Origin of the sequence: Fervidobacterium changbaicum, from assembly GCF_004117075.1 — a bacterium.
GTDB classification, from domain to species: domain Bacteria; phylum Thermotogota; class Thermotogae; order Thermotogales; family Fervidobacteriaceae; genus Fervidobacterium; species Fervidobacterium islandicum.
The window spans coordinates 461,372-576,714 of the sequence record NZ_CP026721.1; the positions used below are offsets into that span (position 1 = coordinate 461,372).

Annotated in this window: 103 protein-coding genes, 1 tRNA gene and 2 pseudogenes (1 of these 106 cut by a window edge); 64 read left to right on the plus strand and 42 right to left on the minus strand. The window is 39.6% G+C overall.

Annotation, left to right across the window (positions count from 1 at the left end; genetic code table 11):
- Positions 1-35: 35 nt before the first annotated feature.
- From miaA to CBS1_RS02170, 11 genes are all read left to right on the plus strand, one after another.
- Positions 36-938, plus strand: a complete 903-nt coding sequence (gene miaA, locus CBS1_RS02120; RefSeq protein ID WP_164969234.1) for a tRNA (adenosine(37)-N6)-dimethylallyltransferase MiaA — start codon at positions 36-38, stop codon at positions 936-938.
- 33 nt (positions 939-971) lie between these two features.
- Entirely contained in the window at positions 972-2,558 is a 1,587-nt protein-coding gene (gene dnaX, locus CBS1_RS02125) for a DNA polymerase III subunit gamma/tau (RefSeq protein WP_090222609.1), read from the plus strand.
- A gap of 26 nt (positions 2,559-2,584) precedes the next feature.
- On the plus strand, positions 2,585-3,643 hold the full coding sequence (locus CBS1_RS02130) for a type IV pilus twitching motility protein PilT (RefSeq protein WP_090222610.1): 1,059 nt from the start codon (positions 2,585-2,587) through the stop codon (positions 3,641-3,643).
- On the plus strand, positions 3,643-4,692 hold the full coding sequence (prfA, locus tag CBS1_RS02135; protein ID WP_176759492.1) for a peptide chain release factor 1: 1,050 nt from the start codon (positions 3,643-3,645) through the stop codon (positions 4,690-4,692). The genes CBS1_RS02130 and prfA overlap by 1 nt, the downstream gene beginning before the upstream one ends.
- Positions 4,689-5,318 carry a uracil phosphoribosyltransferase gene (gene upp, locus CBS1_RS02140; RefSeq protein WP_176759493.1) on the plus strand — a complete coding sequence of 210 codons (630 nt, stop codon included), beginning with the start codon at positions 4,689-4,691 and terminating at the stop codon, positions 5,316-5,318. The genes prfA and upp overlap by 4 nt, the downstream gene beginning before the upstream one ends.
- A gap of 75 nt (positions 5,319-5,393) precedes the next feature.
- Complete coding sequence (rho, locus tag CBS1_RS02145) at positions 5,394-6,644, plus strand: transcription termination factor Rho (RefSeq protein WP_176759494.1); 1,251 nt, start codon at positions 5,394-5,396, stop codon at positions 6,642-6,644.
- A gap of 30 nt (positions 6,645-6,674) precedes the next feature.
- Complete coding sequence (locus tag CBS1_RS02150; protein ID WP_033191055.1) at positions 6,675-7,823, plus strand: tetratricopeptide repeat protein; 1,149 nt, start codon at positions 6,675-6,677, stop codon at positions 7,821-7,823.
- The gene (locus CBS1_RS02155; protein WP_033191056.1) at positions 7,820-9,067 is read left to right on the plus strand and encodes an ArsB/NhaD family transporter; all 1,248 of its coding nucleotides are present in this window, start codon (positions 7,820-7,822) and stop codon (positions 9,065-9,067) included. The genes CBS1_RS02150 and CBS1_RS02155 overlap by 4 nt, the downstream gene beginning before the upstream one ends.
- A 26-nt stretch (positions 9,068-9,093) precedes the next feature.
- Complete coding sequence (locus CBS1_RS02160) at positions 9,094-10,377, plus strand: ArsB/NhaD family transporter (RefSeq protein ID WP_090222614.1); 1,284 nt, start codon at positions 9,094-9,096, stop codon at positions 10,375-10,377.
- 1 nt (position 10,378) lies between these two features.
- Positions 10,379-11,071 (plus strand): endonuclease V, encoded by a 693-nt coding sequence (locus tag CBS1_RS02165; protein ID WP_241685546.1) that lies wholly within the window; start codon positions 10,379-10,381, stop codon positions 11,069-11,071.
- Positions 11,072-11,219: 148 nt separating this feature from the next.
- Complete coding sequence (locus tag CBS1_RS02170; RefSeq protein ID WP_090222615.1) at positions 11,220-11,882, plus strand: hypothetical protein; 663 nt, start codon at positions 11,220-11,222, stop codon at positions 11,880-11,882.
- A gap of 75 nt (positions 11,883-11,957) precedes the next feature.
- On the opposite strand, the gene CBS1_RS02175 is transcribed toward CBS1_RS02170, so the two are convergent.
- The 3 genes from CBS1_RS02175 to CBS1_RS10415 all read right to left on the minus strand — a co-directional run bounded on the left by CBS1_RS02175 (position 11,958) and on the right by CBS1_RS10415 (position 14,185).
- Positions 11,958-12,443, minus strand: a complete 486-nt coding sequence (locus CBS1_RS02175; RefSeq protein ID WP_033191060.1) for a ferritin — start codon at positions 12,441-12,443, stop codon at positions 11,958-11,960.
- 56 nt (positions 12,444-12,499) lie between these two features.
- Positions 12,500-12,952 (minus strand): peroxiredoxin, encoded by a 453-nt coding sequence (locus CBS1_RS02180; protein ID WP_033191061.1) that lies wholly within the window; start codon positions 12,950-12,952, stop codon positions 12,500-12,502.
- A 303-nt stretch (positions 12,953-13,255) separates the two neighbouring features.
- Complete coding sequence (locus CBS1_RS10415; protein ID WP_033192800.1) at positions 13,256-14,185, minus strand: DDE-type integrase/transposase/recombinase; 930 nt, start codon at positions 14,183-14,185, stop codon at positions 13,256-13,258.
- Between the two features lie 128 nt (positions 14,186-14,313).
- Between CBS1_RS10415 and CBS1_RS02185 the strand changes: the two genes are divergently transcribed.
- From CBS1_RS02185 to argF, 12 genes are all read left to right on the plus strand, one after another.
- Complete coding sequence (locus CBS1_RS02185) at positions 14,314-17,376, plus strand: S-layer homology domain-containing protein (RefSeq protein ID WP_090223271.1); 3,063 nt, start codon at positions 14,314-14,316, stop codon at positions 17,374-17,376.
- Between the two features lie 20 nt (positions 17,377-17,396).
- On the plus strand, positions 17,397-18,398 hold the full coding sequence (locus CBS1_RS02190) for an ABC transporter permease (protein ID WP_033190903.1): 1,002 nt from the start codon (positions 17,397-17,399) through the stop codon (positions 18,396-18,398).
- 23 nt (positions 18,399-18,421) lie between these two features.
- Positions 18,422-19,303, plus strand: a complete 882-nt coding sequence (locus CBS1_RS02195) for an ABC transporter ATP-binding protein (protein ID WP_033190902.1) — start codon at positions 18,422-18,424, stop codon at positions 19,301-19,303.
- Positions 19,304-19,321: 18 nt separating this feature from the next.
- Positions 19,322-20,449, plus strand: a complete 1,128-nt coding sequence (locus tag CBS1_RS02200; RefSeq protein WP_033190901.1) for an ABC transporter permease — start codon at positions 19,322-19,324, stop codon at positions 20,447-20,449.
- Positions 20,450-20,482: 33 nt separating this feature from the next.
- A complete protein-coding gene (locus CBS1_RS02205) occupies positions 20,483-21,394 on the plus strand; it encodes a phospholipase D-like domain-containing protein (RefSeq protein WP_090223272.1) in 912 nt (303 codons plus the stop codon).
- 6 nt (positions 21,395-21,400) lie between these two features.
- Positions 21,401-22,408 carry an L-threonylcarbamoyladenylate synthase gene (locus CBS1_RS02210; protein ID WP_033190899.1) on the plus strand — a complete coding sequence of 336 codons (1,008 nt, stop codon included), beginning with the start codon at positions 21,401-21,403 and terminating at the stop codon, positions 22,406-22,408.
- A 32-nt stretch (positions 22,409-22,440) separates the two neighbouring features.
- The gene (gene hslV / locus CBS1_RS02215; protein WP_033190898.1) at positions 22,441-23,001 is read left to right on the plus strand and encodes an ATP-dependent protease subunit HslV; all 561 of its coding nucleotides are present in this window, start codon (positions 22,441-22,443) and stop codon (positions 22,999-23,001) included.
- Between the two features lie 25 nt (positions 23,002-23,026).
- Complete coding sequence (locus tag CBS1_RS02220; RefSeq protein ID WP_033190897.1) at positions 23,027-23,308, plus strand: DUF503 domain-containing protein; 282 nt, start codon at positions 23,027-23,029, stop codon at positions 23,306-23,308.
- A gap of 33 nt (positions 23,309-23,341) precedes the next feature.
- Positions 23,342-23,920, plus strand: a complete 579-nt coding sequence (gene yqeK / locus CBS1_RS02225) for a bis(5'-nucleosyl)-tetraphosphatase (symmetrical) YqeK (protein ID WP_033190896.1) — start codon at positions 23,342-23,344, stop codon at positions 23,918-23,920.
- Positions 23,921-23,931: 11 nt separating this feature from the next.
- Positions 23,932-24,663 carry a hypothetical protein gene (locus CBS1_RS02230; protein WP_033190895.1) on the plus strand — a complete coding sequence of 244 codons (732 nt, stop codon included), beginning with the start codon at positions 23,932-23,934 and terminating at the stop codon, positions 24,661-24,663.
- A 42-nt stretch (positions 24,664-24,705) separates the two neighbouring features.
- Positions 24,706-25,158, plus strand: a complete 453-nt coding sequence (locus tag CBS1_RS02235) for a hypothetical protein (protein ID WP_033190894.1) — start codon at positions 24,706-24,708, stop codon at positions 25,156-25,158.
- 164 nt (positions 25,159-25,322) lie between these two features.
- Positions 25,323-26,264, plus strand: coding sequence for an ornithine carbamoyltransferase (gene argF, locus CBS1_RS02240; protein ID WP_014451518.1), 942 nt, complete (start codon positions 25,323-25,325; stop codon positions 26,262-26,264).
- A 61-nt stretch (positions 26,265-26,325) separates the two neighbouring features.
- On the opposite strand, the gene CBS1_RS02245 is transcribed toward argF, so the two are convergent.
- The 5 genes from CBS1_RS02245 to CBS1_RS02265 are packed head-to-tail and all read right to left on the minus strand — an operon-like array spanning position 26,326 to position 31,483.
- Positions 26,326-28,047, minus strand: coding sequence for a hypothetical protein (locus tag CBS1_RS02245; protein ID WP_090223273.1), 1,722 nt, complete (start codon positions 28,045-28,047; stop codon positions 26,326-26,328).
- Positions 28,032-28,469, minus strand: coding sequence for a Mini-ribonuclease 3 (locus CBS1_RS02250; protein ID WP_236938612.1), 438 nt, complete (start codon positions 28,467-28,469; stop codon positions 28,032-28,034). The genes CBS1_RS02245 and CBS1_RS02250 overlap by 16 nt, the downstream gene beginning before the upstream one ends.
- Positions 28,423-28,806, minus strand: coding sequence for a DUF1667 domain-containing protein (locus CBS1_RS02255; RefSeq protein WP_090223274.1), 384 nt, complete (start codon positions 28,804-28,806; stop codon positions 28,423-28,425). The genes CBS1_RS02250 and CBS1_RS02255 overlap by 47 nt, the downstream gene beginning before the upstream one ends.
- Entirely contained in the window at positions 28,803-30,044 is a 1,242-nt protein-coding gene (locus tag CBS1_RS02260; protein ID WP_033190890.1) for an NAD(P)/FAD-dependent oxidoreductase, read from the minus strand. The genes CBS1_RS02255 and CBS1_RS02260 overlap by 4 nt, the downstream gene beginning before the upstream one ends.
- On the minus strand, positions 30,041-31,483 hold the full coding sequence (locus CBS1_RS02265; RefSeq protein WP_090223276.1) for an NAD(P)/FAD-dependent oxidoreductase: 1,443 nt from the start codon (positions 31,481-31,483) through the stop codon (positions 30,041-30,043). Before CBS1_RS02265 ends, CBS1_RS02260 begins: the two co-directional genes overlap by 4 nt.
- 128 nt (positions 31,484-31,611) lie before the next feature.
- On the opposite strand from CBS1_RS02265, the pseudogene CBS1_RS10880 reads away from it, so the two are divergent.
- From CBS1_RS10880 to tmk, 3 genes and pseudogenes are all read left to right on the plus strand, one after another.
- A pseudogene (locus CBS1_RS10880) lies at positions 31,612-31,683 on the plus strand (hypothetical protein); the annotation flags it as partial.
- 114 nt (positions 31,684-31,797) lie between these two features.
- Positions 31,798-32,541 (plus strand): DDE-type integrase/transposase/recombinase, encoded by a 744-nt coding sequence (locus tag CBS1_RS10420; protein ID WP_338323350.1) that lies wholly within the window; start codon positions 31,798-31,800, stop codon positions 32,539-32,541.
- Between the two features lie 177 nt (positions 32,542-32,718).
- Positions 32,719-33,318 carry a dTMP kinase gene (tmk, locus tag CBS1_RS02270; protein WP_033190888.1) on the plus strand — a complete coding sequence of 200 codons (600 nt, stop codon included), beginning with the start codon at positions 32,719-32,721 and terminating at the stop codon, positions 33,316-33,318.
- Positions 33,319-33,331: 13 nt separating this feature from the next.
- On the opposite strand, the gene fliQ is transcribed toward tmk, so the two are convergent.
- Positions 33,332-33,598 carry a flagellar biosynthesis protein FliQ gene (fliQ, locus tag CBS1_RS02275; protein WP_033190887.1) on the minus strand — a complete coding sequence of 89 codons (267 nt, stop codon included), beginning with the start codon at positions 33,596-33,598 and terminating at the stop codon, positions 33,332-33,334.
- Between the two features lie 90 nt (positions 33,599-33,688).
- Here fliQ and CBS1_RS02280 point away from each other — a divergent pair, with 90 nt between their 5' ends.
- The gene (locus CBS1_RS02280) at positions 33,689-36,715 is read left to right on the plus strand and encodes an LVIVD repeat-containing protein (RefSeq protein ID WP_033190886.1); all 3,027 of its coding nucleotides are present in this window, start codon (positions 33,689-33,691) and stop codon (positions 36,713-36,715) included.
- Positions 36,716-36,868: 153 nt separating this feature from the next.
- Complete coding sequence (locus tag CBS1_RS02285) at positions 36,869-39,223, plus strand: homocysteine S-methyltransferase family protein (protein WP_090223322.1); 2,355 nt, start codon at positions 36,869-36,871, stop codon at positions 39,221-39,223.
- Between the two features lie 29 nt (positions 39,224-39,252).
- Here the strand turns inward: CBS1_RS02285 and CBS1_RS02290 are convergent, their stop codons facing one another.
- The 5 genes from CBS1_RS02290 to gltX form a co-directional block, all read right to left on the minus strand.
- Positions 39,253-39,648 carry a hypothetical protein gene (locus CBS1_RS02290; RefSeq protein ID WP_090223320.1) on the minus strand — a complete coding sequence of 132 codons (396 nt, stop codon included), beginning with the start codon at positions 39,646-39,648 and terminating at the stop codon, positions 39,253-39,255.
- A gap of 26 nt (positions 39,649-39,674) precedes the next feature.
- Positions 39,675-39,944 (minus strand): hypothetical protein, encoded by a 270-nt coding sequence (locus CBS1_RS02295; RefSeq protein WP_128998097.1) that lies wholly within the window; start codon positions 39,942-39,944, stop codon positions 39,675-39,677.
- Positions 39,945-40,221: 277 nt separating this feature from the next.
- A complete protein-coding gene (locus CBS1_RS02300) occupies positions 40,222-41,472 on the minus strand; it encodes a hypothetical protein (RefSeq protein WP_241685547.1) in 1,251 nt (416 codons plus the stop codon).
- 37 nt (positions 41,473-41,509) lie between these two features.
- Entirely contained in the window at positions 41,510-42,637 is a 1,128-nt protein-coding gene (locus CBS1_RS02305) for an alanyl-tRNA editing protein (protein WP_090223324.1), read from the minus strand.
- Between the two features lie 46 nt (positions 42,638-42,683).
- Positions 42,684-44,057, minus strand: coding sequence for a glutamate--tRNA ligase (gene gltX / locus CBS1_RS02310; RefSeq protein WP_090223317.1), 1,374 nt, complete (start codon positions 44,055-44,057; stop codon positions 42,684-42,686).
- A gap of 129 nt (positions 44,058-44,186) precedes the next feature.
- Here gltX and CBS1_RS10425 point away from each other — a divergent pair, with 129 nt between their 5' ends.
- Positions 44,187-45,116 (plus strand): DDE-type integrase/transposase/recombinase, encoded by a 930-nt coding sequence (locus CBS1_RS10425; RefSeq protein WP_033191365.1) that lies wholly within the window; start codon positions 44,187-44,189, stop codon positions 45,114-45,116.
- A 15-nt stretch (positions 45,117-45,131) separates the two neighbouring features.
- Here CBS1_RS10425 and CBS1_RS02315 read toward each other — a convergent pair whose 3' ends face one another.
- The 4 genes from CBS1_RS02315 to CBS1_RS02330 form a co-directional block, all read right to left on the minus strand.
- A complete protein-coding gene (locus CBS1_RS02315; RefSeq protein WP_090223346.1) occupies positions 45,132-46,307 on the minus strand; it encodes an alkaline phosphatase family protein in 1,176 nt (391 codons plus the stop codon).
- Positions 46,307-48,718: a sugar ABC transporter permease gene (locus CBS1_RS02320; protein ID WP_090223347.1), complete on the minus strand. Its 2,412-nt coding sequence runs from the start codon at positions 48,716-48,718 to the stop codon at positions 46,307-46,309. Before CBS1_RS02320 ends, CBS1_RS02315 begins: the two co-directional genes overlap by 1 nt.
- The gene (locus CBS1_RS02325) at positions 48,718-50,424 is read right to left on the minus strand and encodes an ABC transporter permease subunit (RefSeq protein WP_090223349.1); all 1,707 of its coding nucleotides are present in this window, start codon (positions 50,422-50,424) and stop codon (positions 48,718-48,720) included. The genes CBS1_RS02320 and CBS1_RS02325 overlap by 1 nt, the downstream gene beginning before the upstream one ends.
- 150 nt (positions 50,425-50,574) lie before the next feature.
- Positions 50,575-51,762 carry a sugar ABC transporter substrate-binding protein gene (locus tag CBS1_RS02330; RefSeq protein WP_033190878.1) on the minus strand — a complete coding sequence of 396 codons (1,188 nt, stop codon included), beginning with the start codon at positions 51,760-51,762 and terminating at the stop codon, positions 50,575-50,577.
- Positions 51,763-52,076: 314 nt separating this feature from the next.
- Here CBS1_RS02330 and CBS1_RS02335 point away from each other — a divergent pair, with 314 nt between their 5' ends.
- Positions 52,077-53,420, plus strand: a complete 1,344-nt coding sequence (locus CBS1_RS02335) for a cyclic 2,3-diphosphoglycerate synthase (protein ID WP_033190877.1) — start codon at positions 52,077-52,079, stop codon at positions 53,418-53,420.
- An 86-nt stretch (positions 53,421-53,506) separates the two neighbouring features.
- Here the strand turns inward: CBS1_RS02335 and CBS1_RS02340 are convergent, their stop codons facing one another.
- The 5 genes and pseudogenes from CBS1_RS02340 to CBS1_RS02360 form a co-directional block, all read right to left on the minus strand.
- On the minus strand, positions 53,507-53,737 hold the full coding sequence (locus CBS1_RS02340; protein WP_033190876.1) for a hypothetical protein: 231 nt from the start codon (positions 53,735-53,737) through the stop codon (positions 53,507-53,509).
- Between the two features lie 59 nt (positions 53,738-53,796).
- Positions 53,797-55,020, minus strand: coding sequence for an RNA-guided endonuclease InsQ/TnpB family protein (locus CBS1_RS02345; RefSeq protein WP_128998099.1), 1,224 nt, complete (start codon positions 55,018-55,020; stop codon positions 53,797-53,799).
- Positions 55,005-55,397 (minus strand): annotated as a pseudogene (tnpA, locus tag CBS1_RS10885) (IS200/IS605 family transposase). The gene CBS1_RS02345 and the pseudogene tnpA overlap by 16 nt, the downstream one beginning before the upstream one ends.
- 120 nt (positions 55,398-55,517) lie before the next feature.
- Complete coding sequence (locus tag CBS1_RS02355; RefSeq protein WP_090221904.1) at positions 55,518-56,744, minus strand: histidine kinase dimerization/phospho-acceptor domain-containing protein; 1,227 nt, start codon at positions 56,742-56,744, stop codon at positions 55,518-55,520.
- Positions 56,719-57,408, minus strand: coding sequence for a response regulator transcription factor (locus CBS1_RS02360; protein WP_033190873.1), 690 nt, complete (start codon positions 57,406-57,408; stop codon positions 56,719-56,721). Before CBS1_RS02360 ends, CBS1_RS02355 begins: the two co-directional genes overlap by 26 nt.
- A gap of 93 nt (positions 57,409-57,501) precedes the next feature.
- Between CBS1_RS02360 and CBS1_RS02365 the strand changes: the two genes are divergently transcribed.
- Positions 57,502-57,589, plus strand: a tRNA-Ser gene (locus CBS1_RS02365).
- 20 nt (positions 57,590-57,609) lie between these two features.
- Here the strand turns inward: CBS1_RS02365 and CBS1_RS02370 are convergent.
- From CBS1_RS02370 to CBS1_RS02430, 13 genes are all read right to left on the minus strand, one after another.
- Positions 57,610-58,269 carry a hypothetical protein gene (locus CBS1_RS02370; RefSeq protein WP_090221902.1) on the minus strand — a complete coding sequence of 220 codons (660 nt, stop codon included), beginning with the start codon at positions 58,267-58,269 and terminating at the stop codon, positions 57,610-57,612.
- Between the two features lie 22 nt (positions 58,270-58,291).
- On the minus strand, positions 58,292-59,266 hold the full coding sequence (locus CBS1_RS02375) for a radical SAM protein (protein WP_241685578.1): 975 nt from the start codon (positions 59,264-59,266) through the stop codon (positions 58,292-58,294).
- A 5-nt stretch (positions 59,267-59,271) separates the two neighbouring features.
- On the minus strand, positions 59,272-59,715 hold the full coding sequence (locus tag CBS1_RS02380; protein ID WP_033190871.1) for a GatB/YqeY domain-containing protein: 444 nt from the start codon (positions 59,713-59,715) through the stop codon (positions 59,272-59,274).
- Between the two features lie 41 nt (positions 59,716-59,756).
- The gene (locus CBS1_RS02385; protein ID WP_090221899.1) at positions 59,757-60,740 is read right to left on the minus strand and encodes a histone deacetylase family protein; all 984 of its coding nucleotides are present in this window, start codon (positions 60,738-60,740) and stop codon (positions 59,757-59,759) included.
- Entirely contained in the window at positions 60,741-61,178 is a 438-nt protein-coding gene (gene rpiB / locus CBS1_RS02390) for a ribose 5-phosphate isomerase B (protein WP_033190869.1), read from the minus strand.
- A gap of 42 nt (positions 61,179-61,220) precedes the next feature.
- The gene (locus tag CBS1_RS02395) at positions 61,221-61,556 is read right to left on the minus strand and encodes an STAS domain-containing protein (RefSeq protein ID WP_090221897.1); all 336 of its coding nucleotides are present in this window, start codon (positions 61,554-61,556) and stop codon (positions 61,221-61,223) included.
- A gap of 36 nt (positions 61,557-61,592) precedes the next feature.
- Positions 61,593-61,928 (minus strand): STAS domain-containing protein, encoded by a 336-nt coding sequence (locus CBS1_RS02400; RefSeq protein WP_090221895.1) that lies wholly within the window; start codon positions 61,926-61,928, stop codon positions 61,593-61,595.
- A gap of 41 nt (positions 61,929-61,969) precedes the next feature.
- Positions 61,970-62,566 (minus strand): transcriptional repressor LexA, encoded by a 597-nt coding sequence (gene lexA / locus CBS1_RS02405; protein ID WP_090221893.1) that lies wholly within the window; start codon positions 62,564-62,566, stop codon positions 61,970-61,972.
- A complete protein-coding gene (locus CBS1_RS02410) occupies positions 62,563-63,003 on the minus strand; it encodes an archease (RefSeq protein WP_164969235.1) in 441 nt (146 codons plus the stop codon). Before CBS1_RS02410 ends, lexA begins: the two co-directional genes overlap by 4 nt.
- 1 nt (position 63,004) lies before the next feature.
- The gene (gene gyrA / locus CBS1_RS02415) at positions 63,005-65,455 is read right to left on the minus strand and encodes a DNA gyrase subunit A (protein WP_176759471.1); all 2,451 of its coding nucleotides are present in this window, start codon (positions 65,453-65,455) and stop codon (positions 63,005-63,007) included.
- A gap of 81 nt (positions 65,456-65,536) precedes the next feature.
- Positions 65,537-67,504: a methionine--tRNA ligase gene (gene metG / locus CBS1_RS02420; protein WP_090221888.1), complete on the minus strand. Its 1,968-nt coding sequence runs from the start codon at positions 67,502-67,504 to the stop codon at positions 65,537-65,539.
- A gap of 174 nt (positions 67,505-67,678) precedes the next feature.
- On the minus strand, positions 67,679-69,481 hold the full coding sequence (locus tag CBS1_RS02425) for a 5'-nucleotidase C-terminal domain-containing protein (protein WP_090221886.1): 1,803 nt from the start codon (positions 69,479-69,481) through the stop codon (positions 67,679-67,681).
- Positions 69,478-70,077: a thymidine kinase gene (locus tag CBS1_RS02430; protein ID WP_090221885.1), complete on the minus strand. Its 600-nt coding sequence runs from the start codon at positions 70,075-70,077 to the stop codon at positions 69,478-69,480. Before CBS1_RS02430 ends, CBS1_RS02425 begins: the two co-directional genes overlap by 4 nt.
- Positions 70,078-70,261: 184 nt before the next feature.
- Here CBS1_RS02430 and CBS1_RS02435 point away from each other — a divergent pair, with 184 nt between their 5' ends.
- The 10 genes from CBS1_RS02435 to CBS1_RS02480 all read left to right on the plus strand — a co-directional run bounded on the left by CBS1_RS02435 (position 70,262) and on the right by CBS1_RS02480 (position 78,834).
- Positions 70,262-71,098, plus strand: a complete 837-nt coding sequence (locus CBS1_RS02435) for a TatD family hydrolase (protein ID WP_090221883.1) — start codon at positions 70,262-70,264, stop codon at positions 71,096-71,098.
- Positions 71,095-71,658, plus strand: a complete 564-nt coding sequence (gene ruvA / locus CBS1_RS02440) for a Holliday junction branch migration protein RuvA (RefSeq protein ID WP_033190861.1) — start codon at positions 71,095-71,097, stop codon at positions 71,656-71,658. The genes CBS1_RS02435 and ruvA overlap by 4 nt, the downstream gene beginning before the upstream one ends.
- A gap of 208 nt (positions 71,659-71,866) precedes the next feature.
- Positions 71,867-72,250 carry a hypothetical protein gene (locus tag CBS1_RS02445; protein WP_241685548.1) on the plus strand — a complete coding sequence of 128 codons (384 nt, stop codon included), beginning with the start codon at positions 71,867-71,869 and terminating at the stop codon, positions 72,248-72,250.
- Positions 72,251-72,293: 43 nt separating this feature from the next.
- The gene (locus tag CBS1_RS02450) at positions 72,294-72,623 is read left to right on the plus strand and encodes an iron-sulfur binding hydrogenase (RefSeq protein WP_090221879.1); all 330 of its coding nucleotides are present in this window, start codon (positions 72,294-72,296) and stop codon (positions 72,621-72,623) included.
- Positions 72,624-72,854: 231 nt separating this feature from the next.
- Positions 72,855-73,337: a PHP-associated domain-containing protein gene (locus CBS1_RS02455; protein WP_236938624.1), complete on the plus strand. Its 483-nt coding sequence runs from the start codon at positions 72,855-72,857 to the stop codon at positions 73,335-73,337.
- Positions 73,325-73,870 (plus strand): ATP-binding protein, encoded by a 546-nt coding sequence (locus CBS1_RS02460; protein WP_033190858.1) that lies wholly within the window; start codon positions 73,325-73,327, stop codon positions 73,868-73,870. Before CBS1_RS02455 ends, CBS1_RS02460 begins: the two co-directional genes overlap by 13 nt.
- A 32-nt stretch (positions 73,871-73,902) precedes the next feature.
- Positions 73,903-76,119: a BamA/OMP85 family outer membrane protein gene (locus CBS1_RS02465; RefSeq protein WP_090221877.1), complete on the plus strand. Its 2,217-nt coding sequence runs from the start codon at positions 73,903-73,905 to the stop codon at positions 76,117-76,119.
- 23 nt (positions 76,120-76,142) lie between these two features.
- Positions 76,143-76,766, plus strand: a complete 624-nt coding sequence (locus CBS1_RS02470; protein WP_090221875.1) for an N-glycosylase/DNA lyase — start codon at positions 76,143-76,145, stop codon at positions 76,764-76,766.
- Positions 76,767-76,800: 34 nt separating this feature from the next.
- Entirely contained in the window at positions 76,801-77,712 is a 912-nt protein-coding gene (gene ftcD / locus CBS1_RS02475; RefSeq protein WP_090221874.1) for a glutamate formimidoyltransferase, read from the plus strand.
- Positions 77,713-77,880: 168 nt separating this feature from the next.
- Entirely contained in the window at positions 77,881-78,834 is a 954-nt protein-coding gene (locus CBS1_RS02480) for an aldo/keto reductase (RefSeq protein ID WP_033190854.1), read from the plus strand.
- A gap of 52 nt (positions 78,835-78,886) precedes the next feature.
- Here the strand turns inward: CBS1_RS02480 and CBS1_RS02485 are convergent, their stop codons facing one another.
- Entirely contained in the window at positions 78,887-81,994 is a 3,108-nt protein-coding gene (locus tag CBS1_RS02485) for an alpha-mannosidase (RefSeq protein WP_090221872.1), read from the minus strand.
- A 273-nt stretch (positions 81,995-82,267) separates the two neighbouring features.
- On the opposite strand from CBS1_RS02485, the gene CBS1_RS02490 reads away from it, so the two are divergent.
- From CBS1_RS02490 to CBS1_RS02560, 15 genes are all read left to right on the plus strand, one after another.
- On the plus strand, positions 82,268-82,954 hold the full coding sequence (locus tag CBS1_RS02490; protein ID WP_241685549.1) for an N-acetylmannosamine-6-phosphate 2-epimerase: 687 nt from the start codon (positions 82,268-82,270) through the stop codon (positions 82,952-82,954).
- Positions 82,951-84,252, plus strand: a complete 1,302-nt coding sequence (locus tag CBS1_RS02495) for an FAD-dependent oxidoreductase (RefSeq protein ID WP_033192769.1) — start codon at positions 82,951-82,953, stop codon at positions 84,250-84,252. Before CBS1_RS02490 ends, CBS1_RS02495 begins: the two co-directional genes overlap by 4 nt.
- Complete coding sequence (locus tag CBS1_RS02500) at positions 84,249-85,496, plus strand: ABC transporter substrate-binding protein (RefSeq protein WP_090221869.1); 1,248 nt, start codon at positions 84,249-84,251, stop codon at positions 85,494-85,496. Before CBS1_RS02495 ends, CBS1_RS02500 begins: the two co-directional genes overlap by 4 nt.
- A gap of 70 nt (positions 85,497-85,566) precedes the next feature.
- A complete protein-coding gene (locus CBS1_RS02505; protein WP_033192597.1) occupies positions 85,567-86,433 on the plus strand; it encodes a carbohydrate ABC transporter permease in 867 nt (288 codons plus the stop codon).
- Between the two features lie 7 nt (positions 86,434-86,440).
- Positions 86,441-87,268, plus strand: a complete 828-nt coding sequence (locus tag CBS1_RS02510) for a carbohydrate ABC transporter permease (protein WP_082868361.1) — start codon at positions 86,441-86,443, stop codon at positions 87,266-87,268.
- Positions 87,269-87,309: 41 nt separating this feature from the next.
- Complete coding sequence (locus tag CBS1_RS02515) at positions 87,310-90,213, plus strand: family 10 glycosylhydrolase (protein WP_090221867.1); 2,904 nt, start codon at positions 87,310-87,312, stop codon at positions 90,211-90,213.
- 110 nt (positions 90,214-90,323) lie between these two features.
- Complete coding sequence (locus tag CBS1_RS02520; RefSeq protein WP_090221865.1) at positions 90,324-91,826, plus strand: DUF4127 family protein; 1,503 nt, start codon at positions 90,324-90,326, stop codon at positions 91,824-91,826.
- 28 nt (positions 91,827-91,854) lie between these two features.
- Positions 91,855-92,751 (plus strand): ROK family protein, encoded by an 897-nt coding sequence (locus CBS1_RS02525; RefSeq protein WP_064012181.1) that lies wholly within the window; start codon positions 91,855-91,857, stop codon positions 92,749-92,751.
- Entirely contained in the window at positions 92,744-93,580 is an 837-nt protein-coding gene (locus tag CBS1_RS02530) for a MurR/RpiR family transcriptional regulator (RefSeq protein WP_090221863.1), read from the plus strand. Before CBS1_RS02525 ends, CBS1_RS02530 begins: the two co-directional genes overlap by 8 nt.
- A gap of 668 nt (positions 93,581-94,248) precedes the next feature.
- Positions 94,249-95,697, plus strand: coding sequence for a SpoIID/LytB domain-containing protein (locus tag CBS1_RS02535; protein WP_090221862.1), 1,449 nt, complete (start codon positions 94,249-94,251; stop codon positions 95,695-95,697).
- A gap of 306 nt (positions 95,698-96,003) precedes the next feature.
- A complete protein-coding gene (locus tag CBS1_RS02540; RefSeq protein WP_090221860.1) occupies positions 96,004-97,593 on the plus strand; it encodes an ABC transporter substrate-binding protein in 1,590 nt (529 codons plus the stop codon).
- 157 nt (positions 97,594-97,750) lie between these two features.
- A complete protein-coding gene (locus CBS1_RS02545; RefSeq protein WP_241685550.1) occupies positions 97,751-98,734 on the plus strand; it encodes an ABC transporter permease in 984 nt (327 codons plus the stop codon).
- A 5-nt stretch (positions 98,735-98,739) separates the two neighbouring features.
- The gene (locus CBS1_RS02550; RefSeq protein WP_241685551.1) at positions 98,740-99,546 is read left to right on the plus strand and encodes an ABC transporter permease; all 807 of its coding nucleotides are present in this window, start codon (positions 98,740-98,742) and stop codon (positions 99,544-99,546) included.
- A gap of 36 nt (positions 99,547-99,582) precedes the next feature.
- Entirely contained in the window at positions 99,583-100,536 is a 954-nt protein-coding gene (locus CBS1_RS02555) for an ABC transporter ATP-binding protein (protein WP_052107152.1), read from the plus strand.
- A complete protein-coding gene (locus CBS1_RS02560) occupies positions 100,521-101,468 on the plus strand; it encodes an ABC transporter ATP-binding protein (RefSeq protein ID WP_064012184.1) in 948 nt (315 codons plus the stop codon). Before CBS1_RS02555 ends, CBS1_RS02560 begins: the two co-directional genes overlap by 16 nt.
- Here CBS1_RS02560 and CBS1_RS02565 read toward each other — a convergent pair whose 3' ends face one another.
- The 5 genes from CBS1_RS02565 to CBS1_RS02585 are packed head-to-tail and all read right to left on the minus strand — an operon-like array spanning position 101,469 to position 106,688.
- Positions 101,469-102,344, minus strand: coding sequence for a BadF/BadG/BcrA/BcrD ATPase family protein (locus tag CBS1_RS02565; protein WP_090221858.1), 876 nt, complete (start codon positions 102,342-102,344; stop codon positions 101,469-101,471). It abuts the gene before it with no gap.
- Between the two features lie 21 nt (positions 102,345-102,365).
- Positions 102,366-103,085 carry a GntR family transcriptional regulator gene (locus CBS1_RS02570; protein WP_231882341.1) on the minus strand — a complete coding sequence of 240 codons (720 nt, stop codon included), beginning with the start codon at positions 103,083-103,085 and terminating at the stop codon, positions 102,366-102,368.
- Positions 103,082-104,047 carry an N-acetylmuramic acid 6-phosphate etherase gene (murQ, locus tag CBS1_RS02575; protein ID WP_090221856.1) on the minus strand — a complete coding sequence of 322 codons (966 nt, stop codon included), beginning with the start codon at positions 104,045-104,047 and terminating at the stop codon, positions 103,082-103,084. The genes CBS1_RS02570 and murQ overlap by 4 nt, the downstream gene beginning before the upstream one ends.
- Positions 104,044-105,546: a beta-N-acetylhexosaminidase gene (gene nagZ, locus CBS1_RS02580; RefSeq protein WP_090221854.1), complete on the minus strand. Its 1,503-nt coding sequence runs from the start codon at positions 105,544-105,546 to the stop codon at positions 104,044-104,046. Before nagZ ends, murQ begins: the two co-directional genes overlap by 4 nt.
- Positions 105,547-105,593: 47 nt before the next feature.
- The gene (locus tag CBS1_RS02585; protein ID WP_164969237.1) at positions 105,594-106,688 is read right to left on the minus strand and encodes an exo-beta-N-acetylmuramidase NamZ family protein; all 1,095 of its coding nucleotides are present in this window, start codon (positions 106,686-106,688) and stop codon (positions 105,594-105,596) included.
- A 218-nt stretch (positions 106,689-106,906) separates the two neighbouring features.
- Between CBS1_RS02585 and CBS1_RS02590 the strand changes: the two genes are divergently transcribed.
- From CBS1_RS02590 to CBS1_RS02625, 8 genes are all read left to right on the plus strand, one after another.
- Complete coding sequence (locus tag CBS1_RS02590; RefSeq protein WP_033191757.1) at positions 106,907-108,679, plus strand: ABC transporter substrate-binding protein; 1,773 nt, start codon at positions 106,907-106,909, stop codon at positions 108,677-108,679.
- Positions 108,680-108,760: 81 nt separating this feature from the next.
- Positions 108,761-109,738: an ABC transporter permease gene (locus tag CBS1_RS02595; protein WP_231882343.1), complete on the plus strand. Its 978-nt coding sequence runs from the start codon at positions 108,761-108,763 to the stop codon at positions 109,736-109,738.
- Between the two features lie 12 nt (positions 109,739-109,750).
- Positions 109,751-110,830: an ABC transporter permease gene (locus CBS1_RS02600; RefSeq protein WP_033191758.1), complete on the plus strand. Its 1,080-nt coding sequence runs from the start codon at positions 109,751-109,753 to the stop codon at positions 110,828-110,830.
- 12 nt (positions 110,831-110,842) lie between these two features.
- On the plus strand, positions 110,843-111,841 hold the full coding sequence (locus CBS1_RS02605; RefSeq protein WP_241685552.1) for an ABC transporter ATP-binding protein: 999 nt from the start codon (positions 110,843-110,845) through the stop codon (positions 111,839-111,841).
- A gap of 30 nt (positions 111,842-111,871) precedes the next feature.
- Positions 111,872-112,870, plus strand: coding sequence for an ABC transporter ATP-binding protein (locus CBS1_RS02610; protein ID WP_090221850.1), 999 nt, complete (start codon positions 111,872-111,874; stop codon positions 112,868-112,870).
- Positions 112,871-112,907: 37 nt separating this feature from the next.
- The gene (locus CBS1_RS02615) at positions 112,908-113,915 is read left to right on the plus strand and encodes a serine hydrolase domain-containing protein (RefSeq protein ID WP_064012192.1); all 1,008 of its coding nucleotides are present in this window, start codon (positions 112,908-112,910) and stop codon (positions 113,913-113,915) included.
- 19 nt (positions 113,916-113,934) lie between these two features.
- Entirely contained in the window at positions 113,935-115,071 is a 1,137-nt protein-coding gene (locus CBS1_RS02620) for an anhydro-N-acetylmuramic acid kinase (RefSeq protein ID WP_231882349.1), read from the plus strand.
- A 26-nt stretch (positions 115,072-115,097) separates the two neighbouring features.
- A protein-coding gene (locus CBS1_RS02625; RefSeq protein ID WP_090221849.1) for an SIS domain-containing protein crosses the window boundary here: on the plus strand, positions 115,098-115,343 show its 5' end (the start). It continues 690 nt past the right edge of the window; only the first 246 of its 936 coding nucleotides appear in the window; it begins with the start codon at positions 115,098-115,100; the stop codon falls past the right edge of the window.

Here is a 115,343-nt window from a genome sequence, read left to right on the forward strand (position 1 = left end):
TTCAGCAAACATTCAATATGCGATGGGGGATTAGAGTGAAAAGGATAATAATATCCGGACCAACGGCTTCAGGAAAGACCGATTTTGCCATTCAACTTGCAGAACATTTACCTATAGAAGTCATCTCTATGGATTCAAGACAGATATACAAATATATGGACATTGGAACAGCCAAACCGGATCCATATCAGCTTGCTCTAGTAAAACATCATATGATCGATATTATTGAACCAAACGAATATTTCAACGCTTTTCTGTACCAAAAGATGGCGAAAGAGAAAGAAGAAGAAATAAGAAATTCTGGAAAGATACCAATATATGTTGGTGGCACAGGACTTTACATAGATGCATTAGTAAAAGGTTTTTTTGAAGGCGTCTCACGTGATGAAAACATACGTAAGGAGTTAAGCAAACTCAACGAACAGGAACCAGGAATTTTGAGAAAAATGCTCGAAGAATTTGATCCGGAAGCTGCATCAAGAATTCATCCGCAAGACATTAAACGCACCATTAGAGCGTTAGAGGTCTATCTAAAGACAGGTAAGAGAATTTCTGAGCTGCAAACCCAACAGGCAAATTATGAAGACTTCGTACTTATCGTCTTGAATCCAAAGAGAGAGGAGCTTTACGACAGAATAAATCGCCGTGCCGAAAAGATGATTGAGCACGGGCTTATTGAAGAAGTAAAGACACTTATCGAAAGATACGGTAAGAACCTCGATGCTTTCAAAACCATAGGATATAAAGAGATAATAGACTACTTGGATGGAGTGTACAGTTTGGAGTTGGCACTGCATCTAATAAAGCGAAACACACGACATTACGCAAGAAGGCAGATAATATATCTTAGAAGATTTCCAAACGCCATATGGCTGGAACCTGGAAAAGAAGCGTTGGAAAGTGTTCTTAGGATTATCCAAAAAGAGGCCCAATTCTAGATAAGAGAGCGGTTACAGACAGAGGTGGAGTATATGGAAGCGTTGTATAGAAAATATCGACCAACGAGGTTCTCGGAAATAGTCGGACAGGAACATATCAAAAGACTTTTGAAAAATGCTCTTGACAAACGCAGGATTAGTCACGCATACATATTTGCTGGTCCTCGTGGTACTGGAAAAACCACAACTGCGCGGATTCTCGCAAAATCGTTGAACTGTGAAAACAACCAATACAAAGAACCGTGCAACGAATGTGTTTCGTGCAAAGCTATTGACAACGGATCGCATTTGGATGTTATAGAGCTTGATGCCGCTTCAAATAGAGGCATCGACGAGGTTAGAAAAATCAGAGAAGGTGTGAACTTCACACCCGTTATGGGGAAATACAAAGTATACATCATCGACGAGGTTCATATGCTTACAAAGGAAGCTTTTAATGCACTTCTTAAAACATTAGAAGAACCTCCACAGCATGTTGTGTTTATTTTAGCCACGACAAACCCTGAAAAAATACCTCCAACTATCATCTCTCGTTGCCAAGTTTTGGAATTCCGAAACATCTCAAATGACGAGATTAAAAGCCGTCTTAGAGAGATTTGCGAGAAAGAAGGTTACGATGTAACCGATGAGGCACTGGAAAAGGTCGTAAGAAAAGCTGCAGGCGGACTTAGAGATGCACTCTCAATTCTTGAGCAGGTTGTAAGATATTCTGGTGGGGAAGTCACCCCACAGGCTGTTAACGAGGCTTTAGGATTGGTAGGTGACGAAACAATTGATGAGTTTATTGAATCGCTACGTACTGGGGACTTGCAAAGTGTTGAAGATATTATAGACGAAGTTTACGTAGAAAGAGGGGATTTCGACACATTCCTGACACAGGTTATAGAAAAGTTGTTGGAGCAGAAAAACAGTCATGGTATCAAATTGGCTTCTGAGATCTATAAAATACAAAAAGAGTTAAAAACTGCCGAGGAGAAACTCTTACTGGCAAAGGTGTTGATGCTTAATTTAGCAGTAATGCAAAACAAATCTGCTGAAATTCCATTCTCACAACCAACGGCAACGTATTCATCAAAAACTGTAGCTCAAACCAAAAGCTTAGAAACTCCGAAATCCTCGGTTGAGTCAGAAGAAGAAGTTCAGCAGCTGGTTCAAACGACAAGCAATGGTATTAATAAAGGAACTGCAAATGAAACAAAGATGATAGCAGAAGAGAAAGTCAAAGAAAGTGTCGTATCACCAATTGAAAAGCTCGAAAATGGCGGAGAAAGAGATTTGACAAAGAACCAAATTGAGGAGGTTACTCCTACTGAAGGTTCGAAATCCCAAACTCAGCTTAGATTTGTGACAAGCGAAATCTTAGAGGATTTGAAATTGAACGGTGACTTATCGATCTTTGTTGGTCTGTCTCTTGCTACGGTCTATGAACTAGATGACGTTGTAAGAATCGTATTCGATAAATCCAAACAATTCAGCTACGAGGTATTAAAAGAAAAGAAGGATCAAATAGCTCTGCTCTATCAAAAGAAGTCTGGCAAAAACAGAGATGTTGTAATAGAACTTGCAGATGATGACCATGATCCTGTCCTGGAAAAATTGAAGATTCTGCTCACAGATTAACTTAAACGAAAGGGCGTGAGTGGAGAATGGTAGATATATACGAAATTATAAGTAAAGCGAAGAATTCTCGAGCCACAGATGTCCATATATCTGCAGATAACCCTCCAATTATGCGTGTTGATGGATACTTAACAAAGATGCAAGGTTACAAACCTCTTACTCCAAGCGAAGTGAGAGATATTGTAACGCGTCTTTTAGAAGAACATGATATAATGAGCCATAATAAGGAAGTGGATTTCTCTTTCGGTTTTGAAGATGTAAGAATTAGGGCCAACCTCTACTATGAGCGTGGTAATCCTGCTTTGGCTTTGAGGATTATCACAAAGCGTATAAGGACCTTCGAAGAACTTGGACTTCCCACGACCATTAGAGATTTCTGCGATAGAGACACAGGACTAATCATCATAACAGGTCCTACCGGAAGCGGTAAATCCACAACGCTTGCAGCTATGGTTGACTATATTAATTCCAAGTATGCATACCACATAATTACGATAGAAGATCCTATAGAGTACGTTTTCGAAAATAAGAATTCACTGATACATCAGCGTGAAGTAGGGCGAGACACGGAATCATTTGCAGATGGTCTTAAATACGCACTCAGGCAAGATCCGGATATAATTCTTGTTGGTGAAATGAGGGATTTAGAAACAATTTCGTTGGCACTGACAGCCGCTGAGACTGGGCATTTGGTCCTTGCGACTCTTCACACAAACTCTGCAGCAACGGCACCTGAAAGAATTGTTGACGTCTTTCCGGCTCATCAGCAGAAGCAGGTTTCATTGCAGCTTGCAAATACATTAGTAGGCGTTGTTTACCAAAGGCTCGTTCCAAAGAAGACGGTGGGAATGATGCCGGTTGCAGAGATATTGGTAGCAAATGCTGCGGTAAAGAACCTCATAAGAGAAGGAAAGATTCATCAGATAGAGAGCATCATGCAAACCGCTCAGAAACTTGGAAATGTTCTTTTTGATGATGCTCTTCTAAAGGCATATTTTGACAATGCAATAACGAAAGAGACACTTATAGGTTTTGCACGCAATCCTGAGGAGGTGTCTAAGAAAATAGGATGGACAGGAGTTTAATGGAAAGTATCAGGACATGGGTCAAGCAAATGCTGGAAGAACTTGAGAGAAAGATGACGGAAAACTTGGAACTGAAAGAGATGATTAAGATATCGGCCGAGTACACGAATTTCAAAGAAATAGACGAAAAGATAACCGAGTATTTTAATCTGCTAGATGAAAAGGAGCTCTGGAAAGAGGAACCTGGTAGCGAATCCGAGATAGAAAAAATAGACCGTCAATTAGAAAAGGTAGCCAACGATATACTTGCTCAGTTGCTTCCCGAAGATGAATTTAGAGATAGAAATGTGTTCTTGGAAATACGTGCTGGGACAGGAGGAGAAGAAGCTGCTCTCTTTGCAGGTGATTTGTTGAGAATGTACTTAAGATACGCTGAATCAAAAGGATGGGAAACAGAAATACTCGACGAAAGTAAGTCTGATTTAGGTGGTTATAAAGAAGTAGTTGTTAGAATAAAAGGTAAAAACAGTGGTACCTACATGAAGTACGAAAGAGGTGTACACCGAGTTCAAAGAATTCCGGTCACGGAATCTGGCGGTAGAATACACACCTCAACGGCAACTGTGGCTGTTTTACCTGAAATCAAAGATGTAGACATATACATAGACCCCAAGGACCTCAGAATCGACACATACCGTGCATCAGGTGCTGGTGGGCAATATGTAAACAAAACAGAATCTGCAGTTAGAATTACTCATTTGCCTACTGGAATTGTGGTTACCTGCCAGTCAGAAAGGTCACAGCATCAGAACAAAGAAAAAGCAATGATGGTTTTGCGCTCGAAGTTATACGAACTTGCACGTCGTGAGCAAGAGGAAAAAATATCTTCCCAGCGCAAGAACCAAATAGGTACTGGCGAGAGGAGCGAAAAGATACGAACTTACAACTTCCCGCAAAACAGGGTTACGGATCACAGAATTAACTTAACGATATACAATCTTCAGGCTGTTCTTGATGGGAACCTTGACCTTATTATACCAAAATTGATGCAGCATGATATTCAACAACAGCTTAAAGAACTCGGGATTCTTCAGGCAGTGGAGGGATAATGATGCTACACGTGGTAGACCATCCTTTAATCAAACACAAGTTAACGATCATGCGTAAGAAAGAAACAGGACCTAAGGAATTCAGGGAGCTACTAAGGGAGATCACACTTCTGATAACATACGAAGCAACCAGACACATCGAAGTCTACGAAATAGAAGTAGAGACCCCTTTAGAAAAGACCAAAGGTTATTACATAAATGATAAAGACATCGTTGTAATTCCTATTTTGAGAGCGGGGCTTGGAATGGTAGATGGAATTCTCGAATTATTGCCGAATGCATCGGTTGGTCATATCGGAATTTACAGAGATCCCGAAACACTTAGAGCTGTTGATTATTATTTTAAAACTCCTAAATTGCATGACAAAAGTGAAATCTTCATCCTTGACCCAATGCTGGCAACAGGTGTATCTGCTATTGATGCAATTGGAAAAGTGAAAGAACTTGGTGGTAAGAGAATCACTTTCATATCATTAATAGCCTCGCCTGAAGGAGTCAAAGCACTGGAAGAAGCGCACCCTGATGTAGATATTTATACAGCTTCACTCGACAGGGAATTGAATAACCACGGTTACATTCTTCCTGGGCTTGGTGATGCAGGTGACAGACTTTACAGAACGAAGTAAGGACATTTTTTTATAGTAGATATTTCTGGTAATTCTTAATCCGGAGGTGGCCGTTAATTGAGCGAAGGAATTAGTATGAAACAACTTGAAGAAATGACAATGAAAGAACTATACGAATTGGCAAGAAAATATGATATCCCAAGGTATACTAGCATGAGGAAACAAGACTTAATATTCGAAATCCTCGAGGCCAAAGCAAAGGCTGAAGGTTATTTTTTTGGTGAAGGTGTGCTTGAAATCGCTCCTGACGGCTATGGTTTCTTGAGAAGTTTGGAAACGATGCTCTCCGGTCCAAAGGATATATACGTCTCGCAATCTCAAATCAGGAAATTTAATCTAAACACAGGTGACATTGTTTCTGGAGTCATTCGCCCTCCAAAAGAGGGTGAACGATTCAATGCGATGATTAAAATCGAAGCAATAAACTACAAACCCCCTGAGTTTGCAAATGAGAGGGTTAATTTTGAAAACTTGACACCTGATTATCCAAGAGAACGATATGTTCTTGAAACTAAGCCCGATATATTCTCAACAAGACTTATAGACCTATTTGCGCCTATTGGAAAAGGCCAGCGTGGTATGATAGTTGCTCCTCCGAAGGCAGGTAAGACGACTATACTAAAAGAGATAGCCAACGGCATAGCCGAAAATCATCCGGACACAATAAGAATAGTGTTGCTTATCGATGAAAGACCTGAAGAAGTTACCGACATCAAAGAATCCGTTGATGCAAAAGTTATTGCAGCTCCATTTGATATGCCCTCCGAAAAACAGATTAAAATAGCCGAATTAACACTTGAGATGTGTAAGCGTCTTGTCGAGTATGGTAATCACGTTGTTGTGCTTTTAGATAGTTTGACGAGACTTGCGCGTGTGTATAACATAACGGTGCCACCGAGTGGGAAATTGTTGACTGGTGGTGTTGACCCTGCTGCGTTACATAAACCAAAGCAGTTTTTTGGAGCTGCACGAAATACTCGTGAAGGTGGAAGCTTAACCATAATCGCAACGGCTCTCGTAGAAACAGGTTCTAAGATGGATGAGGTCATATTTGAAGAATTCAAAGGTACAGGTAACATGGAATTGGTTCTCTCAAGACAGCTTGCAAACAAAAGAATATTCCCAGCGATAAATATCACGCTCTCTGGAACAAGAAGAGAGGAACTGTTAATTACTCAGAACAACCTTAAGAAAATTTGGTTGCTGCGACGAATGCTCGATTCCATGAGTGAAGAAGAAGGTCTGAAACTGATCTTAAATAAGCTTAAGGACACGAAAACAAATGCTGAATTTCTTGCGTTAATTGATGCTCAAAAAAGTGTTTAGTTTAAATTGAACTTTTTGAGAGGTGCGTTAATGACTTTTGAAAAGTCGCATCTTAATGAGTGGTACATTTTGCCATTATTCACGTTAATTTTTGCAATACTTTTGGCCACTGCAACCCTGCTGTTGGCTGTTTCACAGAGGGCAATAGAATATTATTCCGCAGCTGAGCTTTCTTACAAATCTGGTGATTATTCCACCGCTTTGAGAAACTACGAGCTAGCACTCTCGACAGATCCTAAAATTGAAGGATACGATTCACAGATAAAGTTTAAAATGGGAATATCAGCTTATATGATGGGTGATTACGATAAGGCGAGAAGTTATCTTGCCGGTTATAACAACGATTTTGTCAGAGCTTTGCTTGATTCTATAGCTCAACGTAAAGCTCAAGACGAATGGAAAAAATGGATTGCTACTTACAGACCTACTACAGTTGAAGAAGCTACTCAAGTAGTCTCTCAAGTTCAACAAAAATCAAAAATTAACTGGGTCCCAGTGCTTATTATCTTTGTTACCACATTTTCGGTCCTGCTAATAGCAGAACTTAGGATTTACAAAGCTAGAAGGATGGTTGTTGAACTTCCTGCAAAACCATCCGAGATTTCTCCTGTTGTTGACACAGGTGGTTCTAAAAGTTACGAAACTGTGGAGCAACCTAAGCCTGAGGTTTCTGAAGAATTTCAGCTCATACCGGAAGATGCGAGAATTGTTGATTTTGAAGAGTTGTTGAAAAGTGAGATAGACGTCTTCAAAGACATATTTGAACAGATTTCTACACAGCATGCCAGTCAAGAGCCGGAGGAAGCTAAAAGTTTTGAAGAATTGGAACTTAAACCATCTGGTGGAGCAGAAAAGGATTGGGCTGAAAGAGAAAAAATTGTTGAGGAGATACTTGGCGAGACTAAAGAATTGATTGAAGACCTGGGAAGAATGGTTGAGCAAAAGCCTGAAGAGGAACAAACTACTCAGTTTGAATTGGAAAGTATTGAAGCTGAGCTCGTGAGTAAGTTGAAAACACTTAGAGATAGTTGGAATGAAGAAATTCAGTTAACAGCTGATCTATACGAAGAAATACAGAAAGACTTTTCAGAATTCGATACTCTGGAAAAGATTACCGACGAAGAAACAAAAGTGTTAGTCGAAAAACTTATTAAACTCAGGCAGGGTGAGAATAATTGATATCATTAATTCTTGTTCTGTATGCTATAGCTTATGCTTACATAATTTTCGAGCCCAACGTTTCCTCAGTTTCAACGTTAATGCTGGGGCTCGTTTCTGTGTTACTAGTTGGAGGTTTTGATCTCGCACACATATCTAAAATAGTTGATTTTAACACACTCTTTATACTCATAGGCATGATGACAGTCGTTGCTATTTTAAAAGAAAAAGGTGTCTTTGTCGAGATTTCGAGGATAATACTAATCTTAAGCAGGGGGAAGGTTTTATTTGCAGTTATACTCATCAATATCGCTATATTTTTGCTCTCAAGTTTTTTAGATAACGTCACAACAATATTGATATTTATTCCGATACTCTTTTACACCGCCGATGCTTTGCAAGTTGACTCAAAACCTATTTTGATCAATGCACTTTTTTTCTCAAACCTTGGCGGTGTGACCACGGCTATAGGTGACCCTCCGAATATCATCATTTACAGCGCCTCTCGTCAAAGTTTCGTTTCGTTTATAATTCACCTCATGCCCGTTGGTATTTTAACATTGTTTATACAACTACTATTTGCAAAGAGGGCTTTAAGGGTTCAAGAGCCCGAGACGGAGTTTAATGTACAAACTATTAGAGATAAATCTACAAGTGATAACTGGTTATATTATCTGCTTGTTTTTACTGGAATAATTGTACTGATGATGTTACATGAAAAAATACGATTAGAACTAGGGATTATCACAATGCTTGGAGCAATGGTGTTACTCTTTGTTGAAAAGAAGAATTTTCAATCAGTTGTGGGAGAAGTTGACTGGGACACTTTAAGTCTAATCACAGGATTATACTTTTTAAACTTTTCTTTGGAACACGTAAATTTATTTGCCACTGCTGTAGGTGTACTTTCAAGGATTAACGTTCCTTTCATATTAGCGTTGATTATTTTCTGGAGCTCACTCTTCTTGACAGGCTTTTTAAGTGCGTTACCGGTGACGATGATATACCTTGCGATAATAAAGAAACTTATTCTCCTAGGTGCACCAACCACTTTGTACTGGGCACTTGCTTTGGGTGTTGGGATTGGTGGGAATTTAACACCTGTAGCATCGATGTGTAACATCGTTGGTAACAATCTTCTAAAGAAATTAAAGGATGAAACATTATCTTTTATTGATTTTACCAAAAGTATGTTGAAGCCGGTTTTACTTAGCGGTATAATTTCAAGTGTGTTTTTGATAGTATATTCTATAACCGGTTTTTGATTTGAAGTTTTGGGAAGGTGAACAAAGTGAAGATTGTTGTGGCTATGATGTTTGCTTTCGTTCTTTATTTTGTTGTCACAGGAAAGATCAACAAGACCATTGCAGCAATGGTCGGTGGTTTAACATTACTGGCTATCAGGATCTTTCCTGATCCTTACGAAGGGTTGAAAGAATCCATAGATATTAATACCCTTCTTTTTCTTATTGGCATGATGATTTTTGTACGCGTAATGGAGACCTCTGGAATATTTGAATACATAGCCATCAAAACCGTCAAGATTGCTGGGACGAGCGTACCAAAGCTATTTTTTGCAATGACTTTCGTTGTTGGTTTTGTTTCCGCTTTTATTGATAACGTTACAACTGTTCTGATATTCATTCCCGTCACGTTTGCAATAAGTGATATTCTGAGTATAGATGCCGTCCCGTTTGTTCTTGGCGAGGTCTTTGCTTCCAATATTGGTGGCACTATGACTCCGATAGGGGACCCACCAAACATATTGATTACATCCGCCGCAAGGATCCCTTTCGCCGAATTTGCAAAGTACATGGTTCCGATAAACTTAATTATACTCTTCTTAACGGACGTAGCACTAATACTCGCTTTTAGAAAAGAATTCGCGAAGAAATTTTCAAAGGAATTTTTGAGCAGGTTTGATGAATCAAAGGTTGTAAAAAGTAAGAGACGATTTATAATGGCTGCTATATTTATGTTTTTCATTATTTCATTGTTCCTGTTTCAAAAGCAACTGAAACTTGAAAGTTCAATCATTGGTCTTATCGCTGGATTTTTCGGTTTATTGATATTTGAATCACATGAAATAACACCTTTCTTAGAAAAAGTGGAATGGGAAGTAATATTCTTTTTCCTTGGTCTTTTTATAATAACTGGTGCAATGGAGAAAGTGGGCTTGATGAATGATATGGCAAACTTTCTTGTTAAAGTATCATCCGGATCAATGGTAACACTATCTTCCGTCATTGTGTGGGCATCTGGCATCATTTCTGGCTTTGTCGATAACATACCGTTTGCCGCGACAATGATTCCGGTTATAAAAGGGTTGCCGGCTATAAATCCACAGTTCTCAAACATAACTCCATTATGGTACGCTTTATCTTTAGGAGTTTGTTTGGGCGGCAATCTGACCCCAGTAGGTGCCTCTGCAAATGTTGTTGGACTAACACTTTTGAAAAAGTACAAAGGAAAGGAGATAACATTTGGTAATTTTGTAAAGTATGGAGCAATAACTGTTTTCATTAGCTTAGTCATATCGAATGTCTATTCGTTGATACTTCTGAGAATTATGTAAGGTGGATTTTGATGTTAGCATGGTGGATGTTAAAACTCTTTCGGACTATATGGAACCGAAAACATTAGAAGAAGCGGAACAGATACAAAAAGAGTTGGCAAAGAGACTCGCCCTCTGTCCACTTGATTTTTCTCAGATATCTTTAATTGCGGGTGTTGATGTTAGCTATATTGATGACCAAGCGTTGGGGATTGTTGTGCTGATAAACAAAGAACTTGAAATTGTTGAAGTAGTTTCCGAACGCATGAAGGTCACCTTCCCATATATTCCAGGCTTTCTTGCATTTCGGGAAGCACCGGTCATAATTAAATGCTTTGAAAAGCTGAAAAATAGACCAGATGTCGCGTTATTTGATGGTCAAGGGATTGCGCATCCACGAAAACTCGGAATAGCGAGCCACGTGGGTATTCTGTTGGATTTGCCTACCATAGGTATAGCAAAAAGCGTGCTGTATGGAAAGTGTCAAAAACCATCTACCGTAGGTCAAGCTACATTGCTAAAGGGCCAAGACGAAGAAGTCTTAGGTTATTGCTATTTGTCAAAGAAGAACACAAAACCGATAATAATATCCCCTGGATACAAAACAGACTTGGATAGTTCCCTACATATAGTAAAATCACTCCTAAACGGTTTCAAACTCCCTGAACCTGTGAGGTTAGCGCACTTATACTCGCAGAAGTTTAAAGGGTCCTGAAAATTCGAACATGCCTAAGTATATCCTGCCTTATCATCTTACCTATTCAAAAAATTCTAAGGATTTTTTAAGGTTTGACAAATACAATATACGGCGGAACGGGGTTCAAAATCAGTTACCACACTCTTTGTAAAAGGGAGGTGTGTCTATGAGAAGGGTCTTATCTTTGCTTGTTATACTCGCTGGTGCGCTTATGATTTTCGCTGCCACACAACCCAAGGCCTTGGGAATGCTAGAAAACTTCATTCTTGAAAAGACACCTTTTGAGATTACAGGAACTATAAAAGAAGTTGTTTACAGACCTGCCGGATTTGGTTACACCGTAGTATCAGACGAAGCAACGGAAGTTAAAATTCCATTTACTGGAAACCTCGGAACACTATTAAAACCTGAAGAGAAAGTAGTATTAAAAGGGTCAAAAATCACAGCCTTTGTTCCTGTTAGCCTTGAAGCAAAAGGGTACAAGTTGGTTTTTAGAAACATCGTTCCAGAAAATGTTCAGCTAACAGAGGTTAAGGCTAAGATCAAAAAGATTTTGGTGAGCAGAACCTCTGTAGAAATATTGATTGTTGATGAAAACAGCAAAGAGTACAAGTTGCCAGCCTCTGTTGTGCCGTTCTGGAAGAGCTTAAAAGAGGGCGACGACGTCAAAATTACAGGTTTCACAAGAACTTTTGAGGTTAATGAAAGTATAACGATTGGTGGAAAAACCTACCTGCTACCTGCAAAAGAACTTATGACAAGGTTAGAGCATAGACCTAATTTGTTCAAACAAGGATACATAGCAAAATTCTTCAAGCAACGAAGATAAAGACTTGGAAAAACCAAAACAGAAAGCCAGGCTTGATGCCTGGCTTTTTTTCTATTGTTTGCAGGAACTTTTATCTTACTCCCTACTTCCGAGCTCCCTATCAAGCATATACAAACCTGTTGGACTATCCTGAAGTTTCTTGAGCTTTCTCACGATTATATCAGTCTGCGCTTCTTCTTCAACCTGTTCTTTTACAAACCAAGAAAGGAATTGCTCCGTTGCGTAGTCGTTCTCCTTCCTTGCAAGTTCTAATATCGTATTAATGCTCTTTGTTATGAATTTCTCATGTTCGTATGCTGCCTCAAAAGCTTCAAGCGGGCTTTTCCAAGTAGCTTTGGGCTTTTCTAAAGCCGGTAACTCAACTCTGGAACCTCTCTCGTAAAGAAAATCATAGATTTTCATCGCATGCCCCAATTCTTCTTTTGCTTGAACTTTCATCCATTTTGCAAAACCAGGCAAATCAATTGAATCAAAATACGTTGCCATTGATAAGTACAAATAAGCTGAGAAAACCTCCTTACCCACTTGTTCATTCAAAGCTTTGTATACCTTCTCACTCATCTTTGCCACCTCCCTTTGAGTTTTTTAATTGCTGTAAGAAGAAACCTTGGATCTCTTTAGAGCACCTCTTCTATTTCTTCATAAGGTGGTTCGATTCTTGGATCCTCAGTAAGCCATGAATAGACAACCTTTCCATTTTCAACAACAAATACCGCTCTCTTAGCCACTACGTAATTTGGTATACCAGCGAAGTTCTCATGCACACCACCATATTGCTTTGCAACAACGCCTCCGAAATCAGACAACAACCTGAAGTTAAGTCTGTTCTTCTCTGCAAAGGCTTTGTTAGCAAAAGGACTATCAACACTAATTCCAAGAACGGTAGCGTCTAAGTTATTGAATTTCGCCAACATGTCTCGAAATGTGCAAAGTTCTTTCTCACATACGCTGGTAAACGCCCCTGGATAGAATACTAATACTACTTTACCTTCAATTTCAGAAAGCTTTACCTTCTGCAAGCTTGTATCAAACAATTCAAAATCTGGTGCAAACTGCCCTTTTTCTAACATAAATTTCACTCCTTTGTAAAAGTTTGTACTACCTAATATATTATACCTTATATAATTTTATAAGTCAACCACTCTGAGAAAAGGAATGTTTCACAAAAATCAATCCGGAGAACCATTGTTGAGGTTCTCTGGATTGAAAGAGATAATATGTTTTGACGAGAAAATGGTGAAAATTCAACTGTCTTAAGCTTAAATCACCCAAAACTACAAAGTAACAATTGCAACTTCCCTGAAATGTGTGGTATAATATACATGAACCCACTGTTCAGGGTTAATATTCTCTCATCACATCCTTTGATGCTGTTAACTTGTAGTGATGGAAGACAATAGAACACTCATAACACGCGCAATATCATTGCCATTCAGTTTCAAGAGATTTCTCACTACACAAAAACTGTTTACGTACATTGGAAGATTGTCAATATTCTTAAATCCACGCTTGGCTCGTACAAAGTCTTGGAATAACGAAAACTTCGATTCACATTGATTGTTTTGCCCAAGTCTCACAACAATATGATTGATATTCTTGTATAGTATCTTCACTGCACCATATGCACCAAGTCCATCTGTAATTAGTTCGATTGTTCTTTCGTTGTTACCAAAGAACTTCTCTAACAATATCTTCACTTGACCCATATCGCGATATTTGGATACATGCCAAGCAACAATAAGATTCGAATCGTGCTCAACTAAGAACCAAACATAGTACTTTTTGGATTTAAACAAAACGACAGTTTCATCACCATGGACTTTGAAAGCATCTACAGGAACGAGGATGGAAAAGAAACAAGACAACTTAAGGATCCACTTGTAGATAGCGACATGAGAGACTTTGATATTAAGTGAGTCTCTGATGGAACGCAAGGACACAGCTTTGAAATAAAGGACGAAGGCTTTAAGAACAATAAAGATAGGGAAACGGAAGAACTTGAAAGAGTCGAAAGGAAGAGGGACAAATTGAGGTAAGTTAGTTGGGATTTCGTCTCTGGTATGGCAAGAACGGCAACGGAACTTAACGAAGGCTTTTTTGATTTTGTGGATTTGCATAGTTTTTCCACAGACAGGGCATTTAGGATAAGGGAAAGAGAAGAGCTTGTGTTTTTTTGAATGAACAAGTCTGAAAGTGCGCTTACAGTCTTTGCAAAAGTATTGTTGGTTACCGTACTTATCATGACCGTTTTTGTAGATGTTGGTAGAGCCGCATTTGGGGCAAGAGACTACAGAATTTTGCATAGTGGAGTACCTCCTTTTTGTGAGAATTGATGGTGGGGGGTGTTCCACTAATAAGAAGATAATACGGTTTTTGGAAATTTTCAATACTTTTAGTTAACAGCATCATTTCTACCAAGGGGGGAAGTCACATGAGGAAAAGTATCTTTAAAATGGTATTCATTGTCTCATTTGTGTTACTTTCAGTAGTTTTGCACGCAGAATATAAGGACGTCCCGCAATCGCACTGGGCCTACGAAGCTGTTGAAAAGATGAGCAGCCTCGGAATTATCTCGGGGTTCCCTGATGGAACATTTAGAGGAAATGAAACGGTGACCAGATATCAAGTTGTTATGTTGCTTTACAGGTTATATTCTCTATTTGATGAAGGTCTTAAAGAAATAGATAATAAAGTTACCAATATTCAAGCAAAGTTTTCTGAAATACCTCAGCAGAGCCAAGTTTCAAGTATTCAACAATCTGTTGATACACTTCGCAAAGAACAGGATGAAGCAAAATCGACTTTTAGAAAGGATATAGAAGAAATCCAGTTATCCATAAGCAGGCTTTCACAAGAACTTAAAAAGACATCCGAGGATCTCAACGCCTACAAATCAACCCTCAATAAGTCCGTCACTTCCATAAGTTCTGTCGAACAAAAGGTAAATACGTTGAACGAAACTCAGGAATCTCTAAAAAAATCAATAAATGAACTAAATAGCAAGTATACAAGCCTGAATTCCCGCCTAGATACCCTTGAGAAGTCTTCCAAAAGCCTTTCCGACTCAATTTCAAGAATCAGCGATTCATTAAAGGAACTTGAAAATAGTCTGAATTCCAAACTTAAACAACTTCAAGATGCTCTTCAGAGCCAGAAAGCAACTTCTGCTGCCGAAAGCAATGCGGACGTAGAAGCTGAAATCAAAGAGTTAAAGGAAAGATTAGCATCTTTGGAACTTTTAAAAGCCGATGTTCAAAATTTGAGCAGTAAAGTTTACGAAATCCAAAGCTCTATACTTGAGATAAAGTCTCTTAAAGAGAAAATTTTTGCTACAGAACCGGGTACACCAAGCGAAGACGATATTTCAAAGATACTCGTAGAAATTGTTTTTTTGCAGGAAAGTATCTCCACCCTATCGAAAAGCGACGCGAAAATTCAAAACGAGCTTGATACACTGAGCAAGAAGGTCGATAATCTTTCAAAACAGCTTGAGACTTTATTTGGAGAAGATGAAGAAATAAAGAAGAGATTAAACGAATTATTCGCGAAGATCAAAGAAATTTCCGAAAAAAGCCAAAGTAAAGATACACAACAGTTGGTCTCAGAACTAAAATACAGTGAAACTTTGCTTGAGGAACTTAAAATCAAGATTCTTGAAAGTGCTGAAATTAAGGCATTAGAAGAAAGTTTAACAAAGGTTTCAAGTATAGAAACCACGATGAATTCTTTGGCAGAGAAATTAAATCAACTGGAGAAGAAATATCAACTAAGCAACAATTATGCTGACAAAGATGAAATTGAGAATCTAAAGCGAGAAGTACAGTCTGTCAGAGAATTGCTAAGCGAGTTCAAAGTATTACCTGCTGATGATAAAAAAGTTCAAACCCTATTGCAGGAGATCCAAATGAAAAATCAAAGGATTGATGAAATAGAAAGAAGATTACAAAGCGTTTCTGACAAATATATCGAATTGGCCAGGTTAACAGATGATTTAGTTGCAAAGGTCTCGCAGATATCCGGAAAGCTTTCCCAGGATGCTAATTATCAAACTCTTATTACTGAGATGAATTCTCTAAAGGATAAGGTCAAGAAAATAGAAGACGACGTTCAGAAGCGAGCAACAACGGCTCAGCTGAATTCTGTCAACCAGAACATACAGAAGGTGTTATCTCTGACTTTAGACATCCAGGAAAAAATTAAACAAATTGAAAGCAGGTTGCAAAACTTAGAAAGCTTAAGGGACAGCAATGTGCAAAGAGCGGATAGTGTATCGTACTCAAGTTCAATTGGTACCTTTGATACCAACGTAGCAGGAGAAATTTCTGATTTGAAAAGTACTGTTAATTCAATCAGCAAGTTGGTGGATGAGTTACAGAAACAAACTGTTTCTCTGGCTAAAACCGTTGAACTTGATGCCGGTAAGATCTCGTCTATATCAACAAACTTCGATTCTCTGACTGATAAGGTAAAATCCATTGATAAGGAAGTAGTAAATCTAAAAACAACAGTATCTAAGCTGGCAGAAAGGATCGAAAAGATAGGAGAAAATCAAGAGATCTTTTCAAAAGAGGTTTCTGAAAAGGTCCTTTCGATAATTCCTTCAATTAATGAAAAACTCGAATCATTGGAAGTAAACTTGCAGAACTTAGCAAAACTTTGTGACACTCTCTCAAATGAAACAAAAGTACTTAGTAATTCATTGAACGGAATCAAGGCAGTGCAACAAGCAACACAGCAAGTTGTGGCAGACCTTAAAGAAACAGTGGGTAACCACGAGCAAAGACTTGATTACCTGGAAAAGAACATTCAAGTTACGAACAACCTCATAGACGAAATTAATAACCGAATAGTAAGTAAAAACATTGCTTTAAGTGAACGCATTGATTCTTTGGAGAAACAAGTTAAGGAACAAGACGAAACTATTTCAAACACGCATGTGGTGATTGTAAACATCGAAAATAAAATCACTAGCATAGAAAAATCCCTTGAAACATTTGCAACAAAAGATATCTTGGAAGCAAGATTAAACGAGAGTTCATCTCAATTTTCTGAGAGCATTGAAAATCTCAAAAACGATATATTCGAAAGAATTGAGGAAATTGAAGAACTGATATACAAAGAAGTTCAAAAAATCTCTTCAGATCAGGAAAAAGCACGTACAGAATTGACGGAAGTTAGAAAGTTGATAGAGGAAACCACAACTGATGTAGAAAATGCTAAAGAAGAAATTAACATGCTAAAAACTGTTACTCAACAAACTCAAGAACAAATTCAGCAGAATCAAGAACGAATCAGCAATGCTTATGAACAAGTAAAAACATTGAACGAAAGTAAAGCTGACAGAGAACAGGTTTCACAGATTTCAACTTCTGTGAACAATTTGGAAAAGGAACTGAACAGTTTGAAAGCCGAGAATAGCATTTTAAAGAACTGGTTGGTAATCTTTGGACTAGCTATAACTGGTATCATCGTCTACCTTGTAATAAACCAATAGCTCAGAAAAAGGAGAATAACATGCTTTTTTACTCATTTCTTCTCGTAAATTTTAGAAACAGATTTCTATTTTTTATGAATCTACTTCTTCCAATAGTTTTCTTAATACTATTCGGCGCAGTATTTGGAAAGCAACAGACGAATACGTCTGTTGCTTTTTACTCTGATAGACCTATCGAATTAGATTTCGAAAACTGGACAAGGCTTTCAGAAATACCCATCAAAGAAGAAATTGAGAAAAGTTCATACGACGCAGTTGTGATTGCCAGAGGTGGAAAAGTTGAAGTTTTCCTAAAGTCAAATCTATTTCAAAATGACTACGAACTCGAAGTCTTTAGATTGCGCTATTCTGGAAAGAACACAGCGAAACCTGTTGTAGTTAATCCGCATCCTGTAAGTATTGGTAGAGAACTAAGCTCTCTTGAGTACATCATGATTGGTGTTGTTGCTGTATCGCTACTTTCGGTCGGAATGAACGCTGGCGTTAGTATTTATTCCGAGTATGTGAGATATGGCTTGTTTAAAAGGCTCTCTGTAACCCCTGTCTCTCACCTCGAGTTGTTTCTCAGTTGTGCTGGAGCAAATGTATCAACTGGTATCGTTTCCTCCTTTGTTGTGCTCCTGCTTTCAAAAGTCATATTCAACGCCAATTTGATAGTTGGTTTCACAAAACTGCCCGTATATTTTTTGGTTGTCGTCAGTTCCGTTTTGGCAAACCTAACAATTGGAACAATCTTGGGCCTACTGTTTAAAAAATCGGCCCAAGGTATCGCACAAGTACTTTATACGATATTCATATTCTTCTCAGGTGTCTACTTCCCAATTGACTTCCTACCGAAAGCTCTACGCTTCGCTTCTTATATTACAACTCCAAGATACGTTCACTTGTTATTTCAAAAGGTTTACGAAATCCCTGTCCTTGATGATTTCACTTTTTACCTGATTAACTTCGTTTTTATCCTATTAGGATTAGTTGTGGGCAGTTCCGCAACAAAGAGATTACTCCTTTTAGAGAATAGATAGCAAAGCTGTGGTAGGTGATATTCATGGAAGCAAGCAATCTAGTACTTGTTGCTACAGACCTTAAGAAGTACTACCAATCAGTAAAAGCGGTTGATGGAGTTTCCGTAGAACTTCGAAAAGGGGAAGTTATTTCCATACTTGGACCTAATGGAGCAGGTAAGACAACGACCGTTGAAATGCTGGAAGGATTAAGAAAACCAGACAGCGGGCAAATAGTTTACTTTGGTAGTTACGAGAAAACGGTCGATGAAGTAAAGGAAAGAATCGGCGTCTGCTTACAGGAGAATTTCTTTTTCGAAGACCTTACAGTGCTCGAAACTCTTAGGTTGTACGCATCTTTCTATCAAAAGAATCTTGATATAGATGAGATCGTTGAAACATTTCAGTTAGGAGAAAAGTTAAAGACAAAAATAAGGCATCTTTCTGGAGGTCAAAAACAACGGTTGGCTGTTGCTTTGGCATTTATAAACGATCCAGATATCGTTTTTCTGGATGAACCTACAGTTGGTTTGGATCCACAAGCTCGGAGGCACTTGTGGGACGTGATTTTGAAATACAAGGACGCTGGAAAATCGATAATTCTTACAACGCATTATATGGATGAAGCACATCAACTATCAGATAGAGTTTATATTATGGACCACGGGAAAATCATCGCGCACGGTACCCCACAAGAATTGATAACTTCATCAAATCTGAATTCTGTCATCGAATTTCCTAAGCAGTACGCTGACAAGGTCAATATTCAGGAATTAATAATTTCTGGAGAATACGCGTATGTCACCGTTAACGATCCAATACCGGTTATAGAAAAACTCCTTTCCGCGAACGTCAGAAATTTCGTACTAAGACACCCAACACTTGAAGATGTATTTCTGAAACTGACCGGTCGTAAAATTGATTAGAAATCTGGGAGGAAATCCATGAAAGTACATGGTTTAAAGGAACTCTTCGTTTCATTATTTAAGCAGTTCTTTCTAAGGTCAAAAGAATCAGTCTTTTGGCTTGTACTATTTCCAAGCATACTGTTCTTAATCCTAACAACTATATTCGGAAACGTAGAAGAAAACGTTGAGTTAAAAGTTAAAATTCTGGGTGAAAGTAACATTTTGAAGAAAGCCTTTGAAAATATACAGCAGTTCAATGTAGTGTTTGTAGATTTTGCCAACGATAATGAACGTTTGTCCAAGCTGAAAGAACTAGAAAAGGAGTTACGTGCAGGAAAGATACACGCATATGTAGTACTTCCTGAAAATTTTGATTCACAACTCCAGTTAGCGCTCTTTCTTCAAAAAACGCAGTTTCATCGTAGAGTTTTAGTTGATATTTATTACGTTCCGCTAAGGCAGGAATCAAAACTTGCGGGAAATATTTTGTCAAGCGTTTTTGATTCCCTCGGGATAAAAGAATCGGTGTCTCTTGAAATCCACAATTTGTCCAAAGCTGAATTCGAATACAACGAATTCATTTATCCGGGAGTTGTTGGGATGGCGTTCTTGTCGGTCTTTCTTTTTGGTTTCTTGAGTGAGGTTGAATACATCTACAGAAAAGGTGTACTACGTCGTTTTTACACAACACCGGTTAACATTATCTACGTGCTCGTGTTCATTGCTATCGTTGATGTAATCCAACTCGTTTTGGGAATATCTGTCTTAAGCTTTTTTGCTATTTTAAAGGGTGTGGATGTTATTAGCTACTTACCTTCTCTTCTTTTGCATGGCTCTATCGCATGTATTCTTCTAACCTTATTAGTCTTAAACGTTTTGATAATCTCCAATAAAAAAGCCTCAAGGATCTTCGTTTTTGGGCAGATCTATTTCCAAGTTCAGATGTTCGCAGGAGGTTTTTATTTCCCATTGAAGTTCGCAAATCCGATAGTTAAAAGCATAGCTAAAATTTTGCCGCTTACGTACATTGTAGACGCTATGCGTATGACAAAGCAGCTAAGTGCATTAGAAAGTGGACATTTTCTTGTTCCAGTGGTGTATATAATTATTATGTCAGTTAGTCTTGCGATTTTTTCGAAACGGCTAAAGGTATCCGAATCTTAATAAAAGCACATAAAACAAGGGACGAGAGCTTTCATGAACGTATATGACGGTTCGAAACTTGTTTTAGGAATTTGTCTTTTGATATTGCCCGCCTTAATAATCATAGGTTTGTTACTTCCAAATGTACTAAATTCACCGTCAAATGTTTCTGTATACTTCACGGAACAAGAACCGCTAACGAATCTTGCTGTGAACTTTATCAGCTCATCTGATACTTTCCTTTACGTATCTGCTCTCGATGTTAGTCATCCGGCGATTCTCTCGGCTCTCAGAAACCTTCAAAGCAGAGGTGTCGATGTTAAAGTAATAACTGAAAAAGCCGTGGTTGGATTACCTTCGAAGATTGATGCTTCAAAGGGATTACACCATGTAAAGTTTATGGTAAATGACCACGGTGTTTTATTTGGCTCAGCCAATTTCAGTATCAGTGGTTTAGAAATGGGACTAAACGATATACTTGTATTTCCACGAAGTTACACTCAGAGATTTAAAGAGTTCTTCCTATATATTTGGAATTATGGTAAAATTGGAACAGTCAAAGACTTTCTGGTTTCACCAGTCGATAATGCTGAAGGACTTGTACTAAAATCAATACAAAAGGCGCATAGAAGAATCTATATCTGCATGTATGCATTTACCGACAAAAATATACTGACCGCAATAAAATGGAAGCAGAGTCAAGGAGTAGACGTAAGAATAGTCACAGATAAGTGGTTTCTTGGTAGTCCTATATCAAAGTACCTTCGAAACCACGCAAAGGTAATTAATAAAAGGATGCTCCATCATAAATTCATAATCGTTGATAATCAACTGTTCACAGGTTCTACAAACTACACAGAAAGCGGTTTTCACAGAAACGTCGAAATGATTTGGAGTACAAAGAATCGAAGAATCGTTAAGTTGTATGAACAAGTTTTCGAAGCACTGACGAATGGGAGTTGGTAAGTAGCAATGAGTAAGATAATTATCGAAACAAAGGTCATCAAGATAAACGATTTGTACAACGATTCCATCGAATACGCTTGCAATATTCTTAGAAAGGGAGGACTAGTGGCCTTTCCAACGGAAACAGTTTACGGGCTTGGCGCACTTGCACTAAATCCAGATGCAGTTAGAAGGATATTTGAAGTAAAAGGAAGGCCACAGGATAATCCATTGATAGTGCACCTTTCTAGTCTTGGACAACTGGAAAGTGTTGCTTACCTCGAGCCAAGGTACTTGAATATAATCAAAAAACTAACACCAGGACCTGTAACGTTTGTGCTCAAAAAGAAGAAAAACATTCCTCTAGTAGTAACAGCAGGGCTGGATACCGTCGGCGTTCGCATACCTGCTCATCCTGTTGCTCAACGATTATCCCAATGTGCAGGGCCAATAGCAGCTCCAAGCGCAAATCTTTCTGGCAGACCAAGTCCCACGGATGCTAAGAGTGTGATTGAAGATTTGTACGGGCGTGTGGAATGCATCATCGATGCCGGTGAAAGCGCTTTTGGAATAGAATCGACAATCATTGATTTAACAAAAGAAAAACCTTTGGTCCTTCGTCCAGGACCTGTTACTATAGAAGAACTGAACGAAATATTCGGAGAGTTCGGCGGTGTGGAGTATTATGTTCCTAAGTCAAACGAAAAGCCCTTGGCACCAGGCATGAAGTATAGACATTACGCTCCAGAGAAAAACTTAAGCCTCGTTGAAAAAGATAAAATAAGCGATTATGCTAATAAGGATGTTTTGATTTTGTGCACACGTGAAACCTACGAAAAGTATTTGAAAGGTGCCAAAAATGTACATATAATTGGGGAATTTGGAAAGCCATACACAATTGCACAGAACCTCTACAAAAGTTTGAGATTTGTTGATAAAAGCTCTTATCCAGAAGCTATTATCGAAAAGCTTCCAGAAGAAGGTATATTCTTTTCGATAATGAACAGGATCAAGAAAGCGGTTTCCAAGCAATGAAAATATACTTGATTCAGCAGGAGGGAAAAATCATGTCCGAATCTGTAGAAAGAGAAGAAAAACTTTGGCATTCAACTACCGTTCTAGCAGTTAGGAAAGACGGAAAGGTTGTTATGGCCGCCGATGGTCAAGTTACCTACGGAGCAACGGTTATGAAAGGCACGGCAAGAAAGGTCAGAAAGATTGGCGATGGCAAGGTACTTGCAGGATTCGCAGGTGCAGTTGCAGATGCTATGACGCTGCTTGAACGTTTTGAGACAAAATACAGGGAATGGAATGGAAATCTGCTGAAAGCAGCAATTGAACTTGCAAAGGATTGGAGATTGGATAGAGCTTTAAGACGACTCGAAGCCATGCTCATTGTCGCTGATAAGGAACACCTTTTGATTCTTTCAGGAACTGGCGAAGTAATCCAACCAGACGAAGATATAGCTGCAATAGGTTCCGGTGGTCCATATGCATTGGCAGCGGCAAGGGCGTTGATTAGAAATACAAATCTAGATGCAAGAAGCATCGCAGAGCAAGCTATGAAAATCGCCAGTGAGATATGCATCTACACTAATGAAAATATAACGGTCGAGGAATTAGAATAAAATATAAGTGGGTGCACTAACGCATATGGTAGTTGGATACGGAACAATACTCATAAAGCTCTTCGGTGTCAACTCATTGAAAGAAAAACGGAGCATAGTGCGAAGCCTTGTAAATGATTTGAAAAAACGGTTTGAGATATCCGCAATTGAATCGGGAAGACAAGATTCAAAAGACTACATTCTCATCGGAATCGCTTTTGCAACACTTAGTGAAAACGACGCCGAAGCAAAATTAGATAGTATTGAAACTTACGTAGAAAGCAGGTACACTATAGAAGAATTCACTTACGATTTTCATCATTTCTGATTTTTTGAAAAGCTTGTAACTAGGAGGTAACGTATGAACGCTGAATTCATAATAGAAGACCTTAAAATACTAGTAAACAAACTGGTAAAGCCTGAAAGAATTGAACATGTGAACGGTGTGGTTGACTTTTGTTCTCGGTTAGCGAAAAGATACAATCTGGATAGCGACAAACTGACAATTATGGCACTTGCCCACGACCTATTCAGAGACGTACCAGAGAAAAAACTTAAGAAGATGGCTACTGCCTATCAAATCCCTGTTACAGGTATCATCGAAAAAAGACCAATCTTGTTACACGGACTTGTTGCGGCTGAATTCTTGAAAAGGAAGTATAAGATAATCGACGAAGACGTGCTATTAGGAATCGCTTATCATACTTCTGGACATCCGGATTTCGGGCCTTATGCAAAAGCTCTTGCCCTGGCCGATTCTCTAGAATTGACAAGACTTTATGAAAAGGTTAACCAGCTCAGGGAAATAGCTTTTTACGACTTAAATGTCGCATATTTTGAGATAATCAAAAATAAAATCATATACGCAGTAACGCACGACCTTTACCTATTACCACTGACAACAGAAACGTGGAACAAATTGGTTGAGAGAAAGGAGTGAACCCAAGGATTATGAAAACAAACAAAAGCTACGTTGGTAAACAAAGAAAAAGAACAGAAGGCGGTTACGGAAAGATAGTACTCATAATTTTAGGTGTAGCTGTTATCCTTGTATTTCTTTATTTTGGTATCAGAATTGCCGCAATAAGGAATTCCCCAGATTTCGACTTAAATAAAATTTCTGTTTATTATTTCGTTTATCCAGTTAATACTTCAAATATCGAAAATCTTGTAGAAACCAAAGCAAAAAATAAACTTCTCATCGTCAGCGGAGAGAAAAAAGCAGTATACATGATTGATGTTCCTGTGACGCTTTTTATTAATTCAAAAAAACTCGATGCCACAAAGGGGAGTCCAAGAGACTTCTTAACTTACTTCGTTGATTTGCTCAGTTTGAAACCAGATTATTCCTATGTAGTTTATCAAAAAGAAGAATTCTTTCAAAAAGCCAATGTAAAAGATATAAACAACTTAGTTCAAGTATACAGTAAACATGGGCTCAGGCTATCAGACTATTTATCCTTGTCCAAACAGGTAACAGCTCTACGACCAGAATCTGCAATAACGGAAGCCGCGCTTGCAAAACTTTACTACGTACTGGGGAGATTCAGCATAGAAACAATGGAACTCCCACTGATTACGTCTATGCCAATAAAAATAACTGTTGATGGTAATGTCTATTACAGGACGTATTTGGACGAAGAAAAGTTGCCCGAACTCGCAAAGAACTTTCAGAACAAGTAACCTTTGGAATATTCACAAATACAGAGAAGGAGGAGGGATAGTATGAAAAAAACTCTTGTCGTTTTAGGCATTTTTATGATACTTTCCTTGGGGTTGGCTTTTGAACTAAACGTAGGTGCTTTTTATTCCTTTAACCAAACATGGTTGGTAGTGGCAGAGGTGAATTCATTTTCTCAAACAGCAAACACACCTAACACAACAACTGGATTTACCGCAATGTTCTTAACAGACTTTTCAAACCGTTATCTTGGTATGCTTGGAGGAATCGCTAAATACGATATGAAACTTGACTTTGGAAAAGTTTCATTGTACGGAGCAGGAGGAATGCTCTTTCCGATAACAGATTTTGGTTTCGAGAAGATAACAAGTATTGTTCGTGTTGGTGCGAAATACTATGCTGGCAGTATAGTTTTCAACACAGGTATCTTTTCATTTTATCTGTCCGATAATTCGAAAGTTGAAGGTGTCGAATTTCTCTTGGGTTACACCTTTTAATCAGTAAATACCTGTTCATTTTGCCGTATATTTTTGTATGCACAATCTTACACACGTATGCGTTTAGAACGAATGCTTGAAAAACAAAAATTGTTCGTGTACTATAGTTCACAGTCAGAAGACATAATCTTCTATAAACTTATAGCATAAGGGAGGTACTGCGTATGGCAGTAAATATGAAGGGTCGTTCGATTCTTTCACTCATGGATAACACACCGGAAGAAATTCGCTACTTACTCGACATCGCAAAACAGGTCAAGGCAGAAAGCCGAGCTGGGATCAGGCATCAAAGATTTGTAGGTAAAACTCTTGCGCTAATTTTCGAAAAGAGGTCCACGAGGACAAGGTTGGCTTTTGAGACAGCGTTTGCCGAAGAAGGAGGTCATCCAATATTCCTCTCTATACAAGATATCCAGCTTGGTGCGAAAGAATCGATCGAAGACACAGCAAGAGTGCTAGGTAGAATGGTTGACGCAATTGAATTCAGGGGCTTCAAACAAGAGACAGTTGAGATTCTTGCCAAGTATTCAGGTGTGCCCGTTTACAACGGTTTAACGGATCTATTCCATCCAACTCAGGTTTTGGCAGACCTTCAGACAATCGAAGAAGAATTTGGTAGGCTAAAGGGCATTAAACTTGTTTTCATGGGAGACGGAAGAAACAACATGGCAAACTCTCTCATGGTCGGAGCAGCAAAGATGGGTATGCACTATGTTATCTGCTCACCAGAATCACTCAGACCGGAAAAATGGCTTGTTGACGAATGTATGAAATTTGCAAAAGAAAGTGGCGCAACAATCGAATTCACAGACAATCCTGATGAAGCGGTCAAAGGTGCTGATGTCATCTACACAGACGTCTGGGCATCTATGGGCGAAGAAGACAAAGCAGCAGAAAGAAGAAAATTGCTCCAGCCATACCAGGTCAACGAGGAATTGATGAGAAAGACAGGAAAACCAGAAACAATATTCATGCACTGCTTACCAGCTGTAAAAGGAGAAGAAGTTACTTTCGAAGTCATTGAAGGAAAACAATCAAGAGTCTGGGACGAAGCAGAGAACAGAAAACACACGATAAAGGCAATACTAATAGCAACTCTGCTGTAATAAACACCAAAATAGATAATTAAAGCGGTGGCCTGCACCACCGCTTTATTTTTGAATAATATCACATCTTTTCTACGAGCTTGTAAAGTGTTTTTGCCGCAAGATAGGTACCTTCTTTTTCGTATCCCTCTACTCCGAGCATCGTTCTTATCTCCCCAACTCTTACACCGGTTTCAAACATTTTTCGCAAGAACGTCTCAGCAATCTTATGGTGTTCTTCCTTTCGTTGAACTGCACCAAAGGGATTAGCAAAGTAACTTTCGGTCATTCCTTCCTCCGATGTAGTCCCTTTTGACATTCTTTTACCGGCCGAAAAGACTTCCAGCGCCTTTTCAACGTTGTCGAAGAAAACAACTCTTTCTTCATCATTATGGACTTCCGTGTAATTGTTAGCGTACAGAAAGAAATCTATAGGTGTTGGCGTAATTACCTCTTTGTAGTTATTGAACGGTACTATCACCCTTGCGTTGATCTTATCAGGATTCATAAAGATACTCCTATCCATTGTGTAATAGGCATATCCGGGTGGGAGGTCGTCGAGTCTGACAAAGGCTCCTGTTTCTGTTCCATAGGCAACTACCCTACCATTGAGGATATCTAAAGACCCCATATCGTCGATAATAACATCTACGTATGCTACTTCTTCCAATCTATTCAGAGCATCAAGTGTTTCACTCTTCCCTGCACCGCTGTCACCCACAAACATAGCTACCGCACTCTTTCCATTCTTTAATACTATACGCGCCATAGAGCCATGAACAGGTAATTTTCCTTGGTCTATCCTTATCAAATTGTGTAGTGTCAGCATTGTCTTTTTCATATACCCGAAATAGTCATTCTCATCTAAAGCAGGGATTACTCCAACGTAGAGTTCTCCATCTTTAAATACAACTCCGTTCTTCCATTCGGGTTTGTAATCCGGGATACTTTCAACCGGCAAACCGAATATCAAAACACCGGATGTTTTCTTGCTCCTAATATCAACAATATCGGCGAATTGGAACAAGTTGCCTAAACCAGCCGCATGGGAAAGGTATTCTTTATGAACGAACACATAAACCAAAAGCTCTGCCACCAGCACAGGTACAAGGAACCAATCTCTTTCTCTGTTGCTTAGTTTGATTTGGTTTAATACTTGTTTCTCCACAACTGGTAATACACCTTTTCGTTTATTCGACCTGGTGTAAAAGATAACCGGAGGGTCGAATATGGCACCCCAGACCATGGGAATATCTTTAAATGCTTCAAACCGTTCATCAGAAATTTCTATCTCGTCAACCAAAAATGTAACTTGAGCGCCGCTTGGAAGTTGTCTAATGATATTTGTATTGTCTGGTGATATATTTTTCATAATTGTGCGGTACAAGTTCCTTATCAAATTCTTGAATTCCTCAGCAATCATAACCGCTGTAAAAACGATGCTGGTCTTCCTTGCATTGTCGATAGTATACCTCTCTTTTTTAATCATGAACCTGTGCTTATTACGCCAAAAGGAGTAGAAGGATTCTACGAACTTTGCTAAGTCATCTGGATTTACATAGTTGATGATTGTTGTAATTTCACGTATGTTCCTCAAAGTTAGTAGGTGAAGGTATTCGATGAAATGCTTAACATCGTAATCATCGCCTATGCGAAAAGCTTCCAAAGTCCTCAAAAGCGGCGAATTCCTCTCTTTCAATACTGCAATGTACTCTCTAAGAAGGCTTTCGAAACCCGGGTTACTCAGTATCTCACTAGAGTCAGTGTAAACAATAGAGCCATCGATAATCACACTTCTTCCCATCGCAATCCCTCCTTTAGAAGAAACCCAAGACGCTCTCTATCTGTAAGATAAAGATATCCAACTAATGCTTCAAAACCGGTACTTTTAATGTAAAGGCGGTCATTACCATGCTTTCTTGCGCTCTTACTATTCATCCCACGACGTACAATGTCTCTCTCCTTTTCAGTAAGCAGTGTCATTATCCTGTCCAATGCTTTACTTTGGCCTTCACGTGAAACGTAGGTATTAGAGAGTTTGTGTAAATCCCTTGCCTTAACATCTTTTAAAATGTGCAGTTTAACGTAAAGATTGTAAACAGCATCGCCGAGATAAGCCAAGGTGTCGCTAGATAACTCTTCAGCATTAACTGTGGGAACTGGAAATACACACGACATGTCAAGCCGCATCTGATCTTTCTGCTCTTTCGACATTTCTGGTTGCAACAATATCAGCTCCTGTGTTAAGTATGTCCTTGATAATTACATCTCCAACTCTTACAGGTGCTTCGACCCTGGTATTTTTCAAAATATCCATAATTTTCATAACTAATCTCCTTGGTATTGGTTTGTTTGTCTTCACAGATACCAACGGTAGTTCTCCATTTAACACCAGAACACTCGAAGTTAATATTCTCAAAGGCTCAATTATCTCCTGTTTTCCATATTCGATTCCACGTGGGCATCTATTTCCAGAAACGATTATCTCTCCGTTATCCTCTTGCCTAACCGTTAATCTACAACCTAACGGACACATTATACAAACCATTTCTTCCACTTTCATTCTAACACCTCCACTACAATATCTCCACTCCCGATTTTTGACTCGGGAATCTTGATGTTAACCATTTCACTCGGTGAAAGATTAAGATGCTTTTTGCTGTATAGCAGATTGTTCCTTTGCTTTATACGTATGGTTCCCTCTTCCATCGGCTTTTTAACTCGTAGATAGATGTTAAGATTCGTCCCTTCCTCGTACCAAGACGGGAATAAAATCCCTACATTTTGACCTTTTTCTACAAAGAATTTTGCAGGTTCCCAACTGTTTTTGACGTACATCGCTGCAAACTTTCCTGCAACGGTCCCTTCTTCTGTAACCCAGTCGACGAGGTCGTATATTACTGTGCAGTTCCCAGCTGCGAAAATCCAATTCAAAGAAGACCTTCCAGAGCTTGATGTCACAATACCTTTCGTCCACGGGTCAATTTTAAGGAAGTCCTTGAATAAAGTTGTTTGGGGAATCAGTCCTACGGAGAGAACCAACGTATCAACTTTGAACTTTTTTTCTGTGCCAGGAATTGGCTTAAAATCTTTGTCGAGTTGAGCGATAATAACCTCTTCCAACCTTTCCTTTCCGTAAATACCTACAACAGTATGACTCAGGTAAAGTGGAATATCAAAATCTTTCAAACACTGCCTTATATTCCTTTCTAGTCCACCTGGGTACGGCATTCTTTCAACAACTGCTACGACTTCAACACCCTCAAGAGTAAGTCGTCTGGCCATTATCAGCCCTATATCTCCAGACCCAACTATTATAGCTTTTCGACCAGGTAGCCTGTTTTCCAAGTTCACAAATCTCTGAGCAACACCAGCTGTAAAAACACCGGCAGGTCTGGTCCCAGGAACAAGTATTCCACCCATAGGTCTTTCCCTTGCGCCTGTTGCAACAATAAGGGCTTTCGGCTTGTAGAGTGTTATTCCTTCGACTGATGCAACGACTACTTCTTTTCTCTTATAATCTATTTGATGCACGTATTGCTCAACTTTAACATCTATATTCGGATACTGATGAACTATTCTCTTAATCCTTTCCGCATATTCAGGACCAGTTAATTCTTCTCTGAAATAATGCAATCCAAAACCGTTATGGATACATTGGTTCAAGACACCACCACTTCTGTCATCTCTCTCAACCAAAACTACCTCGTTAACTCCTTCTCTCGCAGCCCCGATTGCAGCTCCCAGCCCTGCTGCTCCAGCACCTATAACAAGAATATCGACATTTCTTTCTTTTATCATTTTCTCACCTTCCCTAATAGAATGAAACTACCTTCGCTGCGAAGTCTTATGTCCGAAGCATCAACTCCGAGTTCTCTTGCTAAGATTTTCATTATTCTGTGCATACAGAATCCTCCTTGGCAACTACCGAACATTGCGCGAGTTCTGAATTTTATTCCATCTATCGTTCTCGCACCTCGTTTAATGGCTTCCAATATTTCCCTTTCGGTTACCTTATTGCAGAAACATATCATCTTTCCGGCAAGCGGGTCTTTCTCGATTTCTTCATTCCATATCGAGGGTGGCAAATCTGCGTAGTGTTTTATCCTTTCTCTAGTAGCTTTGAAATTTCCTTTCTCATGAAACGTTTCGCCCATGGCTTCCTGGACTTCTTCGACCATAAACTTTGCAATTGCAGGTGCTGCAGTTAAACCTGGTGATCGCATGGCTATCACATTAAAGAAACCTGTCACACTGGTTCTACCTATAAAGAAATCCTTTTGAGGACTTTCTGGCCTTAAGCCTGCGAATGTTTTTATCGATGCTCTGAAATCAATCAGTGGTGCCATCTTCAACGCTCTGGATATCAGAGCCTCAAATCCTTCAAACGTAGTTGATGTATCCTCTCTGAATTCTCTTTCAGGTGGCAAATCGACGGCGGTTGGGCCAACCAAAATTCCGCCATCCACTGTAGGAGTAACAAGCGTTCCTTTACCAAGAACGGAAGGCGTTGGGAAGAGAATGCTCTTTACAAAGCCACTGAATTCTTGCTTATCTAACAGGATGTATTCTCCTTTTCTTGGATGCAGCGGTACGAACTCTGCACCAGCCATTTTTGCAACTTCATCGCCGTACATTCCAGCTGCGTTAATAAGCACATCCACTTCAAATTCACCTTTGTTGGTTACAACCTTTTTGATCTTTTGGTTTTCTGTTACTATCTCCAAGACTTGCGTGTCAAGATACAGTTTTGCTCCATTTTCCACTGCGTTTTCCACAGCTGCCATAGCAACCATCCAAGGTTCTGTTATACCGGCTGTTGGTGCCCAAAGGGCAGCTATAACCTCTGGATTAACATTTGGTTCGTACGAAAGGATTTTGTCTCTATCCCAAATTTCTAAACCTGGTACTCCGTTTATTTCACCGCGCTTATATAGTTCTTCCAAAACTCTTACTTCGTCATCTTTAAAGGCCAGCACTAAAGAACCTATTCTTTTTAAATCGAACTGCAGCTCCTTCGCAAGCTCTGTGTACAATGAGTTACCTGGGACACAGAACTTCGAGCGAACCGTTCCTGGTTCATCATCGTATCCAGCATGGACAATCGCAGAGTTAGCTTTTGTTATGCCCATCCCAACATCCCAATTCTTCTCAAAAATTAGAACCTCAACATCATATCTACTCATCTCTCTGGCAATTAAGGCTCCAACAACACCTGCACCAATGATACCTACTCTCATTTCTTCACCCCCGAGTGCTAAATTGATGCTGTTAACTAAAAGTATTGAAAATTTCCAAAAACCGTATTATCTTCTTATTAGTGGAACACCCCCCACCATCAATTCTCACAAAAAGGAGGTACTCCACTATGCAAAATTCTGTAGTCTCTTGCCCCAAATGCGGCTCTACCAACATCTACAAAAACGGTCATGATAAGTACGGTAACCAACAATACTTTTGCAAAGACTGTAAGCGCACTTTCAGACTTGTTCATTCAAAAAAACACAAGTTCTTCTCTTTCCCTTATCCTAAATGCCCTGTCTGTGGAAAAACTATGCAAATCCACAAAATCAAAAAAGCCTTCGTTAAGTTCCGTTGCCGTTCTTGCCATACCAGAGACGAAATCCCAACTAACTTACCTCAATTTGTCCCTCTTCCTTTCGACTCTTTCAAGTTCTTCCGTTTCCCTATCTTTATTGTTCTTAAAGCCTTCGTCCTTTATTTCAAAGCTGTGTCCTTGCGTTCCATCAGAGACTCACTTAATATCAAAGTCTCTCATGTCGCTATCTACAAGTGGATCCTTAAGTTGTCTTGTTTCTTTTCCATCCTCGTTCCTGTAGATGCTTTCAAAGTCCATGGTGATGAAACTGTCGTTTTGTTTAAATCCAAAAAGTACTATGTTTGGTTCTTAGTTGAGCACGATTCGAATCTTATTGTTGCTTGGCATGTATCCAAATATCGCGATATGGGTCAAGTGAAGATATTGTTAGAGAAGTTCTTTGGTAACAACGAAAGAACAATCGAACTAATTACAGATGGACTTGGTGCATATGGTGCAGTGAAGATACTATACAAGAATATCAATCATATTGTTGTGAGACTTGGGCAAAACAATCAATGTGAATCGAAGTTTTCGTTATTCCAAGACTTTGTACGAGCCAAGCGTGGATTTAAGAATATTGACAATCTTCCAATGTACGTAAACAGTTTTTGTGTAGTGAGAAATCTCTTGAAACTGAATGGCAATGATATTGCGCGTGTTATGAGTGTTCTATTGTCTTCCATCACTACAAGTTAACAGCATCGCTAAATTGGAAAAATTTCCCTCGTAATTATTCTATCACAAAACCTACGTGCTCCGTATCAAAGTATTTGAACAAAAGTTCCTGTTATAATTTCTTAATTTTTTGAGCACTGGTGCTCTCAATTGTGGTATAATTTTCGTGAAAAGACATAGTAAAGGGAGGAGCTCACTGTGTTCGTATCATTCGAGGGAATAGACGGATGCGGCAAAAGTACGCAGATTGACCTTTTCACAAAGTATTTGGAATCAAACGGCATTAACTATGTTAAGGTGAGAGAACCTGGAGGCACAAAGTTAGGAGAAAGGATAAGGCAGCTATTGGTTAGTGAAGAAATGATCTCTCGAAGTGAATTATTGCTTTTTCTAGCTTCAAGAGCTCAGCTCGTTGAAGAAGTTATAAAACCCGCATTGAAGGAAGGAAAAGTTGTGGTCGCTGATAGATTTGCGCACTCAAGCGTTGCATATCAAGGTTGTGGCAGAAATTTGGGGATGGACGTTGTTAAAATGCTAAATGACTTTGCAACCAACGGAATCTATCCAGACTTGGTGTTCTACATCGATATCCCTGTTGAATTGGCAATGCTAAGGATAAGCAAAGAACACAGGGACAGAATTGAACGCGAAGGTGTAGAATTTTTCGAAAGAGTCAGAAGTTGCTACCAGCAATTGTGCAGAAGTGAGGAAAGTTTTGTACTAATTGATGGGACAAAAGATAAACAATCTATAAGTGGTGAAATAATAAGGATTTTTGAAAAGCACTATAAAATATGAATAAACCGTGATACTAAATCATAGACATGTACTTTTCTATGATGTCCTTGATAAAATCAAGCACACTTTCGACCATCCAACCAAAGAGGAACATAAGAGTCAGAAAGACGACTATAATGCGTGGTGCAAACGTTAGAGTCTGCTCATGGATCTGTGTTGCAGCTTGAAAGATACTAATCAAAATACCTACCGCGAGGCTAACAAGTAGCGGAGGTGTTATAAGTGTCAACAGCAATTGTATTCCGTGTTTTACGATATCCAGGAAAACCTCTATGGTCATAGCAGAATCTCCTTTCGTTTTTCAGTACTTTTTTACTTATTATAGCAAAAATATGGGAAACACTCAAATCCGATTTTTGGGGGGAGAGTTATGAAAGCAAGGTTAAAAACAAAGACCTATACTTTCCTCGGTATGTGCGCCTTGTCAATCTTTGTGGCGCTTAGTTTTCTATTCTCATGTACGTACGCACCAAAACCTGAATTTGGTAGCATCCAATATGACGGAAAAGTCTATTCTGATTTCAGTACGCCGATATCCGTTGTCAGGTCAAAGAATATAGTTGTGAACATGAAAACATCAGGAGATTATCGATACACGTACAAATTAGACGGGATCACGTTAATCGAATCAACCACTACTAACTTCTTATTGTTGAAAGACCACAATAGTAAGCTCCCTTTGTCCAAGGAATTCTTTATCAATACTCATACTCTAACGATCGTTGTTACTGTTTCCGGTCGAAGCGAAAGTCTCTCCGTACCTATAAGAATAGTGAATCAAAAGCCTGTGGTTATTATAGCTAAAAAGGGCGACAAGCAGATCTCAATTTCTATCATCGAACCCGATGGAGATACAATCAAGGAAAAGTCTATAAAGCTATACAAGGACGATAAAGAAATCTCCACCCTTTCTGAAGGTGATATTGATGTAAGTAGATACTCCCCCGGTAAGTATAAGATTATGGTTTCAGTTTCCGATGAATTCGACGAGTCGGAACAAGCTGAATATTCCTTTGAAATACAAGCGGGAGGAGCTATTCAGGAAACGAATGTTCCTCCAACAGTCAAAATCGTTCAACCATTCCAGAATGAATCAACGCCACCCAATCTTGTGTTAAGATACGTCGGAGCAGACGAAAACACAGGTGACATATTAGTTTACGATGTTGATGTCGCAAAAGCCGGTGATTCAAACGTACTGATTCAAGCACGTAAAACAAAATCAAATGAAATTGTAATACCAAACCTTGAAAGAAATACGACCTATGTAGCTACAGTAACCGTTTATGACTTGGCGGGTGCTTCAGCTACCGATAGTGTTACATTCAAAACATCTTCTAAAGAAAACTACTTATACGTTAATGCAAAGGACTTTGGAGGAAAATCTTTACTGTCGATACTCAAAGTAACTGATTTGGAGCGAATTTCGACAGTTGGCTCGTGGACTTACGATGGTTCAATCGAGGACTTTGATGTTGTTGAAGACTTCATATATGTTACTAGTGGATATGATTTGATTATCATTAATTCAAGAGACAAATACAAACCCAAAACAGTTGGTACATTAAAATTCGAGTCTACGCTATCTGCCATAAGAGTTTACAAAACCTACGGCATTGTTGGTGTTGGGTATGATAAGATAGAAGTCGTAAACTTGACTACCCCATCATCGCCGTCGGTATTTTCTACAAAAGCCGGTGAAAGGTTGTTCTCTTTCACTATACCAACACTGTACACAAAGAAGAATGGTGTGAAGAAAGATTCTATTAATATAACTCAAGGTAGGATAAATGACATAGTACTCTTTGGCGACAAAGCATACATTGCAGCTGACCTTGCCGGCATTTGGGAGTTAGATTTGTCGGTGCTTCCGAATATTACTATTAAGGATATAAAGAACGTCGTACCTGGTGACTATTCATGTATCGATGTAGGTACGGTTAACGATGAATGTGTACTGGCTTTCGGAGAAGGAAATACTGCAGGGATTGTTAAGTTACCAATCGCGACAACACCAGTTGCAACAAAACTTGATTATACATTCGATACTCCCGTAAGAAGAGTTAGAATACATAATGGAAAGATCTTCATACTTACAATGGATAGGTTTTACGAATGGGATGGAAGTGCAAGCACACAACCAACTTTAATAAGGAACATTCGCGGAAGCAACCTACATGATTTTTATTTCTTATACGAAAAAGATGGAACGGAAAATTGCCTACTATTCGATGAAGTACGTGGCATGTGGAGATTTAGAAAATTTGGAACAAAATATGAGCTCTACGAACCTAACAAAATATACTCTTCAAAAGACCACGTTCAATACGGTAAATTCATCTTTTTGATAGGAGATGGATTTGTCGGCAATAACCTTGATGGAGAAGGACTTTACGCTATTGACGCTAGAGATCCTTACAACTATATCGTACAAGACTACCTACTTGGCGAATACGAAAAGATAAAGCTCAATCCATATGGTTTAAATCCAAAAATCGCAGTTCAAAAGAAGTCTGAGAATAAAATTATCTTGTACGATTATAGAACAGAAAATCTTGATTTTTCTACCGATACAACCTTAGATTTATCTTCCTATAGTAAAGTTTACGATTTCGCGATTGATAGCAGGAACAATATATACGCACTCGTTCTGGATGGAACAACGAGTAAAGTTGTAAGGTTTGACTATAATACTTTTACAAAATCAGCTGAGACAACTCTGCCAGGAACAATTAGTCAAGCATTGCCTTACGTGTCATCCCCTGTTGAAACTGTTGAGCCGAAGAATATCGAACTTGCAATTGACAACCTCTCCAAGAGCAAGGAAACATTGGCTGTGTTAGTGGCTCTTGGCCGCGCAGGAAGCATGAAACTCTCTGCGGACCTTAATTCAGCTTCCTCAACAATCTTCACTAGATATTACTCTGTTCAAAAAGAACAAGACAGTTACACGCTAAAGAAATACAATCCCGGTTTCGATCAAAAGATAATTGCGGACAAATACTTTGATAGAATTTATGTGGCAGATGGAGAATACAACGGCGTATGGTTGATGGATAGGAACGGAGTAAACTTGCTTGACGCTGACGAAGATAAACTTTCTTCTATACCGCTTTTTGAAGGAGCACCTGCTAGAAATATTTCTTGGTTCGGCAACAAGCTCTTCGTAGCTGGCGGTGGATTTGGCTACAAGATAGTAGATGTTTATCAAAAGAAGCCTGTCGCTGAAGTGAACTTTTCAGGTCTAACGTACACATTTAACCTAACAAGTAACGATGACAAGTACCTCTTCGTTTCAACGGATAGCGGTTTAATCTTGTATGATATATCAAACCTTTCAAATATCACACCATTATTCACTCTTAGCATGCCAATGTTCAAGGTCATCGGAAGGTAAACAAGTAAATGCGTAATCAAAAAACTAAGGGGGTGGGGATAACCATCCCCTTATTCTTTTGAATCCCGCTGTACAATACTACAAAAATACCAAATGTATGATATTATATAGAAAAAACAGCCATAATAAAAGAAAAAGGGGAGGAGTGAAGAGTTGAGTAACTTAACCAGACAACAGTTTTCTGAGCTCCTATCACAAAGAGTTTTGTTCCTTGATGGTGCTTACGGAACTGAGCTTTTCAAAAGAGGCTACATAAAGAACCGAGAACCTATAGAATTACTTAATATAACAAATCCCGACGCTGTCCTATCGCTTCAAACCGATTATGTAAATGCTGGTGTTGATTTCTTGCTGACAAATACATTTAGTGCAAACAGGCACAAACTAATGAAACTAGGGTATGACCAATACTTTGGCGAGATTAACCGAGCTGCTGTAAAGATAGCTAAAGAAGCTGCAAAGACTTCAGATAAACCAGTTTACGTTCTTGGTGATATCTCTTCTGTAGGCGAAATGATAGAACCTCTTGGAGAGCTGAAATCAAAGTATGTATACAATATCTTCGAAGAGCAGGTTGAAGCACTCGTTGAAGCTGGTGTCGATGGGATTATAATTGAGACAATGAGCGATATCAAAGAAGCAAAGCTCGCATACTTGGCAGCAAGAGAAGTCGCCCCGAATCTACCTATTCTGGTAAGTATGACCTTTGAGGAAAACAGCGTTGCAGTAACAGGGACCAGTTTAGAGTTATATGTCGCCTTATTCAACGACCTTGATGTTGATGCAATTGGTATCAACTGTACGCTGACACCTGATAAAATGGTTCCGCTCGTGAGGAAATTGGCCGGATTATCAAAAAAGCCCATTTTTGCAGAACCAAACGCAGGGAAACCAGTCTTATCCTCCGATGGCAGATTGACTTACAAAACTACTCCAGAAGAATTTACAGTCTATGTTGAAGATTATGTGGAACTTGGTGCAAATATTGTCGGTGGGTGTTGTGGGACAGGTCCTGAACACATCAAGTACATGGTTCAACATATTGGCTTGAAGAAACCAAAGACAAGAAAAATAAATCAACTGGACGTAATCACAAGCAGGGTCCATATGTTTAATGTGGAGCCATTTTTAATTGTTGGTGAGCGTATAAATGCTTCTGCGAAGAAAAAACTACACAACGAGATTCGCGAATTCAATTTTGAGCATGTTTTGAAACTTGCAAAATCTCAAGAACAGGAAGGTGCTCATGCAATTGATTTGAATTTTGGAATAGAATCTGTACTGTTGGAAGAACACTTTTCTAAAGTTATTGTAGAGCTGGACAGGATCGTTAGTATCCCCATTTCGTTTGACATACAGCACAATGAATTCCTCGAAAGCGCATTAATTGAGTATCCTGGAAGACCTTTGATTAATTCTTCAAAAGCACTACCTGAAGAGCTTGATAAGAAAGTAAAGCTACTTAAGAAGTATGGCGGACTATTAGTTGTTCTTGCGATGGGTAAGGAGATACCAAAAACAGCCGAAGAGAGGTACGAGCTTGGTAGGCGTGCTATTGAATATCTGGAAATCCAGGGAATAGACCGTTCAAGGATTTTTGTAGACCCACTGGTTTTGCCCATAGGAGCAAACCAGGATTACAGTGTAACGCTTGACACCATTAGGATGCTCTCTAATGACGGTATCCGAACGATACTTGGGCTTTCAAACTTCAGCTTTGGAATGCCAAACCGCGACGAGCTAAACGCTTCGTTCTTAGCTTTAGCAATGCATTCAGGACTATCTGCAGCGATTTTAAATACGTCAGAGGAGCTAACAATGAGAATTCTGCGTGGGATGAAGCGAATTTTGGGTAAGGAGGGTTCCAAGTTTGGCGAGGAAATAAAGAGTAGTGAACTGGTCAGCTTACTCCTTCGCGGAAATATAAATGAAGCCGAGAAGTATGTGCTGTCTTTCTTAGATACGTTAACGCCACTTGAGATAATTCAAACAGTGCTTGCGAAATCGATGGAAGAAATAGGAAATCTCTATGCTGACAACAAAATTTATCTCCCACACCTCATACTTGCTGCGGAGACTTCAAAACCCATATTCAGTAAGCTACTTTCTATGGTAGCTGAAAAAGACTCTGCGATATTAGGCAGGATACTACTTGCAACAGTTGAAGGAGATATCCACGATATCGGCAAGAAGATAGTTGGAACGGTTCTTGAGAGCGCAGGGTTCCAAGTAATCGATATAGGCAAGGACGTTCCCGCTGAGGTAATTCTTCAGAAAGTTAAGGAACTTAATCCAGATATAGTAGGTTTGTCGGCAATGATGACAACAACCGTTTCCCAAGTCGGCCAAGTCGTGAAAACTCTTAGAGAAAACGGAGTAAGTACGCCAATTATTGCTGGTGGTGCCTCTATGAATGAAGAATTGGCACAACGCTTTGGGAGTTATTATGCAAAAGACGCTCAGGAGGCTGTTAAATTGTGCAAAAGGATTTTGAATATCGATAAATAAAATAAGGAGGTCCGATTGGGACCTCCTTTTTAACCCCTTTTCGAATAGTATTCGGTAAGCAATTCGAACATTCTGTCAATTTCCTGAAGCTTTGCTTCCTTGACTTCATTTGGCAAACCTGACATCAATATAGCCCTTCTTAGAGCGTAGTAGCGGTAAGATGCATCCCAGTAATTATCATTTGGGGTTAATCCGAAAGTTTTAAAAGCTCTTAGTAATTCCTCGTTGTCGATGCCCTCTACTACATTTTTTGTTTTTTGGAATTCACGTCTGCGTCCTACGTTCGTTTCTGATTCAGGTTCTGTGAAAAACCTTAGGAGAATGTACAGTGTGTAAAAAACCAGGAATATCGCAGCTATTCTGAGAATCAAAAAGATCCAACTGATCGGTGGCACTGGAAAATAGTAGTAAAATTCAAAATCCATGCTACCACCACCTTAAGCAAAAAAACTCAACTCATCTTTGAATAGTATTCAGTTAGTATTTCATAAGCTTTTGCTAATTCTTCAAGCATCATCTGCCTTTTTTCTTCGCTGATTTTCATTTTATTAACCTTCTGCACAAGCTCATAGTATCTTTCGCTCACTTTTGTGTAGGAGACGTTCGAGCGAAGACCAAGTATTCGGAACGCCTGTTGTACGTCGGGACTATCAAAATGTTCAGCAGTTCTAATTGAACTTTTTAACTCTTCTTTATATTCATCTCTTTCGTTTTGATACATGGTTTCAGTTTCTTCGGATGAATTTTTTTGCTGACCGCTTTTTACAGTTTTCCGTTTTGGAAAGATTAATACTACCAAAAAAACTATTAGAGGTAAGGCGACAAGCAAAACATCTCGCAGCAGCGCTCTCAAAAAGACTGAAAACCCGAAAGGTAATATCACTCCTAATAAAGGTGCTAAAAAGGAGAAAGCGAAGAGAAAAATTACTACTGAAACGAAACAACCCAAGCAACTCTTACCACTAGTTTTTATACTTTTCGCGTGATTCATACAGTTATCACTTCACTGTACCCTTCTGTATTATTGAATCCCCTTCTACGTACGATACAAATATGGCTGATGATTTGACCTTTTTGCCCAACATTGTGTTGATAAGAGGCTCGAAATTGAGGAAAATGCCCATAAAATACTTGGGATCGTAAACTGATGTGAAGAACGTCCTATCACCTGGTTTATATTTGCTCGGATTCACTGTGTATGTAATCATTCTGTCATTCTTTATAAGGATATAGCTTTCCATTCCATCTTCAGTGGTTAAAACACCGTACCTTTCAGAACCTATGGTCACATACTTCTTCACTTCATCAGGCATTTTGAAACCTGTTCCAAAGACTACCGAGTAAGAAGAAAGAGTAGGCTGAGATGTTGTTTGGTTAGATTTACTACTCTGATTTTGTCCTTGTGAATCACTACTCAGCAACACACTGACGGTCGAAGCGATATCAGCAGAAAGGTACATAACTCCTGTTACGTTTAGATTTGTTATATTAAAGTTCGAAACCAAAGCATCGATGAATGTCTTTTTCAAAGCGTCAGGAATAGATCTGTTAATAAATATCAGCAAATCTCCTCCCACATTTTTATCAGCAAGTATATCTACAGGCTTCGTGTTTTGCAACGTTTTGAGAACATTTTTCGCATCAGGAGTTTTGGCATCCAGCTTTTGGTAGAATGAAAGTGCATTGTTTTCTATCCTTATGTATCCGTATCCCTCAAACGTAATTTTTCCATCTGTGATGTTTGAATACGTCACGCCGAGGTTACCTTTGAGATTTGCCAGTAAATTAGCAGGAGCTTTTCCGCCACCAACTTGACCGTCAGAATAAATGAAGTAATTCTCAACGAATTTCACTTTTTTTAGCGTGTCTTCTTCTAAGAAACTCTCTAAGACCTTTTTAACCTTTGTTGTACTTTTCACCGGTCCCAATACAACCGTGAGATTTCCGTCCTTATTAATTGCAACGAGCATTTCTTTACTGAACAAATCAAAATCATCCAATGTGTATTTCATAGACAAAAGTTGTTGTTCCAAGACACCTCTTACAAGTGATTCTAATCCAATGCCCGTATCAGCCAGCAATGTTTGACCAATTGGTAGCGCTTTAAAAGCATCGTAAGCTTTTGGAACATCAGGAATGTAAAGAATCGTAGAATAATCCTTTGGTAAGAACTTCAAAGCATCGGAAAAAGCAAAAACAGTTAGCAAAGCTATTAGTATGAAACTGTAGAACTTCTTCGTCATTTGCATAATAGACACCTCCACTTAAACTTTAGATTAGGTTTCTTTACTTTTTGTACGTTTCTTGGAACAGTACTTCAAGTTCACTTAGTGAAACTCTTTTTTCAGGTAAATACTGTGCGAATTCCTGTTTCCCTCCGCCTTTGCCACCGTACTTTTCGATGAGCTTTTTAACAAATTCTCTTACATCGTACTTCTTAGAAGCAACGATGTACTTACTACCGTCGTAGAAAACTAAGAACTCATCTTCAATACTTTTTGAGAGAAAGTTTCCAACTTCGGTGTAACCTTCTAAGTAAACAAATTCTTTGTTCTCTACAGCTTTCTTCAATACTTCAGCATACTCTTGAGAAATTTTTGAGAGCAAGGAATTTTTTTCTTTAAGTTCATTAAGCAATTTCTCAACGCGTAAGTTCAACTCATCGACAGAAGCAGTGAGCTGTCTTGAGAGATTTTTTAGCACGTTGTTATACTTTTTAAAGTACTTCAGAGCCCTTTGGCCCGAAACAAAGTACATTCTTGTAAGGTTCCCTTTCACTTTTTCCATATCTATAACTTTTATAACACCTATCTCACCAGTGTTATCAACATGGAAACCTCCGCAAGCTGAGACATCCAAATTAGGTATCTTTATTAATCTTACCTCGCCTTTTACTTTGTCGCTTAACGGTTTTCGCAGCTCAAATGCTTTAACACCTTCAATGTCTGTTATTATTTCTTCAACGTTCACGCAGAATTGGATTATTCTGTTTGATAAATCTTCCGCTTCTTCAATAACCTCAGGTTCTATGAACGGTATGTCCAAATCTATAGTTGAGTACTCTTCCCCCATACGAAAGCTAACAGTTTCCACTTCTGCAACTTCGATAAAAGCTGCTGATAGGATGTGCTGGGCGGTGTGCTGCTGTGCTATATCCCTTCTGCGTATTTGGTCAATTTCTACGTCGTACGTTCCAGGTTCAATTTCAGTTGCAAGTTCGTGAACAGTATATCCGTCTTTTTCAGTTACACCTAATACATCGATACCTCCAATTTTTCCCCTATCTCCAAGCTGACCACCTTTGCCATCAGGATAAAAAGGCGATAAGTAAGCGTATGCATAGTATCTCCCACTTTTCTTCTCCACTTTAATAATTTCTACTTTATTACCTTTATACAATGATTGTATCTTCAAAGCTTTCAACCCCTTTTGCAACAATCAAAACCTTCCAGCTGTCGACTTATGCACTGATATTTTTGACAAACTCGAGAGTTCTTTGAAGCCTTGATAATGTTTTTTCTTTCCCCAAAACAGCTATACTTTCGAACAGCCCCGGTGTAACCAGTCTACCAAGTAAAGCTCCTCTAATTGTTTGGAATACTTTGTTAGTTCCCAAACCAAGTGTGGTAGCAATCTCTCGCAGTGTTTTTTCAATGTTTGAGATGTCGTAATTATCTAATTGAGAAAACTTCTGTACTGCCAACTCAATAATATTTATCGTTTCAGGCTTTCTTGCAAACTTCTCAACATATTCTTGTGAATACTCGTATGAATCATCGACAAATGGTAATGCGAATTCGTATAGTTGCTTTAGTGTGTTCACCTTTTCTCGACAGATCTCTAAAACCTCTTTTGGAACTTCCTTCTCTGCTCCCACGTATCTTCTCCATTCTTCGAACTGATTATAGAGTTCTTCTGCTGTAAGCATTCTCATGTGTTTCCCATTAACCCATTCGAGTTTTTGATAATCGAATACAACGTTCTTATTGGAAATCTTATCTGGTGTAAACGACTCTATTTTTTGCGTAAAGTCAAAAATCTCTTCATCGACACTCCAGCCAAGGATTGCAAGATAATTAACAAGTGCTTTCGAAAGGTAGCCTTCTTTTCTGAAGTGCTCAACAGCTGTTGCACCGTGCCTCTTGCTTAAAGGAGTCTTGTCAGCACCAAGTATCAGAGGGATATGCATAAATTTCGGTGGTTCCCAACCGAATGCTTTGTAGAGCAGTATTTGTTTTGGCGTGTTCGATATATGATCCTCGCCGCGAAGCACGTGTGTAATTGACATCAAGTGATCGTCTATGACGACTGCGAAATTGTACACGGGAAACCCATTGGATTTTAGTATTATGAAATCATCCATGTGTTCTGTAGAAAACTCAATTTCACCCTTTAGCATATCGTCAAACTTCACGGTTTCATTTTCGGGCACTTTGAAAACGACAGTATAAGGATTTCCATCTGTCGGCTCTTCTGTTGTTGTGTAAAGAACCTTTTTTGGATCATCTTTGTCATAGACAGCAAAATATGCGTGACCTTTTTTTACTAATTCGTATGCATGTTCTCTGTAAAGATGCAATCTCTCGCTTTGTCTGTAAGGTCCGTAATCTCCTCCAATGTCTGGTCCTTCGTCCCAATAAAGTCCTAACCATTTCAAATCGTTCATTATCATCTTTTCAGATTCGCGCGTTGACCTTTCTGTATCGGTATCTTCTATCCTCAAGATGAATTTACCCTTGTTCTTTCTTGCAAAAAGCCAGTTAAAAAGGGCTGTTCTCGCTCCTCCTACGTGTAGATAGCCTGTCGGACTTGGTGCAAATCTTACTCTTACCATTACAATTCCTCCTGTTTTCCAAATTGATGCTGTTAACTAAAAGTATTGAAAATTTCCAAAAACCGTATTATCTTCTTATTAGTGGAACACCCCCCACCATCAATTCTCACAAAAAGGAGGTACTCCACTATGCAAAATTCTGTAGTCTCTTGCCCCAAATGCGGCTCTACCAACATCTACAAAAACGGTCATGATAAGTACGGTAACCAACAATACTTTTGCAAAGACTGTAAGCGCACTTTCAGACTTGTTCATTCAAAAAAACACAAGCTCTTCTCTTTCCCTTATCCTAAATGCCCTGTCTGTGGAAAAACTATGCAAATCCACAAAATCAAAAAAGCCTTCGTTAAGTTCCGTTGCCGTTCTTGCCATACCAGAGACGAAATCCCAACTAACTTACCTCAATTTGTCCCTCTTCCTTTCGACTCTTTCAAGTTCTTCCGTTTCCCTATCTTTATTGTCCTTAAAGCCTTCGTCCTTTATTTCAAAGCTGTGTCCTTGCGTTCCATCAGAGACTCACTTAATATCAAAGTCTCTCATGTCGCTATCTACAAGTGGATCCTTAAGTTGTCTTGTTTCTTTTCCATCCTCGTTCCTGTAGATGCTTTCAAAGTCCATGGTGATGAAACTGTCGTTTTGTTTAAATCCAAAAAGTACTACGTTTGGTTCTTAGTTGAGCACGATTCGAATCTTATTGTTGCTTGGCATGTATCCAAATATCGCGATATGGGTCAAGTGAAGATATTGTTAGAGAAGTTCTTTGGTAACAACGAAAGAACAATCGAACTAATTACAGATGGACTTGGTGCATATGGTGCAGTGAAGATACTATACAAGAATATCAATCATATTGTTGTGAGACTTGGGCAAAACAATCAATGTGAATCGAAGTTTTCGTTATTCCAAGACTTTGTACGAGCCAAGCGTGGATTTAAGAATATTGACAATCTTCCAATGTACGTGAACAGCTTTTGTGTAGTGAGAAATCTCTTGAAACTGAACAACAATGATATTGCGCGTGTTATCTGTGTTCTATTGTCTTCCATCACTACAAGTTAACAGGATCTTCCAAATTTATCTTCTAATAAAGATTGCTGGCACAAAAACTTCATCTTCTGTCAGACTACCGTGCATCCCCGCAAGTCTTTCTTCACCACCGCTGTATAAGTAAGTGAAAGCGTTATTCCCCTTTGTTATCATTATAGCATCACCTATTCTATTGTACAACTCTGGGTGTATTCTACCCGGTCCGAATAACCCTACGTCTATGCCTTCTCTACTTGATAGGAAGACGCAACTTGATGGAAAATTTTCTTCAAAATAGCTTTTCAACGGTTCGTAATTGCTCTTTTTGGACAAGTAGAAATACATCATCCTCATTTCCCCGCCAGGTGGACATGCTAACAACCTGTTGAATGGGTCTGTTGATTTCAAGAAATAGTTTGTTGAGTTTGGTATTTGAACCATGCCATGATCAGACGTAATCACGAAAAGAGTATCGCTTGGCAGATATTCTTCTACGAACCTCTTGATTTCAATAAGTAACCTTGCCATTTCCATCTCGTAAGCTTCACTATCTGGACCTTTTTTGTGCCCTAAGCCATCCAGATATCCCCAATATATATATAACATTCCTTGCCAGTCTTCGGAGAGCCTTTTCTTTAATGTTGCAAGTAAATCGCCCATATAATAGTAGCCCATCACATGAGCGTTTTTGTGTATAAGGTAAGATAGTCCAGAATTTGAAATTGTAGCGTGCGTCATTACTCCCCCGTAGAGTCCTTTCTCTTTTAATAAATCAAAGACATTATCCAACCTGTGTAAGCGCTTTTTAATGAGACCGGCGAATATTCCGCCTTCAACACCGGGATATGTGAATTCTATCATGTTGGTTATTGAGCCTATCTCACGTAGGTAAAGGATATAACCAAGAAGGCCGTGTTCCTTAGGTGTCTTCCCTGTAAACCAACTTGTCACAGCTGCAACTGTTGTTGTAGGGAAGACACTGGAAACTCTTATTACATCTTTAAAACCTATACCCTCATTAATTTTGATGAACTTGTTATACCCCATCCCGTCAACTAAGAATATTACTATCCTCTTTATACCCTGGAAAAACCCCTCGAAGTTGCCTTCGAGGGGGAATTCTGAATGGTTTGAATGAATTCCAAAGCACTTAAGAAACGAAGAAACAAGGTTAACAATTGACTTGCTGTATTGTGGAGCAATCAACCCATTATCAGCAAACATTATCCTTTGACCGCTCCTTTCACAAGCCCGCCGACGATATACTTTTGCATCAGTAAGAAGAGGATAACCATAGGAACCATACCTATCATCGCCGCAGCTGTGAATAGTCCCCATTGTGTCTCAAACGGACCTGTCGAGAATGTGTACAAACCTATTGCGTATGTGTATTGTTTGACGTCCTGTAATATAATCCTTGCGAGTACGAACTCGTTGAAAGTACCCATAAAGGTGAGTATAACGATAACTGCAAGTATCGGTGAAGCAAGTGGTAGAACGATTTTCACAAATGTTTGCCATCTTGTTGCACCATCGATGAGAGCTGCCTCTTCTAATGAATCCGGTATAGTATCGTAGTAACCCTTTATAAGGTACATGTTATACGCTATACCACCCAGATAAGCAAATATCAAACCAGATAGTTTACTCAACCCAAATCCTGGAATGTATTTTCCAGCAAATGACAAGAATGTGTAAATCGCAATCATATACATTATTGCTGGGAACATCTGGATAAGCAAAAGTGACATTATTCCGTACTTCCTACCTTTAAATCTCATTCTACTGAATGGATAAGCAGCCAAAGCGGTTACAGAAGTTATGATAATTGCCACACTTAATGATACAATCACACTATTCATAATCCACTTCAGCATGTAGTGATCTGGTTTTCTCTGCCAGATTTGATCAATTCTAAACGCAGCGCCATCGAGTTTCTTCAGCGCAGCGGAAAGTTCTTTAATGTTGAGCTTGTCTGACAATTCGGATGACTTTCTAGACATCACATTCATATTCGGTACCACGTTGTTCCTATACACAGAAAGAACGGTGTCAGTCAATCGTTCCATGGCAACTGGTCTAACCTTTACACCTGTTTTTGAGACCGGCATGAATTTTGGCCCCTGAATTTCCACATCTGCTAGGTAAAGCTTTAAGTCTTTTACAAATGGTTCGTAGTTTTGGGAGAATAATTCGTAGTTTGTAAACATATCCTTTGCTGTTCCTGGCCAATCTAGCTTGGAAGCTATCTTTCTTATCTTTGATTGCTTTTTCTGGTCAGTTATCATATTTGCAATATCCGTTGTGATTCCAAAAACCCTCTTAGATTGTATGTTAAGCAGTTGAAGTTGAGCAGGTAATTTCATATTAGCAACCATTGTCTTGATCTTTTCGAGTTGGTCAATGGCTAGTCTTGCTTTGAGGTACAGCAAAGGATCGTGCAAAAGTTCATATGCTTTTGCAAGTTCTGTGTTTATTTTGTTAATTTCTTCATCTATTTGAGCTTGCCTACTTTTGTATTTCGATATCTCAGCTTGCAATTGTAACATTCTTTCTGTTGTCTTTTTCAATTTATTCATCAAATTCACGGTTTCGTTTATGGTGCTTGCTATTCTCGTTGTGAAAACATCTATCGTGTTCAAAAAGTCTGCAAACGGTGCTTTGTCCTTGTTTGTGGCTTGCGCCCATTTAGTCATAACTTCGTTGTATCCATTCTGAAAATCGGTTAGTGCTTGATCGATGTCTTTAAGATCATCAAATTGCTGTACGTTAAGTTGGATATCCTCAATTTGCTCAAGTGTTGCTTTGAAGCGCTCCAATATTGTGTTTTCATCTGGTAATGACTCTGCCGAAACATTTGAAATCTTTGCTGCGTCAAGCAAATCAGCACCAGACTTGAGAACTAGTGCGTATTCCTTTAGCTGTGGAACCAAGAATGAACGAATTGTTTTGGAAAGGTTCAGATACTGACTTTGATAAGCACGATATGTCTTTTCCAGTGGTTCAACCGTACTTTGTATTGTTGATTTCTCATTGTTGAGTTCTTCCAACCGAGCTTTCTTTTTTCCAATCATCTCTTCCCAATTTTCCTGTCCTGAATACGGGTCAACTTCTTGAATTGAGCTGAGGTTCTCTCCTCTGGAGTATAACTCATATGCAGCCACTTCCAAATATTTCGATGGCTTCGGGAATTGGAGTTCTTTAATGATGTTATCTAAATTCGAAACGTAAGATTTTATGAGCTTGTCAGAGTTTTTCTCAAAATATTCATTCAGATAGGAAATAGCATCATCTATTGCCTTTTTCAGCTTTTCAGTCTCCTCAATATAAGACTTAAATCTTTTCACATCATTTTGGAAAAGTACTTTCGCCTTTTCAACCGTTATGTTGTCATGAGGAGGCGCCATCAGAATAAGAGCATCCATATCGGAAACCAGTCTGGGTCCGTTTTTCTCCGGAGCTATAAGGTCTACATAGTTTTGAAGTGTCATCCTGCTGCTGAACAGTTTCGTTGAAAACGCCGCATTATCACGTCTTAATGATGTAGAGACAACCCAAACAATTGGAAACAGGACAACGACAGAAACTATTATCAAAACTATATGAGTAAGCAATTTTCTTTCCTTTTTGACCATTATCTGTTCACCTCCTCGAAGGACCCGGACAAGCGGAAGTTGATGAAGCTCAAAGTTCCAACTATAAAGAATATCAGAATCGATATTGCAGAAGCAAAACCAAAGTCCTGACCACGTCCACCTTCAAAAGCAAGTTTGTATGTATATGAAATCAAAATATCCGTAGAACCCGCGGGGGTTGTAGTATTTGGCATTGCAGGTCCTCCACCAGTAAGGAGGTAAATATTGACGAAGTTATTAAAATTAAACGCAAAACTACCTACGAGCAGTGGTGCAATTGTGGTCATCAGGAGTGGGAACGTAATTTTCCAGAACCTCTGCCATTTGCTAGCACCATCTATTGCTGCAGCTTCATAGTAATCTTCCGGTATACTTTGCAAAGCACCCAGTGAGACAACCATCATATACGGAAAACCAAGCCATGTGTTAACTGTCAAAACAGCAACCTTGGCCCAAAACGGATCGTTGAACCACCTGATTGGCTCTCTACCAAACAACTGTGTGACTATGAACTTATTGATAATACCATATGTTTCGTTGAAGAAACCGTTCTTCCAAACAAGCACTGAAATAAACGCAGGAATTGCCCAAGGGATAATCAAGAGCGATCTGTAAACTGCACGCCCTTTCAAGTTCGGATTGTTAAGCACAAGTGCAAGTATCAAGCCTATCACAAAGGTAAATAGAACACTCAAAGCTGCCCACGTAAAGTTCCAAACGAAAATCTTGGCAAAAGGTCCAGAAATGGTTGGGTCTGTGAATATCCTTGTGAAATTCTTCAATCCATAGTAAGAAATGTAACCACCAACGATTACCTTTTCACCCTTTTCGTTTATGTCATATATCGTACCATTTTCCTCAATTAGTGGTCTGTTCGTTATCGTATTAATAAGAACGGTCTTAACTATACTTTTTCCTTTCTCTATCGTTTCCGCAAGCCCAAGTTTATACATGTGTTTGATGTTGTACATAAACAACTTGCCTTCCTCGTTTTGCCTGATTGCGTATCTATTTCCATTATTATCAACGAATTCAATTTTACTCATTATTGGGAAAAGGATGTAGTACTTGAAGTAATCCTCGTTTATAGCTGTGGAACCGTCATCCGGATTGTAGAAATATCTGTATATCTTCCCATTATCTTTAATGAGCTCTATCCTTCCATTTTGTTTTTCTACACTTAATCCACTCTCGCTAAGCTTTATCAATTCCACTTCAGCAAGTATCAATTGACCAGCTTCACTTTTAAGTACACGATAGTCTCTTGCAACGTAGTAAGTCGAACCATTGAAAACTACGGTTCTAAAATCATTGGTTGGTTGTGTACCTTCAAACCTCACGTAGACACTGTAGTTTAGCGGTGAGCTATCCGGGACAATGTACGTATAAATAGGATCAACAAGCAGTCTCTCGACAATTTCTTGACGTGTCATGATGTGACCGGTTCCATAGTTTGTGAATGCTGTTCTAATTGTAAACGCAATAGGGTACAAAACGAGTATAAAGAGTAAAATCAAAGCGGGTATCATGTAACGATAAGGATAGGCATTTCTGTTGAGAATAAAAAAGTCTATCAAGAACACCAAAACAAATAGTGTAACAGACAGTTCATAAAAACCTCTTCCGAACAGGAAAATAGCACCAATTATGCTAAATACGGTGAACGCTATGAGTGTAAGATATCCTATAGTTTTCCAAAACTTCATCGGTTCATCCTCCCTGCAGTCATTTTCGGACATTCCCTTGGTAAAACTTTTTCTGGAACTTGGTAACTCTAACTCTTTCTTCGTGAAAATTTATATCTTATTAAGAAAAAGCACGGGGGCATTCCCCCGTGCCCCTGATTTTCTATTTAATTACTTAATTTGTGCCTTTATCTGAGCAACTGCGTCAGCAAGTGCTTTTTCTGCTGGAACACCCTGGTCGAGTGCTTTAGCCAAAGCATCACCCATTGCTCCCCACACTGCTGCCATTTCTGGAACGTTTGGCATTGGCAGACCGTATTTTCCAAGGAAGTCAGCAAATTTCTTTGTGAGTGGATCCTTTGCCATAACAAGTTCGTTGACGTCTGTTCTGGATGGACACCTTGGGTCTGCTTGCCAAATTTGGTACATAATATCTTTTGTTGCGATGAATTTTGTCAGGAAGTCAAGCGCAAAGAGTTTGTTCTTGCTCTTTGCGTTGACCATGAAACCTTGTGCACCGAAGAATGGCTTTGGTTTCTTTCCGCCAGGAAGGTCTGGAATTGGGGCAACATCAAAGTTTATACCGGCTTGCTTATATCCTGGAACTGCCCATGGACCGTTGATGATCATTGCTGCCAAACCATCTTTGAACAGACCGTCCATTGTGTTGTAGTTGTCACCAGATGTGAGTATCTTTTCATCAACGAGTTTCTTAATAAGTTTCAGACCTTCGATTGCTCCTGCATTCGCAAGGCCAACATCTTTAACATTGATTTTTCCACTCTTGTCTGTTCCAAAAACATATCCACCCATGCCGAAGAATGCAAACGAGCTGAAGTAGAAGTTCTTGTAGTCGTAGATGAATCCCCTAACTTCACCGCCGTAGTCTTTTTCTATCTTCTTTGCAAGTGCGATAAGTTCATCGAATGTTGCTGGCGCTTTCTGTACGTAATCTTTGTTGTACATTAGTGCTGGACCGTCGAATGCATATGGTACACCATAAATCTTACCGTTGTAGGTAAATCCTTGAAGAGGTGCCGGGAAGTACTTTTCTTTTTCTGGAAGGTTAATTGGTTCAAGCAAACCGTTAACAACAAGTTCACCAACCCAGTCGTGTGCTCCAACGATGATATCTGGACCTTCACCAGCTGGCGCTGCCGTTAAGAATTTGGATTTAATATCTCCGAAGTTCACCTGAATAACGTCAACCTGAACACCGTACTTTGCTTTGTACTGGTCTGCAAGTTTCTTGAGAATAGGAACCTGTGCTTCCGATGTCCAAATGGTAATCTTCTTGGCTTGAGCAAATGCCAAGAAAACAAAAAGAACTGCCAATACTACTGTTAACCACTTTCTCATACGCTCTACCTCCCCTTTTAGGATGATGTGGAAACCTCTTATATTATACTACAACTTACGGTAAAGTGAACCAATTTTTGGAAAAGTTTCCACAGAATCCATGAATGTTTGAAGTTTCTTATCAGTTCTACCGAATACGTCGCTATACACACAAAAATATACCTTAGCATACCAGAGCATACCAAAGGATACAACAGCAAGCAAGAATTTGTCAGTAATAATTCGGAATACCTAGTGTTGAAATGTAGCTACAAGCCATGTATAATTCTAATGCTATGAACTTACATCAGCCAAAGTCAACGGAGGTGAACAACATGGAAAAGAAAAGAAGGAGAGTTATTATCCTTGGTGCAGCTGGTAGGGATTTCCACAACTTCAACACGTTCTTCAGGAACAACCCAGATTATGAGGTTGTAGCGTTCACAGCTACACAGATTCCAGACATTGCAGGTCGAATTTACCCTGCCGAACTTGCAGGTCCACTTTATCCAAATGGCATTCCTATCGAAGATGAAGCCAAGCTTCCAGAACTCGTTAAAAAGTACGATGTAGATGAAGTTATCCTTGCTTACAGCGACTTGCCACACCAATACGTAATGGAGAGAGCAGCAATTGCACTTGCAGCAGGTGCAGATTTTAAACTTATGGGACCTGACTCAACAATGATTGAGTCAACAAAACCTGTTGTTTCTGTTTGTGCAGTGAGAACAGGTTGTGGAAAGAGCCAAACAACAAGAAGGGTTCTTGACATTTTGAGAAGCAAAGGACTCAAGGTAATTTCTATAAGACATCCGATGCCATATGGTGATTTGGTAGCGCAAAAAGTCCAGAGATTTGCAGATTATTCAGACCTTGACAAACACAACTGTACAATTGAAGAAAGAGAAGAATACGAACCACACATCGACAGAAAAAGTGTAATCTACGCAGGTGTGGATTACGAGGCAATTCTTAGAGCAGCTGAGGCAGAGAACCCAGATATCATACTTTGGGATGGAGGAAACAACGATTTCCCATTCTATAAAACAGACCTGCACATCGTTGTAGTAGACCCACATAGGCCCGGTCACGAGGTTACGTACTACCCAGGAATGGCCAACCTTCTCATGGCAGACGTTATAGTAATAAATAAAGAAGAAACAGCAAACAGAGAAGATATCGAAACGGTTAGAAAGAACATTGCAAAATGGAATCCTAATGCTATAGTAGTCGATGCTGCATCACCAATTTTCGTTGATGATCCATCACTAATCAGAGGTAAGAAGGTGCTTGTTGTTGAAGATGGTCCAACTCTAACGCACGGTGAAATGAGATACGGCGCTGGCTACGTTGCAGCCAAGAGGTTTGGTGCAAGAGAAATTATTGATCCAAGGCCATTTGCAGTTGGTTCAATCGTTGAGACATACAAGAAGTACAACCACCTCGATGTCATACTCCCAGCAATGGGTTATGGCGAAAAGCAAATCAAAGAACTTGAAGAGACAATCAACAAATCCGATGCAGAAGTCGTAATAATCGGTACACCTATCGACTTGAGAAGAGTCATGAAACTCAACAAACCTGCTGTCAGGGTCAGGTACGAACTCCAAGAAATAGGAGAACCAACACTTGACCAGATCCTTACAGATTTCCTCAAGGAAAAAGGGCTTTTGAAATGATTAGAGATGAGTAAATAATCAAACGGGTGCGTGGCAAAAACGCACCCGTTGTTTTTACTTATCTTTATTCGTGTGTTACCTTTAAACTAAACGGTCACATCTAAGTTCTTGCCCTGGAACAATTCACCAGCGATTCGCACGAGTTTTAAGTTCATATCTTGCTGTTTGTAAAATGCGAATTCCAGAGTTCTAAGCATAAGCTCTTTTGCTTGCTGAACTTGCTGAGCAACATCCGTAGCTGATGCCACAGTTGCAGGTCTTGCAACTGTTGGGGGATAAACTGGACCAAGAACGCTATTCACGCCTGCTATGGTCATACCCTTCACCCCTACAACTTTATCTTGACACTCCCAATCCGCTAAAGGGGATGGGATTCTTAGTAGCTCAAGGCTACCTTCCATGGAGAAGTGCTTACTCCATGGCTACAAAGGTGTGGCTTAAACCTCACACCTTTGACGGGTGCCAATCCCGCTACTACTTGGTTGCTGCCAAGATACCTTTTATATATGTTTACTGCTCCTACTCCATCCCTGTGATACTCAAACCCACATTTTGCACACTTGTACCTGCGACCTTCTGAGTGATTTTGTTGTCCACACACCGGACACATTCTGCTTGTATAACTTTCTGAAATTTGCTCAACTTTTATCCCGTGCACCTGCGCTTTGTACATTATTAGGTTTGTTATTCGTCTAAAGCACCACTGATGCACTTTTTGCATTGCGTTGTCGTTGCCTTCTACTCTTTCTCGAATGTTTGTGACATCCCCTATCACGATGGTGCTTATTGCTTTTTGATAACACATCCCCACAAATTGGCTCGTGATTTTGTGTAGTATATCGTTCAGCTGGTTGCTTAGTTTTCTCAACAGTTTGTTTTTTGCTCTTAGAAGCTTTCTGTACCTTCTTGAGTCTTTTTTGCATTTGCTGATTGCTGACTGCAGTTTTGCCAGTTCCTTGTTCCTGTAGCGAAGCACCTGGTTTAATGCACCACCGTGATATGAAACGACTTCTTTACCATCAAAGAATGTAATGGGGCGGAGTATGCCCAAATCTACCGCTACAAGCTTTGTGTCTTTTTCTTTGCGCTCTTCAATCTTCACCTCTATTCCAAGGTGAAGATAGTATCTGCCTGCTTCATACACCAACTTGGCTTGTCTAATCTTTGTAGCAGATGGCAGACTTGTTTGAAACTCAAAAGGCTCTCTGTCTTTGCCTAAGGATAGCCTCAATCTACTATCGGCCAGGAGTTTGATTGCACTATCCTTCCAAATGAAGGGTATGAACTTTTTTCTTTTGTACGGTGGTTTTGCCTCAGGATTGAACTTAAGGGCTTTAAAATAACCATCGAGTGCTTGGAAGTATAGTTGGACGAACGCTTGTTTTGAGTGAGTATGGATGTTGATGTTAGACGCCCAACGAAGGATAAACTTTTGTGCGCTATTTTCAGAAAGCCAGAAGTCTTTCTTTTGTTTGATTTTCTTGACAAGGGAAAGAGTTTTATTGTAGATTCTTGCTGCAGTTTGGTTGAGTTCGTTGCACATATTATACAATTCAGCAGGAACAGGAACTTTGTATGTTCGTATCACATATCTTGACACTCTTCTATGAACCTCCTCATAGTTTCCTCGGATACAGTCCCGGCGCTTCCAACGTAGTATGTTCTGCTCCATAGTCCTTCTTTGGTTCTCAGATGTGGAAATTTCTCCGATATTTAGAAACACCTTTGAACAAATTAATAATGAATGCAGGAGAGAGTCTTGGAGGAGCAGAGACGAACAAATGTACGTGGTCTGGCTGGACAGAGAGATAAGACAGTGATTTCATGATTTTTAGCCGTTGAGTAGATAATACGTTCAAGCTCGGTTTTGATTTCGTTGAGCAAGAATGGCTTGCGATATTTAGTAATCCATACAAAATGGTAATTCAAATCATACGTGCTCCAGCGAGTTTTACGAATTCCCTTATCGAACACCATATACAATTATACTATTACATGCACAAAAAATCAAATTCTTACTATTCCCCTAAAGGAGAGTAGCTTGCGGGCTTGTTGGTGAACTGTCAAAAAATAATCCTACTTTAGAGCTTTTCGTGTTCAGTTCTTTACGATTTTAAAAACCGTCTTTTCTTCTGTGCTCTCAACTTTTATCTCCAAGCTCAGCTTTTTGGCTATTTCATTTGCAATGTAAAGTCCCAGACCTGTACCGTTTGATTTCTCACCCTTGAAAAACCGCTCGAAAATCTTAGGAATAAGCTCTTCAGGTATTTTTTCGCCGTGGTTAACAACTGCAATTTGGTTGTTCTTGATGTCTATAAGGTAAGGAGGAGCACCGTGAGTTAGCGCATTATCGAGTAAAATCGTAAAGATTATGCCGAGTCCTTCCTTATTGGTCCTCATTATACCTTCACCTTGGACTTCTATGTCAACAGGCTCTGAGTTTCGATTCTTGAATTTCTGATTTATCAGATCCTCGCAAAATTCTCTTAATTCTATATTCTCCTGTGTTAGATTTTCTACTCTTGCAATTAAAAGCATATTCTCAATTATCTGCTTTATCTCCCTGCTACTCTCTTCTATTGCTTCTACGGATTCTCTTAAAACATTTTCGTCTCTCAAACCCCAACGTTTAAGCATATTCACATATCCCAGTAACGTTGCTACTGGCGTTCTCAATTCGTGTGAAACAGCGGAAACAAAAGATTCTTGCGCCTTATACGAGCGTTCTATCCTTTCCATCAGCTCGTTGAATTTTTGAACGAGTTCCTTAAGTTCATAGGTCTTTGGTGTTATATCAACTCTTTTAGTAACGTCTGAACCACCAAGAGACTCGATTTGGGATATGAATTCTTTTAACTCTCTCACGTTCTTTCGTGTCAAAAAGTAACTGAGTATAGTCACCCCTAAAGCGAGAAACAAAATAGCGATAACGAAAAGTTTCCTTATATTTTCAAGAAATCTGATGACTGGTGTTATTTCTTTCCCAATAATCAGACTTTGAACACTGGTCATATAGAAGTACCTGTTTTCAATTTTCTTTAGTCCCACCTCATTAATTAAGCCTATCCCAAAAGGATCATTAATAACAGCTTTTTCTTCCAAGTCAGCAACATAAACATCCCATCTTAACACGATGTACTGCTTGCCAAATGGTGTAGAAATTACAGTTACAAACCTCCCTGGGTTGGAAAAATCCTCCAGAACGGGTCTCATAGCCATCTTGTAGAAGTATAGGTATGTAACACCGAGAACTAAAGAAACAAGAACAACGGTTGCAATAGTATTTATAAGCGCTAACTTAGTGGTTAGTTTCAAGCTCTTCACCGACCAGTCTGTAACCTATTCCTCTCACTGTTTTTATTAAATCTGGTGAAAGTTTCTTTCTAAGGTAGTTTATATACACTTCCACAGTATTGTCAGAACCGTAATAATCAATACCCCAAACGGCGTTAAGTATCTCTTCTTTGCTCACTGTTCTATTAATGTTTTTAACAAGGTAGAGTAGTAATTCAAATTCTGTTTTTGTTAATTCTACTTCCTCTTTATTGTAGTAAACAGTTCTTTTATCTTCATACACTTCTAAAGAACCTATTTTGTAAGGTTTAGAGATATCTATATGTTTCCGCCTCAGAAGTGCCCTTACTCTGGCTAAGAGTTCTTCGTTATCAAAAGGCTTTGTAAGGTAATCGTCTGCGCCTGATTCAAAACCTGCAAGTTTGTCTTTTTTCATCCCGAGTGCTGTAAGCATCAAAATTAAAACATCGGGACTGAGCTTCCTCAAATTTTGGGCGATTTCATATCCGTCCATGTCTGGTAACATTATGTCAAGTATAACCAAATCTGGTGAGAACTGCTTAAAGTTTTCAAGCGCATCTATACCATTGTCGAATGAAGCTATTTCGTACCCCGCGTGTTCTAGCTCTATCTCAAGTAATCTACGAATCTTTCTATCGTCCTCAACAATCATTATCTTTGGTACCCTTGCCATGAAGCTCACCTCAGATTTCAAGAACCTATGAATTATGTATGCTTTGAAATATTGAAAATTGTAAAAGGTATGGTATACTATCTACTGCTGGATGGAGGCGTGTCCGAATGGCTAAGGAGCCGGTCTCGAAAATCGGTGGACCTTACGGTCCTTGTGGGTTCGAGTCCCACCGCCTCCGCCATTTTTTATTATTTAAGCTAATTATTTTTCGCTAGCTTTACTTTTTTGTTTAGCATAGCCTGCCAACGCTGCTTCCCAGAGTTCTTTGAAGGAGATATCGTAATCTTGCAGTTGCTGAACCAAATCCGTACCTATAGATTCTATCAAGCTCCTCGCATATTCGTCATCAAATAGAACGAGGTAATAGTAAGTTGTTACCTCTCCCTTTCCCTTTCTCCAGATCTTATACGTTACGGCCAACGAACCATCAAGCGGGAGTCTCTGATAAAGCTGTTCAAATAGTTCAACGGTTCTTGCAAGTAACGCTTCATTTTTTTCTCCTTTAAGAACAGAATTCAGTTGTTGCAGAAGGCTATTTTTCAAAAGCTCTAATTCTGAAATCAAAACTTGGAAAGCTACTTGCAAGGCACCTTCCTTAACGCTTTTTTCGTTGAAGGCCGGCCCTGAGAACTCGCCTAATGCATAGATAGTAGTTCTCTCTTGCGAAAGTTTACTCAACTTCTCGCTGATAACTTCATTTTCGTAAATTAACTGGACATCATTATCTTTTTTTGCTACATCAGGTAGCTCAACTTTTGAAGGTTGAGACACTACGGGTTTTGGTACAGTTATGGCTACCTGTGTGAATATTAAGGTTGCCGCTACTACTGAAAATATCAACCAAAATATCAGTTCTTGCATTCAACCACCTCAATATGAATTGTCAATACTTTATGCTCTCAGAATACCTTCTTAGCATATCTGAGAATGGCGTACCGTCCAGGAATATACCATCTTCATCGGAGATTTCCAAAAAAGAGACACTCATCTTATCGTTCCCATATCCTTTTACCCAAGACGTAAACCTCCGACTATAAGCAATCTCTTTTACACCAAACCTCTCCACAATCATTCTAACCACACGGCTACGTACCATATCTCCAAATGAAGGATGATAGGGACCGGCAGCAACGTACTTTAATTGCGACTGCGGAATATGATATCCAAGTCTAATGACTTTCCCATTGTGACCTTCGATGAAAATCACCATTTCGGCTAAGATATTTACAGCTTCATCAAGAGTTTGCGGCTTATACAAACCTTGCTTAAAAAGTACTTCCAGTTCGGTATCTTTAAAAACAATTGTGGGATGTATTCTGAACAAACTTACACCCGTGTTAATAAGAATCCGAACGCTCTCTAAATCTTTAGCTCTGGTGTCACTGGGAAGACCGGTCATAAGGTGCGCTATGACTTCGAACCTGTCTTTAAGAAGTGAAATTGCTCTGAGAACGTCAGCACCAGTATAATTTCGCTTAGAATTTTTCAATACCTCGTCATCTATACTTTCGACTCCCAGTTCAACAGTTTTCACATTCCAACGCTTTAGAATTTCAACTACATGTTCATCGATAACGTCAGGTCTAGTGGATATCCTCTTTGGTATATCAGGTCTTATTGAAAGCAATTTTTCCATCAGTTCGGGTTTCAAACCTGTAAAGGTACCGCCATAGTACCCTATTTCATCCACGTCGGTTAAGTTTTGAAGGCTTTGCGCAATTTCTTTAAGGTCTGGAAGTGTTTCACCTGTCATTATAGATTGATTACAGTAAATGCATCGCGTCCGACAACCAAGATTTGGAAGGAACACAGGATAAATCTTTGGTCTTCTTTCCAAATCTTTCTGTTGAAAATCCATTTGCTTCACTTAAGTAGCTCCTTTACAACTTCGTTCACGAGTTTTCCATCGGCAGAACCTTTAATTCTTGCCATGACTTCTTTCATAACCTTTCCGAAATCTTTCTGCGTAGCGTTTAACTCCGATATCACAGATGATACAATTTGTTTTATCTCTTCCTTGGAAAGCATCTTCGGAGCGTACTCTTCAAGTATCTTAAGCTCTTCCTCTTCGGCCTTTGCCAGATCTTCTCTACCTGCTTGTCTGTAAGCCTCTATAGATTCCTGGCGTTTCTTTATTTCTTTGAGTATGAGCTTTTGCACATCTTCATCTGTTGCTTCTCTTTTCTCTCCTTCTACTTCAAAATATCCAATAGCCGTTTTTATCGACCTCAAAACTCTTAGTCTGATCTCATCTTTATTCTTCATAGCTTCCTTCATATCGTTGAGTATCTTTTCTTTAAGTGCCATTGTACTCCTCCCCTTATCTTTAAGTTAGTTCCGAAGTTGAGCTAATCTCCAAACAGACCAGCAAGGAAGTTTTTTACTGCACTGAGGTTAGACTTTGGATTGTATCCACCTTCATGTACAATGACCAAATAATCAATTTCCAAAGAGCTTGTTATCAAAACACCTATCTTCTTAAAATCCTGCGACAAAAGAGAAAACTTTCCAACAGGGTCTTTTACGTGTGTATCGGTACCAAGGGAAATCATGAGTGCATCTGGTTTGAAATCTTGTATCTTTTGAATGGCCCGTTTTAGTGCCTCTTTGTACATCTCTATATCCGTATTTCCGGGTAGGGGAATGTTTAAATTTGTTCCATACGCTTTACCTTCACCACGTTCTGTTTCATAGCCACTGAACCAGGGATAGAACCTTTTTGGATCACCGTGTATGGAAACGTAAAGTACATTGGGGTCTTTGTAAAATATGTCTTGAGTCCCATTGCCGTGGTGGAAATCTAAATCCAGAATGGCAATTCTCATTCCTTTTTCTTCTAAGAACTTTGCAGCAATTGCCACGTTGTTAAAATAACAATATCCACCACCAAAATCAGTCATCGCATGGTGGCCCGGTGGTCGCGTAAGAGCATACGTTGGTGTCTTGTTGTCAACTGCATATTTCGTTGCGCTTAGTACCACATCTACAGCTCTTTTTGCCGCTGAAAACGTTTCTCTTCTTATTGGCGTTCCTGTATCAAATATAGGATCAACGAAGAATACCTCTGGCAGGTATTCTTCATCTACCTCCTGCGACTTCTTGACGATGTAATTAAAGTACTTCTCACTGTGAACCTTCAAAATATGCTCTTCGCTGAACTCAGTTGGTTGTATCTCCTGGAACCGTTCCTGGATATAATCCAAAACAAGTTTTAACCTGCTCGGTCTTTCAGGATTTCTTATGAACCTTCCATTATCGATTTCCTTCTTAGGAATAAAGTATTCATTTAGTTCGGCACAGAAATATAAACTCGCCTTTTTTTCATTCGCCATTTATTTTTCGAGCTCCTCGATTTTCTTGACTCTTCTTTCGTGCCTTCCACCTTCGAAAGAGGAACTCAAGAAAGCATCAACAGTCCACTTTGCTAACTCGATTCCCATAAGCCTTCCTGGAAGAACTAAGATATTTGCGTCGTTATGTTTGCGCGCGTAAATAGCCATTTCTGGAAACAGGCAAAGCGCAGCGCGAATGCCTTTGATTTTGTTTGCCGCAATTGACATTCCTATACCTGTTCCACACATAAGAATTCCAAAATCGCATTCTTTGTTTGTAACTTTTTCAGCAACCCGCTTTGCATAATCAGGATAATCCACACTTTCTATAGAATATGTCCCACAGTCGATCACTTCGATACCAGACTTTTGAAGGTGTTCTTTTACCCTTTCTTTCAACTCGAAAGCAGCATGATCACTACCTATTGCTATTTTCATCACAATCGCACTCCTGGATTATCTAATGTAGTTGCTCAAAGACTACTTAATAGAATTAACCGCTTCCATGGCTGATGGAAAGACTCTAATTACTTTGTCTAGGGCAGTCATAGCAAGGAGTTTTTTTACATTATCGTTGACGCTAGCGAAAGCAATAGCTCCATTTGCGGATAACGCTGTTTTATGTAAACTCACAAAAGTTCCCAATCCAAAGCTGTCAACGAAATTTACTCTTGTGAAATCGAATACGATCTTTGATTTACCCTTTTTAATAAGGTTGTCAACCACCCAGTTCCTCAAGGTCATAGCGTTTTGCATAGTTATGTCACCTTCAAGAGAAACGATAGCTACACCGAATTGTTCAGTGAATGTGTACATAAATCCCTACCTCCTTCTGTAAAGTTTAAAGAACTCCTATTTGTTCAGAAATTCAAGAGCTTCGTTTTCATTATCGAATATATTCAATATCCTATCAAGCGCAGTCATTTTAAGGAGGTTCTTAATGTTATTATCGAGATTTAAAAAAGCTACGGCTCCTGCATTCATTAACGCTTGTTTGTGTATCGCAACCATCACGCCCAGTCCCGTGGAATCAATGTATCTGGTTTTGGAAAAGTCCAGAATTACTTTCTTAAAACCTTTTTCAAAAGTTTCTTCGTATATCCTCCTTTTAATTTCCTGCGCATTTGTTAATTCAAGTTCCTCCGGAAGTACAAATTTTACAATATCCCCCATCATTCTCTTTTCCATTTTCAACACCTTCCTCGAAACAACTGTCAAAGTAACCTAGTTTACCTTACGATCCTTATCAGTCCTACCATTTTTCCGATAATCCTTACTTTCTTTGGGTCGTACCTCATAATAGGATATGATTCGTTTTCTGGAACAAGTTCAACAACACTATCTTTCAATATGAATCTTTTGAGAGTTATTTTGTCATCAACGACAGCAGCCACTATCGAGTTGTTTTCTGCTGTGTACTGTTTTTTTAGTATCACATAATCACCATCAATTATATGAGCGTTCGTCATACTGTCCCCCTGAACTTTAAGCGCGAAGTATTCACCATAGCCGCGGAGCATCTCGATAGGCACTTCGATCTCCTCATCAACTTCTTCGAACATCTCTATCGCCTGACCAGCGGCAATTTTTCCCTTTACAGGGACGACTATACTTTCCTTGCGATCGGCAAGTGTTATAGCTCGCGCACCCTTGGAACGCTTTATGTACCCCTTCTTCTCAAGTGCTATGATATGTTGTTGTGCACCTCTGGGAGTCATTTTGAAATGGCGTGCGACGTCCCTGATGGAAGGTGCGAAGCCTTTTATTGTTATGTATTCTTTGATGAATTCATAAACCTGCTGTTGTCTTTCGGTTAATTCCCTCATACATCGAACACCACCCTTAGGGTTATTTTCTCACCAAATTCAACTTGCAATCCGTGGTATGTCAGTGCTTTAATTCGTAGCGCAACCCGCCTTTTTGTAAAATAAACACACTGATTTTCAACTTTCACTGGAAGGTATCCACGGTCAACCGTTGAAATTATATCGTTAACAGCATCAAACAAGTCATCTATAAACCCTTCTTTGTTTGCGTCGCTGATATTATAACATTTTTTTATAACGTTTTGCAAATCTTTGTTGTCTTTCTTACTACATTCCTTAAAAAGGTGTGACAGCGATTTTGAAGCATTGCCGTTATAACCTTCCGAAAAATCTGAATTCTCCATAATTATCTGAACAATGTCATTTAACAACTCTGTTAAGTCTTTAGCTACTATTTCATATGCAAGATCAGCTGTATGAGAAATTTCTCTAAACAAGTTATTCTTCACCACCTATAACTGCGAAATCTGCTACCATATCACCATCAGCTAAGTGGATTATCTTAACACCTTGAGCAACTCTTCCCCTTGGTGGCACATCTGCCACTTTGAACTTTATAGAAGCTCCGTCTTTTGTAAAGACCACAACTTCTTCGTCTCCCTTTACATAAGCAACTCCAACAACGGATCCTGTTTTTTCCACTTCTCCTATATTTTTGATTCCCAGTCCATCCCGGGATTGTTTCCTGTACTCACTTGCTTCCGTAAGCTTTCCAAAGCCTTTTTCAGTTATCGTTAGTATGTATCCAGTGTCGTCGTTCAAGATTGTGGCTGAGACTACTTGGTCTCCTTCCCGTAACTTGATCCCCCTAACACCTGCGGCATTTCTTCCCATGGTCCTAACCTCATCAACAGGGAATCTTATACTCATACCAAGTTTGGTAGAGATCAATACTGTACTTTCTTCATACTCTACACGCAAAACGGAAACAAGTTCGTCCCCATCTCTAAAGGTAATAGCTCTTATACCTTTTGACGTGATGTTCCTGAAATCTTCTAAACTGGTTCGCTTCACAACGCCGTTCTTTGTGACGAATAACAAATCCCCAGTGTAATCCGAAATATCCATCATAGCAAGAACTCTTTCATTTGGCTCAAGTTTGATGTACTTGGTAATTGGTTTTCCTTTTGTAGCCCTGCTGCTTTCTTCTATATCTATGTTTTCGATTTCATAGACTTTTCCCTGTGAGGTAAAGAAGAGTGTCTTGTTATGTAGTTTCGTGTAGATGATTTGAGATATGATATCGTCATCCATTAGATTCGCACCAGTGACACCTTTGCCGTTTCTTCTTTGTGTTCTAAATGCATTTAAGTCCATAAGTTTTAGGAAACCTTTTCGTGTGAGTGTCATAACGACGTCCTTGTTTGGTATAAGGTCTTTCTTATCAAATTTTGTGATTACTTCTTCATATTCTGTAATCTCTGTTCTCCTTTCATCTGCATATTTGTTCTTAAGCTCGAGTAATTCCTGAACTATTACTTCATACACCTTTTCATCGCTCATTAAGAGTTCTTTTTCCTTTTCAAGTCTTACAAGGACTTCCCTGTATTCGGATTGGAGATTCTGCGTTTCAAGGTTGGTCAACCTGCCGAGCCTCATATCAAGCACGGCCTTTGCTTGTTCTTCTGTCATCTGTAGTATTTCCATGAGCTGAGACATGGCGTCTGCGGTATCTTTCGCATTTCTAATTATGTCAACCACCGTATCGATAGACCTTGAAGCCTTAATGAGCCCTTCGAGAATGTGCGCTCTACGAGAATCTTGCTGATATGCATACTGTGTCCTCTTCCTGATTACCTCAAACCTGTGTTTTATGTACGCTTCTATGAGTTGTTTTAAGTTCATTAATTTCGGCTGTTTATCGGCATCGATAACAAGGAATGTGGCGTTAAAACGTGTCTGAAGACTTGTCTTTTGGTAGAGATTGTTTAAGATGACATCTTCATTTATGTCTTCCGGAAATTCAATGACGATCCTAAGTCCTTCTTTATCACTTTCATCCCTCAAGTCCTTAACAGGAACTTCTTCTTCTTGCAGATAACTTGCAATCTGATTTATCAAGTCGGCTTTACTTACACCATAAGGAATCTCAGTGATAATAATAGACTTTTTCTTCTTGTCCTGTTTAATCTCTACCTTTCCCCTAACTGTGAAGCTTCCCTTTCCGGTAACGTACATTTCCCTAATACCGGACTTACCTATTATGATTCCACCTGTTGGGAAGTCCGGACCTTTTATCACGTCTATTAACTCTTCTATGGATATATCTGGTTTTTTAATAACTGCGATTATTGCATCAACTACGTCGTTTAGATTGTGCGTTGGTATGCTCGTTGCCATTCCGACTGCAATACCACTTGCGCCATTTAGAAGTAGATTTGGTATCTTTGATGGCAGCACTTCTGGTTCTTGCAGTGAACCATCGAAGTTATCAAGCATGCGCACCGTTGATTTATCAATGTCCTCAAGCATTTCTTCGGCAATCTTATGTAGCCTCGCCTCGGTGTACCTCATCGCAGCGGGTGGATCGCGGTCAACAGAACCGAAATTTCCTTGACCTTCAACAAGAGGGTATCTCATTGACCAGGGCTGGGCCATTCTCACAAGAGCTTCGTATATCGCAGCATCACCATGCGGGTGGTACTTACCCATGACTTCACCAACGATACGCGCTGACTTCTTAAATGGCTTGTTATGGAGCAATCCAAGTTCATACATTGAGTACAGTATCCTTCGTTGAACCGGCTTAAGCCCATCCCTTACATCCGGTATGGCTCGACCGATGATAACGCTCATTGAGTAGCTCAAGTAAGACTTAACAAGCTCTTCTTCCAGTATGCGTTCTATCACGTTTGAATTGTTATTCTCGTTGGATTCATTGCTGGGCAACGTTTCTTTTACTTCTTTTTCGTCCACTGGAAATTACCTCCCTATAGTTTTACCTAACATAATTGAAAAAGTTCAGTTCAACTAAGAAATCTTTGCCCCCGGTTCTATTTCACTTGAGACTGTTAGCAATGTAAGCTTATCGTTTTTCTTCGCAGCAAGAAGCATACCCCTTGATTCAATTCCCATAAGCTTTGCTGGTTTTAAATTCGCAACGACAACTATCAATTTCCCTACGAGTTCTTCTGGTTTGTAGAACTGAGCAATCCCAGCAACAATCTGCCTTGTTCCAAGTTCACCAAGGTCAATCTGCAACTTGACTAATTTTTCAGATTTTTCAACTTTTTCTGCTGCTAACACCTTTGCAACTCTCAGGTCTACTTTTTTGAAATAATCTATATCTATAAGTTCCTCCACAGACACAACATTTTCACTTCCAACCTGACCGGCAACCTTTTCCTGTTTTTCCATAGTTTTCTCCCCCTGTTTTTGAGGTTGTTGTACTTTTTCAGTTTCTTTTTGCGTTTTTTCTATCTTCTTAAAAAGAGGTTCGCCGTGGATAACTTTGTTACCTTTAAGTATGTTCCAGCCTTCTAAGAGCTTTTCTGAGAACGCTTCACTTACTGAAAGTCTACTATAAATTTCCTTTGAAGAATTTGGCATCACGCAAGACACCAGAGTTGCTACTTTGAATATACTCTCGGTAACGAGCGAAAGAATCGTCCCAAGCCTTTCTTTATTACCTTCCTTAGCAAGTACCCACGGCTTTGTCTCATCGAAGTACTTGTTCAAATCGCCAATGAACTGCCATAGCACGTCGAGAGCTTCGGTAATTCTGTATTTATCCATAAGTTCGATGTACATTCGTTTTGTTTTCTCATAGTTTTCTACCAAATTCTTGTCTATTTCTTCCAGTTCGCCAATTCCTGGGATTTGTGAATCGAAATGTTTTACGATCATCGCCAAGGTTCGATGTAATAGATTTCCGTAATCGTTTGCAAGGTCTGAATTGAGCCTTTTGATCAGGTTTTCCTCTGAGAAATCGCCATCTTTACCGAACATAATGTCCCTGACAAGGTAGTACCTAACAACGTCATTACCATACTTTTTGACGTATTCCCTAGGATCTATCGCATTTCCAAGCGACTTACTTATCTTCTGACCATTTACTGTCAGCCAACCGTGTGCGAAAATTTTCTTTGGCAATGGTAGTCCAACAGACATAAGCATTGCAGGCCAAATCAGGCTATGAAACCTGTTGATCTCCTTACCAATAAGATGCACATCAGCAGGCCACCACTTGTTGAAAGATTCCATATCATCTGGATACCCTATTGCAGAGACGTAATTTATCAGAGCATCAACCCAAACATATATCACGTGCTCTGGATCATCTGGCATAGGAATGCCCCATTTCAATGTCGTACGTGTAATCGAAAGGTCTTTCAACCCGGATTCAAGAATCTTTAGCATCTCGTTTCGGCGGAAGTCAGGTTCGACAAAATCCGGATTTTCCCTGAAATGTTTTAAAAGTGCGTCATTGTATTTGGACAGTCTAAAGAAGTAATTTTCCTCTTTAATCAATTGCACCTCACGTTTACAAGATGGACATACGTGTTTACCATCTTCTGTGTGTTCGAGCTCGTCTTCATTCCAATATGTCTCACAAGGTACACAGTACCAGCCTTCATAGGTTCCTTTGTACACGTCTCCGTTTTCCATCATCTTGGCAACAAAGTACTGCACGGTTTTCATATGGTTTTCATCGGTTGTTCTGATGAAATAATCGTTGGTAATTTCGAGTTCTCTCCAAAGTTCTTTAAACTTTTGAGCTAGTTCATCGCACAGCTGTTGTGGTTCAACGCCTTTCTCCCTTGCAGCTTGTGCTATTTTCTGCCCATGTTCATCGGTTCCCGTTAAATAAAAAACATCGTAACCCATCATTCTCTTAAAACGAGCAAAGATGTCTCCGACAATAGTTGTATAAGAGCTTCCAATGTGCGGTTCTGCATTAACATAGTAAATAGGGGTGGTAATATAGAATTTCTTCACATCTGGCACCTCCAAAAAATTGGTTTTCTAAGATTCTTAAATTATTATACCACACCTTACGTAAACGTGTGTGAAGCTTGTGAAAACATACAGGGCTCTTCGTATTAAAAACGCGAGGTGGAAAAACCGTTGGCTCCACCTCGCGTCTGTTTGCTTTTTCTCGGAAATATTCGATTATTTGGCTTCAAATAGCTCCTTCAAAGGCGGTATAAGATCCAGATACTTCTTGTAGTAAACAATTTCCCAACCGGGTCGAATAAGGTTTGGGTTTTTGATAATAGGGTTGAGTGTCATGAGTTCAACAATAGCAAGCGGTAATTCTTCATCTGAAGTTGCGACGCCCAATCTATAAGCTATCTGGGCTAATGTATCGCCCGGTTTCACAGTATAAGCAAGCTGTACTAATGAAACCCTGTTATTGTCTTCCTTGATGTTCAAAACGTTTCCATCCAAGATTTTCTTAATCTGTGCAAAAAGAATATTCTGAACAGGCACTTCAAGCTCGCTCAGCACTGTTCCATCAATAATCGCGTTTTGACCATAGGTCCTTATCGTTGGAACGGAAACAACAAACACATCGTTATCATCAACTGGTTTACTCATGAATTCCAGTTTTCTCACATCTTTCTTGTTCAGTACGACCTCGTAATTTATGTTCTCAAATATATCGTAAATCCATGGAGAACTTACAAGTGATTTTTCAAAAATAACCTTACCATCCTTAAATGAGAGCAAAGTTAAACCGTTCTTGATAATATCCTTTACTTGCTTCCCTGTTAACCGCAGTGTCTTCACCGTGGTTGTCTTACCAACAATGGCATAAAGATCCTTCCTTGTAATATCACCTTCAACAAAACCTTCGAAATTTGGGCTAAATACATTCCATATTCCTATGTGAGATTTTGTATATTCAATTATCGATTTATTAACAAGCTCTGTAATTAAAGAATCTTCTAAAATAGCCATGTATTTGTTGAATCCTATCGTTTCTGTTGAATTCAAAACAGGCTCGTTCAACCATTTTTCAACTTGTGGTTCAAACTGTTGAGCCCAGCTTAACACATTCTCTACTGGTTTTATTTTTCCTACGTTGACATTCTGTATTGATACCTTGCTGATTTTCCATTTACCAGCCTTTTGTGAAAGTGTTATATCTATTCGATTAACAGAGGCTCCTTCGCTACCCGGAAGCGAAAACACTTTGTTCTCTTTATTGACATTTGCATAGACAATCGCTTGATTACCAAAAAGGAAAATATCCACATCTTTGCCAAATTCCTTAATCAATACGTCACCGATGTTGAGTCTGCTTTGTAATGCTATTTGCTTTCCAGTAACTGGATCGTAGTTGATTCCACCGCTGGTTGCAAGGATGATAATATCTGGAGCAACTTCAGTTTTTAAGGTCTGTATTGTTGTTCTGATTTTACTGATGTAGTCTGAAGAGACCAAATTTCCATATGGTGGAACAACTCCAATCGTAGCAACCTTTACACCTTTTGAGAAAACTTTAACATAATAATTTTTGACAAAATCGAATTTATTAGTCAAATTAGCAGCAAGAACATACGGTTTTAGACTTTTTAAGGTGTTTTCAAATTGTTTTCGCTCAAGTCCTAGTTCAAATGTACCAGGGACAAACACATCGTACCCGATCTGGTTAAACAAAGAAACAACGGGATTCTCAAGGATATTTTTCTCCACAAAATAATCACCGAAAGGGCTACCATAAAACAAGTTTCCGGTATCGACTAGCAACAAATCTGAATTTGCCTGACGGAGCTGGTTAACGTAAGAGTATATCTGCACTAGACCTTTTGGTTCATAAGTGCTTGTGAAGTAATTAAAAGGTAGGACATTTCCATAAACGTTCGCCGTATGGATAATGGATACCGTAGCTGAAGTGGTCTGGGCGAAAACAAAAACCGCAAAAAGTGTTAGGATCGACAGTATAACAATAATCCTACTTTTTCTCATGCTCTTCCCTCCTTGTTATCTCTGATTTCACCATTTTTCTCATACCTTTCGTAACACTCCTTACAAACGGCAATGTATTTATCCTTTCCACCTACATCGAAAACACCACCGTTACTTTTCAGCTTGTACGATAGTGTTGCTTTGTACTCACCACACACCTCGCAGACTGCCTTTTTCTTGATTACTTCGTCAGCCAAAGCCATTAATTTTGCTGTTGTCTCAAAAGGTTCCCATAAATAGCTCATGTCCAGTCCGGCACAATAAACATCCACTCCATCCAAGGCTATTTCCTTAACTATAACGGCCAGTTCCGCGTCAAAAAAGTGGACCTCGTCTATAAAGACCGCATCCGGCTTCTCTTTCAGCGTCTGATAATACTCGAACAACTCCTTTGTGTCCTTCACAACTCGTGCAGGCATTTTGTGAAATTTGTGAGTTACAACATCATCCGCACTGTAACGTGTATCAATCGCCGGTTTGAAAATGAGCGTTTTTTTCCTACCAATTTCATAAATCTCAGCAAAATTAAGAAGTTCTGTCGTCTTACCAGAGTACATGGGACCTGTGATTACTGTTAATTTTCCTACAGTGGTCATAACTAAAAAGGCACTCCCCCTGTTTTTGATAATCTACTTTTTGAAAGGTTTTTATCGAACTTCTTTAAATATATTACCATAAAATTTGATTTTTGTCGACAAAGTTACAAAGCCTCGTTTCTTAAAACTTATCAAACTAACTTTTTATCTGGTATAATTATAGCAGGAAAAGGAGGAATAACCAATGGATCAAGGAAGGAAAATAATTGATACGCATGCGCATCTACATATGCCCCACTTCAAAGCTGATTTTCGTGATGTTTTAACGAGAACTGCACAACTGCACTTTGTGCTTAATGTTTCAACAAGCTTGCAAGACATGGAACCATGTATCTCCATTTCAAACAGCTTACCAAATACCTACTTAGCAATAGGAATCCATCCTCATGATTCGAAAGAAGCACACGAAATCGGCACAAAGTATCTGGATATTCTTGAAGAAAAGGCAACAAAAATAAATAGGATCATCGCAATAGGCGAAATAGGATTAGATTATTTCAGGAATATTTCACCTGTCGATATTCAGAAAAAAGTTTTCGCAGACCAACTTGCACTGGCATTGGAGTTGCATTTACCGGTAATTTTGCATATCAGAGATGCGTACGAAGATACATATGATATCCTTAAGGCATTTTCTTCAGAAGATTTAAAAGGGATAGTACATGCGTTCGGTGCTGATGAAACTTGGGCAAAAAGGTTTGTGAAGCTTGGATTTAAACTTGGTATTGGAGGTCCCATTACATATCCAAAGAACGAAATGCTAAGAAACGTGGTCAAAATAATAGGAAGGGAAAATATTGTCCCCGAAACAGATTGTCCTTACTTACCACCGCAACAGTATCGAGGTAAGCGAAACGAACCAATTTATGTTTCATACGTATATGACGAACTTGAAAGGATATTTGGCTCCGATGTTTCGGAAACGATGTGGAGTAACGTAAAAGAAATCTTCCGTGATATTATAAGCGATAAATTGTTCAAGGTTGAACAACAAGAACCACTCGGAGATGATGCAAAATGATAGAGCAAATTCGAGGAAGGTTCTTAGGTCGTAGCGAAGGGAAGGTCCTTGTTGACGTAGGAAATATCGTACTGGGAATTATCTGCGATGCAGAAAGCTTTTCCGAAACTACCGAAGGTGAAGAAGTTGTTGTGTATACAAAACTGATAGTCTCACAGGAAGATATGAGTATATACGGGTTCAATTCAAAGGAAAAAAGAGATGTATTCGAAAAGCTCATAAAGGTATCTAAGTTGGGACCTAAGAGTGCAATAAAGATCCTTTCATCAGCAAGTATAGAACTTCTGTCAACTGCAATAGCAAACGGCGACATCGAAAGACTATCTTCGATCCCTGGAATTGGTAAAAAGACTGCTGAAAGGATAGTTGCCGAACTCAAAGATGAGTTTGAACCTATGCAGGTTGATGAGGTATCACTCGAAGCAATCGAAGCTCTTGTATCGCTTGGATATGCAAAATCACAAGCTCAAAATGCTGTAAAACATGCAAGAAAAGAATTTCCAGACGCTTCCTTATCCAAGCTGATAAAAGAGTCACTCAAGATTTTATCGAAGATGTGAAGAAAAATACTGTAGGCAAGAATGTCTAGAAGAAAGAAGGTATCGTTATGGGGTAAGTCCTTTTGGTGGAATTTCAGCTACAAATTCACCAAGTGTGGTCAACCCCGTTTTAAGTTATAAATTAGACCCTGGAGAACCAGGAGTTCCATTTGGCGCACCGGCAAGTCAAAGTTTTCTGAGAGTGATTAGTCAGGAATTTGCCAACTATATGGACTTTAAAAAGCAAGCTGCCGAACAAGGTGGATTCATTGTATACGGTGGCATATACCTTGATGTTCAAAAGCGTGGTTCGTTCCTTGCAGCAGTTGCCGGTAAAACCAAAGTACTTATCTATGTTCCGGGGCAGAGGGATAACGGCCATTCGAACGAAAATCAGCAAGGCAACATAGGTGAAGACTCCGATATAAAGAGAAGTGAAATCGAAAGGAAAATAGATGAATTGTATAGGAAACTCCAACAAACGGTTGACCCTACGGAGCGGGAAAAATTGTTCCAACAAATACTCTTACTCACGATGGCTATTAATGCACTTATGGTGGGCATGAGGATTCCTGAACTGCTCGTCGGAATGCTTTTAAACACAACGGTTTAGAGTAACGATATTCCGTGAAAAAACAACAGGGGGAGGGGCATTTGTGAAAATCTCAGAAATAGCAAAGGTCATAGGTTTAAGAGAGGTAGTTTTCTGCAATGATTATGAAATCGAACACTGTTACATTGGTGACTTATTAAGCGTTGTTATGCGTTCAGCACAGCAAAACACTATTTGGCTTACAGTTCAGAGCCATGTGAACATTATAGCTGTAGCTGCACTGACGGGTATTAAGGCGATCGTACTGTGCGAAGGACTAGATTTTACTCCGGATACAATAGAAAAGGCTAAAGAAGAAGGTATCAACCTTTACTCTTCTTTAGAAAGTTCTTACATACTGGCTGGGAAGATTTACGAACTCGGCATTCGTTAATTGTGAATAGTGGTCGAAAAAATGTATAGAGCCGATCTGCATGTTCATTCTTGCTTATCTCCCTGTGCGGAACTTACAATGGTCCCTTCGGTAGTGTGCAACTCTGAATTGGAGGTATTTTCTATTACCGATCATAACTCCGCACGAAATGTTGCGGTTTTTACTTTTTTATGCAAAGACAAAATTATTGTTCCTGGTATTGAAATTCACACATTGGAAGACGTTCACTTATTGGGTTATTTCCCAAGCATCGAGGATGCATTAGCTGTTTCAGAATTTGTGGAAGATATGCTTCCAAAATTCGAATACGACCCAGAAAAATATGGTTACGAAATAGTTTTAGATAAGAACGAAACGTTCGTTGGAGCTCTGGATTATTACCTTGGTTTTCCTACGAATCTAACAATTGATGATGCCTTGGAACTGATTAAGCAACACAACGGGCTTGCAGTACTCGCACACGTTGACAGGAAGTTCGGTGCAATTCAGCAACTTGGAATGGTTCCGCCTAACGTTAAGTATGTGGAGGTACGAAAAAGAGAAGTAGCCTTAGAATTGAGAGCTCAGGGATTCGTTGTGTTAACTTCTTCTGATGCTCACACACCAGATGAAGTGGGTTCGAGGAAAGTGTACTTTGATGAAAAACCAAAGAGTGCAGAAGACGTGTTACAGTTAATCCGGGAAAGGAGGTTCAAAACAATTTGGGACTTATAACACTGTCTGACCACGTGCACGATATAGCTGAAAACTCGATAAATGCTGGAGCAAAGAATGTTAGATTGCTAATCAAAGAAACGGATGATACTTTTTATTTTTCCATCGAGGATGACGCAGGCGGAATCAGACCAGATATACTCGAAAAAATATTCGATCCGTTTGTCACAACACGAAAAAAAGAGATACGAAAGGTTGGACTTGGCTTACCGTTCTTAAAGCAGTCTGCAGAAGCAACGGGCGGATATGTTAAAGTGAGCTCAGAATACGGCAAAGGTACGAAAACTGAGGCACTGTTTTACAAGTCCCATATCGATTGTCAACCAGTTGGGAACTTGGTTGATACCTTTCTTGTACTTCTGCTCAACCAAGATATCAACTGGGACATCCAAAGATGTTACAACCAAGACTGCTACGAAATCTCTTCCAAGACTGTAAAAGAGTACTTTGGAATCTTGGATACACCAGAAAAGATAAAGACATTGTCGGAGCTGCTTGCAGAACTTGAAAATTCAATTATGAATTACCAATAACTTTACAAAACTCAAAAGGGGAGGAAAAAAACATGCGAAGAAAACTTGTTCTGATTGGTTTAACTCTACTTTTTATCTTCTTAAGTGCAACACTACTTGGCTTCGTATTAAACGACGTAAGGTTCGAAGGATTAAGGACCATCGAGAAAGATGAGCTTGCACAAGCTTACAGTACGTACATAGGAAAGGATATAAACATGTACGCGGTCGAAGATATAATCTCCAATCTCGAAGAACTCGGATATTTTGAAGATGTTCAATACAACCTTGAAAGCGTACAAGGTAAGGAAAATGAGAAGGTCCTTGTTATCAAAGTTGTGGAAAACGAACCTATCACAAAAGTTTCGCTTGAAATCGCCGGCCCGGGAATTATATCAAAAGAAACGTTGCAAAGTTCAATAACGATCCAGGAAGGTAAGGCTTTTAGTTTCAACAAATTCTGGGAGAGTATAAACAATATAGCAAAAATATATTCTGACAATGGATACATAGTTGCAACACCAAAATCGGAAGATAAGACGTTTGCTTTTGTCTACGTTTCCGGTCGTATTGATGGTAACAACGTCTTGTTCAAGGTGACCGAGTACGTACTTTACGATGTAAAATTTGAAATTCTAAGTGATGACGAACAATTCAAAGCAGAGTTTAAGAAAATTGAAAACCAAGTTAGCTTATCGAAGTACAAAGATTACGCACAAAAGAACATACTTTTGAAAATCTTCGATAGCCCCAGGAATTATGTACCAAACTTACAAAAAATGCAAGAATTTTTCCAATTTCTTTCTAAATACGTGTACTTTAAGGTAATTGACATTTCATCATCTGAGATAGAAACAGATACTCCTGCAAAGGAACTTGTAGTCACGGTAACAGACAACACCGTTGTAACTCAGCCAGTTCAACTGAAAGGAATCAGAACCAAGGGTAACACCATTTTTACTGAAAAGGAACTTGTTGGAGAACCAAAAGAAGGTGTGTACACAAACTTTCAAATTTTGAAAGCTATACAGGCCGTAAAAGACAAATATGACAAGGCAGGTTATTACGTCAACCTGAATTTGGAGGCAGGCAGTGACGGTTATTTGTACATAGTGGTAACCGAAACAAAGGTTAAGGACGTAAAGATACTTGGAAACGATCGAACTAAGACTTACGTCTTTGACGATCTCATTGCCGTTAAACCAGGTGACTATCTAAACCGCAACCAACTTCAAGCAACGTACATCGAACTAAAGAAGAGTAATTTCTTTAAAGACGTGAAGCTCAACATCGAACCTTTAGATACATCTAATGCCAACGTAATTGTGACGGTTTTGGAGAAAGATAAGAAATCCGATTCTGATTTTCAAGTTGGTATTACTTGGGGACCTGTGAATGATAGACCTTGGTATGAAGGATTTGCTGGTGTCCTCTCACTGTCCTCCACAAATCCTTTTGGTTACGGTGAAAACTTCTCTGTATCATTGATGAAAGCACTTTCTAATACAAATCTATCGTTAAGTTTTGGAATTAGAAAACCCTTTGAAATGCCTCTTGGCTTTACATCCTCTATATCGTTCAATCAAGAGACAGAGGAAGGAACAACTACGACAAAATGGAGCACTTCAGCAGGAATCAGTACGTTAAAACTTCCAATTGGTCAGTTTTCCTTAAGCACAAGCTATTCCGAAACAACGGTTTCGTCTGAAACAGTTCTCACAACAAAAACACTGAGTCTGACAGGAACTTACATCTATGAAACCCTTGATAATCTCTATGTTCCTATGAAAGGTTATTCGCTTACATTAAGTGGAACGAAATACTTCCCGTTCTCAGAACAAGGTTCGGATGCTGTTAGTTACTTCGCCGAAGTTACTTACCACTTCCCGTTATCAGAAACTATTTCATTAGCAACTCGAATTTACAACTCTCAGGTTTTCCAAACATCGGGAGCACCAATCAGTTTTAGCCTCGCAGGTCCGTACCAAGTAAGAGGAGCTAAAAGTGACGAGAAAGGGACAGTTCTTGTGCTGAACAACAACGAAATCCGATTCAAAGAAGCAGATCAGATATTCTATTTCTCACTCTTTTACGACATCGGTTTTGTTGGCCAAGACTATTCGTTCGACAATCTTAAATCATCCACCGGTTTAGAACTCGGATTGGTTTTGCCAATGTTTGGCTTGGTCCGAGTCGGCGTGGGATTACAAATCTTACCGACATTTTCTCCAAATTTCAACACGTACTTCATACTCGGCCAAACATTCTAAAATACCTTGGAGGTTTTCAAAGAATGAGTGTTAACGAATTGCTTAAGAACCTTGAGCGAATTAGAGAAGAAGCAAAGCCTCTTGTCGAGTCGAGATGGAGAGAGTTTGAAAAGCTGAGAAGAGAAGGATCTGAGGAAGACTTATTTTCAGAGCTATGTTTTTGCATTCTAACAGCGAATTGGAGTGCCCAGGGTGGTATAAAGGCTCAAAAAATCATCGGAAATGGATTTGTGTATATGTCAAAGGAAGAACTAGTCGCCAAATTACGTGAAGTTGGGCATAGGTACCCTGAAGCACGAGCAGAGTACATAGTCTCAAACAGATGGCTCTTTGGAAAACTCAAGGAATTGATACAACAGGAGGATCCAAGAGAATACATAGTAAAGAACGTAAAAGGACTTGGCTGGAAGGAAAGCTCGCACTTTCTACGTAACGTTGCGTACACCAACTATGCCATACTTGATAAGCATGTTCTAAGGGTTATGAACAAGCACAGCTTAATCGAAGAGATACCAAAAGGATGGACGAAAAAACGATATTTAGATTACGAAGAACGTCTTAGAAAGGTTGCAGAGATGTTTGGAGAGCACTTAGGGAAGTTTGACCTCTACCTGTGGTATATGATAAAAAAGACAGTGGACAAGTAAACAATACTGTCTAATTAAAGAAGGGGGAATTTCGATGAAACTAATTGAGAGCGTTCCAAATTTCAGCGAGGGTAGAAGGGAAGAAATTGTAAGACAGATTATTGAAGAAGCAAGCAAATATCCAAAAGTAAAAGTACTCGACTGGTCGATGGACAAAGACCATAATAGGTCTGTTGTTACGCTCGTCGGTGAGCCCGAGCAAGTTCTTAACGCACTTTTTGATATGACAAAGAAAGCAGCCGAACTCATAGACCTGCGTTACCACAAAGGCGAACATCCAAGGATGGGAGCCACGGACGTTATTCCTCTTGTTCCACTAATTGGAACAACTATGCAAGAATGTGTGGAGTGGTCTAAGCAACTTGGCAAAAGAATAGGCGAAGAACTTGGGATCCCCGTTTATCTATACGAACGCAGTGCAACAAGACCAGAGAGGGAGAACCTTTCTGAAATTAGAAAAGGCGAATTTGAAGGTTTCTTTGAAAAAATCAAAGACCCAAAATGGAAACCAGATTTCGGACCAGTTCGAGTTCATGAAACGGCAGGTGTTACTGCTGTTGGAGCAAGGGAATTCCTAATTGCGTTCAACGTAAATCTTGGAACAAACAACATAGAGATTGCCGACAAAATAGCAAAGGCAGTAAGACACATCAGCGGTGGATACAGATACGTTAAAGCGATGGGTGTGGAATTGAAAGAAAAGGGTATCGTACAGGTATCTATGAATTTAACAAATTACAAGAAATCACCAATCTTCAGAGTCTTCGAGACTATAAAACGTGAAGCAGCAAGGTACGGAGTCCCAGTTGTTGGAAGTGAAATTATAGGCATGGTCCCTTTACAAGCTATTGTTGACACATTCGCATGGTATTTGCAAATTGACGATTTTGGAACAAACAGGGTTATAGAAGAAAGGCTACTTAACGAATTAACAAAAGAAGAATAAAAGCACTAAACTGCGTTAATTCACAATCTCTAAAATCATATTTTTAACGGGAGATGCACTTGCATCTCCCGTTTGTTTTGTGATATAATATCACTGAAAGGTTCGTGATTCGAACTTTTTTCTTTGTATAATCTTAGTTTTTGCACAAAAGAGATGGAGGTGAGAATTATGGAGTACAGAAAAGTAGGCAAGTGGGGTTTGAGAATCAGCGAGGTTTCACTTGGAACATGGCTAACATTTGGTAGTCAACTGGATCTTAAAGCAACACGAGAAGTAGTTAGATACGCGGTCTCAAGCGGAATAAATTTTATCGACACCGCCGAAGCGTATGCAAATGGAATTGCTGAATCTATACTTGGGATAATACTAAAAGAGTACAAAAGAGAAGATTTAGTTGTTTCCACAAAAATTTTCTGGGGTGGAGATGGTCCAAATGACAAAGGACTTTCCAGAAAGCATCTACTAGAAGGTATTTGGAATTCTTTGAAGAGATTGCAGCTGGATTACGTAGATATAGTGTACTGCCATAGACCGGATCCAGAAGTTCCAATGGAAGAGGTTGTCTGGACAATGGATCAGATTTTGCGAAGTGGTCTTGCGTTTTACTGGGGCACAAGCGAATGGAGTGCTGAAGAAATAGAGAAAGCACATCAGGTTGCAAAAGAACTTAATTGCATACCACCAGTTGTTGAACAACCTCAGTACAACCTTATATTCAAAGATAGAGTCGAGAAAGAATACGCCCCAATTTACGAAAAATACGGAATGGGACTGACCACGTGGAGCCCACTTGCTTCAGGTGTACTTACCGGTAAGTATTTGGAGGGTATCCCGCAAGGTTCAAGACTTGACAGGTGGCCATGGCTAAAACAAGTCATGGAGGAACGCGGCATTTTTGGTGAAGAAACAACGAATAAGATTAAGAGACTCAAACAAATCGCTGACAACCTCGGTGTTACAATGTCTCAGCTCTCCATAGCTTGGTGTCTCAAAAATCCGCACGTAAGTAGTGTGATACTCGGTGTGAGCTCACTTGAGCAACTTAAAGAAAATATAAAAGCTGTAGAAGTTAAAGACAAAATAACTGATGAAATTTACAGAGAACTCTCGTCACTATTTTAATCACGAAAAATGATTAATCAAAGCAGTAAGGCCGCGCTAATGCGCGGCTTTTTTATTCAATCACCAAGGTATAAATCTTGAAAGGTTCATACTCAATCTTGACACTCCCACCACACACTTCCAAATCCTTTTTCGCGTTTTCCAAAATATCTGTTAGGTATGCTTTAGAGAAAAGAAACTTCGGAACTACTTCTAATTCACCTGATGAGCCAACTTGCTCGCATATCCTTACAACTTTCTTCTCGCCTATTTTTCTGTAAGAAAGCACTTTGAAATTATCTGACTTAATATCTAACAAATTCTTCGGTTGACTTAGCAAACCTTCAAACACAATTATTCGCTTATTGAATTTGTCCGCTCTCTGGACGATATCCTTGACATCGCAAGCTCCATGAAGATATATAGCGTAGGAAAATTCTTGTTTTCCTTCATCATCGTAAAAATCGGGATATATTCCTGCCTTTAGGACCGTTAGCTCTATATTCGAACCTTCAACCGAATGACCGTATTTACCATCGTTTATTATCGATACACCAAAGTCGTACTGTGAAATATCTACCCATCTGTGCGCCAACACCTCAAAACGTGCTTTTTCAAAGTTCGTATTCCTATGCGTAGCCCTTTCAATGTATCCTCCATCGATATCAAATTTGGCAATTCTGGAAAGTACGTTTGTTGGGAATTTCACTTTCAGTACAGTCCTTCTTTGGTGCCAATCCACAAGCGTTCGTATAACGACCTCTTCGTTATCATTTCCAATGATAAAGAATTGCTCAACTACTGAACCTCCAACGCTGTACGTTGCTTTCAAAACTTTCCTCAGCTCATTATCCTCAACTACAAAAACGTCGTCTGCTTTCAAAATCTTTTCAGAAAAACGAGAACGATAATCTATATCCCAGTTGTCCCAGTAAGCCGGAACATCCTTGTACAAAGCCATCAAATTGCCTTTCCCCTTAAATGCGGATTTTCTTAGATGTTTGTTGTAAATTTGCAAAGAACCGTCGTTGAATATATCAACCTTCAGATGCATATTTTCTACATGATAGCCCCTTTCGTTCCTTGAAATCATGAACGTCGTGTTGTTAGATGGAATTGATTCATTAGGATTTCTGACATTATCAAGGTTATCAACATTCAGCGTTGCAAATCCCAAAGGTTCAATAAACACGTCGTCACCAATCAGCTTGTAAAAATACTTACCGTCGTACGTACAAACCTTTCTTAAAGGCTTACCGTTGAAATCGAGCTCCAGACTCCTTTCTAATTCAAATTCAATTCCTTGCTCAAAAGAAGAGGTATTGAAAAGTGTAATGTATCCACTGGATGATGCTTTATTTCCAGAAACTATGCTTTCCTGAAGTTCTTTACAGCGTGAGATAATATAACTCAGCTCGTTATTAGTTGTCTCGTAGACCTCGTGTATTGCAGAACCTGGGAGAATGTCGTGAAACTCATTCCGAAGCAGTATTTTCCATAGCTTGTCAATCTCTTGTTGCAACTCACCATCGTATAAAGCATTCAAGATCTCAGTAATTCTTAAGTATTCTTCAGCAATTTTGTGCAAACGTTTTGTCCTGCTTTGTGAAGTCAGCGTACCACGATGGAGTTCCAAATAAAGTTCATTGTCCCATGTTGGCAAATTCTCGGCAGAAAAATCTTCTTTCAGTTTTTCAAAGAAATTCTCCGTTGTCGAGTACTCTACATCTGGTATCCCAGGAATCTCCTTCAGAGCATAGTAATTCTCACACATTTCTTCCGTAGGTCCACCACCACCATCACCGTAACCAAACGTTAAGAAGACCTTGTCGGTCAGTTCCTTCTGGCGAAAATTCTGCCAAGTGTTTATGATTGACTTTGCACTAATTCTTCCATTATAACCTTCCTCTAAGTTCTTGTAATTGTAATAGACTACCTCAGTCCCATCAATCCCACGCCATTTGCATATGTCGTAAGGGAAATCATTCGATTCATTCCAATTGAGTTTTGTCGTCACAAAAAATTCTATTCCTGATTCTTTCAAAACCTGGGGTAACACCCATGAAAATCCAAATACATCAGGCAACCAAGCCACTTTTGAAAACCTTCCAAAATGCTCTTCAAAGAACTTCTGACCGTAGTAGAACTGTCTGATAAGAGACTCTACGCTTGGGATATTGCAATCCGACTCAACCCACATACCTCCAACTGGTTCCCACTGACCCTTGTTTACTAAATCCTTTATTTGCTCAAAAAGTTCTGGATAACTTTCCTTCAAGTCTTCATACATCTGAGCAGACGACTGAATAAATACAAAATCTTTGTATCTTTTCGCCAGTTGAACAGCATTTGCAAATGTTCTGACGATCTTTCGTTTAGTTTCCTCAACAGGCCAAAGCCAAGCATAATCGATATGTGCGTGCCCAGCTAAGTAAACCTTTCCTATCATGGGAAATCTTATCGATGCATTCAAAAGCTTTGAAATTAACTCTTTGTAAGCATTTAACAGAGATTCCCTAACGTCTTTTCGCCACATTCGGTACAACGTTGGAATTATAGGTGGTTCCCAAACGCTAGAGACTATGTGTTTAGCTGACTCATTTCTATTTAGTCCGTGTAAGTAGTTTTCCGTGTCACGAGGAATCTCTATGGTATGTAGACATTTGTCTAACGAGTCTATTAAGAACGTAGCCAGACCTTCATCCGCACTTTCTTGTACTACTTCAACAACGTTTCTAAAAAATCTTACTGCTCTTAACATATCGGCATCGTAGAAAATTAAAAAGCCCTCACTAAATACGGGTTCCGATTTGGTTCCGAAAAGCCCCCTTGGCATTGTTTCAACAATTATTTCGTGCTTCTCACCATCGCAAAATTGAGTTAGGTTTACTTCTCTGTGGTATTCGTTTATCTCTCCAAAAGGTTTTCCATCAATTCTAACAAGAGATTCTCCACCAAACCAACCACGCAAGTAACACACATGGGAATTCTCTGATGGTTTTATCTGAAATTCCGTTGAGAAAACTACAGGATAGCTCATATCATTCCACTCATAAGGAAGATTTATTGACTTCGTGTTGTGTTTCCAACTCAGTTCTTCAACTTTGACCACACAATACGGCATCAGCTCATCAAGTAGTTTGTAAAATCTTGAGCATTCGATTTGTCTTTTTCTGTACATAGCAATCGCTCCCCTTTCTTCAACAATTAAATCAGCTTCACTTTATCAAAATTATATACTTTTGGAAGAATAATTTCCCATAGCATGATTGGAAAGAAAAAAGAGATAACTTTAGACAAAGATTGATTTCAATTCTTTTATTCTTTTTTCACAGATTCCCACCTATTTTCTCAGAAAAAACAGATTTTTTGGAAATGATTTCCAATGATAAAATTTTTTTGGAGAATATTTCAATTTTGTCTTCGCAATTGCTCAAACGAAAGGGTGGTGCAGTTGGAAAAAATACAACGTGGGATTATCTTGAGTGTTCAATTGGAACCTACAGATCCCATTACGGACCCATGCTTTGTCCTAAGCATGGCGAAAATTGCTGAAAGCGTAGGAGCGGTAGCTATAAGAACCAATGGTAGGGAGCACGTCAAAATTTTGAAGGGAAAAATAAATATTCCCATTATAGGCTTGGTTAAGAACAGGGCGTATGAAGCATATATAACTCCAACTTTTGAGGACGTCAAAGAAGTAGTAAGCGCTGGTTGTGATGTAGTAGCTATAGATTGCACCCGTCGCAAGCGCCCTGTTCCTGTAGAAGATTTATTCAGCATGGTGAGAACTAGGTTTCCCCATGTAGAGATTATAGCTGATATAGCAGATGAATTTGATGCAGAACGAGTTCTACCTTTAAAGCCGGACTATCTGGCAACAACCCTCAGCGGATATACGGACTATACAAAAAACGTTAAACTGCCAAATATAGAGCTTGTAAAAAGGTTATCTTCGTTTTCTCCAGTTCCTGTAATTGCTGAAGGTGGTTATTCAAATGAAGAAGAGATTACACAAGCACTTATTGCTGGTGCGTACGCAGTTGTTGTTGGAACAGCAATAACAAGACCATGGATAATGTTGTCCAAACTCGTCGAAACATTCAGGAGTACCAATGGCTCGAGGAGTGAAAAGAGATGACACTTGAATATGATGTTACCGTGTTTGGTGCAGGCCTCGCAGGTGTAAGTGCAGCAGTAACGGCTCAGCGACTTGGGAAAAAGGTAATCTTAATCGAACAAAGCTCAGTCGTTGGTGGCAATGCAACTGCAGGACTTGTTAATCCATTCATGAGGTTCTGGCTTGATAACCAGTTGCTGTGTGGAGATTTCTTCGAAGAGTTAATTACAGATCTAAGAAAACGAGATGGAATAATCGAAAATTGTTTTGACTCTGAGGTACTGCGATTAGTATTGATGGAAAAACTGCAAAGTGTGGATATCCTTTTCAGAGCGATACCTATATCGGTAAGAGACAGCAAGGATGAAAAGTCCGGACTAAAAAGAATTGAAAAAGTTGTGGTTAAAACAGCGTTAGGAAACGAGTATGAAATTCATTCTAAGCTTTTTGTTGATGCGACAGGTGATGGTAGTTTTTCTTACCTTGCAGGCTGTTCATACGATTCTGGAGATGAGACAACACATGAAAACCAAGGGACAACTCTCATGTTCACATTAGCGAACGTAGACTTTGAGAAAGTACGTGAATATGTGAGAAGAGAGCCCGAAAACTTTTTCAAATGGGTTTCACCAAACTCGAAAGTTTTGTCCGTAGGAGGATACTTTAAGGAGGTGAGAAAAGCAAAGGAAGATGGACTCAACTATCCGGTTGACTATTTCTTCTTCAACCAACTACCTGGAACTGGTAGAGTAACAGTTAACACGACTCACGTATGGGTCAAAACAACTGATGATTTTGAAATCTCGAAAGCACTAAAGGATCTTCACAAACAGGTTGAAACAGTGTACACATTTGCAAAAAGATATGTGCCCGGATTTGAAAACTGTTACGTTGAAAAGATAGCCACTTATCTTGGCGTCAGGGAGAGTCGCCGTATTCGGGGTTTATATACCTTCTCCGAAGACGATGTTATTAGAAAAAGCAGATTTGAGGATGGGGTTGTTAAAGCTGTTTATGGCATCGATGTTCACAAAAAGATTCAAACCAGCAACTCAAAAAACACCTCTGAAGTTCCCAGATACGAAGACTATTACGAGATACCATTAAGATCACTGATTTCCAAAGATTTCGTGAACCTGGGTATAGTTGGTCGAAATTTCTCGGGAACATTTTTAGGTCAATCCGCAGCTCGAATAATGGCAACATGCACGGACATGGGTGAAGCAATCGGACGTGCGGCTGGTATGGTAAATACTAGTTTTCATGAAATTATAAGGTCAAGAATGCTAGACAATGAAAAAGGGAGGGGTTCGGAATGAAAAAGGTATTTTTGGTGCTGTTGGTTCTTATCGCTGCAATTGGTTTTGCTAAAACTATCACGTTGGAATTCTGGACACTTTCTTTAAGTCCAACGTTTGACGAATACTTAAAAGCGATGATTGCTGATTTTGAAAAAAACAATCCTGGTATTAAAATCAATTGGCTTGATATACCTTATGCTTCAGCAGTTCAAAAGTTAACAGCGGCTATTGCGGCTGGGCAAGGTCCTGATGTTGTGAACTTGAACACAACTTGGGCTGTTGACTTTGCAATTCAAGGTGCAATATTGCCCATAGATAATTTAATTCCCCCAGTCACCATTAAACAATACTGGGAAAAGCTTTGGAACGCAACAGTAGTAAATGGTAAAGCTTATGCGTTTCCGTGGTATGCATCCATCCCGATATTAATGTACAATAAAGACTTGTTCAAAAAGGCAGGGCTCGATCCAAATAAACCTCCAAAGACTTGGGATGAAGTTTTGGAGTATTCGAGAATTATAAGGGCTAAATTGGATATATACGGTTTCGAGCCAAATATAATCGCTATTGATGAACTTCTCTTGGAAGGTGTTCCTATAGTAACACCAGACGGCAAAAAGGCAGCTTTCAACACCCCAGAAGCGGTTGCCCGACTGGAATGGTTCCAAAAAGCATACAGAGAGAATTTGATGCCAAGGTCGCTTGGCGGTTATGGTGAAGGTAGAGAGTTCTATCAGCAAGGTAAGATAGTTATGTATCCAGCAGGGTTGACAATGCTAAAACACATAGAAGTTAATAGTCCGAATATATTCAAGGTTACGGATGTGGCACCACACCCCGTTGGAAAAGCTGGGATAATAAAGGTCTCATTGATGAACCTTGTGATTCCCGTTACTTGCAAATATCCAAAGGAAGCGGCAAAATTTGCTGCTCATGTAACTTCACCGAAATGGCAGATAGAGTTTAGTAAGTACGCTACAGTATTACCTTCAACCGTGCAAGGCTTGGAAACAAGTGAATATTTCAGACAAAGAGTTAAAGCAGGCGACCTTAACGCTAAAGCTATGTACATGGCAAGTCTTTCCATGAAAAATGCAGTAGATCTTAATGCTCCAAGTGTTATAGGTGTTCCAGCTAGTAAACTCCCAGATGTCAGAAAGGTTCTTCAGGACTATTGGATGAAGGCAATTAAAGGCGAACTTACAGCAAAAGAAGCGCTGAGCTTGGCCGAAAAAGAAGTCAATGCAATATTAGCAAAATAAACGCAATCTCATGGCAATTTAGTGTGGGGGGTGCCCCCCACATTTGCTAAGTTTATGTGGGGTGATAAATTTGCGAGCAAGGAAGAGACAAACGATTATAATTGCTGTACTTTTTCTCTTCGTGCCTTTGACTCTTTTGTGTATATTTACCTATTATCCAATAATAAGAGGAATAATACTATCTTTTAGCGACTATAATATGTTTACTAAGAAGACAACCTGGGTAGGTTTGAGAAACTATAAAGAAATATTTCAAAACAAATACTTTTACGAAGCACTTCGAAATATCTTTAAATACCTGATCGTGGTTCCTCTTATACAGTTTACCGCAATACTTACAGCTGTACTTGTAAATCAAGACATTCCTGGAATCAAATTCTTTCGAACTCTTTTCTATGTTCCGGTGATAACTGGGTCAGTTATTGTTAGTATGACTTGGCGCTGGATCTACAACGTTGATGGCTTATTAAACAGTTTTCTGCTGTCCACAGGTGTAATAAAAGAACCAATTATGTGGTTAACTGACGAACGGTTCGCACTCTATAGTGTTATGTTTGTAACGTTTTGGAGGGGTATTGGTTACTACATGGTCATTTACCTCGCAGGTCTTCAAAATATACCAAGTGAGCTGTACGAAGCAGCAAGAATAGACGGAGCAAATGCTAGGCAGATTCTAGCAAGAATCACATTACCGCTTCTCAGACCTACCATGTTGTTCTGCTTCACGATTTCCAGCTTGGCTGCTCTTAAGGTATTTGAAGAAGTGTTCCTAATGACTCAAGGTGGTTCCGGAACAACAACGATGATGTATTTGATTTACGATTACGCTTTTGTCAGATTTAAATTTGGACTTTCGACCGCAACCTCCGTGGTTTTCGCAGGTATTCTAATAGTATTCACAGCTATCAATTTCAAATTCTTTGGACCAAAGAGGTGATATAACCATGACAATGAAAAAAATAATTAGAGTAATTCTTAGTTATATCATTCTGATAGCTTTAGGTATATTTTTCACCTTCCCATTCATTTGGGTACTATCAACGTCATTTAAAGGTCCAGGTGAGAATCTGTTTACTTGGCCGCCAAAATTTATACCGCAAAATCCAACGTTAGAAAACTACGTAACCGTATTTCGGAAAGTTCCGATGATAAGATACTTTCTGAATACGATAATCATAACCTCCTTGGGTGTGATTTTTCAAGTCATTTTAGCAGCACTCGCTGCTTATCCCCTAGCACGACTTGAGTGGAAGGGGAAAGACCTTGTCTTTAAGTTCATCCTTCTTCCCCTTTTAATACCTATGGAAGGCGCTCTAATCGTTAACTTTATTACTATATTGAAAATGGGGTTGTATGACAGGTACTTGGCCGTTGTTCTTCCAAGTGCTGTATCAATTTTTGGTATATTTCTAATGCGACAACATTATCTGTCAGTACCAGCAGAACTTGAGGATGCTGCAAGAATTGATGGGTGTAATGAATTCCAAGTCTTTTGGAAGATAACATTTCCATTAGTTAGACCAGCAACTGCTGCCCTTGCAATATTTGCTTTCACTGCATATTGGAACTCCCTGCTCTGGCCACTCATCGTTCTCAGAACACCTACGAAGTATCCTATCCAAGTAGGATTGTCTCAGCTGAGTAGTACGTTCGAACCCAACTTCAGAACTGCATCAGCTGCGATGGTCATTGCAATGATACCTATTTTAACATTCTTCTACCTTACTCAGAGATACTTCATAGAAGGTTACAAGGGCGCAATAATTGAGTAATAAAACACCTAACTCAGTTAAGGTAGGGGGAGTGAACAGGTATGAAGTGGGCTTATAAGGTATTTGTATACTTGTTGCTTTGGTTAATTCCCGGGATAATTTTAGCTATTCCTTCTATCGGGATCCTCTACTCACCAACAACAGAAAGTTATTACACCAAACCTACTTACGACAATATAATCCGTGGAGTGCTTAGTGTATTAGACTACGGTAAGCTCGAATACGAGGTCATCAATACAAGCAAAGTTACAAGTATACCAGATAACATAAAGGTCCTTATAGACCCTTCAAATGGTGCCATTTCAGATAGCGAAATTAACCTTGTCGAATCTTACCTTATGAAAGGCGGAAAACTCATAGCCTGTTACGAAAGCGGTCTCAAAGATGCGCAGGCTAAAAACAGGAGTAACTTCGCATACTCAAAATTCTTAGGTGTTAAGTTCGTTTCTTGGGATAGCGGAAAGTACTTCGTCATGAAGCCTACGCAAACAGGGGTCTCTGTTTTTAAAACGGACAAGAATATACCTTTGTCGAGAGGCTTCACTTTTGTCATAGATCTGACACAAAATGCAACACCTCTGGCTATTTGGTATACAAAAGATGGAAAGATTTCAAACGAAAAGTATCCGGCTGCTGCGGTTCTTTCACCTTTTGGTGTTTATTTTGGCGAGAACATATTCCTTCAAACCTCGACCAACGATGAACTTAAATCTTTGGTACTCAATACCATCGGTCACTTACTTGAAGAACCTATATCAAACGTTAATCCTGTGTTTTATCTTAAAGCCTCATTGGACGAAAAAATTGCGACATTTGAAACCAGGCTATTGGAAAGTAGAAAAAAGATTCCAAAAACGCAACTATACAAGATGCAGGAAATGCTTTGGGAGATAAAAGATGCATCAAAAAAAGCATCTGATTTATCAGAGTTGAAAAAGCTCCAAAAGATGGTCGATTTGCTTGAGATACAACTCTTACCACAGTACAATGTCCAGTTAAGAGGTATCTGGTTTGATAGTTACGCAATCAGAGATTGTGAAACACCGGAAAAGTTGCGCAAACAGATTCGAGAACTCCACGAGCTTGGATTCAACGCTATCTTTCCTGAAGTTATCTACAAAGGAATGACAATTTCTCCGAAGATTTCCAGATTTCCTCAAGACCCAGCTTTTCAGGACTGGAAAGAAGACCCATTGCAGGTTATAGTTGACGAAGCCAAGAAACTAGGGATGGAGGTTCATGCGTGGTGTTGGATCTACGCTGTTGCGTCCGGAGGTATCAAAACTCCGTTCATGGATGCTCATCCAGAGTGGATTGAGAAGGACAAATATGGTAGTATCTTTTCAAAAAACAACACCGCATGGTTATCGCATGCAAATCCAGAAGTAAGAGACTACCTTATTAACACTTTGCTGGAAGTGATACAAAAATACGACGTAGACGGTATAAATCTGGATTACATACGGTACGATGGTGATGAATTTGGATACGACGAATTCGCTGTGAAAAGGTTTAAAGAAGAGACAGGAATAGATCCATTTACCATTGAGAAGTACAGTAAAGAAAGCGTTATATGGCAAATGTGGCGTGAGGAGAACGTAAATACATTTGTGAGAGAATTCTACAGTAAAGCTAAGAAAATTAAAAACAACTTAGTCATCAGTGCGGCAGTATACCCAACACTTAGTGGTGCTCGCATGGAGAAAAAACAAAACTGGGAATACTGGGTAAAGAGTGGATATTTAGATCTTCTCATCCCAATGGATTACAGAAATTCGGCCGAAGATCTCAAGATACTCTTTGATATGCAGTCTGAGTATAAAAAAGATGTTTACCTTTGCCCTGGTTTGCAACTGATATCTTTGGACGAACCTAAGAAAGTCATCGATCAAATCGCCTTAACAAACAACTACTTCAAATCCGGATTTGTTCTGTTTTCTGTCTCTCACATAAAGAAATTTTCAAATGACTATGAGTATTTCAGAGTGGTTATGTCAAAGCACGCCGTAACCCCATTCAAAGGTATAGATGTACTACTTGATTCATTTGCTGATACTTTGATGGATGATATTAGTATATTCACCGAAAACGACTCACTCAAAGAGGACATTAATTTCATCTTTTCAGAATTTGAAAAGATCAAGAAAAGCAGTAATTACGCCGACCTGGTCGACAAAATATCAAATGGCATCTTCACAATATCGGACAACGTAAAGGATCCAACTCTGGCTCTAAGCGCTATAGATTCCCTAAGCTGGATGCTCGAAATCACATACCCGGCTGCAAATAAATTAAAGCCAAAAAGTTCATTCTTTCCCCAAAAACCTAAAGAAATGGTAGTAGTGGAAAACATTGTTCCAATACCGAAATTAGAAGTCAAACAAGGTAAAGCAACCCTTAGTAGAAATCTCGAAGAGTGGAAAGATGCTGAGACAAGCGGTCAATTCCTTATGTACGATACCGGCCAGAGAGCGGATGTATCAAGTTATGCTAAGATCATGTACGATGATGAAAACCTGTACGTGCTTTTTGTTTGTAAAGAACCTGATTTTAGCTCAGTTAAAGTTGTTTCTGGTCCACGCGACACCCGCACTTACTTGGGGGATTCTGTAGAAGTGTTCATTCTCAAGGACGAAAGAACTAATTCCTACTACCACTTTGTCGTTGGTTTCGACGGTACCATCTATGACGAACTGGGATACGATAGTAAATGGAACGGTGATATTGTGGCAACAACTTGGAGAGAAATTGATGCGTGGTATGTGGAAATAAAAATTAACATGAATTATTTGGGAATTTCTTTGAAAGATACTTCCGAACTAAAGGCAAACTTCTGCAGAAACCGCTGGAAAGGCAATATTCCCTTTTATTATACTTGGAGTGTTACTTATGGTTCATTCCACACACCTGAAAGATTTGGGAAACTTATATTTCAAAGAAAGTAATGACTCCAAAATCTTCACTTAATAACTTTAGAAAGGAGGTGTTCGGTACACGTCCCAGTTTGTAAAACTTAAAACATAGACTAACGTGGGGGCCGTGTACTGCTCTATAAATGAGAGTATTATTTCTTCCACTAGATGAAAGATTTTGCACTAAAGACTACTTCATTCACCTTTGCTCGTCTGTTGGTATAGATGTAATTTTTCCCGAGCATTTTGGGTTAAAAAAAACACCGGCAGACGTTGAATATTTAGCTAACTGGTTGGTACAAAACTCTCTTGGTTGCGATTTTGCAGTGCTATCTTTGGATATGCTCTTGCATGGCGGACTGGTCCCATCGAGGTTGGATTATACCCAAGAAGAGACATTAATTAAACGCTTGAATGTTCTGTCACTTGTGAAAAAACAAAACAGCAATCTAAAAATATACGCAACGAAGACTGTTACAAGAATACCTACGTACAACTCTATGGAAGAAGAACCAGACTACTGGGTTTACTTTGGTAAAGCTCTATATGAGTATTCCACAAGCCTTGCCAGTGGGCATAATATTAAAGAGCACAATATTCCTCAGTGGATAATTCAGGACTTTTTGTGGAGACGAAGGAGGAACTTACAGACCACCAAGGAAGCTATCAACCTTGTGAAAGCAGGTGTTATAGACTTCTTAAGCATAATGCTTGATGACAACTCCGAAGGTAGTCTTGTCTACAAAGAAGCGTGTGAACTCGAACAGCTGGTTGCACAATTGGGCTTAAACGAGAAGGTACAAATAAGAAACGGTGCAGACGAAGCTTCGTTAAGTCTAATTTCAAAATGTCTCTGCGATCATTTCCGCCTTCAGCCAAGGTTTAAAGTCATCTATCGAAAGCCAGAATATGCTTATCTTGTGCCCCCGTATCATAGCGATGAACTGGACACGTCTACCAAAAGCCACATTTTAGGAGCTGGTGGACATCCTGTCGACTTAGAATCTGAGTTTGATATTTTGCTTTACGTGAACAATTTTGAACCAGACGAACCAAAAGAAGCACCTTTTCAGAATAAATCGATTCAGAATTTAAAACGCACTGAACACGCTGAATTAATAGAATGGATCGACCTTGCTTACGAACAAAACAAGATAATAGCAATTGCAGATGTAAGATACGCGAATGGTTCGGATAATTCTTTAGTTGAAAGGATATTGGAAAAACCAATAAATTGGGAACTTACAACTTACTACGGCTGGAACACAGCAGGTAACACGCTTGGCTCAACGTGTGCACATTCAGTATTGTTGTATCTCAGCAAAAAGGGTTTACTTCAAATAGACAGAGAGAAACTGGAGAAATATCAGTCAATACTTCTATTAGAACACTGGGGCTACCAAGCTAATGTCCGAAAGATGCTCTATGAGGAGCTCAGAAGACGTAACCAAGATATAAATTCATGTCTTTCAATGATTAAAGATGAAGAATGGGCTAAGAGGTTCGTCGAGAAAAATCTCGAAGTGTACATGGACAGAATAAACCAATCTTTAAAAAAGAACTGGAAATACTCAGTCTTTTTCCCATGGCACCGTCCTTTTGAAATAGGCATAGTGCTTATCGATACTAAGCAGGTGGTTGGTTAGATGTTGACAAGGAAGGGGACATTAGTAAATGGAAAAGAAAATCATTGCAGTTGATATTGGTGGAACTACCGTTAAAGGCGCAGTATTTTCCAAAAATAAAATACAAAAAAAGGTTGTTAAGAACACATCTAGGGTAGATCCGCTAAACACGACAATAAAGATCATTGAACAGTTAATGGAAAATGACAAAGAAATATCAGCCATCGGTATTGCAACAGCAGGAAGAGTTAACTCATTAACGGGAGAAATCTTATATGCTACACCCAACTTGAAGAACTGGGCAGGTAGAAACATAAAAAAAGAGCTGGAAACTCTCTTTGGCATCCCGACATATGTTATAAACGATGCCAAAGCAGCTACATTAGCTGAAGCTTACACTCGTAAAGTGCACTCACTTGTCTTTTTAACCATAGGAACGGGATTAGGCGGGGGGGTCTTTATTGATGGTAAATTGGTAAATGGAACTTTGTGGGAAGCTGGGGAAATTGGGCATACCATACTTTATCCAAATGGTCGAAAATGTAACTGTGGCAAGAGAGGTTGCGCAGAGCAGTACATATCTATGAAAGTTCTCCACAGGTACGCAAAAATCCCCTTAGCTGAAAGGAATCAGTTGCTTGCCGGTTTCATAAACAACGAAGAAAAAGTGTTAGCTGCAGTTGAAAAATTGTGCGGTAACCTGGCGATGTTGATTGATAAAATATTTCTCATCATAGACCCAGAAATTGTAGTCGTTGGCGGAGGATTTTCAGAGCTTGGAGAAATGGCCTTGCATATACTTAGGAACAAGCTGATAGAGTATTCGTCTAAATCTCTTTATCATCCAACTCAGGTCGAACTCAGCATCTTTCAAAACGACGCTGGGCTTATTGGTGCTTCTCTTTTCGCTGCAACGCAGTATGAGGAGGTAGTATATCATGGTTGAAGATATCTTGACGCGTTTAAGTTACCAACCCGGTGCTCTGACTAAAAAGGAAAAAATAATAGCACAGTACGTCATAGAGAACGGTGAAGAGGTTGTGCATATGAGCATCACAGAACTTTCTGATTTATTGAACGTTGGTGAAGGCACTATCGTTAGATTTTGTCAAAAACTCGGCTTTGAAGGATTTCATTCTTTCAAAATATTTCTTGCAAAAAGTTTACCAAATAACAAAAACGAGGCAGAATCCTTTTCTTCTGAGGACCTGCTTTTGCAAATAAAAACGAATCACATTAATACTATTGTACAAACGTACGAATTACTCAGTTCGTCCAAGGAAGTCCTAAGCAAGTGTGCCGAAATAATTTCGCAATGCAAAAAGCTTTACACAGTAGGTGTTGGTGCATCTGGAGCAACAGCATTGGATGCATACTACAAATTTATGAGAATAGGTATTGATACGTTCTTTTCCCAAGACACCCACTTAGTAGCTATGGCACTTGCCACCTCCACTTCGAATGATGTCCTTCTTGCCTTTTCTCAAAGCGGGTCAACATCTGTGATCGTAGATCTGTCGAAAATGGCAAAGGACAATAATACAAAAATTGTTGCCGTAACGGGACATAAGAGATCTCCTCTTGCAGAAGTCGCTGATTATGTTTTACTTACGCCTATTCGCGAAGCACCATTTGAAAGCGGTGCGATAAGATCGAAAATTTCTCAGCTACATGTCTTAGAAGCTCTATTTGAAATGACTAAGCGGAATATAAAAGAAAGGGCAAACCACTATATACAACAAACTGCTCGCGCTGTTGAAAGGTGGATTTACTAGCAGATTTACACATGCAGAGTATTTCCGAGGTTCTAAGTATCGTTTGTAGAAAACAAGTGAAAAATGTGCAAAACTAAAGAAATTTGTGATAACTGATTTTCTTGCAGTTTGTTTGCTAAAGGAAGATCTTATGAGCATTTTCTTATGATATGGTCTCTTGATAAAATGATATAGCAAATGGACATTATAGCACACATTTGCTACTAATGACATATCAAATTGGACGTGACGAAATGTAGTGTCTTCATTCTTTTAGCATTGGTATTATCTGCACTTACAAAACATGCTGAAACAAATTTTTATTTTAAACTAGGCACAAAGAAAAGTAGTTAATTAGATAATGTTTTAAGGTAAAAGCAATAGGCATATCAATAACTTAAAAACAGATTTTTAACTGTTGATTCTAAGCAAAATGAGATCATCTTAGCGTATCAGACGATGCTGATAGTAAACGCCACATGATTAAGGTAATAATAAGCACTTTGTATGTAGTTTGAATAGCTCGACATAGTACAGCGTTTTGATCCGTAACGAATGAGAGAAGTATAACTGATTTCTTATGAAGCTACACCGGTCCAAAGAGTTCCAACTGTTTTGTGTTCTCGATTAATAAGCGACGCTTTATTGTGAAGCGTAAGAATATAACAATAAGAAAGGGGGTAGCGAGGATGAAACCGTGTGTAAAGGTTTTATTTTTGTTTGCGATTCTTGTACAGGTAGTTTCGTTTGCTTCAACGTCTCAAACACGTATTTCGGTACTCTTAAGCGTCGAACTCGACTCATCCGGGGCTTCAAAAGGTTATCTTTTTAGCGTGGTAAAGTTCGAGTGTCTCAGTTCTGTCAAAGTAAACGATAGCGCGTTCTCAGCTGGGGACATAATTGAAATAACAACAAACCAAGGAGGTCTCATAGTAAATGGTAACGCTGTAGGAGTTGATACATTAGTTCTAAAAGGTACTGTGAAGTTACTATCAGCAAAGCGAGCGCTCGGAGTACCACAGTACTCAGACACAATATATGTTAAATTTGTCAATGGAAAGATTGCGTTAATTAACGAACTGGAATTAGAGAATTATGTAGAGTTAGTTGTTCCAAGCGAGGTACCATCATGGTTTGAGAAGGAGGCGATTAAAGCTCAAGCTGTTTTGGCAAGAAGCAGAGCGGTGGCAGACGTTTTGAGCGGGCCGAAAGAAAAGTTCTTCGGAGCTCACTGTGATGACAGTACAAATAGCCAGGTTTTCAACAATCAGATAGTTAGCAATATAATTAAGGTTGCAGTTTCCGAAACGACTGGTGAAATTTTAGTTATCGACGGTAAACCAATGGATACGATAGTGTATTTTTCAACATCTGCTGGATTCACTTCAAACAGTGAGGAAGTTTGGAGCGACGCAAAGGGCAAATTCCCAGGTGAACCGATACCTTATCTAAGATCAAAGCCACAGTTCTCAAAATTTATTGTAAATGAAGTAAACGAAGTATTTTGGGATAAATTCTTCAGATCTTTCTGGGGCCTTGAAAAAGAACTTTGCGATTTTTATGACCGAGAGTCTCCATGGTTTCGATGGAAAGTAACTATGACCAGAGAGGAACTCGAGGTTTCAATTAGTAAAGGTCTTGTTGCAAGGGAAAAGGCCGACCTTACCTTAGGGTTCGATGCCATTAGAACAGTTGAAGGAAGGCTAATAGACGTAAATGATCCAAACTTCTCCATAGGAGAGCTGAAAGACTTACAGGTCATGAAACGAGGGCAAGGTGGCATCGTTATGACTCTCAGAATTATAGCAGAAAGCGGAATCTACGATGTCGACAAAGAATATAACATACGTTTCGTTATAAGACCTACAAAAGCAATAACCGGTATGCCAAAAGACATAAACCTTGAAAGGCACGACGGAAGTCTTGTTTCCAACTATTCCATTCTCCCCAGCGGGTATTTCACGTTTTTAATAGAGAAATTCGAAGGAAAGATAAAGCAGATCACATTTTACGGTGGTGGAAACGGCCATGGTGTTGGTATGAGTCAGTACGGCGCAAATTATCTCGCTAAAAATGGCAAGAACTATCAAGAGATCATTCGTACATTCTACGAAGGTGAAATAGAAAAAGCGTTTTAAGTTCAAAAGCTTTTCTTGAAAAGTAAGATTTCACAACAGTTTGTAAGGGGCTTCGGCCCCATTTTTTTACGGCGTGCACCTTTTATTTTCTGCTAGTTAGTTCTTCTTGTAATCAAAATTTTAAGAAATTTGGAAAAAATAGGAGACTTGAAGGTATAAATGGCAGAAAGTCCGCATTTTTCGATTTCAGGAATAGAAATAGTGAAAATTTGGAGATTGTATAATCTGGTCAAAATATGATAGTATGTTATAACAAATTGTGCCGTACGAGTTATATGCCATATCATTTTTAAAGGGGTGAGAAGTATGAAAAGGTTTTATGCGATTCTGACACTGTTGGTACTGATGGTAACTATTTCACTTGGTGCAGAACTTTCCATGATAATTTCTGTCACAGGTCCATTCCAGAGGAACTTTAACCCGTATTTTGCAGGTGCTACCGGCTACGTTGCAGCAGGTTTCATTTACGAAACATTGATATATGCGAACACAAAAACAGGAGATTTTGTACCTTGGCTGGCATCAGAGTTTAAATGGGGTGCTGGCTACAAAGAAATTACTTTCAAATTGCGCAGAGGAGTCAAGTGGTCAGACGGAACATCTTTTACAGCAGATGACGTGATATTCACATTCGAAACGCTGAAAAAATTCCCTGCACTTGATGTTCCGGGAGTTTGGAAAGGTGGACTGGCTGAGGTTGTGAAAGTCGACGACTATACCGTGAAATTAAAACTCTCAACAGTAAACACACTCTATTTGTATAGCGTTGCGGGAGTTTACATACTTCCAAAGCACATTTGGAGCAAAGTTGAAGATCCGTCAAAGTTCACCAATGAAAATCCTGTTGGAACAGGAGCTTATCTACTCGATAACTTTTCCACACAGGTTATAACGTTGAAGAAGAACCCAAACTACTGGAATGCTGCAAACGTAAAAGTTGATTCGATAAGAATACCCGCGTTTAGCGGCAACGAAAGTGCACAGTTGGCGGTTGCAAACGGTGAAATCGACTGGGCTGGTATTAACTTCCCACAGATCGAGAAACTTGTTCAGCAGAGGAAAGAACTGAACTATTGGTTTGCAGAGGGTAATCCAGTGTTCTTGTTCTTTAATCTTGCAAAAGACCCATTCAAGGATGCGACCTTGAGGAAAGCATTTGCATATGCAATTAATACTGACATGTTGATCAAAATCGGAATGACCGGTTATGCTGCCCCAGTGAATCCGGTTGTTATTAAGTCTGGATACGAGTATCTGATAAGCGAAGATTTGAAGAATTTGTGGTGGAAGTATGACCCAAAGACTGCAGAGAAGCTTTTTGCTCAGGCCGGTTTCAAGAAAGGAAAAGATGGAATTCTTGCGAAGGGTAATATTAAGCTTAGTTACGAATTATTAGTTCCAGCAGGATGGACAGACTGGATCGCCGTCTGTGAGTTGCTATCACAACAAATGGCGAACTACGGAGTTGAGCTAAAAGTTACACCTATAGATTACGGTGAATATTTGCAAAGAATTCGGAACAAGAACTTCGACGTAGTTCTGAGCTGGTCAAATTACGGCGCTACTCCGTACAATTTCTACGATAACCATCTGAACTCTGCAAATGCATACGTTGGTAGTAACAGAGGCGGATGGATAGATAAGACAACCGACGAACTTTTGGCGAAGATAAAGGAAACAGCAGACATATCTGCAAGGAAGGTTATCATGTCAAGGTTACAAAGAATCCTTCTTGAAAACGTACCAGCTGTTCCTTTGTATTACAATCCAGTTTGGTTCATTTACTCGACGAAGAACTTTACAGGCTGGCCAAATGAAAAAAAGCCTTACGTAGAACCAAGAATTACCGGTATGGATAAAATTTATCTCATCATGAACTTGGAACCTGTTAAATAATAAAATGAGTTGATAATTTTTGAAATTCTAAAAGGAGTTTCATCAAATTAACAGCAACGCACGATAATTACTTCCTGCTGTTGACTCAGGGATTTTGTAAGAAACACGACAGTGCGTTGCTGTTTTTATAAAGAAATCTTGTCTTGAGGTAAGGAAGGTGAGAGGTTTGAAGTACGTTGCCAACAGATTGTTTTTCTTTGTTATAACTCTTTTCTTCGCTCTCACGATTAATTTTGTTCTTCCCAGGCTTATGCCAGGTGACCCTGCAGAAAGGATCCTTTCACGCTTTGGTCCAAACGTGGATGAAAAAGCTATAGAGGCAATGAGAATAGCCCTTGGTGTAGAAAAAGATAAAAATTTATTATCACAGTTCGTTGATTACTTAAAAAACACGATCACAGGGAACTTCGGTATATCTTATCTTCACTATCCCGTCCCGGTGTCACAGGTTCTGAGAAATTCGATTCCATGGACTCTAGGGCTAGTCGGAACTTCAACAATTTTGAGCTTCTTGCTTGGAACTTTTCTTGGTATATATGCAGGATGGAATAGAGATAAACTGAGTGGCTCTGCGTTACTGGTATTTTCACTTTCGTTAAGAGCAATTCCATACTTCTGGTTAGCGATGATAATATTGTACATTTTCGGCTATAAACTTGGATGGTTCCCGTTATCGAATGCTTACTCTACAACAGAGATTCTAACAGGTTTCAGTTTAGTCTTAAGTGTAATATACCACGCGATACTGCCTAGTATAACACTTATCGTTGCATCCCTTGGAAGCTGGATACTGACAATGAGAAACAACATGGTGTCTGTTCTTTCAGAAGATTTCATCACCCTAGCGGAAGCAAAAGGTTTGGACGAGAGATATATAATGGTGCACTACGCGGCAAGAAATGCAATATTGCCGAGTATTACTGCATTTGGTATATCACTCGGTTTCGTCGTCAGTGGAGCCCTATTAACAGAGATAGTGTATTCATATCCAGGTGTAGGTTATCAACTTTACAGAGCTGTCCTTAGCCAGGATTTCCCGTTAATACAGGCTATATTCTTCTTTATTTCTCTCTCTGTGCTTTTAGCGAACCTTATCATGGACTTTGTCTATGCCTTTTTGGATCCACGTGTTAGGGGGTAGTTACCGTGAAGTGGAAAATAGGGACTGCTATTATTCTCACGTTCATACTTATGGGAATCTTCGCACCTTTTCTTACAAAGTACGAGCCAAATAAAACGGTTGGAATGCCATACCAACCACCAACCCGGGAGCATCCGCTGGGAACTGACAGAATGGGGCGTGATATACTCTCTCAGGTCTTCTACGGTGCTCGCCTTTCTCTCACGATAGGCATTTCTACAGGTTTGATAATGACAACAATAGCAACTACCGTCGGTATGATAGCGGGTTATTACGGTGGTATTGTAGATAGAATCTTGTCAACTCTAACTGATATATTTCTTGTTATCCCAGGATTGCCGTTAATGATCGTAATAAGTTCGTACATGCGCGTGAGAGGACCTCTGATGGTGATTTTGGTCATAGCGTTCACAAGCTGGGGTTCTGGTGCAAGGATTATCAGGTCTCAAATGTTATCGCTCAAGAATAGGGAGTTCGCTCTTGCTTCGAAGGTTATCGGCGAGAATGATTTCTACACAATATTCGTTGAATTGCTTCCGAACATGCTTTCGCTCGTTGCCTCTATTTTTTTCAGTTCCGTTCTTTATGCGATAATCGGCGAAGCTTCTTTGTCTTTCTTGGGCCTCAGTGATGTGAGTAAAATTACGTGGGGGACGATGTTATATTGGGCGCAGAATGCAAATGCGTTGTTAAACGGCATGTGGTATTGGGTTCTTGCCCCTGGGCTTTGCATACTACTCCTTGGTACAGCGTTCGCACTTATCAGTTTTTCGATAGATGAAATCACAAATCCAAGGCTAAGGGCCAGATAAGGTGGAAAGAATAAAGAATTGAGTAGAGGTGATACTGTGTTTGAAATAAAAGAGCTCAACGCTGGATATGAGTTCAGGAATAGGTTCGTACACGCTGTTAGAAATGTCTCACTTACTGTCGAAGAAGGGGACTTCTATGGGATCGCAGGCGAGTCAGGTTGCGGAAAATCTACGTTAGTGCTGGCCGCACTGAAATTGCTAAAAAAACCTGGAAAAATACTGTCCGGTCAGGTTTTGCTGGATGGTGTAGACGTTCTGTCTTTACCGGACGAAACGTTAAGAAAAATACGATGGAAGAGGCTTTCACTGGTTACACAGAGTTCTATGAATTCGCTGAACCCTGTCAAAAGGATAAAAGACCAAATGGCGGATGTGCTAATTAGGAACCATGGTTTTTCGAAAAGTGATGCATATAACTTGGTAAAAGAGAAATTGCAGTTGGTTGGGATTACCGCTGACCGCATGGAAAGTTATCCGCACCAGTTGTCTGGTGGCATGAGGCAACGTGTAGTTATTGCCATGGCACTGCTCTTATCACCGAGCGTTGTTGTAATGGATGAGCCGACAACAGCTCTCGATGTTGTGGTGCAAAGGTCTATACTTCAGCAAATCGAAGAGCTTAGAAAAAAGGAAAATTTTTCAACAATTTTTATCACACATGATATATCTCTATTATTCGAGCTTGCGAGTAAGATATCAATCATGTACGCAGGAGAACTTGTCGAGATCGGCCTTGCCAGAGATGTTTACACAAGACCGATGCATCCCTACACAAAAGGGCTTATCGAAGCATTACCAAGCATTTCAAAAGATTTGGATTCCTACAAGAGCATACCTGGTCGACCTGTCGACCTAGCAATACCAATACAAGGATGCCCATTCAAGGAACGATGTCCTTACGCTTTCGAACGTTGTGCAGTTGAAAAACCGCAGATGAGATACATTGAACTCGACGGAAATGGCAGGTGGGTTTCGTGTCATCTGTACTGAAGGTAGAAAACCTAAAGAAAGAATTTTCAATTAGAAAGGGATTTAATATACTTACAGTAAAAGCACTTAGAGGTGTCGATCTGGACCTTAAAGAAAATGAGATAGTCTCAATAGTTGGGGAAAGTGGATGTGGCAAGACCACCCTACTAAGAGTTTTGGCAAGGATATATGAACCAACAGCTGGAAAGATTTTCCTATTTGGTAGAGAATTACCTAAAAAGCTTGGAAGGAAAGAGGAACTCGAATTCAGAAAGAACGTACAAATGGTTTTTCAAGATCCCTTTGCCTCTCTCAACCCCACAAAAACCATTGCACATATGTTGGAAAGGCCTCTGAAGATTCATAAGATACAAAATAAGCAGCAAGTTATCGAGGATGTACTCCACGAAGTTGAACTGACACCTGTTGAGAGCTATCTGGAAAAGTATCCACATGAACTTTCTGGGGGGCAAAGGCAACGCGTTGTGTTTGCGCGAGCTATTATAACTAAACCGAGAATAATCTTGGCAGACGAACCAACTTCTATGTTAGATGTCTCCATAAAGTCAGGTATTTTAAATCTGATGTTGAAACTTAGGAATGACTATAAGATAGCGTTCCTACATGTTACGCATGACCTAGCCGCAGCAAAATATGTATCCGATAGGATAATGGTTATGTACGCAGGTATCGTCGTTGAAGAAGGCAATGCAAAAGAAGTCGTGAATAACCCACTGCATCCTTACACAAAATTGTTGAAAGAGGCGGCACCCGACCCTGAAAAAGTTTCGGCCACTAATTTTATCGATGCAGGTGAACCTCCGAGTTTGATAAATCCCCCGCCTGGATGTCCTTTCGCGCCACGATGTAAGTTCGCCAGACCTGAATGTAGCAAAGAGGTAGATTTTGTGGAAGTTGAAGGAAGAAAAGTTAGGTGTGTGCTTTATAGATAGTTAATGAGGTTCTTCCGCAAAGAACTTCACGTTGAGTGCCAGCTCAACGTGAAGTTTTTTATCAACAACCTCGGTATTGAAATCTTCGAGCTTTTGCTGAAAAGTGTTTTTGAAATACTCATTCTTGAACATTCCACCGAAGAGGTATATATCCTTAATGTTCTCTTTCTTAGCAAGTTGACGTACTTTTAACGTAAAACGGTTTACCTGGGACTCGATAACGTGTTTTGTAAGATCAGTCAACGGTATCGAAGATGCAAACGATGCGATTTTCGATTTGAAGTCCTTTCTCAGTTGTAGATTCGTCAATTCATATGGTGACGAAAAACCGTAGAAAAACTTTAGGCTATCAAAAACAGGGTCGTAGTCGTGTATACCGTCGATATAATCACAGTATCGTTCTATTATTTCCAAGACAATTCTAAAAGCTCCCGCTTCGTCTCCGAATAGATGGCCCCATCCACCTACACGTGTTCCTTTATTCGAAATAGCAATGCTGCCTGTGCCGCAAACGACAATTATCCCCGGCTTTTCTCTCAACAACAAAAGTCTAAGTGCTTCTATATCGGATAATACAATAACACGCACTTTGAAAAGGGCTTTCACAAGATTTTCGAAATTTTTCTTTCTCTTCTCATTGCCCGCCCCTGATACCGAGCATATAACTGTGCTTATATCATTCTGCGTTTCAAAAAAATGATTAATTCGATTTTTTATTTCATTCAAAACAATCAACTGTTGCTTAATTGTAGTTGCAGTTAAGTTAAGACCATATTCAACAATGGATTCGTAAACAATTTTGTTGTTTTGACTTTCCAGTAAACAAAACTTTGTGGTCGTTCCCCCACCGTCTATTGACAAGACCAGCTTTGACATTACTATCAAACCTCTTTTTCTTCATTTCCGGATAACTCTGAATTTGTATTCGTCTCCTCTGTATACTGACAGAACATATTCAACACATTTGCCTGTCTCGGTGTACGTGTATCTTTTTCTCAGTATCGCACACTCACCATGTTTGATGTTCAAAAGTTGTGCTTCCTCTTTTGAAACCTTAGTAACTTCAAGGATCTCTTCTGCGTAAGAAAGCATGATTGAAAGTTCGTCTTGCAAAAAGTGGTAAAGCGAAGAAGTTTCCATGTCTTTGTGGAGAATATTGAGTATCCTGAGATCTACAGAAGGGTTTAGATACGCCGATTCTATCGCTATAGGTTTACCATCGATGTACCTGACACGTTTTAACAGAACTACCAAGGTTCCGGCTGGTAAACCGAACTGCTCTTGAGCTTCCAGAGGAACACTCACGAGCTTGTTTTCCAAAACTTTCGAGCTTACTTTCTTTCCTTTCATCTCGTCCGTGAAACCCGTCAGCCTGGTCAATTCTTCTTCACTCTCTACTCTCTTGATAAAAGTACCACTGCCTTTGGAACGAACAATCAAACCTTCGCGTCTGAGCTGTTCTAACGCATTCCTTACCGTGATTCTACTTGCCTTGAACTCTTTGCACAACTCCATTTCAGGAGGTAGTTTTCCATCTTTATAATACCCGTTAAGAATCCTTGTTCTTAACTCAGAATAAATCTTGTAATACAAAGGAAGCGCAGGATTGTTTATCAAGATCTCTCCTCCTTTTTAATATTTTGAGCTTCTTCTACTTGGCTTGTGCTTATGTGTCTCATCACATGTGTAATACTACCGTAGTTTTCCAAAAGAACTTCACATTCTTTTTTGGATTTTCCAGTTAATATCATTAAGATAGCTACTTTCGTATTATTATCGGCAATTTTCAGATGTTCAGAAGCAGTTCTGTAATCCACACCCGTTACTTTCATAATTATTCGGATCGCCCTTTCTTTCAGCTTTTCATTGAGAACAAGAACGTCAACCATCTGATTTTTGTAAACTTTCCCAAGCTTAACCATCGTTGTCGTACTAATCATATTCAAAACCATCTTCTGCGATGTTCCAGCCTTCATCCTTGTACTGCCGGCTATTACCTCTGGGCCTGTTTTAATTGAAATCACGATGTCCGCATACTCCGCTAAGGCTGGTTTTGAAACGTTGCAAATTAAAACCGTTCTGGCGCCATGTTCTCTTGCAACATCGAGCACACCTCCGACGTAAGGTGTTCTTCCACTTGCTGTAATACCTATGACTACATCTCTACTCGATATAGTAACTTTTCGAGCATCCTCCCTACCAAGTTCGAAGTTGTCCTCAACAGCTTCGACTGATCTTTTCAAAGCTTCCTCGCCTCCAGCAATTAATGGAACAAATACATCAGGTGGCATTCCGAAGGTGGGAACCACTTCAACTGCGTCGAGGTAGCCTATCCGACCGCTTGTTCCCGCACCCGCGTATATTACTCTTCCCTTATCCTTTATCGCTTCAACGCAAAAGTCGACGACTTTCGCAATTTTATCAAGAACCTCCGAAACAGCCAATGCAACCTTCCTGTCCTCATCGTTTATTATCCTCAATATGCTGAGTGTGTCAAGTTGGTCTATGTTTTCTGTCAAAGGATTTGGTTTCTCTGTTTCCAGTTCTTCAAAGGATGACTTTTTTGAAAAATTTATCATAAAAGCACCTCTCTTTCTTTAAAAGGTAGAATTCCTGTAGCTTTTACTTTACCAGTTAAAACTTTCAGAAGAGCTTCTTGCTGTACCACAAGGTTTCCGTACGTAGCTATCGAATTTCTAACAAGCAGTGCATCGTAAGGATTTCTCAGAGCAACCAAAAGAACGTTGGCATATTTCTCCAGTTCCATAATAAAGTGTTTTAGAACGTCGCTTCGATAGGCATCGTAAGTGAATAACAAAATATGTTTTCCTTTCATCTCCTCTAAACTTGGCAAATTTTTCTCAGAGAACCACGAATACCTTACAGTGAAGTGTTTTGCCAGTTCCAGAACAATCTTCGGTACATTGTCATCCGGATTATCGCTGACAGGCGAGAACGGTGGGTTGACCATTGTAAGTATAGCATCTACCTCATTCAAAGGAATCTCCAAATTCTCTTGTCGAACGAATGTAACCGACCTTTCTGCAACTGTTTTCATTAAACTTTGATGTTCCTCGCAATTTACAATCTCAATTGATGGACGGTTTATATTCTGGACAGACTCTATAACTCTTATAACCTTTTCAAGTGTTTTAGATAACTTTGTCCTTAATGTCTGGTCACGATTTACAATTTCTTTGAAACCTTTAAACGCACGCAGCTGTAACTCTGGTTCATGGCAGATGGCCAACACATCGTTTCCAGCATCAAATGCCAACTTTACCCTATCTTCAACAGAGAATTTGCTCACACCACCCATCAACAAATCGTCAGACACTATAAGGCCCTGAAAGTTTAGCACCTTTCTGGCAATTCCTTCTACAACCTCTTTTGACAACGATGCAGGAAGTGCGTCACTTTGGATCGAACGTACGTAAACGTGCGACGGCATTAGTGCATCAGCGTTTAATTTTTTAAAAGGTAATAAGTCGAAACTGAAAAGTTCATCGTACGACTTGTCGAGAACTGGTAAATCGTAATGAGGGTCGACAGAAACACTACCAAGCCCTGGAAAATGTTTTAAGCAGGTCACGACATCTGCATTTCTTGAACCTTCTAAGAATGCTGAGGCAAAAGCTATTACAGTACTGGCATCGTCCCCGAAAGACCTCGTACCTATCACAGGATTGAACGGATCGGTGTTGATATCGACAACCGGTGCCAAGTTGAAATCGATACCTACCGCCTTTAATTCTAAGGACATTGCATTTACTGCACGCTCAACTAATTGAAGATCACCGGTTGCAGCACAAGCCATAGCACTTGGCAACGTTGAAAAACCGTCCTTGAGTCTGAGAACACTACCACCTTCCTGGTCTACGGCAAAAACAGGACGGTAACCGAGAAAATTTGAAATATCCTCCGTTAATTTCTTTACTTGCTCCGGCGTTGAGATATTTCTTGAAAAAAGAATAACAAATCCAGGTCTAATTTCATTCAGGACCTTTTCTATTTCTTTGGTTAGCTCTTTTCCGTATATTCCTATCATAAAAACCTTGCCTGCGTCTGCTTCCAACATAGTTTTCCACCCACTACTCGCGAGATTAATTTGTTCTTTTCCTCATACTAATCTTCGTTTTTGTAGAGGAGCACATCAGATATGAATTCAAAATAGTCATTCAAATTAAAATTCAGTAACTGATCCTTGCTTTCCATAAAATTCTCGACACCAGCAAGCATGTCTATCCTCTTATTGTTCACCTCAAATTCTTCGTAGCCTTGCAAGTATTCAAGAATAGCAACTGCTACTTCGAAAAAATTATCTTCCGGACTGGGAACAAATTCCAAACCGTTACAAACTTGATACGCATACTCTCGGAACTGCGGAATGAATTGCCTTTTTCTAAAGAGCATATTCGGAAACTTACCCTTAAGATAAGTGTACATTTCATCTTCGTCCAACCAAGGAGCACCGATGAATTCAAAAGGTTTAGTTGTACCCCTACCAACACTGAGGTTGGTAGCCTCAAAAAGACACAACCCAGCATAACAAATAAGTGAAGAAAAAGTTGGTAAGTTTGGGGACGGAACATTCCAAAAAGTATCAATTTTTGAAAAGTCTTCTCCGCTCCAGCCGACACATTTGATAATATCGATTTCCACGTCAAGTCCAAAGAACTTTTTATAGTACAGTGCCAATTCACCTGTTGAAAGACCATATCTAACTGGCAGCTCATAAGCGCCTACAATAGAATTAAGTGTTTGTGGAATCCTTGGACCGAAAAACCTCCTGCCAAGCGGATTAAATCTATCGAGCACTACTAATTTCTTTCTACACTTTGCACACTCCTTAACAACCTCAGCCAGCGCATAGATGAAAGTGTAGTATCGTAAACCTACGTCTTGAATGTCGTAAATAACCACATCTACATCGTGTAACAAATCACAGTCCAAGGTGAACCTGGAACCGTAAATACTTGTGACCGGGATCCTGTAGCGAGGATGTATGAAATCCTCTATCTTTTGCCCATCAGCATTTAAGAACAATCCGTGCTCTGGAGTAAAAATTCTAACAACTTTTATTGCAGAGCGCATCAGTATGTCAAGCAAATGTTCCCCTTTTTGATTTACTGATGAGTAGTTAATTACGAGCGCTATATTGGATGCTTTGAGTTTTTCAATGTCTAATACATCGATACCGTTTAAAACTCTTTTCTTCATGACATCACCCATTCGAAAGGACTTATTTAAGAAGCTATATAAATGATATAACAAAGAAGCATATGTACAATATGTTGTTTTTATGATATTACAGCAAATATTGGCGAATAATATTCCTTAAGTGATCTATTCTACAGCTTTCTCATTTTTTCTGATTTTGCAAAAAACAAACAAAGTTCTATAATTTTGGTGGACACTTCCAAGGGGGTGAGTAGAGTATGAGAAAGTTGCTTGTATGGTTTTTGGTAGTTCTATCGGTTGTATTACTTGCCACAGAATTCTTCACCGAAGACAAGATGCTATGCAGTTCCTCACAACCAAAGACCGGAGGAACACTTAGATTGGCTTTAGCTTCAACACCAGAGTCCTTCCTTCTGTATGGTTCGCTGGATAGCTCAGCGTACACTGTTATAATGGGACCTCTTATGTCGCCACTTGTCGAGTACCACCCAATAACAAACGAGATTAGACCCGGGCTTGCCAAGTCTTGGACAGTCTCCAGTGATGGTAAGCAGGTTTGGTTCTACTTAAGGGATGCGTTATGGTCTGACGGAAAACCAATCACAGCAGACGATGTCATATTCACCATGCAGTATTTTGTGATGAACAAATATGCGCGTGGTAACTCAGTTGACAGATTTACGATCCCCGACGAAAAAGGTGTAAACAAGCCAATCACATGGACAAAGATAAACAACAAGGTTGTCAGAGCTGAACTCCCATCACCATACGGTGCGTTTTTAACAGTTTTGACAGCTGTTTACATCTATCCAAAGCATAAACTCGAACCTCTGATTGATAAGAACGATTTAGCTTCTGTGAACAAACTCTGGCTAACTAACGTTTCGCCGTCTGAAATCGTTGTAAACGGTCCTTACAAGTTGTCGCAGGTAATTGTGGACCAAAAAATTGTTTTGGAAAGGAATCCGTATTTCTGGAAGAAGGATCCATATGGTAACCAGCTACCGTACTTCGACAAGCTCGAGTACTTAATCATTAAAGACCCAGAAATTAGGCTTGCTAAGTTTATAGCCGGCGAAATTGACTACATGGCCATATCTGCCGCAGACTACCCAAGACTCAAGCAAATTGAGGTTGCAGGGAATGCTCCTTATGTGACATTCGCTTCTAAACCAGTCGGTTCTACACCAAGCCCTGTACATATCTCGTTCAATTTTGACACAGCAAACCCCAAACTGAGAGAGATATTTAGGAAGCTTGAATTCAGAGAGGCTATGGAATATGCTCTGAACAGGAACAGAATAATTGAGGAAGTTTACAACGGGCTTGCTATTCCAGGCGGTGGTCTCATGCTGCCAACTAACAAGGCGTTCTACAACCCAAAAGTGGAACAGCTCATGAGACCGTTTGATTTGAAAAAAGCAGCCAGCATTCTTGACTCACTTGGACTTGTCGACAAGAACAAAGATGGCCTTAGAGACTTTCCAGATGGCACAACTTTCGAATTCACAATTTTGGTGCAGAATCAACCAAAGGATTATCAACAAATCGCGTACATATTTAGCGAAGAACTGAAGAAAATAGGTGTGAAAACAAATCTCCAGATACTTGATTCCTCGGTCGTTGGGCAGATGTTTGGAGCTGGTAACTTTGAATGCGGTATCAGGGCTTTCGGAAATCAACCAGATCCGCAGTTAAGAAAGGCTATATGGCAACCTGGCCAGCAACTGTACTACTGGCACTATTCTACAATGAACAGAAACACAAATCCTCCATCACCTGTTTTCTCGGAGATGTTTGATTGGGAGAAGCGGATTTGGGAAATCTTTGAAAAAGCCCAGATAGAAATGAATCCGAAGAAGCGAAAGGCGCTCTACGATGAATGGCAGGAATTATACTACAAATACTTGCCGGTCATATTCGTCGCGAGACAGATGAACTTCTTTGGTGCTCATAAATCTCTTGGAAACGTTGTTCAGTCACCCGAAGGACTACCTACTTTCACTGTCTGGACAACCTTCAGAAAATGATTACTCCTTGACAAAAATCATCACAAGCGAGTGGGAGCTTTGCTCCCCTCGCTTTTTAAAATTCCACACGGGGGGAACAAGATGGAGAACCTGGTTAGCTTTATCGTACGAAGGATATTGATAATGATACCAATGATGGTTATAGTGTCGATAATATGTTTCACGATCACCGAGCTCCAACCTGGAGATTTCCTTTCACAGTATCTCGATAACCCAAGAATTTCACCTGAACAGATCGAAGCTTTAAAGCGTGAACTCGGGCTTGATAAACCAGCGTATTACAGGTACTTTTTGTGGGTCAGGAACATCGTTACAAAGCTCGATTTTGGTTATAGTTTTTCCTATCAGCGACCTGTCTTTGAGTTAATTTGGGAGAGAATGGGTTGGACTGTAGGAATATCGCTAATGACCATTCTTCTTCAATGGCTTATCGCTATACCCCTTGGTATCTTTTCAGCATTTCGTCCTTACAGCTTCTGGGATTACACATTCGCTGTCATAGCCTTCATAGGTATATCAATACCGGAATTCTTTTTAGCCTTGATTTTGATGTACTTCGCTTTAAATGCAGGATATACGTACATAGGGGGCCTATTTTCTCCTGAATTTATCGGAGCACCCTGGTCGCTTGCCAAATTTATAGACTTGTTAAAGCATCTTTGGATACCGCTGATAGTGATAGGTGTGAGTGGTGTAGGTGGGTTATACCGCATCATGAGAGCGAACTTGCTGGACACCATCGGTTCACCTTTCATAACAGCACTAAGGGCAAGAGGTTTGGACGAAGCTGTGATAAAAAGACACGCAGTTAAGAACGCACTTAATCCATTGGTAAGTATTGCGGGTATGGAGCTGCCAAATGTTTTTAGTGGCACTATCATAGCCTCAATCGTCTTAAACCTTCCAACAATAGGTCCATTTTTTTACAACGCGCTTTTGAATCACGACCAATACTTGGTTATGTCGTTTCTGATGTTTATAGCGTTCATAACACAGATAGGCAATTTGTTGGCTGATATAGCTTTGGCGCTCCTGGATCCAAGAATAAGGATAGCGTAAGGGGTGGAAGTAATGATTTCGAAGAGGATCATAAGACAATTTAAAAAACATAGACTTGGCGTCTTTGGTTTTTGGGTGGTGGTGATACTTTATGTGGTAATGATATTCAGCGATTTCATAGCACCATATAGCTACCAAACAACACACTCGAAATTTTCCTACGCTCCTCCCTCAAAGATACATTTTTATCACGAAGGCAAGTTTGTAGGTCCATTCGTTTATGGAGTAAAAAAAGAACGCGATCCTGTGACGTTCCTCCTGAAATTTGAGGAAGACAAGACTCAGATGTATAGGATTAAACTCTTTGTAAGAGGGGAAGAATACAGCTTTTTTGGTATAAAAAGCAACATACATCTCTTTGGTTTGGAAGCAGATCCCCAGGAAGCGATGCTCCTTCTCTTTGGCGCAGACAGATTCGGACGTGACCTTTTTTCCCGCACACTTATAGGTTCGAAGGTTTCTCTCACTGCGTGTTTACTTGGAACTTTTATCAGTTTGGTTATCGGTGCAATAATTGGTGCAATTTCTGGGTACTACGGCGGATGGGTCGATATTATCATACAAAGGATAATTGAGGTATTACGGTCCTTCCCACGAATTCCACTGTGGCTCGCACTTTCTGTTATATTGCCACCAAATTGGCCTAGTACATGGGTTTATTTCGGAATAATAATCGTTTTGTCGTTTATAGGATGGATGGGTGTCGCGAGAGTAGTTCGCGGGATGACACTTAGTTTAAAAGAAAAGGAGTTCGTAGTAGCTGCAAAGGTATGCGGTGTTAAAGACTTTAAGATTATAACAAAGCACATAATACCTAACTTATCCAGTTATTTGATAGTTGTCGCAACCCTGTCAATTCCAGGAATGATACTTGGTGAAAGTACCATAAGCTTCCTCGGGCTTGGAATTAAAGAACCAATGACGAGCTGGGGTCTTCTTTTAAAGGATGCACAATCACTGTCAGAAATAGCGATTCACCCCTGGTTAATCATTCCAGGAGCTTTCATAATGATTTCCGTACTCGCATTCAACTTCATGGGTGACGGTTTAAGGGATGCTATTGATCCCTACAGAACCGTCGAAAAGGTGTAAGAGGTGTTCAGCATGGAGACTATCAACCAAAAAGCGGAAATGCTGGAAAATGTGCTTGAAGTTGAAAACTTAAAAGTTCATTTTCGAACCCCTGAGGGTATTGTGAGAGCGGTCAATGGAATATCTTTCACGCTCAAAAAGCAAGAAACGCTGGCCCTAGTTGGAGAATCTGGTTGTGGGAAAAGCGTTACCGCTCAGGCGATAATGGGTTTACTAAAATCTCCGCCTGCGATAATTTCCGGAGAAATCAAATTTAGATCTAAACCAATCACCGAGACGATGTTAATCAGCAGTATACGGGGTAAAAATATAACAATGGTTTTCCAAGAACCTATGTCGTCTTTCGATCCTCTTTACACGATTGGATATCAAATCGCTGAAGTAGTCGAAAAACATCTTGGTATAAAGAAGAAGGACTCAAAAGAGCTTATTATTTCAATGCTGAGGAGGGTACATATCCCTGATGCAGAACGTCGTTACAATGAATATCCTCATCAAATGAGCGGAGGAATGCTTCAAAGAATAATGATAGCCTTGGCGCTTATAACAAACCCGGAGATCCTAATTGCAGACGAGCCAACCACAGCTTTAGATGTAACCATACAGGCGCAGGTACTAAAACTGATGAACGAATTGAAACAAGAGATGAAAATGTCCACGATATTTATTACGCACGACCTTGGAATTGTTGCGGAGATCGCAGACCGAGTGATTGTCATGTATGCTGGTAGGGTTGTGGAGCGAGGAAGCGTCTACGACATATTTGAATCTCCGTTACATCCTTACACAAAAGGGTTGCTTGAGTCAAAAATCAAATCTGCCATAAGAGGTAGGGAATTACCTTACATCCCCGGATTTGTTCCGTCTTCAACGCAGATACCCGAAGGTTGTCCATTCCACCCAAGATGCAAATATGCAATGGATATTTGCAGAAAACAAGAACCTGGTACTTTCGAGCTGGGTTCTCATGTTGTTAATTGTCATCTTTATGCTGAAGAAAACAGAGCTTAAAGCTTGCAGAGCTTCGCGAGGTGAAAACAAATGAATTTTGATAGTCCTCAAAACAAAATAATTGATTTGGTGAATCTCAAGAAGTATTTCCCAATAAGAGCGGGCGTTTTTTTACAAATAAAGGGTTGGGTAAAAGCTCTTGAAAATGTTTCTCTGTCAATTCAAAAAGATAAAGTGATTGGAGTTGTGGGTGAATCAGGGTGTGGTAAGACAACTTTAGCAAAGCTGATCGTTAAAATCCATGAACCTACTGAGGGGAAGATTCTGTTCTTCAAAGACGAAAAAGAATATGATGTTACACGCAAACTTGGAGATGTGAGTTCCGCTTTCAGAAGAGACATTCAGATGATATACCAAAATCCGTTTGATTCACTTGATCCGAGAATGAGCATATATGAAGTCATCGCAGAACCACTGCGAGCACATCGCATTTTTGAAAACAGGAAAGAAGAGCAAGAGTACGTAAAAGAACTTATGCAAAAAGTAGGTTTAAACCCGGATATGTTGAGTCGATATCCTCACGAATTCTCAGGCGGTCAAAGACAGAGAATAGCCATCGCACGTGCTATTGCTTTAAAACCAAGACTTATAGTTTGCGATGAACCGACCTCCGCGCTGGATGTATCGGTTCAAAACCAGATAATCAATTTACTTGCCAGCCTGAGGTCCGAGTATCATATGAGCTACCTGTTCATCTCACATAACTTAGACGTTGTAAGATATTTGAGTGATCGGATTTACATTATGTACCTTGGGAATGTGGTTGAAGAGGGAAACTCAGACGAAGTATTTTCAAGACCTCTTCATCCCTACACCATCTCTTTGATGCAAGCTATTCCAGACTGGAATCCAAAAGCTCGGAAATTTCATAAATTGACACTCGAGGGAGAGCCACCAAGTCCAATAAATCCACCTTCCGGTTGTCCGTTCCATCCACGTTGTCCATACGCTCAAGACGTATGCAAAAAAGAAAAACCTCAACTAACAGGAGTCGAACACAAAGTGGCTTGTCATTTTCCACAAGGATAGAACTTGAAAACAGTTATAGTCAGAAGGAGTGTTAGAAATGAGTAAAACGAATTTTTGGAAGAGGGTTGACGAGATTATATACTCAGGTATTGACGAGAAAGTGTTTCCAGGTGCAGTTCTGTTAGTAGGAGATCTTAACGGTGTCATTTACGAAAAGGCTTACGGCACGTTAGATGAAGAAACTCCAGTGGAACTTTCAACCTTGTACGATTTGGCAAGCATTACAAAAGTCATAGCAACGACGACCGCTGTCATGAAACTTCTCGAAGAAGGTCGCCTTACATTAAGCGATAGTGTGGGACTTTTTCTCGATGTGCCTGAGGAAAAGGAAAAGGTCACGATATTTGAATTACTAACGCACACTTCAGGTATTCAGCCTTACAGTGACCTGTGGAGAATATTAAGAGGAGAGCAATTAAAGAATGAAGTGATACGCATACAGCCAACTTGTCGCGGTAAGATGCAGTACTCATGCTTGAACTTTATTACATTGATGGCCATCGTTGAACAGATAACCAGTCAAAGTTTTGATACCTATGTACTAAGTTTGCTCAACCTACCGAATACTTTGTTCAGACCTCGGGAAGTAGAGAGATGTGCCCCCACAAGTGTGAGAGACGGAAAAAGGTTAAGGGGCGAACCCGACGATGAGTTGGCTTATTACATAGGCGGTGTTAGTGGAAATGCTGGTTTATTTTCAACCGCAAGGGACATACACACATACGTTCTTCGACTCCTCAAAGGTGAGTATGTTACAAAAAACGTTTTAAAACTTTTCACTGAAACACTTGTCCAAGATCCATCCGATCCGAATACCAAAAGACACTTGGGATGGATGGCCCCAGTTAAAGGAGGAAGCTCAGGGGATTTTGGCAACGAGCGAATGTTTGGGCATACTGGCTTCACAGGTACCAGCCTCTGGATAACTCCAGAAGGTCTTCATGTAATCTTGTTAACAAACAAATGTTTTTACGATCGCTGGGACCAGCGTATACAAAGAATAAGGATGCTTGTACATAACGTTATCTTTGCAAATTTGTTGTGAGATTGCTGGGGGTGAATGGTTGGAAAAATTGGTCAAATTGTGGGATTGGAGTAAATTCTTGCAAGATTTAGAAAAACCAGAACACACAATTTTGGGTCTGATGTCCGGAACATCTGCTGATGGACTGGATATCGCCAACGTTACTTTTAAGTACGAGGATAATAACTTAACGTTTCAAATCAAGAAGGCGGTCACCGTTTCGTACGAAAAAGAATTTCAAAAGAGAATTTTGGAATCATACGACAAAAGATTGGCGGATGTTGAGTACGTTACCCGCATCAATTTTGAGTTGGCTAGACTTCATGCACGTATGGTGAAAGACTTAAATTTGAACTTTGATTTTATCGCATACCACGGTCAGACTGTGTACCACTTACCTTCGGAAGGTGCGACTCTTCAGTTAGGCGAAGCCGACGTGCTTGCCGTAGAGCTGGGTAAACCTGTGGTATTTGATTTTAGAAAGAAAGACGTGGCACTTGGTGGCCAAGGTGCGCCCATAAGCGCTTATTTCGATTCTTTGTTTTTAATAAGAGACGAACAGACTGCGGTCCTCAACGTTGGTGGGATTTCTAACATAACAACGCTTAACAGTGATGGAAACCTAATAGCTTTCGATACCGGACCGGGGAATTGTCTGGTGGACTTGGTCTGTCAAAAATATTTTAATGTGAAGTACGATGTGAACGGTGAAATATCAGGTCAAGGTAACCTTGACGAGAATTTACTCAAAATCTTTATGGAACAAGACAGAGTTTACGCGGAAAAGAAGCCCCCGAAAACAACGGGTCGTGAAGTTTACAACGACGAATTCTTAAATAACGCACTTGCCAAAGCAGGGAAAATTGATTACTTGGACTTACTAAGAACACTTGTAAGGTTTACCGCACAAAGCATCGAAAAAAACATTAGATTACATGCACTTCAAGTAAAAAGATTGGTTGTTGTTGGAGGAGGTGCTTACAATAGGACGCTAACAAATGATTTAAGAGACTTAGGTTTCGAAATCATCGTTCCAGATGAAACGCTGATCAACTTTAGAGAAGCAATCGCTATTGCACTACTTGGCGAACTCTTCTTGAGGGGACTTGCACACTATAGTACGGTCACCGGAGCTATCAAACCTTCGGTTCTTGGTAAGTTAGCACTTCCAGTTTAAATTTGAAACTTCGGAGGGATTTAAGCATGTCGAGTTTCAAGACTTACGATGAAATAACGAAAGTAGGCAAGCTCTTTGAAATCGTCGATGAGTTAACACCCCCACAGTTTGAAAGTGGAAAAAGATACATATTCATAGGCTGTGGTAGTTCGTATAACGCCGGACTAATAGTATCGGAAGTTATGACCAGGTACGGTTTCACTGCAAAAGCCATAACAGCCGGTGAGGTATTGATCAAAGAAATGGTCGAAGAGTTAGTTAGTAATTTTGAC

Bases quoted from the DNA above. Each gene is read 5' to 3' on its own strand.
- dnaX (WP_090222609.1), top strand. From the start codon at position 972: ATGGAAGCGTTGTATAGAAAATATCGACCAACGAGGTTCTCGGAAATA.
- CBS1_RS02130 (WP_090222610.1), top strand. From the start codon at position 2,585: ATGGTAGATATATACGAAATTATAAGTAAAGCGAAGAATTCTCGAGCC.
- prfA (WP_176759492.1), top strand. From the start codon at position 3,643: ATGGAAAGTATCAGGACATGGGTCAAGCAAATGCTGGAAGAACTTGAG.
- rho (WP_176759494.1), top strand. From the start codon at position 5,394: ATGAAACAACTTGAAGAAATGACAATGAAAGAACTATACGAATTGGCA.
- CBS1_RS02150 (WP_033191055.1), top strand. From the start codon at position 6,675: ATGACTTTTGAAAAGTCGCATCTTAATGAGTGGTACATTTTGCCATTA.
- CBS1_RS02170 (WP_090222615.1), top strand. From the start codon at position 11,220: ATGAGAAGGGTCTTATCTTTGCTTGTTATACTCGCTGGTGCGCTTATG.
- CBS1_RS02175 (WP_033191060.1), bottom strand. From the start codon at position 12,443: ATGAGTGAGAAGGTATACAAAGCTTTGAATGAACAAGTGGGTAAGGAG.
- CBS1_RS02180 (WP_033191061.1), bottom strand. From the start codon at position 12,952: ATGTTAGAAAAAGGGCAGTTTGCACCAGATTTTGAATTGTTTGATACA.
- CBS1_RS10415 (WP_033192800.1), bottom strand. From the start codon at position 14,185: ATGCAAAATTCTGTAGTCTCTTGCCCCAAATGCGGCTCTACCAACATC.
- CBS1_RS02185 (WP_090223271.1), top strand. From the start codon at position 14,314: ATGAGGAAAAGTATCTTTAAAATGGTATTCATTGTCTCATTTGTGTTA.
- CBS1_RS02190 (WP_033190903.1), top strand. From the start codon at position 17,397: ATGCTTTTTTACTCATTTCTTCTCGTAAATTTTAGAAACAGATTTCTA.
- CBS1_RS02195 (WP_033190902.1), top strand. From the start codon at position 18,422: ATGGAAGCAAGCAATCTAGTACTTGTTGCTACAGACCTTAAGAAGTAC.
- CBS1_RS02200 (WP_033190901.1), top strand. From the start codon at position 19,322: ATGAAAGTACATGGTTTAAAGGAACTCTTCGTTTCATTATTTAAGCAG.
- CBS1_RS02205 (WP_090223272.1), top strand. From the start codon at position 20,483: ATGAACGTATATGACGGTTCGAAACTTGTTTTAGGAATTTGTCTTTTG.
- CBS1_RS02210 (WP_033190899.1), top strand. From the start codon at position 21,401: ATGAGTAAGATAATTATCGAAACAAAGGTCATCAAGATAAACGATTTG.
- hslV (WP_033190898.1), top strand. From the start codon at position 22,441: ATGTCCGAATCTGTAGAAAGAGAAGAAAAACTTTGGCATTCAACTACC.
- CBS1_RS02220 (WP_033190897.1), top strand. From the start codon at position 23,027: ATGGTAGTTGGATACGGAACAATACTCATAAAGCTCTTCGGTGTCAAC.
- yqeK (WP_033190896.1), top strand. From the start codon at position 23,342: ATGAACGCTGAATTCATAATAGAAGACCTTAAAATACTAGTAAACAAA.
- CBS1_RS02230 (WP_033190895.1), top strand. From the start codon at position 23,932: ATGAAAACAAACAAAAGCTACGTTGGTAAACAAAGAAAAAGAACAGAA.
- CBS1_RS02235 (WP_033190894.1), top strand. From the start codon at position 24,706: ATGAAAAAAACTCTTGTCGTTTTAGGCATTTTTATGATACTTTCCTTG.
- argF (WP_014451518.1), top strand. From the start codon at position 25,323: ATGGCAGTAAATATGAAGGGTCGTTCGATTCTTTCACTCATGGATAAC.
- CBS1_RS02245 (WP_090223273.1), bottom strand. From the start codon at position 28,047: ATGGGAAGAAGTGTGATTATCGATGGCTCTATTGTTTACACTGACTCT.
- CBS1_RS02255 (WP_090223274.1), bottom strand. From the start codon at position 28,806: ATGAAAGTGGAAGAAATGGTTTGTATAATGTGTCCGTTAGGTTGTAGA.
- CBS1_RS02260 (WP_033190890.1), bottom strand. From the start codon at position 30,044: ATGATAAAAGAAAGAAATGTCGATATTCTTGTTATAGGTGCTGGAGCA.
- CBS1_RS02265 (WP_090223276.1), bottom strand. From the start codon at position 31,483: ATGAGAGTAGGTATCATTGGTGCAGGTGTTGTTGGAGCCTTAATTGCC.
- CBS1_RS10420 (WP_338323350.1), top strand. From the start codon at position 31,798: ATGCAAATCCACAAAATCAAAAAAGCCTTCGTTAAGTTCCGTTGCCGT.
- fliQ (WP_033190887.1), bottom strand. From the start codon at position 33,598: ATGACCATAGAGGTTTTCCTGGATATCGTAAAACACGGAATACAATTG.
- CBS1_RS02280 (WP_033190886.1), top strand. From the start codon at position 33,689: ATGAAAGCAAGGTTAAAAACAAAGACCTATACTTTCCTCGGTATGTGC.
- CBS1_RS02290 (WP_090223320.1), bottom strand. From the start codon at position 39,648: ATGGATTTTGAATTTTACTACTATTTTCCAGTGCCACCGATCAGTTGG.
- CBS1_RS02295 (WP_128998097.1), bottom strand. From the start codon at position 39,944: ATGTATCAAAACGAAAGAGATGAATATAAAGAAGAGTTAAAAAGTTCA.
- CBS1_RS02300 (WP_241685547.1), bottom strand. From the start codon at position 41,472: ATGCAAATGACGAAGAAGTTCTACAGTTTCATACTAATAGCTTTGCTA.
- gltX (WP_090223317.1), bottom strand. From the start codon at position 44,057: ATGGTAAGAGTAAGATTTGCACCAAGTCCGACAGGCTATCTACACGTA.
- CBS1_RS10425 (WP_033191365.1), top strand. From the start codon at position 44,187: ATGCAAAATTCTGTAGTCTCTTGCCCCAAATGCGGCTCTACCAACATC.
- CBS1_RS02315 (WP_090223346.1), bottom strand. From the start codon at position 46,307: ATGTTTGCTGATAATGGGTTGATTGCTCCACAATACAGCAAGTCAATT.
- CBS1_RS02320 (WP_090223347.1), bottom strand. From the start codon at position 48,718: ATGGTCAAAAAGGAAAGAAAATTGCTTACTCATATAGTTTTGATAATA.
- CBS1_RS02325 (WP_090223349.1), bottom strand. From the start codon at position 50,424: ATGAAGTTTTGGAAAACTATAGGATATCTTACACTCATAGCGTTCACC.
- CBS1_RS02330 (WP_033190878.1), bottom strand. From the start codon at position 51,762: ATGAGAAAGTGGTTAACAGTAGTATTGGCAGTTCTTTTTGTTTTCTTG.
- CBS1_RS02335 (WP_033190877.1), top strand. From the start codon at position 52,077: ATGGAAAAGAAAAGAAGGAGAGTTATTATCCTTGGTGCAGCTGGTAGG.
- CBS1_RS02340 (WP_033190876.1), bottom strand. From the start codon at position 53,737: ATGACCATAGCAGGCGTGAATAGCGTTCTTGGTCCAGTTTATCCCCCA.
- CBS1_RS02360 (WP_033190873.1), bottom strand. From the start codon at position 57,408: ATGGCAAGGGTACCAAAGATAATGATTGTTGAGGACGATAGAAAGATT.
- CBS1_RS02370 (WP_090221902.1), bottom strand. From the start codon at position 58,269: ATGCAAGAACTGATATTTTGGTTGATATTTTCAGTAGTAGCGGCAACC.
- CBS1_RS02375 (WP_241685578.1), bottom strand. From the start codon at position 59,266: ATGGATTTTCAACAGAAAGATTTGGAAAGAAGACCAAAGATTTATCCT.
- CBS1_RS02380 (WP_033190871.1), bottom strand. From the start codon at position 59,715: ATGGCACTTAAAGAAAAGATACTCAACGATATGAAGGAAGCTATGAAG.
- CBS1_RS02385 (WP_090221899.1), bottom strand. From the start codon at position 60,740: ATGGCGAATGAAAAAAAGGCGAGTTTATATTTCTGTGCCGAACTAAAT.
- rpiB (WP_033190869.1), bottom strand. From the start codon at position 61,178: ATGAAAATAGCAATAGGTAGTGATCATGCTGCTTTCGAGTTGAAAGAA.
- CBS1_RS02395 (WP_090221897.1), bottom strand. From the start codon at position 61,556: ATGTACACATTCACTGAACAATTCGGTGTAGCTATCGTTTCTCTTGAA.
- CBS1_RS02400 (WP_090221895.1), bottom strand. From the start codon at position 61,928: ATGGAAAAGAGAATGATGGGGGATATTGTAAAATTTGTACTTCCGGAG.
- lexA (WP_090221893.1), bottom strand. From the start codon at position 62,566: ATGAGGGAATTAACCGAAAGACAACAGCAGGTTTATGAATTCATCAAA.
- CBS1_RS02425 (WP_090221886.1), bottom strand. From the start codon at position 69,481: ATGAGAAAAAGTAGGATTATTGTTATACTGTCGATCCTAACACTTTTT.
- CBS1_RS02430 (WP_090221885.1), bottom strand. From the start codon at position 70,077: ATGACCACTGTAGGAAAATTAACAGTAATCACAGGTCCCATGTACTCT.
- CBS1_RS02435 (WP_090221883.1), top strand. From the start codon at position 70,262: ATGGATCAAGGAAGGAAAATAATTGATACGCATGCGCATCTACATATG.
- ruvA (WP_033190861.1), top strand. From the start codon at position 71,095: ATGATAGAGCAAATTCGAGGAAGGTTCTTAGGTCGTAGCGAAGGGAAG.
- CBS1_RS02445 (WP_241685548.1), top strand. From the start codon at position 71,867: ATGGACTTTAAAAAGCAAGCTGCCGAACAAGGTGGATTCATTGTATAC.
- CBS1_RS02465 (WP_090221877.1), top strand. From the start codon at position 73,903: ATGCGAAGAAAACTTGTTCTGATTGGTTTAACTCTACTTTTTATCTTC.
- CBS1_RS02470 (WP_090221875.1), top strand. From the start codon at position 76,143: ATGAGTGTTAACGAATTGCTTAAGAACCTTGAGCGAATTAGAGAAGAA.
- ftcD (WP_090221874.1), top strand. From the start codon at position 76,801: ATGAAACTAATTGAGAGCGTTCCAAATTTCAGCGAGGGTAGAAGGGAA.
- CBS1_RS02480 (WP_033190854.1), top strand. From the start codon at position 77,881: ATGGAGTACAGAAAAGTAGGCAAGTGGGGTTTGAGAATCAGCGAGGTT.
- CBS1_RS02485 (WP_090221872.1), bottom strand. From the start codon at position 81,994: ATGTACAGAAAAAGACAAATCGAATGCTCAAGATTTTACAAACTACTT.
- CBS1_RS02495 (WP_033192769.1), top strand. From the start codon at position 82,951: ATGACACTTGAATATGATGTTACCGTGTTTGGTGCAGGCCTCGCAGGT.
- CBS1_RS02500 (WP_090221869.1), top strand. From the start codon at position 84,249: ATGAAAAAGGTATTTTTGGTGCTGTTGGTTCTTATCGCTGCAATTGGT.
- CBS1_RS02510 (WP_082868361.1), top strand. From the start codon at position 86,441: ATGACAATGAAAAAAATAATTAGAGTAATTCTTAGTTATATCATTCTG.
- CBS1_RS02515 (WP_090221867.1), top strand. From the start codon at position 87,310: ATGAAGTGGGCTTATAAGGTATTTGTATACTTGTTGCTTTGGTTAATT.
- CBS1_RS02520 (WP_090221865.1), top strand. From the start codon at position 90,324: ATGAGAGTATTATTTCTTCCACTAGATGAAAGATTTTGCACTAAAGAC.
- CBS1_RS02525 (WP_064012181.1), top strand. From the start codon at position 91,855: ATGGAAAAGAAAATCATTGCAGTTGATATTGGTGGAACTACCGTTAAA.
- CBS1_RS02530 (WP_090221863.1), top strand. From the start codon at position 92,744: ATGGTTGAAGATATCTTGACGCGTTTAAGTTACCAACCCGGTGCTCTG.
- CBS1_RS02535 (WP_090221862.1), top strand. From the start codon at position 94,249: ATGAAACCGTGTGTAAAGGTTTTATTTTTGTTTGCGATTCTTGTACAG.
- CBS1_RS02540 (WP_090221860.1), top strand. From the start codon at position 96,004: ATGAAAAGGTTTTATGCGATTCTGACACTGTTGGTACTGATGGTAACT.
- CBS1_RS02565 (WP_090221858.1), bottom strand. From the start codon at position 102,344: ATGTCAAAGCTGGTCTTGTCAATAGACGGTGGGGGAACGACCACAAAG.
- murQ (WP_090221856.1), bottom strand. From the start codon at position 104,047: ATGATAAATTTTTCAAAAAAGTCATCCTTTGAAGAACTGGAAACAGAG.
- nagZ (WP_090221854.1), bottom strand. From the start codon at position 105,546: ATGTTGGAAGCAGACGCAGGCAAGGTTTTTATGATAGGAATATACGGA.
- CBS1_RS02585 (WP_164969237.1), bottom strand. From the start codon at position 106,688: ATGAAGAAAAGAGTTTTAAACGGTATCGATGTATTAGACATTGAAAAA.
- CBS1_RS02590 (WP_033191757.1), top strand. From the start codon at position 106,907: ATGAGAAAGTTGCTTGTATGGTTTTTGGTAGTTCTATCGGTTGTATTA.
- CBS1_RS02595 (WP_231882343.1), top strand. From the start codon at position 108,761: ATGGAGAACCTGGTTAGCTTTATCGTACGAAGGATATTGATAATGATA.
- CBS1_RS02600 (WP_033191758.1), top strand. From the start codon at position 109,751: ATGATTTCGAAGAGGATCATAAGACAATTTAAAAAACATAGACTTGGC.
- CBS1_RS02605 (WP_241685552.1), top strand. From the start codon at position 110,843: ATGGAGACTATCAACCAAAAAGCGGAAATGCTGGAAAATGTGCTTGAA.
- CBS1_RS02610 (WP_090221850.1), top strand. From the start codon at position 111,872: ATGAATTTTGATAGTCCTCAAAACAAAATAATTGATTTGGTGAATCTC.
- CBS1_RS02615 (WP_064012192.1), top strand. From the start codon at position 112,908: ATGAGTAAAACGAATTTTTGGAAGAGGGTTGACGAGATTATATACTCA.